Consider the following 115,343-nt stretch of genomic DNA (forward strand, 5'->3'; position numbering starts at 1 on the left):
CCTGTACTCCGCGAGCCGGCGGCTGATGCCGACGCCGGCGCCCGCCGCGGCGAGCACCGCGAGGACGGCCGCGCCCAGCGGGAGACCGGTCAGGGCGCCGCGTCCGTCGGAGGCGGCCGTGGTGAACTCGTGCTGCTCGTGGGCGATCGCCGAGTCCAGCGCCTGGTCCACCTGGTCGAAGCACTCCCCGGTGGAGCCCTTCGCGCCGATGACCTGCGTCAGCGCGCCGTCGTAGTCGCCGCTGTCGTCGGTCCTGCGGGCCGCCGTGTGGCGTCCCTGCCAGGCGGTCATGTCGTCCTTGGCCTTCTGCACCGGGACCTTGCCCGCACTGTCGTCCGCGAGCTTCACCGCCGCGCCGAGCTGGTCGGAGAGCGACGTCATCTCCTTCGTGAACGACGTCTCGTACACGTCCTTGCCGTCCTTGAGTACCGCGCCCCGGGCCACCAGCGTCAGGTTCTCGTTGGCGCGGGCCTGGAGCGAGCTGATCCGGGCGTCGTTGAGGACCTTCAGGGACTCCTGGCCGTGCGCGCGCGAGGTCGACAGGTCGGAGGAGGCCACCGCGTGCCCCACCACCAGCCAGAGCAGCACCACCGTGGAGGCGGCGGTCGCGGCGAGCAGGCCGTGGTTGAACACCCGGTTCGTCCGCAGGAAGTTGCGGCGCTGCACCCATACGAGCCCGCCGAGCGCCACCAGGCCGAGCGCGGTCGCCGCGTACGGCCAGGTGTCGGCCTGGTCGTAGTCGTCGTAGAGCCGGCCCGTCTCGGCCTCGTACAGCTTCTGCGCGGCGGGCAGCAGGCTGGTGCTCATCTTCTGGTTGGCGAAGCGCAGATAGGCGCCGCCGACCGGGAAGCCCTGCCGGTTGTTGGCCCGCGCCTGCTCGACGAGGCCGTTGTAGAGCGGGAGCTGCTCGTTCAGGGTGGCTATCTGCTGGGTCGACTCGGCCGAACCCGTCGTGTTCGCTGCCGCCTTGACCAGCAGGCGGGAGGCGGTCGCGATGTCCGTGTCGTACCGCTTGCGTACGTCCAGGGGCTCCTGGCCGCCCGCGAGGAACCCGCTCGCGGCGGCCGTGTCGGCGTCGGCGAGGGAGCGGTAGATGGACGCGGCATCCGCGCTCAGCGGCTGGCTGCGGTTGACCACGTCGCTCGCCGCGGCCGAGCGGTCCGAGATCTCCCAGGCGGTCACGCCGCCGAAGGCGACGACGAGGAGCGCCACGACCGTACCGATGATCCACAGGCGGCCGGGCTCGGTCGTCGCGGCGGCGCGCAGCCTCTCCCGGGTCTCGGCCCAGCTCCGGTGTGTGCCGGGTCGCTGCGCCGCGACCCGGGCCGCGGACTCCCGCGTCCCCGGTTCGCGCACGTTCGGCGGATTCGCCACCTGACCTCCCCCTCGGTCGCTGCCTAGGCAGTATGGCCGCAGGGACCGACAACCATCCAGGGTTGTCTGGATCTTGTTACCTGTCGTACCGCGCCCCTGGGGGGTGTCCGGCACCCCTTGGCCCCCTGCCCCACGTCCCCACCATGTATACGCGTCGGCGATCCGTTCGGTTCCACAGGGACCCGCCCGGATCGCTACCGCACGTACTGGGCGCGCAGCCGCGCGTAGACCCCGTCGGGCGCGGAGATGTGGTCCAGGCCCAGAAGTCCCGCGCCGAGCACGGGCGACGTGGTCACCACCCGGGGCACCGCCTTGGGGGCCAGGACAGCCAGCAACTCCCTTACCCCGTCGTCCAGTTGGGGATGCCGGGCCGCGAGCACGCTCCCGCCGAGCAGCACCGGCGTCTCCACCTCCAGGAGGCCGAGCCGGTCCAGGGCGACCGTGGCGAGGGCCACGATCTCCTCGGCCTGCCGCTCGACGAGGGAGCGCGCCACCGGGTCCCCGGCCGCCGCGACCTCGAACAGGACCGGGCTCAGCTCGTGCCTGCGCACGGCCGGGATCTTCTCCAGGTGCAGCGCCTCGATCAGCTCGTGCATGGAGGAGAGCCCGAAGTGGTCGGGCAGGGCCGCCGCGAGCGCGGTCGGGCCGCCGCGGCCGTCCTCGGCGCGCGCCGCGAAGAACAGCGCCTCCTCGGCGAGCCCGCCGCCCCCGCCCCAGTCGCCGGAGATCTTCCCGATCGCGGGGAAGCGGGCGGTGCGCCCGTCCGGGGTCATGCCGACGCAGTTGATGCCCGCGCCGCACACCACCGCGACCCCGCGCGGCTCGGCGCCGGGGGGCAGCCCGGCGCGCAGGATCGCGAAGGTGTCGTTGTGCACCCGCACGGAGTCCCCCCAGCCGCGGGCTTCGATGGCAGCCGCCAACTCCCTTTCCTCGACGGGCAGATCGGCGTTGGCCAGGCACGCCGAGACGTGCTCGACCCGCAGCGGTTCGGCCCGGTGCGAGGAGAGGTAGGCCTCCTCCACCGTGGTGGCCAGCATGTGCAGGGCCACCTCGACGCCCACCGACGGCGGCCGGAACCCGCCGCCCCTGGCGCTGCCGAGCACCGTTCCGTCCGCACCGATCAGTGCCACATCGGTCTTGCTGTTGCCGGCGTCGATCGCCAGCACACTCATGCCCACGCGAGGTGCTCCCGGTTGTGCTCGATCAGCCGGTCGGTGAGCCCGTCGGCGTATGCGTACTGCCCGACCAGAGGGTGCGCGAGCAGCGCCCGGAACACCCGGTCGCGCCCGCCGCGCAGGGCGGCCTCCAGGGCGAGGTCCTCGTACGCGGTGACGTGTGCGATCAACCCGGCGTACAGCGGGTCGAGTTCGGGCACCGGCAGCGGGACCGCGCCCGTGCCGTCCACCCGGGCCGGCACCTCGATGACGGCGTCGTCGGCGAGGAAGGGCAGCGTTCCGTTGTTGTACGTGTTGACGACCTGGACGGGGCTTCCGCCGTTGCCGAGCAGGGATGCCGCGAGGTCGACGGCTGCCTCCGAGTAGAAGGCGCCGCCGCGCTTGGCGAGCAGCTCGGGCTTCTCGTCGAGCGCCGGGTCGCCGTACATCGCGAGCAACTCCCGTTCCATGGCGGCCACTTCGGCGGCCCGCGACGGCTTGGTGCCGAGCTCGCGCACCACCTCGTCGTGCGCGTAGAAGTACCGCAGGTAGTACGAGGGGACGACGCCGAGCCGGTCGAGTACCTGGCGCGGCAGGCGCAGGTCGTCGGCGATGGTGTCGCCGTGCTCGGCGAGCAGCTTCGGCAGGACGTTGCCGCCCTGGGGCCCGCCGAGCCGCACCCCGAGCTCCCACGTCAGATGGTTGAGGCCGACGTGGTCCAGGTGGACCTCGGCGGGCGTCACCTGGAGCAGGGCCGCGAACTTGCGCTGGAGGCCGATGGCCACGTTGCACAGCCCGACCGCCTTGTGCCCGGCCTGGAGCAGGGCGCGGGTCACGATGCCCACCGGGTTGGTGAAGTCGATGATCCAGGCGTCCGGGTTCGTACGGCGGACGCGCTCGGCGATGTCGAGGACGACCGGCACGGTCCGCAGCGCCTTGGCGAGGCCGCCCGCGCCCGTGGTCTCCTGGCCGACACAGCCGCATTCGAGCGGCCAGGTCTCGTCCTGCTGGCGGGCGGCCTGGCCGCCGACGCGCAGTTGGAGCAGCACCGCGTCCGCGCCCTCGACGCCCGCGTCCAGGTCCGAGGTGGTGACGATCTCCCCCGGGTGACCCTGCTTGGCGAAGATGCGCCGGGCGAGCCCGCCCACCAGGTCCAGGCGGTCGGCCGCCGGGTCGATCAGGACGAGCTCACTGATCGGCAGGGTGTCCCGCAACCGGGCGAAGCCGTCGATCAGTTCGGGGGTGTAGGTGGACCCCCCGCCCACTACAGCCAGCTTCATGTCAGCTCTCACTCAGCCTTTCACTCCGGTCAGCGTGACGCCCTCGACGAAGGCCTTCTGTGCGAAGAAGAAGACGAGGATCACGGGGGCCATGACCAGTACGGTCGCGGCCATGGTCAGGTTCCAGTCGGTATGGTGCGCGCCCTTGAAGGACTCCAGGCCGTAGCTCAGCGTCCAGGAGCCCGGCGTGTCGGACGCGTAGATCTGCGGTCCGAAGTAGTCGTTCCAGGCGTAGAAGAACTGGAAGAGCGCGACGGCGGCGATGCCGGGGCGCGCCATCGGAAGCACCACCTTGACGAGGGTGCGCAGCTCCCCGCACCCGTCGACCTTCGCGGCGTCCAGGTACTCGTTCGGGATGGTCATCAGGAACTGGCGCAGCAGGAAGATGGTGAACGCGTCGCCGAACGCCAGCGGGATGATCAGCGGCCACAGCGTGCCGGACAGGTCCAGCTGCTTCGCCCAGAACAGATACATCGGGATGATGATCACCTGGGGCGGCAGCATCATCATCGAGATGACCAGCATCAGCGACAGATTGCGGCCGCGGAAGCGGAACTTGGCCAGCGCGTAGGCCACCGGCACCGACGAGACCACGCTGAGCACGGTGCCGAGTCCGGCGTAGAGCAGGGTGTTCTTCCACCAGGTCAGAAAGCCCGGGGTGTCCCACACCTTGCGGTAGTTGGACCACGCCCAGTGGTGCGGTACCAGGTCCCGGGTGAGGGTCTGCTGGTTGTCCATCAGCGAGGTCAGCAGCAGGAAGACGAAGGGCAGCACGAAGAACAGCGCGGCCGCCACCCCGAGCGAGTGCACGGCGATCCACTGGAGCAGGGCCTTGCGGCGGGCCACCCCGGCCGCCGGGGTGGTGGCTTTGGCCTCGGTTGCGTCGAGGGCGTACGTCATGTCACTCACCAGCCTGGATGAGTCCGCCGCGGCGCTTCATGAGCAGCGCCGTGAAGACCATGGAGAGGGCGAACAGGACGAGGGCGACCACGCACGCGGAGCCGTAGTCGAAGCGTTGGAAACCCAGGTTGTAGACGAGCTGGGGCAGCGTCAGCGTCGACTTGTCGGGGTAGCCGGGCTCGAACTGCTGGCCCGAGTTGCCGATGATGCCGGAGGCGACTTTGCCCGCCACCAGTGGCTGGGTGTAGCTCTGCATCGCCTGGATGATCCCGGTGACCACGGCGAACATCACGATGGGCGAGATGTTCGGCAGGGTGACATAGCGGAACCGCTGCCAGGCCGAGGCCCCGTCCAGCTCGGCGGCCTCGTACTGCTCCTTCGGCACGTCGAGCAGCGCGGCCATGAAGATGACCATCAGGTCGCCGACGCCCCACACCGCGAGCAGGGTGAGCGCGGGCTTGGACCAGGACGGGTCGGTGAACCAGTTCGGGGCCGGGATGCCCAGATCGCCGAGGAGCGAATTGACCGGCCCGGTACCGGGGTTGAGCAGGAAGACGAAGCCCAGGGTGGCCGCGACCGGCGGGGCGAGGTAGGGCAGGTAGAACAGGGTGCGGAAGACGCCCGCACCCGTCTTGATCTTGGTGATGAGCAGGCCCACGCCGAGCCCGAACACCACCCGGCAGGCGACCATCACGATCACCAGCCACAGCGTGTTGCGCAGTGCCGGCCAGAACAGCGGGTAGTCGCTGAAGACGTACGACCAGTTCTTGAGGCCGTTGAAGGTGGCCGCGCCGAAGCCGTCGTAGTGGGTGAAGGAGAAATAGACCGTGGAGATCAGCGGGTAGGCGAAGAAGACGCTGAAGCCGATCAGCCAGGGCGACAGGAACGCCAGGGTCCGCAGCATCGACCGGCGGTGCTTGGCGCGCAGTGTGTACGTCGTGCTCATGGCAGGGCTACTTCGCCTGCGCGATCGCGGCGTCGATCTCCTGGGCGGTCCTGGCGAGCCCCGCCTTGATGTCGCCCTGCTTGCCGCTCTCGATGTCGTAGCCGAGGTTCTGCAGCGACACCAGGTACTGGCCGCCGTTGACGGAGGCCGGGCTGGTGGTGGAGTTCGGGTTCTGCGCGATGTCCAGGAACGTCTTGAAGCGCGGGTCGGCCTGGAGCTTGGGTGACTTGAGGGCGTCGAAGGTGGACGGCACGTTGTGGATGGCGTTGGCGAAGTTGACCACCGCGTCGGTGCTGGTGGTCATGAACTTGACCAGTTCCCAGGCCGCGTTCTGCTTCTTCGAGGTCGCTGCGATGCCCGCGATGGTGCCGGTCAGATAGCCCTTGCCCCACGTGCCCGCCTGGTCGTCGGGGACGGGCAGCGGGGCAACGCCGATCTCGAACTTGGGCTTGCTGTCCATCGCCATGCCGAGCCGCCACTCGCCGTCCATCGACATCGCGAGCTGGCCGGTGTTGAACGGGTTCGTGTCGCCGTACTCCTCGCCGAACGACGAGCGGTACTTCTCCAGCCTGGTGAAGCCGCCCAGGTCGTCGACGAGCTGCTTCTGGAAGGCGAGGCCCTTCTCGAAGGCCGGGTCCTTGGCGATGTTCGACTTGCCGCTCGCGTCGAAGTACGTCGGCGACCACTGCGCGAGGTAGTGCTCGGTCGTCGTCTCGTAGGCGTGGTAGTTCGGCATGAAGCCGAGCTGCTCGTACGAGTCGCCCTTGGGCTTCGTCAGCTTCTTGGCGTCCGCCGCGAACTGTGACCAGGTCTTCGGCGGGTCGGTGATCCCGGCCGCCTTGAAGGCGTCCTTGTTGTAGTAGAGCGCGTAGGAGTCGCCGAGCAGCGGCAGGGCGCAGCGCCTGCCCTGGAACTGGGTGTACTCGTTCATGGTCTTGGGGAACGTCTTCGCCGGGTCGATGCCGTCCTTCTTCAGGAACGGGGCGAGGTCGACGAAGGCGTTGGACGAGCAGAACTTGCCGACGTTGTTCGTGGTGAAGGACGACACCACGTCCGGGGCGCTGGAGCCGCCCGCGCGCAGCGCCTGGTTGATCTTGTCGTCGTTGATGTTGCCGACGACCTTGACGTGGATGTTGGGGTGCGCCGCCTGGAAGGCGTCCACGTCGGCCTGGATGGCCTTGACCTCGTTGGGGGCGCTCCAGCCGTGCCAGAAGGTGATCGTCGTGTCCTTGGACGCGTCGTCGCTCGCGCTGGAGTTGCTCTGGCCCGTACAGGCGGAGGCGAACAGGGCTATGGAGGCGGTCGCGGCCAGGGCGGCGGCCGACTTCCGGCGGATTCTGGGCATGGCGGTGTCTCCCGAAGAGGGCTGAGGGGGTGAGGGGGGAAGGGCGGTTCAGCGTGTGGTGTCGAAGACTTCGTCGCGCGTGGTGGCGAGAGCGGCCTCCAACGCGCCCCGCAGTACGGGGAGTCGGTCCACCTCGCCGATGACGAGCCGGGGCCGGGAGGCGGCCAGCTCGCCGAGTTCGGTCTGGACGAGCTCGCGCAGCGGCTCGCCCCCGGCGGCGATCAGGGCGCCGGACAGCACGACGAGCTCGGGGTCGAGCACGGCGACCATGGAGGCGAGCCCGGTCGCGAGCCCGGTGGCGAAGGCGCGGAGAAGCTCTCGCTCGGGCCCCTGCCCGGCCTGCGCACCCCGGACGATCAAGGCGGCGGCCACCTCGTTGACGGACCCGCCGGGGATGTTGCCGACCCCGAGCTCCCGGGCGAGCCGGGGCAGCGCCTGCCCGCCGGCCAGCTCCTGGAAGCCGCCCGAGTTCGCCTTGGTGACATGGCGTACGAGGGGAGCGCCCGGCACCGGCAGGAAGCCGACCTCGCCCGCGCCGCCGGTGAACCCGCGGTGCAGCCGGCCGCCGATGACGAGTGCGGCACCGAGCCCGCCCTCGTTCCACAGGAGCACGAAGTCGTCGTGGCCGCGGGCCGCGCCCAGGCGCTGCTCGGCGATCGCGGCGAGGTTCACGTCGTTCTCGTACTCGACGGGCATCGGCAGGGCCGCGGCCAGCTCGTCGAGCAGCGTGGGGGAGTGCCAGCCCGGCAGGTGGGAGGCGTAGCGCAGCCGGCCGGTGCCGGGGTCGAAGGCGCCCGGGGTGCCGATGACGACCCGGTGCACATCGGCCCGCGCGAGCCCGGCCGCCTTGACCGCCCCGTCCAGGGCGTCGGTCACCTGCCGCACCACGGACTCGGCGCGCCGCCCGGGGGTGGCGACCTCGAACTCCCCGACGACGCTGCCCGCCACATCGGCGACGGCGGCGCGAATCCGCTCCGGGGTGACGTCAAGTCCCGCTACGTAGGCGGAAGTCGCGTTGACGGAGTACAGCTGGGCGTTGGGCCCCGGGCGGCCCGCGGTCGTCCCGGTGGCGATGACGAGCCCGGCGGCCTGGAGCCGGGCGAGCAGCTGCGAGGCGGTCGGCTTGGAGAGCCCGGTGAGCTTGCCGATCCGGGTCCGCGAGAGCGGCCCGTGCTCCAGAAGCAGGTCGAGAGCGGCCCGGTCGTTCATGGCGCGGAGTACGCGCGGAGTCCCCGGGGTAGTACTACCGGCCACGACAGATCCCCCTGCCCTTCGGGCGCTGCTTCCCTATGTCACTGTTAGGAAAGTTTCCTATTTGATGGGGGAAACGTAGGGCGCGGGCGGGTGGCCCGTCAATGGCCTGGGCCTTGGCGACTGCCGAAGCGTTACCTGCGGACGCCCGAGGGGCGCCCTGCGGAGCGGTGTCCGGCGGGGCGCCCCTCGGGGGGTTCTCGCTTACTTCGCCAGATTCGGGTTCGGAATCGGCGTAGTCGCCAGCGACTGCGGGGACGTCGGGTTGGACAGGGCCGAGGGGGCGGCCACTGCGGCCGAGGGGTCCGATGCCGTCGGCTCCTCCGCGAGCGGCAGGCCGCCCACGATGCGGATGCCCGCCGCGTCCAGGGCCACCTTGATCCGCCAGCGCAGCTCCCGCTCCACGCTCAGCGCCTTGCCCGGCATGGTCTTCGCCGAGACACGGACCACCATCGAGTCCAGGAGCACCTCGTCGAGGCCGAGGATCTCCACCGGGCCCCACAGACGCTCGTTCCACGGCTCTTCCTTCGCCATGGACTCGGCCGCCTCGTCGATCACCGCACGCAGCCGCTCCAGGTCCTCACTCGCGCGGACCCGGACGTCCACCCCGGCCGTCGCCCAGCCCTGGGACAGGTTGCCGATGCGCTTGATCTCGCCGTTGCGGACGTACCAGATCTCGCCGTCCGCACCGCGCAGCTTCGTCACGCGCAGGCCGACCTCGATCACCTCGCCGGAGGCAACGCCCGCGTCGATGGAGTCGCCGACGCCGTACTGGTCCTCCAGGATCATGAACACGCCGGACAGGAAGTCCGTGACCAGGTTGCGGGCGCCGAAACCGATCGCCACGCCCGCCACACCCGCCGAGGCGAGCAGCGGGGCCAGGTCGATGTTCAGGACGCCGAGCACCATCAGGGCGGCCGTGCCCAGGATCAGGAACGACGCCACCGAGCGCAGCACCGAGCCGATGGCCTCCGAGCGCTGGCGGCGCCGCTCGGCGTTCACGAGCAGGCCGCCGAGCGCGGTGCCCTCCACCGCCTGGGCGCTGCGGTTCATCCGTTCTATGAGCTTGGTCAGCGCCCGGCGGACAAGGACTCTCAGGACCGACGCGATGACGATGATCAGGAGGATGCGGAATCCGACGTACAGCCAGGTCGACCAGTTCTGCTCCACCCAGCCCGCGGCCTCCGTGGCCGACTTCTGGGCGTCTTGGAGCGTCGCGGGTGTGGGCGGCGGCGATCCGTCGGCCAGGACGGCGGACCAGTTCACGGCAGGAACCTCCAGCGTTGCGGTGCCACAAAGGCGGTGGCAGACCCACCACACTAACGGGGCAAGAGCTGTGCTCCGTTGACGTGTTCGAGGGAGAAGGGCGCTGCGCCTGGGAAAGTAGGGAGTGTGGTCGAAAACACTTCGAGCCCGTTACCTGGACGTGGTGGCGCTTCGACCAGCCATGAGGAGAGACTGGAGAGCAGATCGTCCCGGCGCGAGCCACGCGCCGCCGGCGTAATAGGAGGCACCCGTGCCGCATGTCCTGGTCCTCAATGCGTCGTACGAGCCCCTCGGCGTCGTACCGCTTCGCCGCGCGCTCGTCCTCGTCCTCGAAAACAAGGCCGTCAGCCTTGAGGAGTCCGGCGCCTTCATGCATAGCGCGACCCGTGCCGTCGCGGCGCCCAGCGTCGTCCGGCTCAAGAGATTCGTACGGGTCCCCTACCGGGGGCCCGTTCCGCTGACCCGCCGTGCCCTGTTCGCCCGGGACGGCGGCCGCTGTATGTACTGCGGTGGCGTCGCAACCAGCGTCGACCACGTCATCCCGCGCAGCCGCGGCGGCCAGCACGCCTGGGAGAACGTGGTCGCCGCGTGCCGGCGCTGCAACCACGTCAAGGCGGACCGCCACCTCATGGAGCTCGGCTGGCGCCTTCGCCACCAGCCCGCCCCGCCCACCGGCCTCGCCTGGCGGATCATCGGCACGGGGCACCGCGACCCGCGCTGGCTGCCCTACCTCCAACCCTTCGGCGCGGACGACGCCCTGGCCCGGATCGACGGCATTTCCGCCTGACGCGATCCGGGCCCTGTCGTATCGAGGGGCTACGGGAGTCTCCTCAACGGGCTACGGAGTCTCCGTCACGGCGTATGCCTCGGCCGACCACAGCGAATAGCCGGACGACGACGCCCGCCGCATCCCCTGGACCCGGATGAAGCGGGCGTCCTTCGCGTCCAGGTGGACGGCCTCACGCCCGCCCTTCCCGGCGCCTACGGCCGCTGCCGTACGCCAGCTACGCCCGTCCGACGACACCTGCACCTCGTAGCGCGCGGCACCGGCGCCCTGCCACTGGAGCACCACCAGGCCGACCCGGGCGGGAGCGGCGAGCTCGGCCTGCCACCAGGCGGCGTCGTCGGGGAGCGAGGTCCAGCGGGTCGCCGGGTCGCCGTCGGCCGCCGCGCGGGCCGGGAAGGACGGGTCCGCGTCCCCGGACGAGGCCGCCTTCGAGCCCGCGATCAGGTCGGGGCCGCCGGTGCGCGGGTAGGCCCGCACGGTCAGGGTGGTCTCCTGGCCCGCGAAGGACAGCGGCACCTCGTACTCGCCCGCGGGTGTGCCCTTCGCGACGCTCACCTCGACCGGGACGCCGGCGCTCGTGCCGCGGGCCACCGTCGTGTCCCCAGGGAGCCGCACCGCGATGCCCCGCGGCGGCTTCGCGGTCAGCGCGCCCCGCACGTCCTCGGGCCCCATCGCCGCCACCGAGGCCGTGACGCGCCGCGCCGCCCCGCCGATCTCGGCGTCCGTCGCGGCGTGGTCCAGGGCCAGATGGGCCCGCGGCCGGTCCGCGTACCAGGGCACCAGGCGATCCACCCCCGACGAGCCGCCGGCCACCCGCACCGCGTCGGCCCGTACGCCGTTCGCCGCGATCTGCGTCCACCCGGAGGCATCGAGGGGGCCCAGGGTGCGCCACTCGTCGCCCGGGATGTGCGCCTGGACCTCGCCCGTGGTGCCCGGCTTCGTCATCACGGTCAGCGCCTGGACCGGGCGGCCGCCGCCGAGCCCGACCGTGTAGGTGTCCGGCGCCTCGGTGACGTTCGCCGCCGGATGGTCCGCGCCCGTCCACGCGTCGGCCTCCCGCACCGCCCGGTCCAGGAACGCGCCGAGCACGCCGTTGCCGACGGTGACCGGAGCCCGAGCGGCCGTCTCGCGCACCGGCGCCAGGGCCAGCGAGGCCCGCCAGGCCGCCGCGCCGTCCCCCGCCGACTGGGCCTGGAGCAGATCGACGGCCAGCTCACCGGCCTGCCCGTAGCGTGCCAACTGGTCGATCCAGGGCCCCAGTTCACCGCCCACCGCGGCATTCGCGAGGCGCTGCGGGGCCTGCCGCATCACCGTGAACGCGGCCCGCAGCGCCTTGGCCGCACGATCGCGCGCCGCCGCGTCCGGGCCCGTACGCGCACTCCAGAAGGCGTCCATGAGCGGGCGCAGATACGCCGACTCGGGGCCCCCGAGCACCGACGAGGAGTCGTTGCCCGCGAGGGCCGTGAGCGCCTCGCGGGCCTCCAGATCGCCGCCCGCCAGGTCCGCGACGGCGGCCCGCCAGGACTCCTGCGGCTGGTAGCCCTGCGGGTTCCACGCGAAGTCGGCGGCCGTGAACAGCGGGATGCGGGACGCGGCGGGCTGCGCCATCGCGTTGGCGAGCAGCGCCGCCGAGCCCGCCGCGACGCCCGGCTCGCGGCCGGTGTACGGACCGAGGAAGATCCGGCCCGGCGCGTAGTCGTTGACCGGGTAGTTGTCCATCGTGACGAGCTGATGGCCCAACACGGCCCGGGTGTCCGCGAGTTGGGAGCCGCTGATGGTGCGCGGCACGACCCCGACCCCGGTCCAGGCGACCTGCACGCCCGGAGCGAGCGAGGCCGCCAGCGCCCCGCGGTATCGCGTCGCACCGTCCTGGTAGTACTCGGTCGGCATCAGCGACAGCGGCTCGGACCCGGGGTGGGCCGCGGCCAGATGCGCGGCGACGGCGTTCGCGACCCGGGCATGCGCCCCGGCCGCGGCCTCGGGCCCCGAGCCGAACGTTTCCGCATCCGCGCCGCAGTGCCACTCGCTGTACGAGACGTCCTGGAACTGCAGCTGGAACGCCCGCACCCCGAGCGCCCACATCGCGTCGAACTTGCGGTTCAGCCCGGCGACATCGGCGTCCGAGGACAGGCACAGCTCCTGTCCGGGCGTCACCGCCCACGCCAGCGTCACATGGTTGCGGGCCGCCCGGCCGGCCAGCGCCCGGAAGGCGTCGCGCTGCCCGGCGGGGTACGGGTCGCGCCACTGGGCCTGGCGGTAAGGGTCGTCGCCCGGCGCGTACAGGTAACGGTTCTGCTTGGTGCGGCCCATGAAATCCAGCTGGTCCAGGCGCTGTTCGAGGCTCCAGGACTGGCCGTAGAAGCCCTCGGCGGTGCCGCGCACGGCCGTGCCCGGCCAGTCGCGCAGCGCGAGACCCGGGATGCGCCCGTCCCCGTGCCTGTCCTTGCCGAGCAGCTGGCGCAGCGTCTGCGCGGCGTGGAAGAGGCCGTCGTCGCCCACCCCGTCGAGCGCCACCGTGTCCCGCCCGGCAACCCGGCCGACCCCGATCCGGTAGCCGCCGGCCGGCAGGTCACCCCGCGCGGGCACCCGCAGCGCCCGCAGCGCGTCATCGGCACCGGGCCCGCCGAGCCTGAACACCGGTCCGCCGCCCGGCAGTTGACGGTGCAGGGTGCGCACCCCGGCCGCCTTCAGGAGATCCGCCACGGCCTGCACGGCGTACGGATCGGCGCCCGGGTCCGCGAGGAGCACCGCCTCGCCGCCGAGACCGACCGGCGACCCGGCGGGCTTCAGGGACTGCGGCCGAGGCCACACCTCGGGCAGCGGGCCCGCGTCCAGGGCCGGATCGGAAGCGGTGAGGGCGGGTCCGGCCGGGGTGGCGAGGGCGCCGGGTGCGGCACCGATCAGGCCGCCTATCACGGCGATCGCAAGCGTCGTCGCCCTCTTGCCGCGACCGAGCTGCACGGGCCACTCCTCACCTGGCACTGCGTGAGCCACGAGCCCACCACCCGTCTGCCGAGGGTGTCAATGCGCGTGGCCGATCTGTCTGATATGCCTGGTGCGATGCACGCGGTACGAGCTTGTGAGCGGCGATACGTCTGGCGGGCCGCCCAGGGGGTAGGGCACCTCTGTCCCTGCCCCCCATCGAATCCGGAGGCCCCCGTGGTCGCCACCGCCCCCGAGCAGCCGCTGACCAGCGAGCCGCCCATGGCCGACGCCGAGCCCCTGATCAGTGAACCCCCGATGGCCGAGACCGCCCCGCTGACCAGCGAGCCCACGCCGGTGGCCGCCGCCGAGGGATTCTGAGGCCATGACCCTGGCCCGGCTCGCCGCCCGGCACGGCGTGGCCACGTCGTACTCCCCGTCGGCGGGCGTCACCGTCGACGTGCCGGACGCCACGGTGGTCGCCGTCCTCGCCGCACTCGGCGTGGACGCGTCGACCCCGGCCGCGCTGCGCCGGGCCCTGGCCGCCGCCGAAGCCGCCGAGGCGGACCGCCTGCTGCCCCCGACGCTGGTGCGCTGGGGCGACGGACCGGTGCCGGGCCTGCCGGACGGGCTGACGGTGATCGGCACCCCGGTCGGTCAACTCCCGCTGGGCGTGCACCAGTTGGACGTGCGCCACCGGGACGGCCGTACGGCGTCCGCGACGCTGATCGTCGCGCCGGAGGGCGTGCCGCAGCCCCCGTCCCGGACCCACGGCTTCCTCGTCCAGCTCTACTCGCTGCTCTCCAGCCGCTCCTGGGGCATGGGCGACCTCGGTGACCTCGCGGAGCTCGCGAGCTGGTCGGGCCGCACGGTCGGCTCCGGATTCGTGCAGGTCAACCCGCTGCACGCGGCCGTGCCCGGCGCCCCGACCGACCCGTCCCCCTACCGTCCCTCCTCGCGCCGCTTCCCCGACCCCGTACACCTGCGCATCGAGGACATCCCCGAGTACGCGTACGCCACCGAGCGCGCCGGACTCGACGAGCTGGCCGTCCGCGCCTCCGCCCTGCGCCAACAGGTCCTCGCCAAGGGGGAGTTGATCGACCGGGACGCCGTGTGGGAGCTCAAGCGCGAGGCCCTCACCATCCTGCACCGGGTGCCGCTCGGGCCCGGGCGCCGGGCCGCGTACTGCGACTTCCTCGCCGGGCAGGGCCAGGCCCTGGAGGACCACGCCACCTGGTGCGCGCTCGCCGAGCGGTACGGGCCGCACTGGCGGCGCTGGCCCGAGGGGCTGCGCGACCCGAGATCCGCCGCGACCGCCCGCGCCCGCCGCGAGCTCATCGACCGCGTCGACTTCCACACCTGGCTCGCCTGGCTGACCGACACCCAGCTCGCCGCGGCCCAGCGCGCCGCCCGCGAGGCCGGCATGCCGGTCGGCCTCGTCCACGACCTCGCGGTCGGCGCACACCCCGAGGGCGCCGACGCCTGGGCCCAGCAGGACGCCTTCGCACCCGGCATGTCCATCGGCGCGCCCCCGGACGCCTTCAATGCGCGCGGCCAGGACTGGGGCCTGCCGCCCTGGCGCCCCGACGTCCTCGCCGCCAGCGGTTACGCCCCGTACCGCGGCCTGCTCCAGGGCCTCCTCCGCCACGCGGGCGCCCTGCGCATCGACCACGTGATGGGTCTGTTCCGCCTCTGGTGGGTGCCCGAGGGGCATCCGCCGACGGACGGCACGTACGTCCACTACGACGCGGAGGCGATGCTCGCCGTCCTCGCCCTGGAGGCGCACCGCGCGGGCGCGGTCGTCATAGGGGAGGACCTGGGCACGGTGGAGCCGGGCGTACGCGAGGCGCTGGCCGAGCGGGGCGTCCTCGGCACCTCGGTCCTGTGGTTCGAGCGCGACTGGACGGGTACGGGGCTGCCGCTGGCCCCGGAGGACTGGCGGCCGGCCTGCGTGGCCACCGCCACCACCCACGACCTGCCGTCCACGGCGGCCCGCCTCACCGGCGAACACGTCCAGCTCCGCCACCGCCTCGGCCTCCTCGCGACCCCGCTCGCCCAGGAGCAGCACGCGGCCCGCGCGGAGGTGTCCGAGTGGCTCGGCTACCTCGAACGCCTGGGCCTGCTGCCGGACGCCCCCGGCGACGAGGAGGCGGAGATCCGCGCGATCTACGGCTTCCTGCTGCGCACCCCGGCCCGGATGGTGGGCGTGTGGCTGCCGGACGCGGTGGGTGACCGCAGACCGCAGAACCTGCCGGGCACGTGGGACGAGTACCCGAACTGGCGCCTCCCGGTGGCGGGCCCGGACGGGCAGCCGATGGCCCTGGAGGCGATCGTGGCCTCGCCGCGGCTGCACGCGCTGATGCGGGTCTTTCCCCGTACAGCACCCCCGGGCGCGCGGCCCGCTTAGGCGTTCGCTACGTTTGCACCGTGGACAAGAAGAACGCCCTGCGCGCCGGCGCCGTAGCAGCCGGTACGACGCTGATGATGCTGCTCATGTCGTCCCCCGCGCTTGCGCTCACGCGCGACGACGGCGACGACCCGGGGCCCGGCCTGAGCGTGATCGACACGATCGGTCTGTTCGTGGTCGCGCCGATCGCGCTGTTCGCGATCATCGCCGGACTGGTGATGGTGCTCGACAAGTCCCGGAAGGCGCCGAAGAAGGCGTAGCCCGGTCTGCCGGCCGGATTTTCCCACCTGCCCGCCCGTTCTGCCCCCTGCGAGGGCTGAGCGAGAGGGCGGGTGTTTGCCGTTCACCCGGGGGGGGGTGCGGGCCAGGCCCCATGACGGGCTGGATATGGGCTGAGGTCCGCCGGCTCCTCGGCGCCGGACCTGACCGGCGGGCCGTCCCGGGGCGCGGCTCAAGCCACGAGCAGGCGGAGGCCGAGGTCTGCCGCCGCCAAGTCGGTGAGGGCGCTGTTGCGCTCGGCCCAGCGGCCGGAGGCGAGGTCGTCGCCGAGGCTTCGTACCGCCCGCTGTTCGGCCTCCGGGCCGACCCTCGTCCATACCGACATCGCGCGGCGCACGTGATCCTCCAGATAGGCCGCCGGGCGGCGCCAGTACGCCTCGAACAGGCCGTCGGCGCAGTCCCACGGGACGGGCACCGGCTCGGCGCGGGCGCCGATCGCATCGGCCATCGCGGCCAGCGAGGGGAAGTCCGCGAGGAGGGAGGCGAACTCGGGCAGGTAGTCACGGGTCAGCCAGAACCGGTCCGGCCATCCGGGCTCGTCGGTGTCGAACGTGAGCACCACGACGCGGCGGGCCACGCGCCGCATCTCGCGCAGCCCCGCCATCGGGTCCCGCCAGTGGTGAACGGTGGAGACGGCCATCGCGACGTCGAAGGTCCGGTCCTCGAACGGCAGGCTCTCCGCGGCGGCGGCCACGCACGGCGCCGCCCCGGCAGGCCGCTGCGCCCGCATGACCGCCGACGGCTCCACTGCGGTCACGTGCCGGTCACAGGGCTCGTAGGAGCCGGTGCCGGCCCCGACGTTCAGCACCGTGCGCGCGTCCCCGAGCGCGTCCGAGATCTGCGCGGCGATGCGAGGCTCGGTGCGCCGTGTCGCGGTGTAGGCGCCGCCGATCGCGTCGTACAGCCGTGCTCCGAGCATCTCCAGTTGTTCCTCCGGTGTCACCTTCAGCCCCCTCGCTCGTGCCGCGAGTTCCCTGTCGATGGCCGCCACCATGGCGTCGGCGTGATCGCGTCGTTCAAGGAGCAGGCCGCGCAGCCGGCCGAGGTGCGCGACCGCGTCGGTGGACGGGTCGTCGACCAGGTCCGCGACCTCCCGCAGCCCGAAGCCCAGGCGCCGGTAGGCCAGGACCTCGCGCAGTCGCTCCACGTCGCCCGCCGAGTAGGCGCGGTACCCGGCCGCGGTTCGCGCCGACGGCCGTACGAGCCCGATCTCGTCATAGTGATGCAGCGTGCGGACGCTCACGCCTGCCAACTCGGCCACGCGTCCCACGGTCAGGTGCTTCTCCACGGCGCCGACTATGCAGCCTGACGCCACGTGAGGGTCAAGGACGATCCCTGTCGGGGGCGCGGGCAGCCACCCCGATCCCTCAGTGTGCCGCCAGCAACTTCCGCAGCAGCGACGACAGTTGAGCTGCCTCGTCCTCGTCCAGCGCCGAATTCAGAAGCTCGGTCTGGACGGCCAGTCCGGCCGTCACCGACTCCTCCACCAGGGCCAGGCCCTTCTCCGTGAGGGTCACCCGCAGGCCCCGGCGGTCCGTCGGGTCGGGGCTGCGGCGCAGCAGCCCCGCCTTCTCCAGCTTGTCGAGGCGCCCCGTCATGCCCCCCGTCGTCAGCATCAGCGTCGCCGAGAGCTGTCGCGGCGACAGCGTGTACGGCTCGCCCGAGCGCCGCAGCGTGGCGATGACGTCGAACTCGCCCCGCCCGATGCCGAACTTCGCGTACTCCTTGTCAATCCGCTCGCCCATCGCGCGCGCGATCCGGTAGATCCGGCCGTACACCGCCATCGGCACCGTTTCGAGGTCCGGGCGGACCGCCGCCCACTGAGCGGTGATCGCGTCCACCGCGTCCGAGGGGGCGTCGGACGGCGGCTCGGCGGGCGTCGGGGTCGGCGTCGAGGCCGGGGGAGTCTTCGCGGCTGTCATGCGGCCCAGTATCCGAGGGCGTTCAGTCGGGCGCAAGAAAGTTGCTTGACGCAAAGTAGCTTACGAGTAAGCTACTTTCCGTCGAGCGATCGCATGGAGCAATCGCATCGAGCGACCACCGTGAACACCGAGCGCCCCCGGAGTCCCCATGCGTACGTTCCGCCGCCGTACCCGCACCGCCCGGATGGCCGGGGAGCGCCGGATGCTCGTCGCCATGGCCGTCGACGCGACCGGCTCCGGGATGTACGTTCCGTTCAGCCTGGTGTTCTTCCACCACGTCACCGGGCTCTCGTTCGCCACCGTTGGACTCGTGCTCACCGTCGTCGGGCTGGCCGGGCTCGGCGCGCTGCCGCTCGCCGGGGCCGCCGTCGACCGGTACGGGGCGAGACGGGTGCAGCTCCTGCTGTACGGGGTGCGGGGCGCGGGCTTCCTGCTCTACCCCTTCGCCCACTCCCTCCCCGCCTTCGCCGCCGTCGCACTCGCCACCGCCTTCGGTGACCGGGCCTTCCCCGCCGTACAGCAGTCGCTGCTCGGCGAGGTCGCCCAGGGCGCCGACCGGGACCGGCTCCAGGCCTCCTCGCGCGCCCTGCGCAACGGCGGGCTCGGCGCCGGCTCGCTGCTCGCCTCGCTCGTCGTCGGGTTCGCCGGGGACGCCGGATTCACCGCGGCGGCCTGGCTCAACGCGGCCAGCTTCGCGCTCGCGGCCCTGCTCATGCGGGGCGTACGGGCCGAGCGGCGGGCGCCGGTCGAGGGCGCGGCCCGGCCGGCCGCAGGCTACCGGCAGGTCTTCGCCGACCGGCCCTTCCTCGGGCTCACCGCCGTCAACTTCCTGAACGCGCTGGGCTATTCGGCTCTTTCGGTCCTCTTCCCGCTGTACATCACCACCTGGCTGCGCGGGCCCCAGGCCATCACCGGCACCGCGTTCACGCTCAACACGGTGATGTGCGCGGCGGGCGGGGTCGTGGTCGCGGCGCGGGTCCGGTCCCGCGGCGCCCGGCGCACCCGCTCCTCGGCGCTCGGCTCGCTCCTCTTCGCTGCCGCGTTCGCCGCGCAGATCGTGCTCGGTACGTTCCGGCCCGGCTCGGGGGCCGTGCTCGGTGGGGCGCTGCTGCTCATCGTCGCGCTGTACACGCTGGGGGAACTCGTCCACAGCCCGTCCGCCGGGGCGCTCTCGGTGGCGGCCGCGCCGGAGGCGCTCCGGGGGCGGTACTTGGCGGCGTACCAGCTGTCCTGGTCGCTGTCGGCGGCGGTCGCGCCGTGGCTCTTCACGGCGCTGATGTCGGTCGACGGGCGGTTGCCGTGGGCGCTGCTCGTCGGTACGTCGCTGGTGGCGGCGGGGGTGGTGGTGCGCCTTGAGCGGGTGCTGCCGGGTGGGGCGGTGCGGGTTGCTTTCGCCGGGCGGGGGGTGGGGGGTGCGGTGCCGGCCGCCGCACGCTGATTCGCTCCCCACCCCAACCCCCCACCCGCTGGGTTTGCCAGGGCCGCGGGACACGTCAACCAGAACGGAACGGACAGGAAGTCACATGAACCAGAATCGGCTCGTCACCGTCGGGCTCACCGCCCTCGCCCCCGTCTCCTGGGGCTCCACCTACTTCGTCACCACCCAATTCCTCCCCGCGGACCGCCCGTTGTTCACCGGCATGATGCGGGCCCTGCCCGCAGGACTCGCTCTGGTCGCGCTGACCAGACGGCTGCCCAGAGAGGACTGGTGGTGGAAGGCGGCCGTGCTCGGGGCGCTCAACATCGGGGCGTTCTTCCCGCTGCTCTTCCTCTCCGCGTACCGGCTGCCCGGCGGCATGGCGGCCGTCATCGGGTCGGTCGGGCCGCTCTGGGTCGCGGGGCTCGCCGCCCTGTTCCTCGGCGAGAAGCCCACCCTGCGGACTCTGCTCACCGGCATCGCCGCCGCCCTCGGAGTCAGCCTCGTGGTCCTCAAGGCGGCCGGCGCCTTCGACGCGATCGGGGTGATCGCCGCGCTCGGCTCCTCGGCGAGCATGTCCGCCGGGACCGTGTTCACCAAGCGCTGGGGGCGGCCGGAGGGAGTGGGACCGCTGGTCCTGACCGGCTGGCAGCTCACCGCGGGCGGGCTTCTCATAGCCCCGGTCGCCTTCTTCGTGGAGGGTGCGCCGCCCGCGCTCGACGGGCGCAACATCGCCGGGTACGTCTACCTCGCCCTGGTGAACACCGCCGTCGCGTACTGGCTCTGGTTCCGCGGCATCGGCCGCATGACCGCGACCTCCGTCACCTTCCTCGGCCCGCTCTCCCCGCTCACCGCCGCCGTCATCGGCTGGGCCGCACTCGGCCAGGCCCTCGCCCCCGTGCAACTCCTCGGGATGGCCATCGCCTTCGGCGCCACCCTGGCCGGCCAGGTCACCCCCGAGGGGCCCGCCAAGTCCCCGCGATCATTCAGTTCTACTGAAGATAAAGAGCTGGAACTTTCGATGGACGTGACGAGTCGCCCGGTGCGACGGTAGGGACACATCAAGGGGCATGTGAAGCGCCACACGCGGCGTCGGATCAAGCGCCCCACCGAACCCGCCGCCCCGAAACGGAGTCATCGTGACCGTCCTGGACCGAGTCCGCAGCGCACCGCGCGCCACCGCGGCCAAGAAGGCGGGCGGAGCCTCCGGGCTCGGCCTGGTCTTCGCGGCCGTCGCGACGGTCGTCTGGTCCGGGAGCTTCGTCGCCTCCCGGGCCCTGCACGACTCGGTTCCGCCGGTCCAGGCCGCGTTCTGGCGCTGGCTGATCGCCATCGCCGCGGTCGCCCCGTTCGCCGTGCGTGAGACCTGGCGTCAACGCGCCCTGATCCGGCGCCACTTGGGCTTCCTCGCGCTTGCTTCGCTGCTCGGCATCACCGTGTACAACACCCTCGTCAACCAGGCCGGAACCTCCACCTCGGCCGGCAACATGGGCATGATCATGGCCGCGTCGCCGGTCCTGATGGCCGTCCACGAGCGCCTCACCGGAGGCCGGCTCGGTGCGCGCCGCACCGTCGGACTGCTCGTCGCCGTGGCCGGTGTGCTGCTCCTGGTCAGCAAGGGCTCGCTCGATCTCGACCTCGCGCCCGGCGACCTGTGGATGGTCGCGGCCGCCCTCAGCTTCACTTCGTACAGCGTGCTCCTGAAGCGCCGCCCGGCCGAACTCGGCGCGCTCGCCTTCCTGTTCACCACCTTCGTGCTCGGCGCGCTCATGCTGGCTCCGGTGTACGGAGCGAGCCTGGCGGTCCAGGGCGGCTTCGCCGCGACGCCGGGCACCGTCGGCCCGCTCCTCTATGTCGGTGTGCTCTCCTCCGCCGTCGCCTTCTTCGCCTGGAACAAGGCGATCTCCCTGATCGGCGCCGCCCGCGCCGGAGTCGTCTACTACCTCCAGCCGGTCTGCGTGGCCCTGCTCTCCTACCCTCTGCTCGGCGAGGCGACGGGCCCGGCGCAGCTGGTGTGCATGGCGCTCATCCTCGGCGGGGTCGTCCTCGGATCCCGCAGGTGAGGCGCCCCGGGGAGGCGCCGGTATGTTGCGTCCCATGAGCGAGTGGGACATCAAGAAGCTGCACATCCTGCGGACCCTGCGCGAGCAGGGCACCGTGACCGCGACCGCCGAGGTGCTCATGATGACGCCCTCGGCGGTCTCGCAGCAGCTGTCCAACCTCGCCAAACAGCTCGGCGTGACGCTGCTCGAAGCGCACGGCCGCCGGGTCCGCCTCACCGACGCGGCCCATCTCGTACTGCGCCACGCCGAGGCCGTCTTCGCCCAACTGGAGCGCGCGGACGCCGAGTTGGCGGGCTATCTGCAAGGAGAGGCGGGTGAGGTGCGGGTCGGGGCGTTCTCCACCGCCGTGCCCGCACTCGTCGTACCGGCCGTGCAGCAGCTGCGCCGCAGCCATCCGGCCCTGGAGGTACGGGTGCGGGAGGCCGAGGCGGCCGAGGCGTACGAGCTGCTCTCGGCCGGGGCCGTGGACCTCGCCCTCTCCCTCGCCGCCCACGCGCCGAGCGCCCGCGACCCGAAGTTCGCGCTGCTTCCGCTGCTCACCGACCCGCTCGACGTGGCGCTGCCCACCGGGCACCCGCTCGCCGCCGAACCGGGCCTCAGGCTCGCCGACCTGGCGCACGAGCCGTGGATCTTCGGCGGCAGCGGGCCCTGGTCGGAGATCACCACGGCGGCCTGCGAGGCGGCCGGATTCGTCCCCGAACAGGCGCACAGTGCGGCCGGCTGGACCGCGATCCTGGCCATGGTGGAGGCCGGGATGGGCGTCGCCCTGGTGCCCCGGATGGCCGCGGCGGACCGCCGTGGAGGCGTGGTCACGCGGATACTCAGTGCGGATCAGCCTCGGCGGCACGTCGTGGCCGCCGTGCGGCGCGGCGCGGAGGAAGGGCCTGCGGTGGCCCGGGTGCTGGCCGCTCTGCGGGAGGTCGCGAACGTACGGCCGGTTGGTTAGGCGGCCTGTTGGTCAGGCGACCTGTTGGTCAGGGGGTGTCCAGGCGGGCCAGTTCGTCCTCGCCGAGCCGCAGCGCGCCCGCCGCCACGTTGTCCACGAGGTGGGACGGGTCGCCCGTGCCGGGGATCGCCAGGACGTGCGGGCCGCGGTGCAGCGTCCACGCGAGCCGGACCTGCGCCGCGCTGACGCCCCGCTCGCGCGCGACGGCAAGGACCTCCTCGCTCTCCGCGCCGCCCGCGCCCGTCTCGCGCCCGGCCCCCGCGATCGCGTAGAACGGCACGAACGCGATCCCCTTCTCGCCGCACAGCCGCAGCATCTCCTCCTGCGCCGCGGGCGCGCCGATGCCGTACGGGTTCTGCACACAGACGACGGGCGCGATGGACAGCGCCTCGTCGAGGTGCGCGGGGCCGACGTTGGACAGGCCGAGGTGCCGGATGAGGCCCGCCTCGCGCAGCTCGGCCAGCGCGCCGAAGCGCTCGGCGATCGAATCGGTGCCGACGATGCGCAGGTTCACCACGTCCAGGTGGTCGCGGCCGAGCTGGCGCAGGTTCTCCTCGACCTGCGCGCGCAGCGCCTCGGGCGTCCTGGCGTGCTCGCCCCACTCGCCCGAGGGGTCCCGGGCAGGCCCGACCTTGGTGGCGATGACGAGATCGTCCGCGTACGGGGCAAGGGCCCGGCCGATCAGCTCGTTGGCGGATCGCAGCGGGGAGAAGTAGAACGCGGCGGTGTCGATGTGGTTGACGCCGAGTTCAACTGCCTTGCGCAGTACGGCAATTGACCGTTCGCGATCGCTCGGTACGGCATCGGCGCGCAACGCCGCGCCCTGCTGCGGCAGGCGCATCGCGCCGAAGCCGATCCGGTTGACGGTCAGGTCGCCGAGCTGCCAGGTGCCCGCGGCCGCCGCGGTGGTGGTCTCTGAGGTCGTGGTCATGGCGGGAGTCTGGCAGGGGGAGGGCGGCCCGCCCCGAGATGGCAACAAGCTGCCAGGAGTGTTCAGTATCGCTGAACAGACTGTGCGGAAACTTTCGATGGACGTGGGGTGTGGGGTGGGCCAGAGTCGGGGTCATGACTTCCGCCATCGACGCCACCGAGAACATCAACGACCACGCATCCGCGGCGGACCCGCACGCCAACGACGCCGCCCCCTACGGAGGCGGCGACCCGTACGCCGACTACCGCTCCGGTGACTTCGCGTTCACCGAGCTCGTCGACCTCGCGGACCGCCGGCTCGGCGCCGGAGTCATCGCCGCCAACGACGAGTTCTTCGCCGAGCGCGAGAACCTGCTCGTCCGCGAGCGGGCCGTGTTCGACCCGGAGCGCTTCGGACACAAGGGCAAGATCATGGACGGCTGGGAGACCCGCCGCCGTCGCGGCGCGGACGCCGATCACGTCTTCCCCGCGCCGGAGGACCACGACTGGGCGCTCGTACGGCTCGGCGCCCCCGGCGTGATCAAGGGGATCGTCGTCGACACGGCGCACTTCCGCGGCAACTACCCGCAGCGAATCTCCGTACAGGCGACGGCGGTCGAGGGCTCGCCCAGCCCCGAGCAGCTGCTCGCCGACGACGTGAAGTGGGACGAGCTCGTCCCGCCGACGCCGGTGCGCGGCCACGCCGAAAACGGTTTTGACATCACTACGGGCCGCCGTTACACCCACGTCCGGCTCTGCCAGCACCCCGACGGCGGCGTGGCCCGCCTGCGCGTGCACGGCGAGGTCGTGCCGGACCCGGAGTGGCTGGACACGCTGGGCACGATCGACCTCGTGGCGGTCGTCAACGGCGGTTCGTACGAGGACGCGTCCGACAAGTTCTACTCCTCGCCGACGCAGATCATCCTTCCGGGGACGTCGCGGAAGATGGACGACGGCTGGGAGAACCGTCGTCGCCGTGTCCGCGACACCAACGACTGGGTACGTTTCCGGCTGGTCGCACAGGGGGCGATCAGGGCGGTCGAGATCGACACGGCGTACCTGAAGGGGAACTCGGCGGGGTGGGTCGCGCTGAGCGGGCGCAACGGGGAGACGGGGGAGTGGTTCGAGATCCTCCCGCGTACGCGCCTGCAGCCCGACACGCTGCACCGGTTCCGCCTGCCGGCGCAGGCGGTGGCGACGCATGTCCGCCTCGACGCGTTCCCGGACGGCGGGGTGGCCCGGATGCGGCTGCACGGCGCGCTGACGGCGGCGGGGGCGGCCGAACTCCGCCACCGCTACGCAGAGCTGACCGGCTGACCCCGGTCCCTCCCTCTCTCGTCCGCCCGGCGGAACGGTTGCGCACAGACGCCCGTCCGCCGGGCGGGTTTCATTCCCCACCCCGCCCCTTCCCTAAAGCCTCCGGCGGTCGGGGGTGGGGAAGGGGAGTTTCCCGGGGGCTGCGCCCCCTGCACTCCTGGTGGGGGCTTCGCCCCGTGCGTCTCTCGTGGGGTTCCGCCCCCTGCGCCGCCGGGATTCCCCTGGCGGAATGGTGGGCAAAATCAGCCCCTCCGGCGTTTGAGGAGCGGGGTTCGGGGCGGAGCCCCGGGGGTGCAGGGGCGGAACCCCGCCGGGGGGTTGGGGCGCAGCCCCAGGAAAGGCCGCCTCTGCCGTTACAGCCACCGCCGGAGCCACGCGGCGGAGCCGCAGAGTGTCACAGTCGGGAAGGGGCGGGGTTGGGGGGGCAGCCCCGCAGGGAACCGCCCCCCCGCCCCGCTACGCGGCCGCCGCGTCCGCCTTCCGGGCCCGCAGCGCCCGCTCCACGCCCGAGCGGGACTCCGAGATCAGGCGGCGCAGGGACGCGTTCGGCTGGGCCGAGGCGAGCCAGGCGTCCGTCGCGTCCAGGGTTTCCCGGGAGACCAGGAGGGACGGGTACAGGCCCACCGCGATCTGCTGGGCGATCTCGTGCGAGCGGGACTCCCACACGCCCTTGACCGCGTCGAAGAACTTCGCCGAGTACGGGGCCAGCAGTTCGCGCTGGTCGGTCTGGACGAAGCCGCCGATTACCGCTTCCTGGACGGCATTCGGGAGCGTGTCGCCTTCCACCACCGACGCCCACGCCTCCGCCTTCGCCTCCGGCGTCGGACGCGCGGCCCGGGCGGTCGCCGCGTGGCGCTCGCCCGCGGCCGTCCTGTCGCGCTCCAGCTCCGCCGCGATGTCCGGCTCGTCGAAGACGCCCGTCGCCGCGAGCCGCTCCACGAACGCCCAGCGCAGCTCGGTGTCCACGGCGAGGCCCTCGATGGTCTCCGTACCCGTCAACAGGCCCTGGAGCAGGTCGAGTTGCTGCGGCGTGCGCGCCGTCGCCGCGAAGGCGCGGGCCCAGGCCAGCTGGTGGTCGCCGGCCGGCTCGGCGGTGCGCAGGTGCGCCAGCGTCGCCTCCGTCCACTGGCTGAGGCCCGCGTCGCGCCACTCGGGCGCCGCGTACAGGTCGATGGCCAGCTTCACCTGGCGGTGCAGGGACTGCACCACACCGATGTCGGACTCCTTGGCGATGCCCGACAGGACGAGCGCCAGGTAGTCGCGCGTCGCGAGTTCGCCGTCGCGGGTCATGTCCCAGGCCGAGGCCCAGCACAGCGCGCGCGGCAGCGACTCGGCGAAGTCGCCCAGGTGCTCGGTGACGAACCGCAGGGACTCCTCGTCGAGGCGGACCTTCGCGTACGACAGGTCGTCGTCGTTGAGGAGGATGACCGCCGGGCGGGGCGTGCCCGCGGGCAGCTCGACCTCGGTGCGGGCGGCCGCCGCGATGTCCAGCTCGAACCGGTTCGTACGGACCAGCTTGCCCGAACCGTCCAGGTCGTAGAAGCCGATCGCGATGCGGTGCGGGCGCAGGGTGGGCTCGCCCTTCGCGCCGGCCGGCAGCGCCGGGGCCTCCTGAAGGACGGCGAGGGACGTGATGTTCCCGGAGGCGTCCACGGCGATCTCGGGGCGCAGCACGTTGATGCCCGCCGTCTCCAGCCACGCCTTCGACCAGGTCTTCAGGTCGCGGCCGCTCGTCTTCTCCAGCGCGCCGAGCAGGTCCGGCAACCGCGTGTTGCCGAACGCGTGCGCCTTGAAGTACGCCTGCACTCCCTGGAAGAACTCGTCCATGCCGACATAGGCGACGAGCTGCTTCAGGACCGAGGCGCCCTTCGCGTACGTGATGCCGTCGAAGTTGACCAGGACGTCTTCCAGGTCGTTGATCTCGGCCATGATCGGGTGCGTGGACGGCAGCTGGTCCTGGCGGTAGGCCCAGGTCTTCTCGGAGTTCGCGAACGTGGTCCACGCGTTCGGCCACTTCGAGCCCGGCGCGTAGGCCTGGCAGGCGACCGAGGTGTAGGTGGCGAACGACTCGTTCAGCCACAGGTCGTTCCACCACTCCATCGTCACGAGGTCGCCGAACCACATGTGGGCCAGCTCGTGCAGGATGGTCTCGGCCCGGCGCTCGTACGCCGCGTCCGTCACCTTCGAACGGAACACGTACTGGTCGCGGAAGGTCACCGCGCCCGCGTTCTCCATCGCGCCCGCGTTGAACTCCGGCACGAAGAGCTGGTCGTACTTGGCGAACGGGTAGGCGTAGTCGAACTTCTCCTGGAACCAGTCGAAGCCCTGCCGGGTCACCGCGAAGATCTCGTCCGCGTCGAGGAACTCGGCGAGCGAGGGACGGCAGTAGATGCCCAGCGGCACGGTCTGCCCGGCCGGACCTTCGTAAGAGGAGTGCACCGAGTGGTACGGGCCCACGATCAGCGCGGTGATGTACGTGGAGATGCGCGGCGTCGGCTCGAAGACCCAGAGGTCGTCCTTGGGCTCCGGCGTCGGCGAGTTGGAGATCACCGTCCAGCCGGTCGGCGCCTTCACGGTGAACTGGAAGGTCGCCTTCAGGTCCGGCTGCTCGAACGAGGCGAACACGCGGCGCGCGTCCGGAACCTCGAACTGCGTGTACAGATAGGCCTGTTGGTCCACCGGGTCCACGAAGCGGTGCAGGCCCTCGCCGGAGTTGGTGTACGCGCAGTCCGCGACCACCCTCAGCACGTTCGGGCCCGCTTCGAGCCCGGCCAGGGCGATCCGGCTGTCATGGAACACGGCGGCCGCGTCCAGCGCGGTCCCGTTCAGGACGACCTCGTGCACGGTCGGCGCGACCAGGTCGATGAAGGTCTCCGCCCCGGCCTCGGCCGAATCGAAGCGCACGGTGGCGACGGACCGGTAGGTCCCGCCCTCCTGCGCGCCGCTCAGGTCGAGCTCGATCTCGTACGAGTCAACGGTGAGCAGGGCCGCCCGCCGCTGCGCCTCTTCACGGGTCAGATTCGTGCCAGGCACCCGGTCATCTCCTTCAGATGCTTCAGTTCCATCAGATCGTGACGTTCCGGCCATCCTTGCACGCAGGGTGCACACAGCGCGATGGCCGTTTTCCGCCGGTGAACAGGGCCTCGCGCGACCACGCTGGGGACATGACGATCTACACAGCACGCCCCATCGAGCCCGCCGTCCTCAAGCGGCTCCGCGACACCGACGACGCGGGGCGACCCTGCGTCCCGTACACCGATCACGTGGGCGGCGACCCCCTGCGCTGCTGCCTGCGGCCGATCCGGCCGGGAGAGCGGGTGGCCCTGGTCTCGTACGCCCCGCTGCGGCGCTGGGCCGCGGAGAACTGGGCCAGGCCCGGCGCCTACGACGAGCAGGGGCCGGTCTTCATCCACGCGGAGGAGTGCGACGGTCCCTCCGGGGCGGAGGGCTACCCCTTCACGCGGCCGGGAGCGGTCCGGGTCCTGCGGCGCTACAGCGGGGACGGGCACATTCTCGGAGGGCAGCTCCTTGAGTTCCCGCAGGCCGCGGCGGAGGCCTTCAACGCGGCCCTCGACGAGGCCTTCGCCGACCCGGAGGTCGCCCTGGTGCACGTCCGTGCCGTGGAGTACGGCTGCTTCCAGTTCGAGGTGCGGCGACCTTAGGCGTGCGGTGCCCCGGCCCGCTGTTTCCAGGGGCGCGGGGAACTGCGCGACCAGCCACGGACCACCCGCAGCCGAAATACCGGCAGGGTCAGGTGCTAGCTGTATTGATCACGAGCGTTGTTAACGCTGGTTGGTCTTGATCATGGCGAAGACCTCCGGTGTGGTGGAGGTGTCTAGGCTCCACACCACGCACGGAGGTCTTCGTGTCCCACCGTAATGCCCGCCTGACCATGCACGGCAGGCGGCTGCTGGTCGAACGTGTCCGTTCCGGCCGTCCTGTCGCGCATGTGGCGGCCGAGATGGGCATATCCCGGCCCACAGCCCACAAATGGGTCCGACGTTGGAAGACCGAAGGCGACGCGGGCCTGGCCGACCGGCCCAGCAGACCGGCCACAACCCCGCACCGGACACCGGCCGCACTGGAAGAGCGGGTCTGTGGCCTGCGGCGGACCCGCAAGCTCGGGCCCGCCCGGATCGGCCCGATCGTGGGACTGCCCGCATCCACTGTGCACCGGATCCTCACCCGCCACCGGCTGAACCGGCTTTCCTGGCTCGACCGCCCGACCGGCACCGTGATCCGCCGCTACGAACGCGACCGCCCAGGCGAGCTGATCCACGTCGACGTCAAGAAACTCGGCCGGATCCCCGACGGCGGCCACAAGACCCTGGGCCGTCAGGCCGGCCGGGCAACCCGCTCCGCCATGGGCTTCGACTACATCCACTCCGCCGTCGACGACCACTCCCGCCTGGCCTACAGCGAGGTCCACCCTGACGAGAAGGTCGCGACCTGCGCGGGCTTCCTCACCCGCGCGGCCGCGTTCTTCCACAGCCAGGGCATCCCCCGCATCGAGCGGGTCCTGACGGACAATGCGTGGGCCTACCGCAAGGGCCTGGCCTGGAAAGCCGTCCTTACCGACCTCGGCGCGACCGGCAAACTCACGCGCGCTTACCGGCCGCAGACCAACGGCAAGGTCGAACGCTTCAACCGCACCCTGCTGGACGAGTGGGCCTACCTGCGGCCCTACACCTCAAACGACGAGCGGACAGCGGCCCTGACAGACTTCCTCCACACCTACAACCACCACCGCTGCCACACCGCACTCGACGGACACCCGCCCATCACCCGCGTCAACAACCCTGCGAGTCAATACAGCTAGCCCTTGAGCTCAGCCGCCACCAGCTCCGCGATCTGGACGGCGTTCAGCGCGGCGCCCTTACGGAGGTTGTCGTTGGAGAGGAACAGCGCGAGACCGTTCTCCACGGTCTCGTCGACCCGGATGCGGCCCACGTACGACGCGTCCTTGCCCGCGGCCTGCAGCGGCGTCGGGATCTCGGAGAGCTCCACGCCGGGGGCGGACGCCAGCAGCTCGTACGCGCGCTCCACGCTGATCGGGCGCTCGAAGCGGGCGTTCACCTGGAGCGAGTGGCCGGAGAAGACCGGCACGCGGACGCAGGTGCCGGAGACCTTCAGCTCCGGGATCTCCAGGATCTTGCGGGACTCGTTGCGGAGCTTCTGCTCCTCGTCGGTCTCGAAGGACCCGTCGTCGACGATGCTGCCCGCGAGGGGGAGCACGTTGAAGGCGATGGGGCGCTTGTAGACGCCGGGCTCGGGGAACTCGACCGCGCCGCCGTCGAAGGTCAGCTGGTCGGCCGCCTCGGCGACCTTGCAGGCCTGGGTGTGCAGCTCGGCCACGCCCGCCAGGCCCGAGCCGGAGACGGCCTGGTAGGTGGTGGCGACCATCGCGGTGAGCCCGGCCTCGTCGTGCAGCGGACGCAGGACCGGCATCGCGGCCATCGTCGTGCAGTTCGGGTTGGCGATGATGCCCTTGGGGCGGTCCTTGACCGCGTGCGGGTTGACCTCGGAGACCACGAGCGGGACCTCGGGGTGGCCGCGCCAGGCGGAGGAGTTGTCGATCACGACGGGACCCTGGGACGCGACCTTCTCGGCCAGGGCGCGCGAGGTGGCGCCGCCCGCCGAGAACAGCACGATGTCCAGGCCCGAGTAGTCGGCGGTGGCCGCGTCCTCGACCGTCACGCCGTCCAGGACCGTGCCCGCGGAGCGCGCGGAGGCGAACAGGCGCAGCTCGTCGACCGGGAACGCCCGCTCGACGAGGATCCTGCGCATGACCGACCCGACCTGTCCGGTGGCTCCGACGATTCCGACCCTCACGGTGACTCCCTTGGTGCTCACGTGCTGCTCACGTGCTCCTGTACGGCTCCGGCGCACCCATGATGCGTCGGATCCGGGCGGACTTGTCCAATCCATTGTCCGTTGTGTGGGACGCCTGCCCACTTGTGACAAGTCCATGGCATCCGTGTTGCATCCGCCCGGAATCGCCCCACGGAGCCGTTTTTGCTGGCTACGGTCCTTAACAGCCGGTCGATCATCGGCGACACCGCACCGTATTCCGGAGGATTTCCCGTGCCCGTATCCCGCCGCATCCGGGCCATAGCCGCCCTCGCCGCCGCCCCGGTGATCCTGTCCCTGGCCACCCCCGCCGTCGCCCGCGGGGGACCCGGCCAGCACCTCGCGAACAAGCTGGTCAAGGAGGCGTCCGGGGAGAGCGCCTACCGCCACCTGGAGGCCTTCCAGAAGATCGCCGACGCCAACGGCGGCAACCGGGCGGCCGGCACCCCCGGCTACGACGCCTCGGCCGCCTATGTGTACGGGCAGCTCAAGCAGGCCGGGTACGACGTCTCGTACCAGGACTTCACCTTCTACGAGTCAAAGACCCTGCGCCAGAAGCTGACCGTACAAGGCGCGGGCGGGCGTGAACTGGCCACCGCCGCCTACAAGTTCAGCAAGTCGACCCCGGCCGGCGGGCTCACCGCCGAGGTGAAGGCGGCCCGGGTCGACGACACCCCGGGCTGCTCGCTCGACGACTACGCCTCCGGCACCTTCACGGGAAAGATCGCGCTGGTGAAGCGCGGCAGCTGCACCTTCCAGGAGAAGGAGGCCGTCGCCGCGAAGGCGGGCGCGGCGGGCGTCATCGTCTACAACCACTCCGGGACCGACGTGGTGCACGCCACGGTCGGGGAGCCGGGGAACGCGCACATCCCGGCCGCCGGGATCTCCCTCGCGGACGGCGAGGCGCTCGCCGGGCAGCTCGCCAAGGGCCCGGTGAAGGTCACCCTGGACGTGGCCACCGAGGCCGTTGCCCAGAAGACCCGCAACGTGATCGCCGAGACCCGCACCGGCAACCCGGACAGCGTGGTCGCGCTCGGCAGCCACCTCGACTCGGTCCCCGCGGGGCCCGGTATCAACGACAACGGCTCGGGCTCGGCCGGTCTGCTCGAAGTGGCGGTCAAGCTCGCCAAGGAGACCAAGCAGACCCGCAAGCACCCCAAGCAGCTCCCCAACAAGGTGCGGTTCGCCTGGTGGTCGGGCGAGGAGCTCGGCCTGCTCGGCTCGGAGCACTACGTCAAGAACCTCACCGAGCAGCAGAAGAAGCAGATCAAGCTCTACCTGAACTTCGACATGATCGCCTCGCCCAACGCCGCCCAGCTCGTCTACGACGGCGACGACTCCGACAAGAAGGGCGCGGGCCCCGGTCCCGCCGGATCGGCGCAGATCGAGGCCCTGATCAACAGCTACCTCGACAAGCGGCACGTCCAGCACGAGGGCTACGACTTCGACGGCCGCTCCGACTACGGCCCCTTCATCGAGGTCGGCATCCCGGCCGGCGGCACCTACACCGGCGCCGAGGAGATCAAGACGCCCGAGCAGGCCAAGAAGTGGGGCGGCACGGCAGGCCAGGCCTTCGACCCCAACTACCACGCCAAGGGCGACACGTTGAAGAACATCGACAAGAAGTACTTCGACCTCAACATCGACGTCATCGCGCAGGCCGTCGGCACGTACGCCTATGACCTGAGCTCGCTCAAGGGCTGAGAGGCGGACAACGCCAAGCGGGGCGGGTGCTCTTTCCGAGCGCCCGCCCCGCCGTGTTCCTACCGGCCGTTACTGCGTGACCTTCCCGATGATCACGCTGCCGGTGCCCGCCGCGGTGCCGCGCTCGTTCACCAGCTGGACCGTCCCGAAGAACTGGCGCCCCTCGGGAGCCGCGCCCGCCGCGACGACATCCGCCGTCACCTGGGCAGAAGCCCCGCCCGCGAGCTTGACGGTCTTGCTCTCGTCGACCTTGACGGTGCCGAGCGAGGGAGCGAAGTACACGTCCTTGTAGGCGTACGTGGTCGAGCCGGCCGGGACCGCGTAGCCCACGACCTGGATCGTGTACGTGCCCGCGGCCGGCTTGACCAGGCTGACCGACTCGTCCGCGCTGCTTGTCGCGGACTGGGCCACCGTCTTGCCGTTCTGGTCCAGGACGTACAGGTCGAGGTCCGCGCCCTTGTCCGAGGTGCCGCCGATCGACACGTCCAAGTGCTCGACGCCCGCGCCGATGGTGACCGTGCTGATCTGCGTCTCACCGGTCTTGATGGTGGGGGTCGCGACCTTCGCCGAACCCAGCGAGCCGCCCTTCAGCTTGCCGTCGAGGGCGGCGAAGCTGTTGGTGACCTTCCACTGCACGGGGGCCGGGGTGCCGGCCTTCGCCTCGGGCACCGTCTGGGTGGCCGGGTCGAAGGTCACGCCGAGCACCGAGGCGTCCAGCTTGAAGGAGTTGTCCAGGTACGGCGACGTGCGGCGCGCCTCGACCTCGATCTCCCACACGCCGGCCTGCGGGTTCGCGTACGAACGCAGGTCGGGGCGGCAGGTGTTGGCCGGGTTGTCGTAGTTCGGGTAGCAGTTCGGCGTGCCGGTGGGGTCGACGGCGACACCGTAGGGGTGGATCGAGATGAAGCGGGTCTGGCTGCCCGAGCGCAGCGCGCCCATGCGGACTTCCAGGTTCTTCGCGCCCGCCGGGACGTTCACGAAGTACGACTTGGTGGAGTTGCGCTGCACCGTCGAGGACGCGGTGAAGGTGTAGCCGGGGCCCGCGATCGGCGTCGCGACGATCACCGTGGCCATGACCTGCTGGTCCACGCCGACCGTCTTGGGGTCGTCGACCTGGAGGATCGCGCTGTGCACGCCGCCGGACCTAGGCTGCGCCTGCACCTTGACGGTGACGGGCTTGCCGAGCGGCAGGCTCACCTCGTCGTCACCGAGGATCTTGAAGGTGCCGTCGTCGTTCTTGAGTGACAGCTCGTGCCGGACGTTCTTGTCCGGTCCGGTGGTGCGGGTGACCGTGACGTCGTACGTCTTCTTCTGCCCGGCCTTCAGGCCGCTCTCGCGGTCGTAGATGCCGGTGCCGGCGTTCGGCGTCTTCAGTGCGAAGGAGAGCGCGCTGGAGACCGGGGCGGTCACCGTGTACTCGTGGGCCGGGGCCTTCTTCTTCGCGGTCTGCTTGATCGCGTCCCAGGCGCCCACGATGTTGATGAGCCCGGCGCCCTCCTGGTAGGCCTGAACTCCCTTGATGTGCTTGGCCGTCGAGGTCAGCGCGGTGCGCAGGTCGGCCGGCGGCAGGTCGATGCCCTGCTGCTTGGCGGCCGAGATCAGCAGCGCCGAGGCGCCGGCGGCCTGCGGGGAGGCCATCGAGGTGCCCTGGAGCATCGAGTAGCCGGCGGGGAGGCTGTAGCCCGCCTCCTTGACCGGGCTGCCGGGCAGCCAGGTCTGGGTGGAGTTGATGGCCGCGCCCGGGGCGCTCAGCGTCGGCGTGAAGCCGCCGTCCTCACGCGGGCCGCGCGAGGAGAACGGCATCATCTGGTAGTCCGTGGAGACGCCGGAGCCGTAGTTGGCGGCCCAGGTCTCCTTGGAGATGCTCGCGCCGACGGATATGACGTGGTCGGCGAGGCCGGGGTCGCCGATGGTGTTGACGCCCGGGCCGTCGTTGCCGGCCGAGATGACCAGCTGGACGCCGTAGCTGTCGATGAGGCGCTTGTAGAGCTCGGCGCGCGCGTTGTTGCCGTCGTTGAGCGCCGGGAGGCCGCCGATCGACATGTTCACGATGTCGACGTGGCGGTTGGTGACGAGGTCGATCATGCCCTCGGTCAGCGCGATGTTGGTGCAGCCGCCGTCCCAGTTGCAGGCGCGCGAGGAGACGATCTTCGCGCCGGGCGCGGCACCGCTCATCTTGCCGCCGAACAGGCCGTTGGCGGAGGTGATGCCCGCGACGTGGGTGCCGTGCTCGGACTCGATGACGCCGATGTTGACGTAGTCCGAGGTGTGCCCGGCCGCGTCGTAGACGACGTTCTTGCGGATCTCGACGGTGAACGGGACGCGCTCGACGACATCGGTCGCCGGGTTGTCCGTGCCGAAGTAGCCGACCTGGTAACCGTCCTTGTATGGCTTCATCGGCGCGTCGTCCGTGAAGTCGTTGTTGTTGTTCAGGTCCACGCGGACCGTGCCGGCGACGGGGTCGTAGAGCACGCCCCAAGTGTCGGTGGTGTCGCCGTCCCGGTTCAGGTCGCCCTTCGCGTCGCCGCCCGCGGTGGCCTTCTCGGCGAACGTCGAGAAGTCGTACGAGCCCGCCGGGGCCTTCCACGTCTTGCCGCCCGCGGTGAACACCGGCCCGGAGACTGCGGTGTTGGCGCGCAGCCAGGTGCCGTCGTTGTCCTGCACCGGGTCGGTGGCCGTGACCCAGTCGACGATCTTGCGCTCGCCGGTGGTGGTCTTCTGGAGCGCGGGGTGGCCGAGGTCGACGCCCGAGTCCAGGATGCCGATGGTGACCCCGCGGCCGTCCGCCTCGGGGTGCTGCTTCACGAAGTCGACCGCACCCGTCTCGAAGTTCGGGTTGTACGGGTTCTTCGCGGGCGTGTCCTTGCCCGGCGCCGGGTAACTGCCCGAAGTGCGCAGTTGCTTCGCGGACGTGGTGGTGTCCGCGGAGGGCGTCGGGTCGTCCAGCTGGATGTCCTGCTTGAGGTCGATGCCGTGCACCGAGGGCAGCTTCGCGGCCGCCTTCAGGGCCGCTTCGGCCTTCGCCGTCGGCAGCGTCGCGCGGACGTAGCCCAGCTTGTCGTCCTGCTTGCCCACGGTCGCCCCCGCGACCGAGTGCAGCTGCTGGGTGACGGCGGAAGTGGCGCCCGGAGCGGTCGCCATCATGACGGTGACGCTCTTCTCGCCCTTGGCCTGCGCCTCGGAGAGCCGCTGCTCGTCCGCCTTGCCGAGCTTGCCCTCGGCGGTCTTGGCCGGAGCCGTCTTCACCGGGGGCGCGGTCCACGGGTCGTCGTGGCCCGTCGCGGCGAAGCTGGGTGCGGCGCCCGCCGCGACGAGCGCGGCCACCAGGCCGGCCGCCGCCGCTGTGCGGGCCGTGCGTCTCGCCCCGGGTATGGAGCGCGGGGATTCAGTGGTCATTCAGCATCCCTATGAAGTGAGTAAGGGTCCGGCGCGGGAAACGGTTCGACTTTCGGTGCCGGATGACCGCTGAGCATTGCGTATATGGCTGTTGTTTGTGGAGAGTTGACCGTTACGTGATGTGAACATGGCGCTTTTCCGCCATCGCCCGGGGCCCGCCAGGCCGACCCGGTCCGTTCGGGGCGCCGGAGAGCGGCGCCCCCGCGCACGCCGACCCGTAACCTCACTGAATGAACACGGAGTTGCGGGTGGCGGCCTACGCCGTATGCGTACGGGAAACCGGTGGTGTCCAGGAGATCCTGCTCGCCCGCTGGGTGGCCGGGGACGGCACCAGGCGGTGGACGCTGCCGGGCGGCGGCATGGACCACGGCGAGGACCCCCTCGACACCGTGGTGCGCGAGCTCGACGAGGAGACCGGGTACGCCGTCGAACCCGTCCGGCTGCTCGGCATCGACTCGATCAACCGGCGCTACCCCCGAAAACTCGGCCGGTTCGCCGACTTCCAGGGCCTGCGCATCGTGTACGAGGCCCGCGTCACCGGAGGCGAGCTGCGCCACGAGACCAACGGCTCCACCGACCTGGCCGCCTGGCACCCGCTGACCGGGGTGGCCGACCTGGACCGGGTCGAACTCGTCGACGCGGGCGTGGAGTTGTGGCGCACACGGCCGCCCACGGGCAAGGCGTCCCCGCCTGTGGGCTAGGGGGTGCCCGATGGGTCATGGCCGGGGCCGCGGCGTGACCCATCGGGCCCCCCTGAGCCGTACGTTTCCGATCGCGGGCGGTGGGCCGTTCCCCTCCGAAGGCCCGCCGCCCGCGTCGCTTCAGCGGGGGAGCACCACCACATAGGCGGCGGGCTCCCGGTCGGTGGACGCCATCAGCGCGGTCCGCACCACGGCCGCCTGCTGTTCGAGGGACTCGCGGAGCTTCTTCGGCGTGATGTGCACGACGGTGATGCCGAGCCGTTCGAGTGCCTCGCGCTTGCGCGTGTATTCCGACCACATCGCGTCGTCGTCCTGGCGAGGTGCCCGGGTGTCCAGCTCCACCGCCACCGCCTGCTCGGGCCAGTACGCGTCCAGGCCGCCCAGGTGCGGGCCGCCCGGCAGGCGCAGGTCCACGTTCCACAGCGGGTCCGGCAGACCGAACCCGCGCACCATCGTGTACAGCCGCTCCTCGGCGATCGCGCGCCCCTCGGCGAGCAGCGCGTCCACCGCGTCCACGACATGGGCCCGGGTCAGCAGCCGTGCCTGCGTCAACTCCCTGACGATCGCGGCCGGTTCGGTGTGGCCGCGACGCACCGCCTCGGTGAGCAGGCGGCGTACGGCCTGGGCGTCGCCGAGGACCGCGACGGCGTCCGCGAGCGCCCGCGGCACCGGCGCCACCGGCACCCCCGTGATCATCTCCGCGTACGGCATCGCGTGGGCCCGCACCAGCTGGACGCAGCCCGTCGAGCGCAGCCGCCGGGTGCGCGGCACCAGGATGTCGATCCGGTCGAGCGAGAGCAGCGGGGGAGCCGAGGAGAACCCGTGCAGCGCGAGCGCCGCGAGCCCGGTGACGATCGCCTGCGGCGCCTCGGCGTGGGCCTGGCCCTGCGCCGGGATGGCCTTGGCGCGCCCGGCGGCCGGCCACCCCGCGTACATCAGCGCGGCATGCAGCCGCTCCTCGCTGGTGGCGGGGCCCGGGTGCAGCACGTACACGCCCGGAAGGAGCTGCTGCCACGGGCCGCCGGGCAGGCACTGCGCGGCGGCCCGCGCGGCCGAAATCCCGTGCGCGCGCAGCTGGTTGGCGGAGAGCACGCGCCGCTGCACGTCGGTGAGGTGGCTCAGGGGGCGGGGGGAGAGCGGGGTGTTGTGGTTCATGCTGCGGGGTTTTCCGCAGCCGAACCGCCTCCTAACCGCTGTTACATGCCCGTCGACAAATCCGGACAACCCCGTCCTAAAGTACGGGCGTTCGAGTGCCGATCAGGGGGCCCGCTCACGGGCCCCCGAACCGGTGTCAGTGTGCGGCGGCCGCCGCGTCGCAGGCCTGGCCGCGCAGGGTACGGGCCAGGTCGTCGCGGGCTTCGAGGACCAGGCGGCGCAGGGCCGGAGCCGCGTCCTCGTGCGCGGTGAGCCACTCGTCCGCGGCCGACAGCGTCGCCTCGTCGTCCTGGAGGCCCGGGAACAGGCCCTTGACGATGTCCATGCCGATCTGGATCGAACGCTCGGCCCACACCCGCTCGATCACCTCGAAGTACTTCGGGGCGTACGGGGCGGTCAGCGCGCGCTGCGAGGGCTGGTTGAAGCCCGAAATGGTGGCCTCCGCCAGCGCGTTGGACAGCGCGTCCGACTCGACGACCTGCGCCCAGGCCTGCGCCTTGACGGCCTCGGAGGGGCGCGCGGCCAGGCAGCGCACATGGTGGCGCTTGCCGGACGCGGTGTCGTCGCGGGCCAGTTCCGCGTCGATCGCCGACTCGTCCGCGACGCCGTGCGCGGCCAGCGGTTCGAGCAGCGCCCAGCGCAGCTCCTGGTCCACGTCGAGGCCGTCGATCTTCGCCGAGCCCGCGAGCAGGCCCTGGAGGAGCTGGAAGTCGGCGCCGGTGGTGGCCGTCGCCGCGAAGAAGCGGGCCCAGGTCAGCTGGTGCTGGCTGCCCGGCTCGGCGAGCCGCAGCTGATGCAGGGCGCCCTCGGCGAGCAGCCGACCGCCCTCCTCGCGCCAGCCCGGCGCCGCGTAGTGCACGACCGCCGACTGGGCCTGGGAGTGCAGCATCTGGAGCACGCCGATGTCCGACTCGCGGCCCGCGTGCGCGAGGACGAGCGCCACGAAGTCGCGGGCGGGCATGAGCGCGTCCCGCGTCAGGTTCCACAGCGCGGACCAGCACAGGGCGCGCGCGAGGGGGTCGCTGATGTCGCCGAGGTGGGCGCGCAGGGTGGCGAGCGAGCCCTCGTCGAAGCGGATCTTGCAGTAGGTCAGATCGTCGTCGTTGACCAGGATCAGGTCGGGCCGCTCGGCCCCGGCGAGCCCGGTCACGACCGTGCGCGGGCCCACGACGTCGACCTCGGCGCGGGCGTAGCGCACCAGGGCGCCCGCCTCGTTGCGGTACAGGCCCAGCGCGACCCGGTGCGGACGCAGCTCGGGGTGGGTTTCCGCGGCCTCCTGGACGACGGCGAGCTCGGTCAGGCGATCGCCCGCGTCGTAAGTGGCCACCGGCGTAAGGGAGTTGACCCCGGCGGTCTGGAGCCAGGAGCGCGACCAGGTCGCCATGTCGCGCCCGGAGACCTCTTCGAGGACCGAGAGCAGGTCGCCCAGGCGGGTGTTGCCGTAGGCGTGCCGCTTGAAGTAGCGCCGGGCGCCTTCGAGGAAGTCGTCCCGGCCGACGTACGCGACGAGCTGTTTGAGCACCGAGGCGCCCTTGGCGTACGTGATCCCGTCGAAGTTGAGCTTGGCGTCCTCCAGGTCACGGATGTCGGCCGTGATCGGGTGCGTGGACGGCAGCTGGTCGGCCCGGTAGGCCCACGCCTTGCGGTTGTTGGCGAAGGTCACCCAGCTGTTGGTGAAGCGCGTCGCCTCGGCCAGCGAGAACGAGCCCATGAAGTCGGCGAAGGACTCCTTGAGCCACAGGTCGTCCCACCACACCATGGTGACCAGGTCGCCGAACCACATGTGCGCCATCTCGTGCAGGATGACGTTGGCCCGGCGCTCGTAGGCGGCCTGCGTCACCTTGCCGCGGTAGATGTACTCCTCGCGGAACGTCACCAGGCCCGGGTTCTCCATCGCGCCCAGGTTGTACTCGGGCACGAACGCCTGGTCGTACTTCCCGAACGGGTAGGGGAAGTCGAAGTTCTCGTGGAAGAAGTCCAGGCCCTGCTTGGTGATCAGGAAGATGTCGTCGGCGTCGAAGTGCCTGGCGAGCCCCTTGCGGCACATCGCGCCGAGCGGGATCTCCAGCTTCCGGCCGTCGTCGAAGGTGCGTGTGTAGGAGTCCGTGACGTAGTGGTACGGGCCCGCGACGACGCACGTGATGTACGTCGAGATCGGCTCGGTGGCGGCGAACCGCCAAACACCGTCCGTCTCCTGGCCACCGGCTCCGTTGGACCACACCGTCCAGCCCTCGGGGGCCTGCGCCTCGAAGACGAAGCGGGCCTTGAGGTCGGGCTGCTCGAAGTTGGCGAAGACGCGGCGCGAGTCGGCCGGCTCGTACTGCGTGTAGAGGTAGACCTCGCCGTCCTCCGGGTCGACGAAGCGGTGCATGCCCTCGCCGGTCCTGCTGTACGCGCACTGGGCGTCGACCACCAGGACGTTGTCCTCGGCGAGGTCGTCCAGGGCGATCCGGCTGCCGTCGAAGACCTCGGCGGGGTCGAGCGCACGGCCGTTCAGCGTCACCGACGTCACCGACGGGGCGATCAGATCGGCGAACGTCGAGGCGCCGGGGCGCGCCGAACGGAACCGGATCGTGGTCAGCGACCGGAACGTGCGGGGCCCGTCCGGGGCGTCCCCGACGGCGGACCGCAGATCGAGGGAGACGTCGTAGCCCTCGACGGACAGCAGCTCGGCCCGCTCGCGGGCCTCGTCGCGGGACAGATTCTCACCGGGCACGGGCACTCCTTCGTGTCTCGTTCGAACGGCCTCGATCCTCCCATGCCGCCGACGCGGAGGCCGAGCGGGAATGGGTCGGCCGAAACGGCCCCCCGGGCGGAATGCTTTCGGCCGATGCCGGTGTTCGACCGTAGAGATGCTTGCTTGACCGATGTTGCCCGATGTTGCCCGAGGAGAGACATGTCCGAGTCCGCCAAGACCCCCGTCGACTTCTGGTTCGACCCCCTCTGCCCCTGGGCCTGGATGACCTCGCGCTGGATGCTGGAGGTCGAGAAGGTCCGCGACGTCGAGGTCCGCTGGCACGTGATGAGCCTCGCGGTGCTGAACGAGGACCGCCTGGACGAGCTGCCCGAGGAGTACGCCGAGAACATGCGGCCCGGCGGCAAGTCCTGGGGTCCGGTACGCGTCGTGACCGCGGCGCAGCAGCTGCACGGCGACGAGGTCGTCGGCAAGCTGTACACCGCGCTCGGCACCCGCTTCCACAACGAGGGCCTCGGCGTGAACCGGGACTCCATCGCCGCGGCGCTGAAGGACGTGGGCCTGCCCGCCGACCTCATCGACTACGTCGACCGGGACACCTACGACGTGGAGATGCGCGCCTCGCACAAGGAGGGCATCGAGAAGGTCGGCCAGGACGTCGGCACCCCCGTCATCGCGGTGCCGGGCGCCGACGGCGAGCAGATCGCCTTCTTCGGCCCGGTCGTCACCCCCGCCCCGCAGGGCGAGGCCGCAGCCAGGCTGTGGGACGGCACCCTGCTCGTCGCCGCCACCCCCGGCTTCTACGAGATCAAGCGCAGCCGCACCGAGGGCCCCGACTTCAGCAACCTCTGACGGGCACCGGGCGCCCGTGCCCGCACGGGGCGGGAGCCCGGAACCTCACGGCAGCCGGATGTGCCCCGCGAACGGGCGCTTGTCGAAGCCGGTCCGCAGATTGCGGCAGCCCGGTCGCATGCAGACCCAGACGTCCTCGACGTTCTTGCGGCCGGTGCGGTGCCGCAGCCAGGCCTTCTCCTCCGCATCCAGCGGGCGGTGCTCCTCGTCGGACTTGCATGTGTCGCAGTACATCGCCATGCGTACTCCTCCTTGGCAAGTGCCGGGAGTGTAGGCCCGTCGGCAGGGGAGGGGCAGGGCGAAAAGCAGCCGCATGCGAAGGGCCCCCGCGAGTCACGTCCTCGCGGGGGCCCTTCGTTCTTCCGCCTGCCGTCATGAAGGTTGAGAAGACGATCACGAGGCAGGACGTCGGGTGTCGTAAGGGCGTCCCTTACGGGGCCAGGATCAGGTTGTTGCCGGCCTGCTTGGCGGCGGCGTAACGCTTCGCCACGTCCTGCCAGTTGACGACCCGCCACATGGCCTCGATGAAGTCGACCTTCTGGTTCTTGTACTGCAGGTAGAAGGCGTGCTCCCAGGCGTCGAAGACCAGGATCGGGGTCGAGCCCTGGCCGACGTTGCCCTGGTGGTCGTAGATCTGCTCGACCACGAGGCGGCCGCTGATCGGCTCGTAGGCGAGGACGCCCCAGCCCGAACCCTGCGTCGTCGCCGAGGCCTTGGTCAGCTGGGCCTTGAACTTGGCGAAGGAGCCGAAGGACTCGGCGATGGCGTCGGCCAGCTCGCCGGTGCCGTCCTTCTCCAGGGGCTCGCCGCCGCCGTCGCCCGTCATGTTGTGCCAGTAGATCGAGTGCAGGATGTGGCCGGAGAGGTGGAACGCGAGGTTCTTCTCCAGGCCGTTGATCGAGCCCCAGGCATCCTTGTCGCGCGCCTCCGCGAGCTGCTCCAGGGTGTCGTTCGCGCCCTTCACGTACGCCGCGTGGTGCTTGTCGTGGTGCAGCTCGATGATCTCCGGGCTGATGACGGGTTCGAGCGCCGCGTAGTCGTACGGAAGTTCAGGAAGCGTGTAAATGGCCATGTCCGAGCCCTCCGACTGCTCACTGCAAATGCTTATTGCAATTGATGTGCAAGTGCACGCTACCAGCAGCAATGCGGGTTCGCAGGTAAGGGTGACCTCAGCAAAAAGTCCTGCGTCCCGAGGCCTAGGGCCAGGGGACGCAGGACAGTTGAGAGCGGGGAGTGGCCGTTCGGTCAGGCGTCGATCGGGGTCTGCGCCGACGTGCGCTGACGGATGTAGCCGATGATGGCGAGCACCAGGGTGAGCCCGCCCGTGTAGTAGAGCTGCACCCGCGTGCCGTCCTCACGGGCCATCAGGACGAAGACCACCGCCATGCCGAACAGCGCGGCCCAGGTGAGCCACGGGTACAGCCACATCTTCACGACGAGTTTCTCCGGCGACTCGCGCTCAAGGCGGCGGCGCAGCAGCAACTGCGAGGCGGCGATGAAGAACCAGACGACCAGGATGATCGCGCCGATGGTGTTCAGGAGCCACTGGAAGATGTCGTCCGGACGCCAGTAGCTGAGCAGCACGCACACGAAGCCGAAGGCCGAGGAGACGAGCACCGCGACCCGCGGCACCCCGCCGGAGATCTTCCCGAGCACCTTGGGGCCCTGGCCGCGCGAGACGAGCGAACCGGCCATGCGGGAGGCGCCGTAGATGTTCGCGTTCATCGCCGAGAGCAGGGCGACCAGGATCACGACGTTCATGATGTGGCTCGCGGCCGGGATGCCGAGGTAGTCCAGGGTCGCGACGTAGGGGCCCTTGGCGGCGATGTCCTTGGCGGTCCACGGAAGCAGCGTCACGACGACCGCCATCGAACCGATGTAGAAGATCGCGATCCGCCACATCGCGGTGCGCACGGCCTTCGCGACGCCCTGGACGGGGTGTTCGGACTCGGCCGCGGCGATGGTGACCGTCTCCAGACCGCCGTACGCGAAGACGGAGGCGAGCAGTCCGACGATGAGGCCCTCGCTGCCGTTGGGCATGAAGCCGCCCTGGCCGGTGAGGTTGGTCAGACCCGGGGCGCTCGTGTCCGGCAGCACGCCGAGGATCGCCAGGACGCCGATGACCAGGAACAGTACGATCGCGCCGATCTTCAGCGCGGCGAACCAGAACTCGAACTCGCCGAAGTTCTTCACGGCCGCCAGGTTGGTGCCGCAGAACAGCAGCATGAACACGGCGACGAGCGCCCACTCCGGGACGCCCGGCAGCCAGCCGTGCACGATGCCGGCGGCGCCGATGCCCTCCAGTCCGACGGCCACGCAGAGCAGGAACCAGAAGGCCCAGCCCGCGGTGAACCCGGCCCACGGCCCAATCGCCCGCTCGGCGTGCACCGAGAACGAGCCGGACGCGGGGTTGGCGGCCGACATCTCGCCCAGCATGCGCATGACGAGCATGACCAGGGCGCCGGATATCGCATAAGCGAGGATGATCGAGGGTCCGGCCGCCGCGATCGCGGTGCCGGAGCCGACGAACAGCCCGGCGCCGATGACGCCGCCGAGGGCGATCATGGAGAGATGGCGCTGCTTGAGACCATGGGTGAGCGGTGAGTCGGTCTGCGGCCGGCTGTCGTTCGGCGCGGGCGCGGTTGTCCGAGACATGGGCATGCCCTGTTCAGTAGCTGATCCACCGGGTCGGCGGCACGGAGCCCACAGTCTTAGGGCGGCCCCGCTCAGAGGGAACACCCGACCGCTATGCGGACACCCGACTCACACAGCGTGAAGGGATGGGCGCGATTTGTTTACCTGAACTTCACACACGGCGCGTACGCAACTCCCGTACCCCTGCCACCAGAAGCACCACCGCGGTCGCCCCGGCCGACCACAGCACCTGCGGACGGGCCGAATCGTCGAAGAGCATCAGGACGAGCACCGCGGCCATCGCGGCGAGCGCGGCCCACGTGAGGTAGGGGAACGCCCACATCCTCAGCGACAGCGTCTCGGGTGCCTCGCGCTCGATCCGGCGGCGCAGCCGCAGCTGCGAGACGGCGATCAGCGCCCAGACGAACAGGAGCACCGCGCCGACCGCGTTGAGCATGTAGAGGAACACCGAGTCCGGCCACTTCAGGTTCAGCAGGACGGAGATGAACCCGAACGCCACCGACGCGAGCACCGCCCGGCGCGGCACCCCGCCCCCGGACACCTTCAGCAGGCCCCCCGGCGCCTCGCCCCGCTCGGCGAGCGAGAAGACCATGCGCGAGGAGCCGTACAGATTGGCGTTCAGGGCGGAGAGCAGGGCCACGAACACCACGATGTTCATGATCTGGCCGGCATACGGGATGCCGATCGCGTCGAGGACCGCGACGTACGGGCTCTGGCCCGGCTTCATCGACGTCCACGGCAGCAGCGTCACGATGACCAGCATCGAGCCCACGTAGAAGAAGAGGATCCGCCACACCGCGCTGCGCACCGCGCGCCCGACCGCGCGGGCCGGGTCGTCGGACTCGGCGGCGGCGATCGTGACGACCTCCAGACCGCCGAACGCGAAGATCACCGCGAGCACCCCGGAGACCACCCCGCTCCACCCGGCGGGCAGGAAGCCGCCCTGGCCGGTCAGGTTGGACAGGCCCACCGCCGAGGTGTCCGGAAGCACGCCGAAGATCGCGAGCAGCCCGAGCGCCAGGAACGTGACGATCGCGAAGATCTTCAGGGCGGCGAACCAGAACTCGAACTCGCCGAAGTTCTTGACCGCGGCCAGGTTGGCGCCGGTGAACACCATCATGAAGATCAGCACCCAGGCCCACTGCGGCACCCCCGGCGCCCAGCCGTTCGCGATCTTCGCGGCGCCGGTCGCCTCCACGGCGAGGACCACCACGAGCAGGAACCAGTAGAGCCAGCCGACGCTGAACCCGGCCCAGCGGCCGAGCGCCCGCTCCGCGTGCACCGAGAACGAGCCCGACGCGGGCATCGCCGACGACATCTCGCCGAGCATCCGCATCACCAGCATCGCGATCGCGCCCGCGATCAGATACGAGACGACGATGCCGGGGCCGGCCACCGCGATCCCGGCGCCCGACCCCACGAAGAGCCCCGCGCCGATCACCCCGCCGAGGCCGAGCATGGTCAGATGGCGCTGCTTCAGCCCGTGCGAGAGGGGCTCCGCGGGCAAGGAGTCGTGCATGGCCCTCGTACTTTCGGTTTATGGAGAACCTACAGTCTCGCGGAGTCACGGCCTCCGGCGCAAAAGGGATACTCGACACCATCACCGCAGTGACGAGGGTCACGCGCGGGCGGGCATGAAAGCAGGCCTTTGTTCAGACTCCACCAAGGCTTCAACGCCCGCTTTGTGGGCGGCTGCTGGTGATCCAGCGAGATTCAGTGGGCTAACGTCACCGTGTCCCCAGCACGTCCCGCTGCCCCCATACCTGCCGGAGTTCCGATGAGCACTGCGTCCGCCGCCGCCCCCCGCACCGGATCGGTACTCGCCGACCTGCTGCCCGCCTCGCGTACCAAGGACATCGCGCTCGTCGTCGGCGGTGCGGCGCTGACCGGGCTCGCCGCCCAGATCGCCGTGCCGATTCCCGGCTCGCCCGTCCCGGTCACCGGCCAGACCTTCGCGGCGCTGCTCGTCGGCGCGGGCCTCGGCGCGGGCCGCGGCTTCCTCTCGCTCGCGCTGTACGCCCTGGTCGGCATGGCCGGGATGCCCTGGTTCGCGGACGGCACCTCCGGCGCGGGCGGCGCCTCCTTCGGCTACGTCCTCGGCATGCTGCTCGCCTCCACCGTCGTCGGCGCCCTGGCCCGCCGCGGCGCCGACCGCTCGGTGCTGCGCACCGCGGGCACGATGGCGCTCGGCTCGGCGATCATCTACGCGGTGGGCGTCCCCTACCTCGCCGCCTCGACCGGCATGTCCCTGACCGCGGCGGTCGCCGCCGGCCTCACCCCGTTCCTCCTGGGCGACGCCCTGAAGGCGGCCCTGGCGATGGGCCTGCTCCCGGCGGCCTGGAAGCTGATCGGCCGCAGGGGCTGACGTCCGTACTACGCGAAAAGGGCCCGGCTGCTGCCGGGCCCTTTTGCGTTGCGTGTGTGGCCGTCAGTGCCTGGCCGTCCACCGGCGGCCCCGGGTGGTCCACCACAGGCCCGTGCCTCCGGCGATCAGGAACAGGGCGCCCGCCGCGGCCAGCGGCAGTACTCCGTCGTTGACGCCCGTCTTGGGGAGCTGGGGCGGTGCGGAGGGTGAGGACGGGGCCGGAGTGGTCGGGGTTCCGCTCGGGGAGGGCGAGGCCGTTCCCGAGGGCGGGGCGGCGGGGACGTTGTCCGTGCCGAGCAGCAGCGGGGTGTCCGGGGCGTTCGGTGTCGGCTTGGTCGTGCCGAACGGCACCGGGCCCTGCTGCCACAGCACCTTGTCGCTGTTCCCCTCGGTCACCGGCAGACAGACCTTGCCGGTCTTCGACAGGTCGTACGTCGCCGAGACGGTGTACGACTTCGACTGGCCGGGCGCCAGGTCCGAAATCGCGCAGCCGTAGCCGCTGTTGGTGCCTGCCGGCAGTTTGTTCTTCGCGACCGGCGTGCAGCCCTTGACGCCGGTGACCTTCATGCCGTCCAGGCCAAGGACGGTCAGGGTGACCGGCCCGGTGGCCTTGCTGCCGTGGTTGGCGACCTTCGCCGTGAACGTGGTGCGGTGCGTCGCGTTGTTGACCTTGATCGTCGACGGCAGCTCGGTGGAGATCTTCAGGTCCGCCGGGGCGCTCGGCCCGGGTGTGCCGCCCTGGCTGCTGCCCGGCGTCGGATCGGCCGCGAACGCCGCCCCCGCCCCGAACGGCAAAATCAGCAGGGCCGCGAATACAGAGGCAAAAAGAGATCCTTTGATTTTTCGAACGTGCATTTCCCATCCCCCTCACCCGCGTTGGGTGCATCTGTGCACAGAAGGGTCCCACAAGATTTCCAGGAATTATGCTGTGATGGTGTCACCGTCGTGAATCAGTCCTGGTCACAGTAGGTGCTGAAGGGGTGGGTGGTCATGCCGGGAGCACGGGGGCTATTGGTCGCCGGGCGCTACCGCCTGGGTGAAACAATTGGCCAGGGGGGAATGGGGCGGGTGTGGCGTGCGGCGGACGAGATACTCGACCGGCAGGTCGCCGTAAAGGAAATGCGCATCAATGAACTCGATGCAGAAGACAGCCGAATTCGCCGCGAACGCACCCTGCGCGAGGCCCGGGCCACCGCCCGGATCGACCACCCCAATGTGGTGCGGGTCTACGACGTGGTGGCCGAGGAGAGCGACCGGCTCTGGATCGTGATGGAGCTCGTCGAGTCCCGCTCCCTGGAGAAACTCCTGCTGGAGGACGGGCCGGTGGCCCCGCGCGAGGCCGCCCGCATAGGCATCGGCCTCGCCGCCGCCCTCGTCGAGGTGCACGCGGTGGGCGTCCTGCACCGCGACATCAAACCCGGCAACGTCCTGCTCGGCCCCGGCGGCCGCGTCGTCCTCACCGACTTCGGCATCGCCGCCATCCAGGACGCGGCCGCCCTCACCGTGGTCGGCATGCTGGTCGGCTCCCCGGACTACATGGCGCCCGAGCGGGTCTCGGGCAAGCCGCAGGGCCCCGCGTCCGACGTGTGGTCGCTCGGCGCCACCCTGTGCGCGGCGGTCGCCGGATGCTCCCCGTTCGCCCGCCCCTCCACCCTCGCCACCCTGCACGCCGTGCTCTACGAGGAGCCAGAACTCCCGGACACGGCAGGCCCGTTGGCCCCGCTCCTCGCGCAGCTGCTGGTCAAGGACCCCGAGCTGCGGCCCGGCCTGGACGAGATCGCCGCCCGTCTGATGCCGATCGCCGCTCCCCCCACCGTCCTCGCCACGGGACCGGCGCCCGCGCCGCATCCCCCCACCCTCCAGGTGTTCGGCGACCCGCCGCCCTGGCCCGGCGACCGGTCCGTACGGGAGGAACCGCCGCCCCCGCCGAGGGAGTCGCCCCCGGCGCCCGAACCCGTGGCGCCGGAGCCCGTACGGGAGGAGCCGAAGCCGCCGCCCCGGCGCCGGTGGGCACACAAGCGGATCCTGCTCACGGCCGTCGTCGTGGTGGCCGCCGCGGCCGCCGTCCTGATCGCCACCACCGCGAACCAGCACGGCGGGAGCGGCGGCGCAGGCGGCTCCAGCAGTTCGGCGCCGCCGACCGTGGCAGGCACCTCGCGCCCGCCCTCGCCGACCCCGCCGCCCGGCTCGATCGACGAGACCGGCTTCGCCTGGATCCCGCCCAAGGGCTGGACCCGTACCGCCAAGAGCCCGTCCAACGTCCACTACCACGCGCCGGGCGGAAAACAGGAGATCGCCGCCTCGTACGCACTCGTACGCGGCGGCGATCTCATGACCCAGTGGCAGGAGGCCGAGGCGGGTTCCCACGACGTGCCCGGCTACCACAAGATCCGGCTCGACCGGACGACCTTCCACGACCAGCCCGCCATCATCTGGGACTACGACTTCACCCAGAACGGCATCCCGTGGAAGGCGCGCCAGATCGGCTTCAACGAGGGCGGCAAGTCGTACCAGATCAACACCTGGTACGAAGCCGACACGGAGTCCGCCGCCCTCAGCACCTATGACGCGGTGACGTCCTCGTTCACCCCGCTGTAGGCGGGGGCGGCGCGGCCCGCGAGGACCTTCTCCTTGACCACCGCGATCACGATGACGATCGCCGCGACGAGCAGCGACAGGAGCACCTGCTCGCGCCCGGACTTGTCGAACAGCATGTAGACGAGGACGAAGGAGATCATCCCGATCGTCAGCCAGGTGAGATAGGGGAAGCCCCACATCTTCACGGTCAGCTTCTCCGGCTGCTCGCGCAGGATGATCCCGCGCATCCGCAGCTGCGTGAAGCAGATGACCAGCCACACGAACAGGGCGACCGCGCCCGAGGAGTTCAGGAGGAACGCGAAGACGGTGTCCGGCCACTTGTAGTTGAAGAACACCGCGATGAAGCCGAAGACGACCGAGGACAGGATCGCGACCTGCGGCACGCCCCGCTTGTTCGTCCGGGCGAAGGACTTCGGCGCATCCCCGCGCTCACCGAGCGAGAACGCCATCCGGGAGGCCGTGTACAGGCCGGAGTTGAGGCAGGAGAGCACCGCCGTCAGGACGATCACGTTCATGATCTGGTCGGCGTGCGGGATGCCGATCGTCTTCAGGGCGGCGACGTACGAGCCGTCCGCGACGATCGAGGGGTCGCTCCACTTCAGCAGGGTGAGCACGACGAAGATCGAGCCGAGGTAGAAGACCGCGATCCGCCAGATCACGCTGTTGGTGGCCTTGGTCACGGCGCGCCGCGGGTCCTCGGACTCACCGGCGGCCAGGGTGACGATCTCGGAGCCCATGAAGGAGAACACGACCATCAGCACACCGGTCAGGATCGCGCCGTAGCCCTTGGGGAAGAACCCGCCCGCGTCCGTGAGGTGCGCGAAGCCCGCGCCGGGGTTGTTCGAGCCGGGGAGCACGCCGAACACCGCGAGCAGCCCGATGACCACGAAGGCGCCGATCGCGACGACCTTGATCCCGGCGAACCAGAACTCGAACTCGCCGTACGAGGACACCGAGGCCAGGTTGGTGGCGGTCAGCACCACCATCACTATGAGCGCCCAGCCCCACTGCGGGACCCCCGGCACCCACTCGTGCAGGATCTTCGCGCCGGCCGTTCCCTCGACCGCGAGCACCACGACCCAGAAGAACCAGTAGAGCCAGCCGATCGAGAAACCGGCCCAGCGGCCGAGCGCACGGTCCGCGTACGCCGAGAACGAGCCCGACGACGGGCGGGCGGCGGCCATCTCGCCCAGCATCCGCATGACGAAGACGACCATCACGCCGACGAGTGCGTACGAGAGCAGAATGGCGGGTCCGGCCGCGGCGATGCCGGAGCCGGAGCCCACGAACAGGCCGGCGCCGATCACGCCACCGATGGCGATCATGGACAGATGGCGGTTCTTGAGACCGGCCTTGAGGCCGCTGTCGGGCACCTGCGAATCACCGGTTTCACCGGGCAGGCGGTCTTCCTTCGCAAGGGACGGCTGCGAGGTCATGGACGCTTCCTTACGTCTTCGGAGCACTCGGGTTACGAGCCCGGGTATTCAAACCTGGTCCGCTTCGGGACGGAAGGCCTGAATCCGGATCGTTAGACGGGACCAAGTGCGGGGACCAAAGTCCTCACCCCGCTCAGCCCTGCCCAGCCCCGCGCATGCCACACTCGGGGGCATGCGCGTGTACCTCGGCTCCGACCATGCCGGCTTCGAACTCAAGAACCACCTCGTCGAGTGGCTCACGGCCCACGGCCACGAGCCCGTGGACTGCGGTCCGCACATCTATGACGCCCAGGACGACTACCCGCCGTTCTGCCTGCGTGCCGCCGAGAAGACGGCCGCGGACCCGGACTCGCTGGGCATCGTGATCGGCGGCTCCGGCAACGGCGAGCAGATCGCCGCCAACAAGGTCAAGGGCGTCCGCGCCGCACTGGCCTGGAGCGAGCAGACCGCGGCGCTCGGCCGTGAGCACAACGACGCCAACGTGATCTCCATCGGCGGCCGGATGCACACCGAGGAGGAGGCGACCAAGTTCGTCGAGATCTTCCTCGCCACCCCGTACTCCGGTGAGGAGCGTCACACCCGCCGCATCGAGATGCTCACCGAGTACGAGACCACCGGCAAGCTCCCCGAGATCCCGGCCCACCACCCGCAGCAGGGCTGATCATCACCCATGCCTGAAGGGCACACGATCCACCGGCTGGCCGCCGACCACGAGCTCATGTTCGGCGGCCGGCCGCTGCGCGTCTCCAGCCCCCAGGGCAAGTTCTCCGACGGCGCGGCCCTGGTCGACGGCCAGGTCCTGGAGAGCGCCGAGGCCCACGGCAAGCACCTGTTCCTCGGCTTCGGACCGTCCGGCTGGGTCCACATCCACCTGGGCCTGTTCGGCAAGTACGGCTTCGGCGACGCCCCGGCCCCGCCGGCCACCGACACCGTACGGCTGCGTCTCGTCAACGACGACGCGTACGCGGACCTGCGTGGACCGACGACCTGTGCGCTGATCACCGACGGCGAGAAGTGCGCGATACACGACCGGCTCGGCCCGGACCCGCTGCGGGCCGCCGACACCGGCGAGAAGGCCTGGCAGCGGATCTCGAAGAGCCGCACCACCATCGCCGCCCTGCTCATGGACCAGAAGGTCATCGCGGGCGTGGGCAACGTCTACCGCGCCGAGGTCCTCTTCCGGCACGGCATCGACCCGTACCGGCTCGGCAGGGACCTCACCCGCGCCGAGTGGGACGCGGTCTGGGCCGACCTGGTGGAGCTGATGCGCGAGGGCGTCCGGCTCAACCGGATCGACACCGTCCGCCCCGAGCACACCCCCGAGGCGATGGGCCGTCCGCCGCGCGTGGACGACCACGGCGGCGAGGTGTACGTCTACCGCCGCGCCCATCAGCCCTGCCACATCTGTGGCGGCGAGATCCGCACCGCCGATCTCGCCGCCCGCAATCTGTTCTGGTGCCCCGGCTGTCAGAAGCCGTGAGGCAGCCACGGCGCGAGCTCGCTGCCGAACGCCGTCGAGGCCTCGGTCAGCGCGCCGGGGCGCAGCTCGCGCACCCGGCCCGCGCCCGCGAGTGAGGCGAGCGTGACCCCGCCGAGGTAGGCGGCGCCCAACTCCCTTACGGACAGGGCCAGTTCGGCCGGGTCCTCGGTGCGGACGCAGGACGCGCCCTTCGCGTCACCGGTCAGCCGCCAGCGGCCCGCGTTCCACGGACAGAACGCGTCCTCGACCTCCAGGACCACATCGACGGGCGTCGCGTACGTACGCGCCTCAAGGGCCGCGCCCACCTCGACGAGACGTACGTGCAGCGAGTCCTTCAGCCGCAGCCCGCAGCGGCGCACATCGGAGACGAGGTGCTGGAACGGGTCGTCGACCGGGCGGTTCTTCACCTTCAGCGTGCTCGTCAGGTCGATGCCGAACAGGTAGCGCCACAGCGCCGCGGACACCGCCGGGTCCACGGCCTCCAGATCGTTCACCGTCACCGTGCCGTCCACGCCCGTCGGCCCCGAGTTCGAGGCGACCCGGTAGCGGGCGTATCCGACGAGCTCCCCGTCGCGCTCGGCCAGCACGCACTGCAACGGCGAGGCGCCGTCCCGGTAGGCCTCCGGGTCGCACGTGGTGAACCGGTCCCAGCCGGGCTGCCTGGCCAGCATGCCGGGGCGCCCCGGCACGAGGCGTGCGTACAGCGCCTCGCACTCGGCCAGCGAATCCGCCACCTTCACGTACCGCAGCCGCACCTCGTCGGTGCCGGGCGGCACGTCGAGGCGGACCCGGGCCGTGTCGATCTCCGCGGACAGCGACATCGTGCCGATGCCGTACCCGAACCGCCCGTAGATGGCCGGCTCCGACGCGGTCAGGACGGCCAGCGCCTCGCCGCGCTCACGCAGGTCGTCGAGCTGGCGGCGCATCATCGAGGTGAGGATGCCGCGGCGGCGGTGGGTGCCCATGACGCCGACCCCGGTCACGCCCGCGGCCGGCACCACGGCCCCGCCCGGCACGCTCAGCCGGAACGGGAAGGTGCTGGTGCCGGCCACGCACTGCGAGCCGTCCCACACGGCGATCGACCGCGCGGGATCGATCAGCTCGCGCCACAGCTCGACTTCCTCGGGGGCATCCTGACTCCCCCCGAAGGCCACCACCAGGGCTCCATACCACTCGTCCCACTCGGCCGCGTCCAGAACCCGCAACTCCATCGTCATACGCCATGACTAGCAGGGACGACACGGGCGGAGCGAACGGATTTCCGGCGGGTCCGGCCGCTGGGGCAGCCGGACAGCGGGCTGTGCCCCGGTGAGCCGTACGCGGCCGGGGGAACGGATTTTCCCTCACACCCCCCGCCGGGGGTACCCGCGCGGGGCGCGAGGGGCCGGGGTGCCGTGCCCGGTGGGCCGTACGCCTCCCTGGCGACCGGTTTTCCACCGGGCCGCCCCCTCCGGGCGCCGGGGGCCACCTGCACGGGGAGCCACCGGCTGGATAGGGTCCTCGGCAATGGCACGTGCGATGAGAGCGGACTCCTTCACCGCCCGGTGGCGCAAGGCGCTGCACCGGGTCCGCAACGCCGTGCGCAGATCCGGCGTCGACTACTTCCGCGGCGACGGCTCCGACTGGATCGCCCTGGCCGGCCTGCTCCTCACCGTCCCCGCCATCGCCTGCGCCACCCTCTTCGCCCCGGTCTGGTGCGCCCCCTCCGCCCTGGTCCTGCCGATCGTGGCGGGCGGGCTCCTGCTGCGGCCCGCCAACCTCCTCGCCCTGTACGCGGCCGCCGCTGCCGCGCTGATCGTGGAGTCGGTACGGCTCGGCCCGTACACGGCGGGGCCGTCGCGGGTCACCCCGGGCACGGTCCTCGTGGTGGCCGCCTGCGGGCTCTTCGGGCTGCTCATCGCCCAGTTCCGGGCCCGCGTCGGCGTGCCGTGGCGGCGCGGCGGCACCATGCTCTTCGACCTGCGCGAACGCATCCGGGTCCAGAGCGCGCTGCCCCGCCTGCCCAAGGGCTGGCACCGCGAGATGGCGCTGCGTCCCGCGGGCGGCCAGTCGTTCTCCGGAGACTTCGTCGTCGCGGCCCGCACCGGCGGCGGCCGGACCCTGGAGGTCGTCCTCACCGACGTCTCCGGCAAGGGCATGGACGCGGGCTCCCGCGCCCTGCTGCTCTCCGGCGCGTTCGGCGGCCTCCTCGGCTCGCTGCCCCCGCACGCCTTCCTGCCCGCGGCCAATGGTTACCTGTTGCGCCAGGACTGGGACGAGGGCTTCGCCACCGCCATCCACCTGGTCCTCGACCTCGACTCCGGCGACTACGAACTCCTCTCGGCGGGCCATCCTCCGGCCATCCAGCTCCACGCGGGCTCGGGCCGCTGGCACGAGCAGGCCGCCGAAGGCCCCCTGCTCGGCGTGTACGACGGTGCCGAGTTCCACCCCTCGAAGGGCTCGCTGGCCCCCGGCGACGTCCTGATGCTCTTCACGGACGGCCTGGTCGAGACCTCCGAACGCGACATCGGCGAAGGCATCGACCGCCTGACGGGCGAGGCCGACCGGTACGTGTCGACGGGCTTCGACGGGGCGGCGTGGCACCTGATCGAGGCGGTGGCGAAGGACGTCAACGACGACAGGGCGCTGCTGCTGATCAGGCGTGAGGCGTAAGGGGGCTTTCTTTCCCACCCGCCCCCAAGCTCTTACGGAGCAGGGGGGACCCCCATCCCGTTCGGCTCCCTTGAGAAGGGGGAGGGACTGGTGGGCGGCTCGGGTGTGTTGGCGGCTGCGGGCCGTTGGCGGGGCCCGGCCTGCGGCCGGATGCGGGCTTTCCGTGGCTGCTGACCGGGGGGATTGCCGCATCCGGCCGGGATGGCGGGCGGAGTGTCGGCGCCCCGTCGGCCGGTACTGCTGGGGGCGCGGGGAACTGCGCGACCAGCCACGGATGACCCGCAGTCGAATGGAAGGGGCACAGGGAACTGCGCACCCCCCGACGGGTCGGCAGCCGGACCCGCATCCCTCAGCCCCCCGCCAGGGGTGGGGTCAACCCCACCCCTGATCCACCGGCGGCCGCCATGGTTCGCACCCCTCCCCGATCCGTAGGTTCGAAGGGTCGGCGTGAGTGCGTCGGCCAGGACGAGCGGAAGGCAAGGGCCATGGCACTGCGACGGGCCAAGAACACACGGCGGACGACCGCGGACGCGGCGCCCGCCCACGACTGGGCCGTCGAGCTGCGTGGGGTCCGCCGGCAGTACGGCCGCAGCGCCTCCGCCGTGCACGCCCTGCGCGGCATCGACCTCACCCTGCCCCGGGGCAGCTTCACCGCGGTGATGGGACCGTCCGGCTCCGGCAAGTCGACGTTCCTGCAGTGCGCGGCGGGCCTGGACCGGCCGACCGACGGCTCGGTCCGGCTCGGTGGCACCGAGATCACCGGCATGAGCGAGAACAAGCTCACCGAGCTGCGCCGCTCCCGCCTCGGCTTCGTCTTCCAGGCCTTCAACCTGCTGCCCTCGCTCACGGTCGAGCAGAACGTCGTGCTGCCCATGCGGCTCGCCGGAGACCGCCCCGACCGGCGCCGCGCGGCGGAACTCCTCGCCCAGGTGGGCCTGGCCGGCAAGGGCGACCGCCGCCCCGGCGAGCTCTCCGGCGGGCAGCAGCAGCGCGTGGCGATAGCCCGGGCCCTGGTCACAAGCCCCGACGTGATCTTCGCCGACGAGCCGACCGGCGCCCTGGACACCACCACCGCGGCCGAGGTCCTGGCCCTCCTCCGCAACGCGGTGGACTCCCTGCGGGCGACGGTGGTGATGGTCACCCACGACCCGGCAGCCGCCGCCTACGCCGACCAGGTCCTGTTCCTGGCCGACGGCGCGATAGCCGACGCCCTCCCGAGCGCGTCGACGGCCCAGATCGCAGCGAGGATGACAGCCCTGACAACAGCGAGGCACCCGTTGGCAGGGGTGGCGGCGTAAGCGCTCCGCGGGCGGTGGTGGTGGGTTGGGTGGGAGCTGGTCGCGCAGTTCCCCGCGCCCCTTGCGGTGTTGCGTGCAGCGCAGCACACAGAGCCAAGCCCGCTCGGCCGGACCCGCCCCGCCCTGGAGCGCACCGCCCATGCGCGAGAGAGGCGCCCCGCCCCCGACGAACCGGCACAACCCACCGGTCCCTCCCCTTCCCAACTGAGCCGAACGCGATGGGGCTCCCCTGCTCCTTAAGAGCTTGGAGGGTGGGAAACGCCACCGGCCGCAGGCCGGGCCCGACCGACGGCCCGCAGCCGCCGATGCACGTGAACCACCCCCTGGTCCCGAGCCCTCTCAAGCGGGCGGAACGGGCGGGCGGGTGGGAAATGTCCTCCGGCCGAAGGCCGGGCCCACCCACCGGCCGGCAGCCGCCGACGCACTCGACCCACCCTCTGGTCCCGAGCCCTCTCAAGCGGGCGGAACGGGCGGGCGGGTGGGAAAACCCAGCACCCCCGACCCAGCCCTCCGCAGGAGCCCCGCATGCATCCCCCCAACCGCCTGGCCCGCGCAGCGATCCGGTTCAAACCCTCCGCCTTCGCCGGCACCTTCGTCGCCCTCCTCATGGCCGCGATGATCGTCTCCGCCTGCGGCCTCCTGCTCGCGACCGGAATCACCGCCTCCGTCCCGCCCCAGCGCTACGCCGCCGCCCCCGTCGTGGCCGCCGCCGACCAGAGCTTCCACTACACGACCGGCTCGGGCGAGGACCGCGACACCGAGTCCGTCGCCTACCCGGACCGGGCTCGCCTCGACGACTCCCTGGTCGCGAAGGCCGCTTCGGCCCCCGGCGCGGCCGAAGCCGTCGCCGACCTCGCCCTCCCCGTACGTACGGACAACAACACCCCCGCCACCGCCCACAACTGGGCCTCCACCGTCTTCACCGGCACGAAGCCGGCCACCGGCACGGCCCCCCGCCCAGGCGAGGCGGTCACCACGGCCGGCACCGTGGGGGAGCGGATCACCCTCGACACCCCCGGCGGCCAGCGGGAGTTCAGGATCTCCGGCACCGCGGGCGCCCCGGGCAGCAACGAAATCTGGCTCAACGACGCCGACGCCCGCGCCCTGTCCGGCCACCCCGGCAAGGTCGACGCGATCGCCGTGCTCCCCAAGCCCGGCACCCGCACGGCCACCCTCGCCGCCCAGGTGAAGCAGGCCCTCGGCGGCCAGGCCCAGGTGCGTACCGGTGACGACCGGGCCGCCGTCGAGGACAGCGGCCTCGCCAAGGCGAAGGAGATGCTCACCGGCCTCGGCGGCTCGTTCGGCGGCGTCGCCGCGATGGTCGCCGTGTTCACCGCCGCCGGCACCGTCGCCCTGTCCGTCGGCCAGCGCCGTCGCGAGTACGCCCTGCTGCGCGCGATCGGCGCCACCCCGCGCCAGATCCGCCGCACCATCGCCACCGAAGCCCTCCTGGTCGCCCCGCTCGCCGGAGTGCTCGGCTGCCTGCCCGGCGTCGCGCTCGCCACCTGGTGGTTCGGCCAGCTCCGCGACAGGGGCGCGATCCCGGACGCCGTCGACCTCGCCATCACCCTGCTCCCGCTGCTCATCGCCGTCGCCACCACCGTGCTGACCGCCCTGTGTGCCGGCGCGGCCGCCGCCCGCCGCCCCTCGAAGATCAAGCCCGGCCAGGCGCTCGCCGAATCCGCCGCCGAACGCCTGCGCCCCGGCTGGATCCGTACGCCGCTCGGTATCGCCTCCCTCGTCGGCGGCTGCGTGTTCGCCGGGGTCGCGGCCTCCGAGACCGGCGAGAACGCCGCCAACGCGGCCCTCGGCGTCGTCATGCTCTTCATGCTCGCCGTCGCCCTGCTCGGCCCGCTGCTCGCCCGCGCCTGCGCCGCCGTCTTCGGCCTCCCGCTGCGCGCGGCGGGCGCCCCCGGCTCGCTGGCCGCCGCCAACTCCCGTACGAACGCGAGGCGGTTGGCCTCCGCGATCACCCCCATCGTCCTCGCGATGGCCTTCTCGTCCGTGCTGGTCTTCATGCACACCAGCGAGGAGAGGGCGACCGAGGACCAGCAGCGGGCGGGCGTCATCGCGAACCAGGTGGTCACCGCCCCCGCGGGCCTCCCCTCCGACGCGGTCGCCCGCGCCGCCGCCACCCCCGGAGTCGAGACCGCGGTCGGCCTCACCCGCACCGCCGTCCTCGTCCCGAACGCCGGCGTCGGCGCCACCCCGCGCGACGCCTCCGCCCAGGGCGTCACCGGCACCGGTGCCGACCTCGCCAAGGTCCAGGACCTGGGCGTACGCACCGGATCCCTGGCCGCCCTCGCCCCCGGCACCGCCGCGATCGACGCCTCCCTGGCCGACGCCGCGGGCGTACGCAGCGGCGACCGCCTCCCGCTGCTGCTCCCCGACGGCACCAAGGCCGCCCCGAAGATCGTCGCCACCTACGACCGGGGTCTGGGCCTCGCCCAAGTCACCTTCCCCCAGGCCGACTTGAGGACCCACCTGACCTCACCGACCCCCACCACCCTGCTCACCCGGGGCACCCCGGCCGCGGCCACCCCCCTCGCCGCCCTCGGCCACGTCACCGACGCCGCCGGCTACGCCACCGCGCAGAGCACGGACCGCGAGGTCAACGCCTGGGCCAACGCCGTCATGGCCGCGGTCCTCGGCGGATTCGCGGCCGTCGCCGCCGTCAACACCCTGGTGATGACGGTCTTCGACCGCCGGCGCGAACTCGGCACCCTGCGCCTCATCGGCACCACCCGCCGCCAGGTCCTCAAGATGATCCGCTGGGAGGCCCTCCTGGTGGTCGCGGCGGGCGTCGTCATCGGCAGCGCGATCGCCCTGGCCACCCTCGTCCCGATGATGAACGGCCTGACCGGCCGCGCCCCCTACATACCGCCGCTCCTGTACGGCTCGTTCGCGGGCGGCATCCTCGTCCTCGGCCTCGCGGCGACCGCCCTCCCGGCCCGGGCGGCACTGAAGTGAGCCGCACCCGGGCCCGTACAGTCGAAGCCATGTCCCCAGCGAAGCCGATGATGACTCTCGGCGAGGTCGAGACCCTCGCCCGGGCCGCCCACGAGGGCCAGACCGACAAGGCGGGCCGCCCCTACGCCGAACACCTGGCGGCGGTCGCCGAGGGCGTACGGGCCCGGGGCGGCACCGAGGACCAGATCAAGGCGGCCTGGCTGCACGACGCGATCGAAGACGACGCGCTGTCGCTCCAGTGGCTGGAAACCGCCCAACTCCCGCAATCCGTCAAGGAGTTGGTACTCGCCATGACCAAACGCCCGGGCGAGGCACTGGAGTCCTACGCGCGGCGCATCCTGGCCACCGAGGGCGCGCTCCTGATCAAGGAGTCCGACCTCGCGCACAACGCCGATCCGGCCCGCCTCGCGGTCCTCGACGAGCCGACCCGCACGCGCCTGAAGGCCAAGTACACCGAGGTACGCCGCCTGCTCGGCCTCTCGTGACCCCTGGAGCCCGGCTCGCGGTTGGCCTGATCCTTACCTCGGCGATCCGTCACCCGGCAGCAACCACAGGGGTGTTGGTGGCACGATAGTCATCGCGGGGGTGTGCGCGGCATGCTCCCGGGCCGGCAAGGCGGACCGACCAAGGGTGTGTGATCAGTTGTGGCCATTTCACTGTCAGTGGTGCTGCTGTTGGCGGTCGTCCTCGTGGTGCTCATCCGCGGCGGCTCCATCAAGGCCGGGCCGGCCATCGTCGCGATACTTTTCGGCTTCTTCCTGGCCTCGACGGGCATGGCCCCCTCGATCCAGCGATTCCTGAACTCGATAGCGGACACGATCAACCAGATCAAATTCTGACCACGCCGAAGGGCCCGGCAGCCGAGCTGCCGGGCCCCTCAGGACTCAAGAGCGGGCGACGGGAATCGAACCCGCGTAGCTAGTTTGGAAGACTAGGGCTCTACCATTGAGCTACGCCCGCAAGCACCGCGCCGCAGGTCATCGCGACCGCGGCACGTAGAGCATCGTAGCGGGTCGCACCCCGGACGCGCACACCGCCTTCTCCGGGCGTGCTCCCGCGAAACGATTCCGGCCACACCCGTGCCACACCCGCGAAACGATCCGGACCGCGCCCGCGCATTCCCGGTCACCCGCGCCCGCGCGATCCCGCCAGGCCGCGCCCCCCGAACGCTCCGCACCGCACCCGCCGAACAAAGCGGCCGACGCGGTCCCCGCGGCCATGTACCCTACGTGTCGCACCGACGGGGTGTGGCGCAGCTTGGTAGCGCGTCCGCTTTGGGAGCGGAAGGCCGTGGGTTCAAATCCCGCCACCCCGACCAGCGTCACCGATGTCCGATCTCCACGGGCAAGATCACATTGTGGGTGGCATCCCGCTTGCGGTTACTATGCAAGCTGCGTGCCCGTGTGTCTGATGAATGATGTACCGGGCCCCATCCGCCAGGGACCGTCGGTCTTAGGCAGAACCCCCAAAGAAGTCAGCCACAAGGAGACCGAACCGTGAAGAGCGCCGTGGAGACCCTGAACCCGACTCGGGTTCGGCTCACTGTCGAGGTGCCCTTCGAGGAGCTCAAGGACAGCCTCGACGCGGCGTACAAGAAGATCAACCAGCAGGTCACGGTCAAGGGCTTCCGTAAGGGCAAGATCCCGGCCCGAGTGATCGACCAGCGGTTCGGTCGTGGCGCCGTGCTCGAAGAGGCCGTCAATGACGCCCTTCCGAAGTTCTACACCGAGGCGATCAACGAGGCGGAGCTGAACCCGCTGGGTCAGCCCGAGGTCGACATCACCGAGCTGAAGGACGGCGAGACGCTGAACTTCACCGCCGAGGTCGACATCCGCCCGACCATCGAGATCCCGGACTACTCCGGCATCGAGGTCACCGTGGACGCCGTCGAGGTCAGCGACGAGGACGTCGAGAAGTCCGTGGAGCAGCTCCGTGAGCGCTTCGCCTCGACCTCCCCCGTCGAGCGTGCCGCCGAGGACGGCGACGTCGTGACGATCGACCTGCAGGCCAAGGTCGACGGCGAGGTCCTGGAGGACGGCGTGGCCGAGGGTGTCTCGTACACCATCGGTTCCGGCGAGCTCCTCGAGGGCATCGACGACGCCGTGAAGGGCCTGGAGGCCGGTGGCGAGGCCACCTTCACCTCCGAGCTCAAGGGCGGCTCGGCCGAGGGCAAGGAGGCCGAGGTCACCGTCAAGGTCACCCAGGTCGCCGCCCGTGAACTGCCCGCCCTGGACGACGACTTCGCGCAGCTCGCGTCGGAGTTCGACACCCTGGACGAGCTCAAGGCCGACAGCCGCAAGCGCCTTGAGAACATGAAGCAGTACGACCAGGCCACCCAGGCCCAGGAGCGCGTCCTCGACGAGCTCCTGAAGCTGGCCGAGGTCCCGATCCCCGAGAAGCTCCTCGCGGACGAGATCCAGACCCGCAAGCACAACCTTGAGCACCACCAGCTCGGCCAGATGGGCATCGACCTCGCCAAGTACCTGGAGATCCAGGGCAAGACCGAGGAAGAGTTCACCGCCGAGACCGAGGAGCAGGCGGTCAAGGGCATCAAGACGCAGTTCATCCTGGACGAGCTCGTCAACAAGGAGAAGCTGAACGTCAACCAGGAGGAGCTCACCGAGCACCTTATGCGGCGTGCGGCCTCCTCCGGCATGAGCCCGGACCAGTTCGCCCAGGCCGTCGTCGAGGGCGGCCAGGTGCCGATGCTCGTCGGCGAGGTCGCCCGCGGCAAGGCGCTGGCCGTGGTCGTCGAGGCCGCCAAGGTCACCGACACCAATGGTGAGGTCGTCGACCTGGAGGACGACGAGGACGAGGTCGCCGAGGCCGTCGTCGCCGCCGCGGAGGGCGAGCCGGTCGAGGTCGCCGCCGGGGAGAAGACCGAGGCCTGAGCCTCTGCCTGACCCGTCGAGAAGGGCCCGTACGCAGCCGCGTACGGGCCCTTCTTCGTACGTAATTCCGCTTCAACCACCTTGCGCTCCGAGCGAACAGTTCGGGAACCGGGATGGCGTTGTCCCACCTGCGCGTTAGGGTCCATGAATACGAGGGTGGTGGAGTCTGGCGAGCCGGAGTCCGCGCCCCCGGAACGAAGACGCTGAGACGGCCGAAGCCGTCAGAGACGAGCAGGTGGATACGTGACGAATCTGATGCCTTACGCCGCCGGTGAGCCGTCCCTCGGTGGTGGCCTCGGCGACCAGGTCTACAGCCGACTGCTCAACGACCGCATCATCTTCCTCGGCCAGCAGGTCGACGACGAGATCGCCAACAAGATCACCGCCCAGATGCTCCTCCTGGCCGCTGCCGACCAGGACAAGGACATCTACCTCTACATCAACAGCCCCGGCGGCTCGGTGACGGCCGGCATGGCGGTCTACGACACCATGCAGTACATCCAGAACGACGTCGTCACCATCGGTATGGGCATGGCCGCCTCGATGGGCCAGTTCCTGCTGACCGGCGGCACCGCGGGCAAGCGCTTCGCGCTCCCCAACACCGACATCCTGATGCACCAGGGCTCCGCCGGCATCGGTGGCACCGCCTCCGACATCAAGATCCAGGCCGAGTACCTGATCCGTACGAAGAAGCGCATGGCGGAGATCACTGCCGCGCACTCCGGCCAGACCGTCGAGACGATCATCCGCGACGGCGACCGCGACCGCTGGTACACGGCGGAGGAGGCCAAGGAGTACGGCCTCATCGACGAGATCATCTCCGCTGCCTCGGGCGTTCCGGGCGGCGGCGGCACCGGGGTCTGAGCCCCGCCCGCACCGCTTCGACCCCGCCCACTTGAACGCCACCAGGATGGTGAACACCCCAATGAGCAACTTCTCCGGCCCCTCGGCCAACGCGAGCGGCCTCTACACCGGCCCGCAGGTCGACAACCGCTACATCGTGCCGCGCTTCGTCGAGCGCACCTCGCAGGGCGTGCGCGAATACGACCCGTATGCGAAGCTCTTCGAGGAGCGCGTGATCTTCCTCGGCGTGCAGATCGACGACGCGTCCGCCAACGACGTGATGGCGCAGCTCCTGTGCCTGGAGTCGATGGACCCGGACCGCGACATCTCCATCTACATCAACAGCCCGGGCGGCTCCTTCACCGCGCTCACGGCGATCTACGACACCATGCAGTTCGTGAAGCCCGACATCCAGACGGTCTGCATGGGCCAGGCGGCCTCCGCCGCCGCCGTCCTGCTCGCCGCCGGCACGCCGGGCAAGCGCATGGCGCTGCCGAACGCCCGCGTCCTGATCCACCAGCCCTCGGGCGGCACCGGCCGCGAGCAGCTCTCCGACCTGGAGATCGCGGCCAACGAGATCCTCCGGATGCGTTCGCAGCTGGAGGAGATGCTGGCCAAGCACTCGACGACGCCGATCGAGAAGATCCGCGACGACATCGAGCGCGACAAGATCCTCACGGCCGAGGACGCGCTGGCCTACGGTCTGGTCGACCAGATCGTTTCGACCCGCAAGACGACGACCTCCGCGGCGGCCTGAGCCGCTTCGGCATCCTTGGCGCGGTCCACGTCAAAGTGAACCGCGCCAAGGGGGGCCCGAACGAGGGGCTCGGCAAGGTACCGTCGGTAGGGGGTCTGGGGGTGTCCCCCCGGAACACGCAGTAGGCACCAGGAGGCGGCGCACATGGCGTCTCCCAGGCGAAGGGGAAGCACCTCGTGGCACGCATCGGTGACGGCGGCGACCTGCTCAAGTGCTCGTTCTGCGGAAAGAGCCAGAAGCAGGTGAAGAAGCTCATCGCAGGCCCCGGGGTGTACATCTGCGACGAGTGCATCGACCTCTGCAACGAGATCATCGAGGAGGAGCTCGCCGAGTCCTCCGAGGTGCGGTGGGAGGAACTCCCCAAGCCGCGCGAGATCTACGAGTTCCTTGAGGGCTACGTCGTCGGGCAGGAGCCCGCCAAGAAGGCCCTCTCGGTGGCGGTCTACAACCACTACAAGCGCGTCCAGGCCGGCGAGAACGGCGGCGCGCAGGGCCGTGACGACGCGATCGAGCTCGCCAAGTCCAACATCCTGCTCCTGGGCCCGACGGGCTCCGGCAAGACGCTCCTCGCCCAGACCCTCGCCCGGATGCTCAACGTCCCCTTCGCCATCGCCGACGCCACGGCGCTCACGGAGGCCGGCTACGTCGGTGAGGACGTCGAGAACATCCTCCTCAAGCTGATCCAGGCCGCCGACTACGACGTCAAGAAGGCCGAGACCGGGATCATCTACATCGACGAGATCGACAAGGTCGCCCGCAAGAGCGAGAACCCGTCGATCACGCGTGACGTCAGCGGCGAAGGCGTGCAGCAGGCCCTCCTGAAGATCCTGGAGGGCACCACCGCCTCCGTCCCCCCGCAGGGCGGCCGCAAGCACCCCCACCAGGAATTCATCCAGATCGACACGACGAACGTCCTGTTCATCGTGGGCGGCGCCTTCGCGGGCCTGGAGAAGATCATCGAGTCCCGGGCCGGCGCCAAGGGCATCGGCTTCGGCGCGACGATCCGCTCCAAGCGGGAGATCGAGGCCAGCGACCAGTTCCAGGAGGTCATGCCGGAGGACCTGGTGAAGTTCGGGATGATCCCCGAGTTCATCGGCCGCCTGCCCGTCCTGACCTCGGTCCACAACCTCGACCGCGAAGCCCTCCTCCAGATCCTGGTCGAGCCGCGCAACGCGCTGGTCAAGCAGTACCAGCGCCTCTTCGAACTCGACGGCGTGGAGCTGGACTTCGACCGCCCGGCCCTGGAGGCCATCGCCGACCAGGCCATCCTGCGCGGCACCGGCGCGCGCGGCCTGCGCGCCATCATGGAGGAGGTCCTCCAGTCGGTGATGTACGAGGTCCCGTCCCGCAAGGACGTCGCCCGAGTCGTCATCACCGCGGACGTGGTCCGCAACAACGTGAACCCGACGCTGGTCCCGCGCGAGCCGCGGATCGTGAAGAGCGACGGTCGGCACGAGAAGAGCGCGTAGCGCTGCGCTGGCTTATGCACGTCAAAGGGGCGCCCGGTCAACTTCCCTTGACCGGGCGCCCCTTTGACGTGTTCCGCGGGTGGCTAGGCCTTCTGGCGGGCCGTGTTGTAGAGCGAGGCCGTCAGCTTGGCGGCGTCGTCCTGGCTCGCACCGCCACCGGTGGCGGCCTTGGCCACGTCCATGAGGATCACAACGCCGTACGTGCTGTAGTCGGCCCACGCGCAGACCGGGGCCGTGAACTCCTTGGGCCCCTTCTCCGCCGACCCGTCGCCGCCGGAGTTGGTGAACTTCATGTCCTGGCACTTCATCAGCGCGCCCGAGAATCCGGTCGGCTTGACGAGCTTGGCCGTGCCGACGAGCTGCACCTTGATGTCCCCGTTCTTCTGGCTGTTCTCCGTGGCGTTCTGGAACGACGCGTCGATCACCTTCGCGGGGTCGCTGATCTGACCCCAGACGGCATTGACCTGAATCGCCTTGCTGGTCAGCGGGTTCTTGGCGTCGCCCGAGTCGTACTCGGCGGCGACCTGCTGCGGGTTCTTGACGCCGAGGCCCTCGGCCTTCGTCTTCTGCGTGTCGGTCATGGGCGTCGTCTTGTCGCCCGCGGCGGACTTCTTGTAGTCCTCGACCGCGGCGGGCAGGACGACCTTGTACCCCTTCGTGCTCGCCGACACGTCGCTGTTGCTCGCGCCGCCCTTCGTCAGGAACCACACGCCGCCGCCGATCACCGCGACGGCCACCACGACGGCCGTGACGATCAGGCCCGTCTTCTTCTTCGGCGGGGCCGGGGGCATGGGCTGCATCGGGGCGCCGTACGGGGGCTGCTGGCCGTACGGGGGCTGCTGGGGCGGCTGGCCGTAGGGCGGCTGCTGCTGCGGGTACCCGTAGGGCTGCTGCGGCGGCACGCCCTGCGGGGCCTGCTGCGGGTAGCCGTAGCCGGGCTGCTGCGGACCGGGCTGCCCGTACGGCTGCTGCGGAGGCTGCTGGCCGTACGGACCGGGCTGCTGGGGCTGGCCGCCGTACGGGCCCGGCTGGTTGTAGCTCATTGCTGGGTTCCCCCTAGGGATGCTTATCCGATCCAGACATCCTGGCCGACAGGCCGGTGACGTGGTCCATCGGGGGGCCCACCGTTACGGAAACTTCCCATTTCAGTACGGGCCCGTGACACCTCTAAACTGACCCCGTGACCGAGAACACTCAGCAGCAGAATCCAGCGCCCACCACCGAACTGCCGACCCAGTACGCGCCGGCCGAGGTAGAGGGGAAGCTGTACGAGCGCTGGGTAGAGCGCGGTTACTTCACCGCCGACGCCGGGTCCGACAAGGACCCGTACACCATCGTCATTCCGCCGCCGAACGTCACGGGCGCGCTGCACCTCGGGCACGCCTTCCAGGTCACGCTCATGGACGCCCTCACCCGCCGCAAGCGGATGCAGGGGTACGAGACGCTGTGGCTGCCCGGCATGGACCACGCGGGCATCGCCACGCAGAACAAGGTCGAGCAGCAGCTCGCCGAGGAGGGCAAGTCCCGGCACGACCTCGGCCGTGACGCGTTCACCGAGCGGGTCTGGCAGTGGAAGGGCGAGTACGGCGGCCGGATCCTCGGGCAGCTCAAGCGGCTCGGTGCGGGCCTGGACTGGACCCGTGAGCGGTTCACCATGGACGAGGGTCTTTCCAAGGCCGTCCAGACCATCTTCAAGAACCTGTACGACGACGAGCTGATCTACCGCGCCGAGCGCATCATCAACTGGTGCCCGCGCTGCCTGACCGCCATCTCGGACATCGAGGTCGAGTACCAGGACGACCCGGGCGAGCTCGTCTCGCTCAAGTACGGGGAGGGTGACGACACCCTCGTCGTCGCCACCACCCGTGCCGAGACGATGCTGGGTGACACGGCCATCGCCGTCCACCCGGACGACGAGCGCTACCAGCACCTCATCGGCCGGCTCATCAAGCTGCCGCTCACCGACCGCTCCATCCCGGTCGTCGCGGACACCCACGTCGACCCCGAGTTCGGCACCGGCTGCGTCAAGGTGACCCCGGCGCACGACCCGAACGACTTCGCCATCGGGCAGCGGCACAACCTCGACTCCATCACTGTCATGGACGAGCGCGGCATCATCACGGTCCCGGGCCCGTTCCAGGGGCTCGACCGCTACGAGGCCCGTTCGGCGATCGTCGGCGCGCTCAAGGAGCAGGGCCGCATCGTCGCCGAGAAGCGCCCGTACATGCACTCCGTCGGCCACTGCTCGCGCTGCAAGACGACCGTCGAGCCGCGCCTGTCGATGCAGTGGTGGGTCAAGGTCGGCCCGCTCGCGCAGGCCGCCGGTGACGCGGTCCGCGACGGCCGGGTCAAGATCCACCCCGAGGACATGTCGAAGCGGTACTTCGACTGGGTCGACAACATGCACGACTGGTGCATCTCGCGCCAGCTGTGGTGGGGCCACCGCATCCCGATCTGGTACGGCCCGGAGGGCCAGGTCGTGTGCGTCGGGCCCGACGAGGAGCCGCCCAGCGGTGAGGGCTGGCGTCAGGACCCCGATGTCCTGGACACCTGGTTCTCGTCCGGTCTGTGGCCGTTCTCCACGCTCGGCTGGCCGGAGAAGACCGCCGACCTGGAGAAGTTCTACTCGACCGACGTCCTGCTCACCGGCCACGACATCATCTTCTTCTGGGTCGCCCGGATGATGATGTTCGGCCTGTACGCGATGGACGGCGAAGTCCCGTTCAAGACGGTCGCGTTGACCGGTCTCGTGCGCGACGAGTTCGGCAAGAAGATGTCGAAGTCCAACCCGAACGCGGTCGACCCGATCGACTGGATGGACGCGTACGGTTCGGACGCCGTCCGCTTCACCCTGGCCAAGGGCGCCAACCCCGGCGCGGACGTGCCGATCGGCGAGGACTGGGTCCAGGCGTCCCGCAACTTCGCCAACAAGATCTGGAACGCGACCCGCTTCGCGCTCATGAACGGCGCCACGGTCGAGGGCGAACTCCCGCCCGTGGAGCAGCTGTCGGCGGTCGACCGCTGGATCCTGTCGCGGCTGAACAAGACCGTGGCCGAGGTCGACGCGTACTACGAGGACTACCAGTTCGCGAAGCTCAGCGAGTCGCTCTACCACTTCGCGTGGGACGAGGCCTTCGACTGGTACGTCGAGCTGTCGAAGACGACGTTCTTCGCGGGCGGCGAGCAGGCCAAGGTCTCCGGCCGGGTCCTGGGCGAGGTCCTCGACGTGATGCTGCGGGTCCTGCACCCGATCGTCCCGTTCGTCACCGACACCCTGTGGACGACGCTGACCGGTGGCGAGTCCCTCGTCGTCGCCGACTGGCCGAAGGACAGTGGTTTCCGTGACGAGGCCGCCGAGCGCGAGATCGAGCTCGTCCAGCAGGTCGTCACCGAGGTCCGCCGGTTCCGTTCCGACCAGGGTCTCCAGCCCGGCCAGAAGGTTCCGGCCGAGCTCACCCTGACCGGCACAGCGCTGGCCCCGCACGAGGCGGCCATCCGTCAACTGCTCCGTCTCCAGCCGGCCGGCGAGGGCTTCCACGCCACCGCGTCGCTGCCGGTCGCGGGCGCCACGGTCGCGCTCGACCTGTCGGGCACGATCGACGTCGAGGCCGAGCGCAAGCGCCTGACCAAGGACCTCGGGGCGGCCGAGAAGGAGAAGGCCGACGCGAACAAGAAGCTCGGCAACGAGGCCTTCCTCGCGAAGGCCCCGGACAACGTGGTCGACAAGATCCGTACGCGCCTGACCAAGGCCGAGGCCGACATCGAGCGCATCACCAACCAGATCGCCGCCCTGCCCAAGGGCTGATCCGGACGCCCCTACGGGTATCGCCCGTCCGAGTACGAGGAAGGCCCCCAGGATTCGTTCCTGGGGGCCTTCGTCATGCGTACAGAAGAACAGGCGGTCAGAACAGGCGGTCGCCGAGCTCCGCCCACACCAGCGCCGCCACCACCGCGTACATCGCCAGCGGCACCAGCCAGTGCGGCACCATTCGGCGGACGAAGGACCGGGGCCCGGCCACGTGCCGGGTGACGTACCAGAACAGCGGGATCATCACCGCCCACACCAGCAGGCACCAGGGGCACAGCGCCCCGATGACGTACAGGCACTGGCTGATCAGCCACACAGTGAAGGCGAAGCCCGCCGCAACGCCGGACCAGATGCAGAGCCACAGCCACCGGGGGAACTCCGCGCCCGTGAGCAGGGCCAGGCCAAGGGCCGCCAGGGCCGCGAACGCGCCGACGCCGAGCAGCATGTTGGGGAAGCCGAGCAGGTTGCCCTGCCAGGTGTCCATCACGTCGCCGCAGCTCAGGACCGCGTTGATGTTGCAGCCGGGGGAGAAGGCCGGGTTCTCCAGGGTGTGGACGCGGTCGGCGGTCAGGACGGCCGAGGCGAAGGTGCCGAGCAGTCCGCCGATCAGCAGGAGCAGGGCGGTGCCGCGCGCCGGACGGCGGGAGGAGAGGGCAGGCATGGGAACAACGCTAGGGATCCATGTGGCCATCGGGGCAGGGCCGAACGGCCAGGAGCCGCGTGCGACATATCACTAAATTTGGGCCGTTCGGCTTAGGCGTTCGGGTCCAAAGACCTTGGATGATGGAGGCATGCACACGCCGCCCCCCTCCTCCGCGCCGCAGCGCGCGCTGGCGGCGGCGCGTGCCGCGGGCGCGCGCTGGGTGGGCGAGGAGCGCGCACTGGACGTGCTGATCGCGCTGAGCTGCTTCGGCCTGATGGTCCTGGACGTGCCGGGCCTGGCCAAGGCCGACAACTCCCTCAGCAGCTACACCGCGCCGCCCGTCCTCGCCCTCGGCGCGGCGACCCTGCTCTTCCGGCGCCGCTGGCCGTGGCTGCCGTACCTGGTCTCGCTGGTGTTCCTGGGCTGGCTGCACCAGCTGAACCTGGTGCAGTTCGCGCTGTATTCGCTCGGTCGCTTCCGGGGCCGGCGCGCGAGCATCATCGCCACGTGCGGGTACATCGCGGTGGCTTATGCCCTGTTCAACCTGCCGGGCTGGCCCGACACCCGGGGCGAGACGCTCAGTTCGTTCCTGGCGATCGTGGTGCCGGTGGGGGTGCTCGCCTCGGGCGTCGGCATCTCGGCCTACCGCCACGACCTCGTACGCGAGCTGGAGGCCCAGCGCGCCGAGCACGCGGCCCTGCAGGCCGTGCAGGCCGAGCGGGTCTCGGTGGCCCGGGACGTGCACGACATGGTGGGCCGGGAGCTGACGATGCTCGCGGTGCGCTCCGAGGTGCTCGCGATGCGGGCCAGGAACGAGCCGCACCACAAGGACTTCGAGGAGCTCGCCGACACCGCGCGCCGGGCCCACCTCATGCTGAACGAGATCATCGTGCGGCGCGCCGACGAGCGCACGGCGACGCCCGGCCTCGACGGCCTGCACGCGCTCGCCGAGGAGAGCCGGAGTGCGGGCACCCCGGTGGGCCTGGACATCGAGCCGGCCGCGCACCGGCTGTCCCCGCTGCGCCAGGCGGCGGTCTACCGGGTGGTCCAGGAGTGTCTGACGAACTCGGTCAAGCACGCCCAGGGCGAGCCGGTCGCGGTGACGATCCGGCTCGCGGCGGGGGACCTGGTCGTCACGGTCCAGAACCCGCTGCCCCGCGCGGTACCGGTGAAGGCCCCGGTCTCCACGGGGACCGGGACCTTCTCGATGCGGGAGCGGGTGGAGAGCATGGGCGGCTCGCTCGCCACGACCCGTACGGACACGACCTATGAGGTGCGGGCGACGCTTCCGGCCGGGGCGGTCGGCTGACGCGTCCGGACGGAGTGCGGACACAGGCTCTCAGGCGGCCGTCGGGGCCGGCGCGGGCCCGCCTGGGCGGACGGGCTCGGGAACGCCGACGGGCCGGGACCCCCTGGGGGATTCCGGCCCGAACGCGTCCTATGGGCGGCGGCGCTCATAGGCGGGCCTACGCGCTGGCCAGCAGCTTCTGGAGCTGGTCGAAGTCCTCCACGCACTTGCCCGAGCCGAGCGCCACGCAGTCCAGCGGGTTGTCCGCCACGAAGACCGGGATGCCGGTCGCCGACGCGAGGCGCAGATCCAGGCCCGGAAGCAGCGCGCCGCCGCCGGTCAGCACGATGCCGTGCTCCATCACGTCGCCGGACAGCTCCGGCGGGCACTCCTCCAGGGTCACCCGCACCGCCGCGATGATCGACTCGACCGGCTCGTCGAGCGCGGCCCGCACCTCGCGCGCGGTGAGCCGGAGCGTCTTGGGCAGGCCGCCCACCTTCTCGCGGCCCCGGACCGTGAAGGTCAGCTCCTCCAGTTCCTCGTTGCCCGGCACCGGCCAGGCCGACCCGATCGCGCACTTGACGTCCTCGGCGGTGCGCTCGCCTATGAGCAGCGAGTGCTCCTTGCGTACGTAGTCGCTGATCGCGGTGTCCAGGCGGTCGCCGCCCACCCGCAGGGACTGCGCGGTCACGATGCCGCCGAGCGAGATCACGGCGACCTCGGTGGTGCCGCCGCCGATGTCCACCACCATCGAGCCGCGCGGCTCGGCCACCGGGAGCCCGGCCCCGATCGCCGCCGCCATCGGCTCCTCGATGAGGTGCACGGCCTTCGCGCCGGACCGCTGCGCCGCGTGCACGATCGCGCGCCGCTCCACCGGGGTCACCCCGCTCGGCACGCACACCACCATGCGGGTGCGCGGGCGGCGCCCCGGCACCGCCTTCTTCACGAAGTGGCGGATCATTTCCTCCGCCGCCTCGTAGTCGCTGATCACGCCGTCCCGCAGCGGCCGGATCGCGGTGATCGAACCGGGCGTGCGGCCGATGGTCTCCTTGGCCTCCGTGCCGACGGCCAGAGCCGTGCGGCCGCCCTCCTTCATCGCCACCACGGACGGCTCGTTGAGCACGATGCCCTGCCCCCTGGCGTACAGGAGGGTGTTGGCGGTCCCGAGGTCGATCCCTATGTCCATGATCGCCAAGTTTGCCCGGAGAGTCTGTGGGACCGGGGGGCCGAACGTCCCGAAAGGGGCGGGTCCAAGGTCCTGTCGGTGCCCCTCCGTAGACTGGTCCTGTGACCGAGCAGCCCGACCGCAGTGAAGCCGATGACTTCGACGGAATCGTCGAAGCCGAAACCAACCGAGACCCCGACCTGGCGGTGATCGAGGCCGGCAGCCGCACCCTGCGCACCCACGGCGGCGTGCCCCAGGGCGAGGCCGTGCCCGCCCGCCCCGCCGACCCGGAGGTGGACGCGGCGCTGCGCGCGGTCGAGACCGAGCTCGCGGGCCGCTGGGGCGAGACCAAGCTGGAGCCGTCCGTCCGCCGCATCGCCGCCCTGATGGACGTCCTCGGCGAGCCGCAGCGCGCCTATCCGACGATCCACATCACCGGCACCAACGGCAAGACCTCCACCGCCCGCATGATCGAGGCCCTGCTCGGTGCCTTCGAGCTGCGCACCGGCCGCTACACCTCGCCGCACGTCCAGTCGATCACCGAGCGGATCAGCCTGGACGGCCTGCCGATCCCCGCCGAGCGCTTCATCGAGACGTATGAGGACATCAAGCCGTACGTCGAGATGGTGGACGCCAAGGAGGAGTTCCGGCTCTCCTTCTTCGAGGTCCTCACCGGCATGGCGTACGCGGCCTTCGCGGACGCACCGGTGGACGTGGCGGTCGTCGAGGTCGGCATGGGCGGCACCTGGGACGCGACGAACGTCATCGACGCGGGCGTCGCCGTCGTCACCCCCATAGACCTCGACCACACCGACCGGCTCGGCAACACGCCCGCCGAGATCGCCGTCGAGAAGTCCGGGATCATCAAGCAGGGCGCGACCGTGATCCTGGCCCAGCAGCCGGTCGACGCGGCGCAGGTCATGCTGAAGAAGGCCGTCGAGACGGATGCCACCGTGGCCCGCGAGGGCATGGAGTTCGGCATCGTCGGCCGCGAAGTCGCCGTCGGCGGCCAGCTCCTGACGCTGCGGGGCCTCGGCGGCGAGTACGAGGAGGTCTTCCTCCCGCTGTACGGAGCCCACCAGGCGCACAACGCGGCGGTGGCGCTCGCCGCCGTCGAGGCGTTCTTCGGCGTCGGCTCGCAGCAGGCCGGCCCGCTCGACATCGACACCGTCCGCAAGGCGTTCGCCTCCGTCGTCTCGCCGGGCCGCCTGGAGGTCGTGCGCCGCTCGCCGACCGTCGTCCTGGACGCCGCGCACAACCCGGCCGGCGCCCGCGCCACCGCGGACGGCCTGACCGAGGCGTTCGGCTTCTCGCGCCTGATCGGCGTGGTCGCCGCCAGCGCCGACAAGGACGTGAAGGGCCTGCTCGAAGCGTTCGAGCCGGTCTTCGCCGAGATCGTCGTCACCGCCAACACCTCCAGCCGCTCCATGGACGTGGACGAGCTGGCGGCGCTCGCCGTCGAGGTGTTCGGCGACGAGCGGGTCGTGGTCGAGCCCCGCCTGGACGACGCCATCGAGGCCGCCATCACCCTGGCCGAGGAGGAGGACGAGTATGCCGGCGCGGGCGTCCTCGTCACCGGCTCCGTGTTCACGGTCGGCGACGCCCGGCTGCTGCTGAAGAGGGGCTGAGCCGATGCGTACGCTCTGCGCGTCCACCCTGATCGGTGAATTCTTCGTCATCGCCTTCGCGGGCCTGGTCGCGATGAAGGACCCGGACCTCGCCACCACCACCGTGTGGACGGTGTGCGGCATCGGCATGCTGCTCTCGGTCCTGCTCTGCGGGATGCTGGGCCGGCGCGGCGGGGTCGAGCTCGGCTGGGCGCTCCAGATCGCGCTGATCGCGAGCGGTTTCGCCGTCCCGCTGATGTTCTTCATGGGCGCTCTCTTCGCGGCCCTGTGGTGGGCCTCGGTCCACTACGGCCGCAGGATCGACGAGGCGAAGGCCAGATTCGCGGCCCAGGCCGAGGCCCAGCCGCAGGCGTGAGCGGCGGTGGCGGGACCGGGTGACGGCAGTTCAGCTACACCCGGTAATCTCGGCGGACCGCACACGTTTGCCAAGGAGCCGTACACCATGACGCAGCGCACCCTCGTCCTCCTCAAGCCGGACGCCGTCCGCCGCTCGCTGGTCGGCGAGATCATCGGCCGCATCGAGCGCAAGGCCGGCTGGCAGATCACCGCCCTTGAGCTGCGCACCCTGGATCAGGACACGTTGGAGCAGCACTACGGCGAGCACAAGGGCAAGCCTTTCTACGAGCCGCTCGTGGCGTTCATGTCCTCGGGCCCGGTCGTCGCCCTGGTGGTCGAGGGTGAGCGTGTCATCGAGGGCGTACGCCAGTTGGCGGGTCCCACCGACCCGATCGCGGCGGCCCCCGGCTCGATCCGTGGCGACTTCGGGACCATCGTCAGGGAGAACCTCATCCACGCCTCGGACTCCGAGGAGTCCGCGGAGCGAGAACTGAAGATCTTCTTCCCGGGCCGCGGCTGACCATTTCCTGACGGGATGTCAGCCATATAGCGCTCATGACCTGGGGCGACCGAAGGAATTTCGGTCGCCCCCCGGCATATGCGGGGCGACTTCGGGAACGCATCGCCCCGACAAGACGTCACCAATACTGAGGTGGACCAACGCGCCGTGTCCGTGCAGGCCGGACTACGATGGAGCCTCGCGCTCAACGCACCCACCTCGCCGACCTGAGAAGCCGTCAACGCTCGATTAGGGAAGGCCGGACGCATCCTCATGGGGAGCAACAAAATGTCGTTCATCGGCCGTGACATGGCTGTCGACCTCGGGACCGCCAACACGCTGGTGTACGTCAGGGGCCGCGGAATCGTCCTGAACGAGCCGTCCGTCGTCGCCATCAACACCAACACCGGCGGCATCCTCGCGGTCGGCGCCGAGGCCAAGAAGATGATCGGCCGTACGCCCGGCAACATCGTTGCCGTACGACCGCTGAAGGACGGCGTGATCGCCGACTTCGAGATCACCGAGCGGATGCTCCGCTACTTCATCCTGAAGATCCACAAGCGTCGGTACCTGGCCCGCCCGCGCGTCGTGGTCTGCGTGCCCTCGGGCATCACGGGAGTCGAGCGCCGCGCCGTCATCGAAGCCTCCACCCAGGCCGGCGCCCGCCAGGTGCACATCATCGAGGAGCCCATGGCCGCGGCCATCGGATCGGGCCTGCCCGTCCACGAGGCCACCGGCAACATGGTCGTCGACATCGGCGGCGGTACCACCGAGGTCGCCGTGATCTCGCTCGGCGGCATCGTCACCGCGCAGTCGATCCGGGTCGCGGGCGACGAGCTCGACAACGCGATCATCCAGCACATCAAGAAGGAGTACTCCCTCCTCCTCGGCGAGCGGACCGCGGAGCAGATCAAGATCACGATCGGTTCGGCGTACGACCTCGACAAGGACGAGCACACCGAGATCCGCGGCCGCGACCTCGTCTCCGGCCTGCCGAAGACCGTCGTGATCTCCGCCGCCGAGGTGCGCAAGGCGATCGAGGAGCCCGTCAACGCCATCGTCGACGCCGTGAAGACGACCCTCGACAAGTGCCCGCCGGAGCTCTCCGGCGACATCATGGACCGCGGCATCGTCCTCACCGGCGGCGGCGCCCTGCTGCGCGGCCTGGACGAGCGGCTGCGCCGCGAGACGGGCATGCCGATCCACATCGCCGAGGACCCGCTCGACTCGGTGGCCCTGGGCTCCGGCAAGTGCGTCGAGGAGTTCGAGGCGCTCCAGCAGGTGCTCGACGCGCAGCCCCGCAGATAGCCCCCGAGGCCTGCTGTCCGCCGTACGGGTCACTGCCAACTCGTACGGCGGATCGTTGATATACAGATCGAAGAGATCTTGTAGATCACCCACATTCCTACGAGGAAGGCACGGCCGCCGCACGTGAGGGACACACGAGAGAGCCGGCTGCTCCTGGTGCTGCTGATCGCCGTAGCGTTCGCGCTGATCACGGTCGATATCAGAGGCGGGGCGAATTCACCGGTGGACGGCGCCCGGCAGGCCGCCGCCGCGGTCTTCGGGCCGGTGGAGAACGGGGTCGCGGCCGCCGTGGACCCGGTCGGCAACGCGATCGGCGCGGTACGCGACTCGGGCAAGCGCCACGACAAGATTTCCACCCTGCAGGCCGAGAACGAGGCGCTCAAGCAGAAGCTCGGCAGCGACGCCCGCAACCGCAGCCGCCTGAACCAGCTCGACTCGATGCTGAAGACCGCGGGGGAGGGCCAGTACGGCATCAAGGCCGCCCAGGTCGTCGCCATAGGAGCGGCCCAGGGCTTCTCCTGGACGGTCACCATCGACGCCGGGTCCAACGACGGCATCAAGCGCGACATGACGGTGCTCAACGGCGACGGCCTGGTCGGCCGGGTCACCACCGTCGGCCCCTCCACCGCGACCGTGCTGCTCGCCAACGACCCCGACTTCACCGTCGGCACCCGGATGGAGAACAGCGACGAGCTGGGCTTCGCCACCGGCCACGGCGACCGGCCCCTTTCGGTGCAGCTGCTCAACGGCAAGGCCAAGGTCAACCCGGGCGACCGCCTGGTGACCTTCGGCTCGCAGGCCGACAAGCCGTTCGTGCCGGGCGTCCCGGTCGGCGAGGTCGTCCGGGTCGACCCCTCGGGCGGCGCCCTCACGCGCACCATCTACGTACGCCCCTTCGTCGGCTTCACCAAGCTCGACATCGTCGGCGTCGTCGTCCAGGCCCCGCGCACCGACCCGCGCGACGAGGTGCTGCCCGCCAAGCCCAAGCCGACGCCTACCCCGACGGTCACCGTCACGGCCACCCCGTCCCCGACCCCCAACGGCCAGGGCAACACCAACATCGCCGACCAGAACGCGAACCCCGACGGCAACCCGAACCCTCCGGCGGGCAACGCGAACCCCCCGGCCGCGAACGCCAATCCGAATCCGCCCAATCCCAATCCGAACGGTGATCCCAACGGCAATGCCAATGCCGACGGCGACCAGTAGGAGCTGATCCAGATGCGTGTCAACAGGGTCATCCTCTCCGCCGCCCTGATCGTCGTCGCCCTCGTCATCCAGGTGAGCGTCCTCGCCCGCCTCCAACTCCCGGGCGCCGTACCGGACTTGATGCTCCTCACCGTCCTCGGTCTGGCGCTGGTCTACGGCCACCTCGGCGGCGCCTTCGTCGGATTCGGCGCCGGGCTGCTCGCCGACCTCGCGCCGCCCGCCGACCACGCGGCCGGGCGCTACGCCCTCGTGCTGTGTGTGATCGGGTACGTCGCGGGCCTCGCCAGGACCGACCACGGCCGGCCGCGCTCGGCGGCCGGGCCGATGCTGGTGGTGGTCGGCGCGGCCATCGGCTCGACGCTGCTCTACGCGCTGGTCGGCGCGCTCGTCGGGGACACCGCGGCCCGCCATGTCGGCCTGCCCAGCCTGCTGTTCACGGCCGCCGTCTACGACCTGCTGCTCGCGCCCTTCATCGTGCCGCTGATCATGGCGATCGCCCGGCGCGCGGAGAACGACCCGCTCGCCGAGGCCACCGCCAACGGCAGCCCCAGGAGCGACATCACCTCCGGCTGGCTCTCCGGTGGCACCGGCCTGCGCATCGGCGGCCAGCGCGGCGGTCTGCGGGCCAAGGCGGCGAAGAACAGAGCGGCCCGCGCGGGCCGCATCAAGGGCGTCAAGCGACTGTGAACCAGGGGGTCGTCACGGCATGAGCAACATCCCTGAGACCGGACGCACCCCCCGGGTGCAGATCCGGCTCATCATCATCCAGGTCCTGGTCTTCTCGCTCCTGCTCACGCTGGGCGGACGCCTGTGGTACCTGCAGATCCGCAACGGCCAGGAGTACGAGGACGAGGCCAAGAACAACCACGTCCAGCAGGTCGTCCAGCCCGCCGTGCGAGGCTCGATCCTCGACGCCCGCGGCGTGCCGCTCGCCGACAACGAGACCCGCCTCGTGGTCTCCGCCTCGCGCACCGACCTCTCGAAGATGCCCGACAGGGGCAAGGCCGTCCTGACCCGGCTCGCCGCCGTGCTCGGCATGAAGCCGCAGGACGTCATGGACAAGGTCAGGCTCTGCGACGCCAAGACCCCCAAGCCCTGCTGGAACGGCTCGCCCTACCAGCCGATCCCGGTCACCGACAAGGCCACCACCCAGCAGGCCCTCCAGATCCGCGAACGCTCCGAGGACTTCCCCGGCATCACCGCCGACCCCACCGCCGTACGCCGCTACCCCGCGCCCGGCAAGTCCAACACCGCCCAGGTGCTCGGCTACCTCTCGCCCGTCACCGACGACGAGATCACCAAGGCGAAGGACACCGACTCGCCCTACCTGCGCTCCGACCAGGTCGGCCGCTCCGGCCTGGAGCGCACCTACGACAAGCAGCTGCGCGGCAAGGCGGGCATCACCCGGTACGAGGTCGACAACCTCGGGCGGGTCATCGGGCAGGCCCAGAGCGACAAGGCACAGCCCGGCTCCAACATCGTCACGTCGATAGACGCACGCGTGCAGGCCGTCGCCGAGTACGAGCTGAACAATGCGATGGTCGAGGCCCGCAAGCAGTTCGACAAGATCACCAACGAGAACTACAAGGCCGACTCCGGCGCCGTCGTCGTGATGGAGGCCAAGACCGGCCGGATCGTCGCCATGGCCTCGGCGCCGACGTACGACCCGAACGTCTGGGTCGGCGGCATCTCCGGCAAGGACTACCAGCAGCTCACCGGCAAGGACAGTGACTACCCGCTGCTGAACCGGGCCATACAGGGTCAGGCCGCACCCGGCTCGACGTTCAAGGTGGTCTCCACGGCCGCTGCCGTCGAGGCCGGCTACAAGTGGGACGGCGGCTACCCGTGCACCAGCTCCTACTCGGTGGGCGGGCAGGTCTTCAAGAACTTCGAGGGTGAGAGCTTCGGCCCCATCTCGCTCGGCCGCGCCCTGGAGGTCTCCTGCGACACCGTCTTCTACGGACTCGCCGACAACGAGTGGAAGAAGGACGGCGGCATCAACCCGAAGCCGGGCCAGCCCAAGGACTTCTTCTACAAGGCGGCCCACCAGTTCGGCCTCGGCAAGGCCACCGGCGTGGACCTGCCCAACGAGGTCACCGGCCGCGTCCCGGACCGCCAGTGGAAGCAGAACCTCTTCACGGCGATGAAGGACAACTGGTGCAAGTCCGGCAAGAAGGACGGCACTTACGTCGAGAAGATCGCGTACGAGAACTGCCTCGAAGGCAACAAGATGCGCGAGGGCGACGCGATCAACTACTCCATCGGCCAGGGCGACACCCTCGTCACGCCGATCCAGGAGGCCATGATCTACGGGGCGATCGCCAACGGGGGGACCATACACGCACCGACCATCGGCAAGGCGATCATCAGTGCCGACGGCAAGACCGTCCAGGAGATCAAGCCGAAGGTCAACGGAAGGCTGCCGGTCAGCCAGGCCACCATCGACGGCTACAACAAGGCCCTCGCCGGCGTCGTCACCAGCGGTACCGCCGCCTGGAAGTTCCACGGCTGGCCGCAGGACAAGATCGAGCTGCACGCCAAGACCGGCACCGCCGAGGTCTATGGCAAGCAGACCACGTCCTGGCTCGCCACGTACTCCAAGGACTACACGGTCGTCATGACGATCTCCCAGGCCGGTACGGGTTCCGGCGCCTCCGGTGAAGCCGTGCGCAGGATCTACGAGGCGATGTACGGCGTCGACGATGCCGGAAACCAGGACCTCAAGCGCGCCATGCTGCCGCAGCCCGAGCAGGGCCTGCCCAAGGTCCAGGCCGACGGCTCGATCGACGCGCCGACCGTCACCGCGTACGACCCGAACGCCGGGAGGGTCAAGGACAAGAAGGGCCCCGACGGCCAGCCGCTGCAGCCCAGCGGACAGCCGCAGCCCAACAATCCTCCGGCCACCGACGTCGACAACCGCAACCCACGGAGGGACTAGCGCCATGGCAGGTTTCTCCGTCCAGCGCTACACCCCCGAGCGCAGCGCGTTCGCCAAGCTGACCGCACGCGACTCGGTGCTGCGCAGGCTCGACTGGCCGCTGCTCCTGTCGGCCCTCGCGCTCTGCCTCATCGGCTCGCTCCTGGTGTGGTCCGCCACCCGCAACCGCACCAACATCAACCAGGGCGACCCGTACTTCTTCCTGATCCGGCACATCGCGAACGCCGGTATCGGGCTGTGCCTGATGGTCGGCACCATCTGGCTCGGCCACCGCACCCTGCGCGGCGCGGTGCCCATCCTGTACGGGCTCTCGATCCTGATGCTGCTCGCGGTGCTCTCGCCGCTCGGCGCCACCGTCAACGGCGCGCACTCCTGGATCGTGCTCGGCGGCGGATTCTCCCTCCAGCCCTCCGAGTTCGCGAAGATCGCGATCATCCTGTGCATGGCGATGCTGCTCGCGGCCCGGGTGGACGCGGGCGACCAACTGCATCCGGACCACCGCACGGTGGTGAAATCGCTCGGGATCGCGCTGATCCCGATCTGCTGCATCATGCTGATGCCCGACCTCGGCTCGACCATGGTCATCCTGGTGATCATCCTCGGCGTGCTGCTCGCCTCGGGGGCGTCCAACCGCTGGATCTTCGGCCTGCTCGGCGCCGGTGTGGTCGGAGCGGTCCTGGTCGCCACGCTCGGGATACTGGACAAGTACCAGATCAACCGCTTCGCCGCCTTCGCCAACCCCAAGCTCGACCCGGCCGGCGTCGGCTACAACACCGGCCAGGCCAGGATCGCGATCGGCTCCGGCGGCCTGACCGGCACCGGGCTCTTCAAGGGCTCCCAGACCACCGGCCAGTTCGTCCCCGAACAGCAGACGGACTTCGTCTTCACCGTCGCCGGAGAGGAACTCGGCTTCGTCGGCGCGGGCCTGATCATCGTGCTGCTCGGCGTCATCCTGTGGCGCGCCTGCCGCATCGCCCGCGAGACGACCGAGCTCTACGGCACCATCGTCGCGGCCGGCATCATCGCCTGGTTCGCCTTCCAGTCCTTCGAGAACATCGGCATGACGCTCGGCATCATGCCGGTCGCGGGCATCCCACTGCCGTTCGTCTCCTACGGAGGCTCGTCCATGTTCGCGGTGTGGGTCGCCATAGGGCTGCTCCAGTCGATCCGGGTGCAGCGGCCGATAACGGCATAGCGGCCGGATCTCCGGACCGGCCGGACAGATGGCCGGTCCGGGGCCCTGCCGCCGGGGCCCGATCGCGTCTAGATTCTGGTCATGGCGGACACGAAGCGCGAGATCGAGCGGAAATTCGAGTTCACACCGTCCGACGGGGACCAGGCCGGGCTCCCCGACCTGACCCGGGTCCCCGGTGTCGGCAGCGTCGTCGACAAGGGCGTCGTCGCGCTCGACGCCGTCTACTACGACACCCAGGACCTGCGCCTGGACGCCGACTCCCTCACCCTGCGCCGCAGAACGGGCGGCGCCGACGCCGGCTGGCACCTCAAATTCCCGGTCGGCGTGGGCACCCGCGACGAGATCCGGGCCCCTCTTTCCGACCGCCTCCCGCACGCGCTGGCCGCCCTGCTGCGCTCCCGCGTCCGCGACGCCGAGCTCGTCCCCGTCGTACGCCTGCTGTCCTCCCGCGACGTACGCCACCTGCTCGCCGACGACCACACCCTGCTCGCCGAGCTCAGCATCGACACCGTCCGCGCCGAGGGGCTGCGCGAAGGCTCCACCTCCACCACCTGGACCGAGATCGAGGTCGAGCTCGCCGACGGGGTCGAGGACGAGAGCATCCTGGACGGTGTGGAGAAACGGCTGCGCAAGGCGGGCATCCGGCCCTCGACGAGCTCGTCCAAACTCGCCCGGGCCCTGCGCGAGACGGCCCCGAAGCCGCGCAAGGCGGCCAAGGGCGCGAAGAGCGCCGGGCCCGCCGACGGCACCGCGGGCGCCCACGTCCTCGGCTTCCTGCGCGCCCAGCGCGACGCGCTCGTCGCCCTCGACCCCGCCGTGCGGCGCGAACTGCCGGACTCCGTCCACCAGATGAGGGTCGCCACCCGCCGCCTGCGCAGCGCGTTCAAGTCGTACGCCAAGGTCGTCGACCGGGCCGTCACCGACCCCGTCGGCGAGGAGCTCAAATGGCTCGCCGCCGAACTCGGGGTCGACCGCGACCGGGAAGTCCTCACCGAACGCCTGCGGACCCGCATCGCCGCCCTGCCCCGCACCCTGCTGCTCGGCCCGGTCCGCGGCCGGCTGCGCATCTGGACCGTGGCCCGCCGCACCGGCTCCCGGCGCAGGACCGTCGCCGTACTCGACGGCAAGCGCTACCTCGCCCTCCTCGACACCCTCGACACGCTGCTCACGGCCCCGCCGCTGCTCCCCGCGGCCGAGCGGCCCGTCGCCGACGTGCTGCCCAAGGCTGTGCTCAAGGACTACGACCGGCTCGCGGGCCGCGTCCACACCGCGCTCGGCCTCGTGCCCGGCCACGAGCGGGACCTCGCCATGCACGAGGCCCGCAAGGCCGCCAAGCGCGCCCGGTACGCCGCCGAGGCCGCCGCCCCCGCGCTCGGCAAGCCGGCCGAGAAGTTCGCCAAGCGCATGAAGGCCGTGCAGAACGTGCTCGGCGACCATCAGGACAGCGTGGTCGCCCGCGACGCCCTGCGCACGCTCGCCGCCCAGGCCCACGCGGCCGGCGAGTCCGCGTTCACCTGGGGACTCCTGTACGGCCAGGAGGAGGCGACGGCGGCCGCCCGGGAGCGAGAGCTGCCCGAGGTGTGGGCCCGCGCCAGCGCCCCGAAGCTGCGGGAGCGCCTGGCGGCCCCATGATCGTCGTGCGAGGGTGCGACCCGGCTCGCGTTACGCTAGAGAGTCGCCCCCCTGCCAGCCCACGAAGGTCGAGATGTCTGCCGAGTCCGTCTTCCCACAGCTCGAAGCGCTGCTCCCGCATGTGCAGAAGCCGATCCAGTACGTCGGCGGTGAGCTCAACTCCACCGTCAAGGCCTGGGACGAGTGTGACGTCCGCTGGGCGCTCATGTACCCGGACGCGTACGAGGTCGGGCTGCCCAACCAGGGCGTCATGATCCTCTACGAGGTACTGAACGAGCGCGAGGGCGTCCTCGCCGAGCGCACGTACAGCGTGTGGCCGGACATGGAAGCGCTCATGCGCGAGCACAAGGTCCCGCAGTTCACGGTGGACTCGCACCGCCCGCTGCGCGCCTTCGACGTGTTCGGGCTCAGCTTCTCCACCGAGCTCGGCTACACCAACATGCTCACGGCGCTCGACCTGGCGGGCATCCCGCTGGAGTCCAGGGACCGCACCATCGACGACCCGATCGTGCTCGCGGGCGGCCACGCGGCCTTCAACCCCGAGCCGATCGCGGACTTCATCGACTGCGCGGTCATCGGCGACGGCGAGCAGGCCGTCCTCGACATGACCGAGATCATCCGCGCCTGGAAGGCCGAGGGCTGCCCCGGCGGCCGCGAAGAGGTCCTCTTCCGCCTCGCGAAGACGGGCAGTGTCTACGTTCCCGGCTTCTACGACGTCGAGTACCTGCCGGACGGCCGCATCGCCCGCGTCGTACCGAACAAGTCGGGCGTGCCGTGGCGGGTGTCCAAGCACACCGTCATGGACCTCGACGAGTGGCCCTACCCCAAGCAGCCCCTGGTCCCGCTCGCCGAGACCGTCCACGAGCGCATGTCCGTGGAGATCTTCCGCGGCTGCACCCGCGGCTGCCGCTTCTGCCAGGCCGGCATGATCACGCGCCCCGTGCGGGAGCGAAGCATCACCGGCATCGGCGAAATGGTGGAGAAGGGCCTCAAGGCGACCGGCTTCGAGGAGGTGGGCCTCCTCTCCCTGTCGAGCGCCGACCACACCGAGATCGGTGACATCGCCAAGGGCCTCGCGGACCGCTACACGGACGACAAGATCGGCCTGTCCCTGCCCTCCACCCGCGTGGACGCGTTCAACGTCGACCTCGCCAACGAGCTGACCAGGAACGGCCGTCGCTCGGGTCTGACGTTCGCCCCCGAGGGCGGCTCCGAGCGCATGCGCAAGGTCATCAACAAGATGGTCTCGGAAGAGGACCTCATCCGTACCGTCGCGACCGCGTACGGCAACGGCTGGCGCCAGGTGAAGCTGTACTTCATGTGCGGCCTGCCCACCGAGACCGACGAGGACGTCCTCCAGATCGGCGACATGGCGGTCAACGTGATCGCCAAGGGCCGCGAGGTGTCGGGCCAGAACGACATCCGCTGCACGGTGTCGATCGGCGGGTTCGTGCCCAAGCCGCACACCCCGTTCCAGTGGGCGCCGCAGCTGAGCGCCGAGGAGACGGACGCGCGCCTCACCAAGCTGCGCGACAAGATCCGCGGCGACAAGAAGTACGGCCGCTCCATCGGCTTCCGCTACCACGACGGCAAGCCCGGCATCGTCGAGGGCCTGCTCTCGCGCGGCGACCGCCGCGTGGGCGCCGTCATCCGCGCCGTCTACGAGGACGGCGGCCGCTTCGACGGCTGGCGTGAGCACTTCAGTTACGACCGCTGGATGGCCTGCGCCGAGAAGACGCTGCCCTCCTTCGGCGTGGACGTCGACTGGTACACCACCCGCGAGCGCACCTACGAGGAGGTCCTGCCCTGGGACCATCTCGACTCCGGCCTCGACAAGGACTGGCTCTGGGAGGACTGGCAGGACGCGCTCGACGAGACCGAGGTCGAGGACTGCCGGTGGACGCCGTGCTTCGACTGCGGGGTGTGCCCTCAGATGGACACGTCCATCCAGATCGGGCCCACGGGGAAGAAGCTGCTGCCGCTCACGGTCAAGAGCTAGGCGCTTCTGTAGGAAGCCGGGGAGTAACTCCCTGATCACGAAGGGCTCCCTGTCGCAACGGCAGGGGGTCCTTTGCGCGTCCTTGACCGTATGGAGAACCGGCCCGCCCCGCAGGGGCCCGAAGGGTGTCTGACCGTTGCGATCCGCATTCCGGTGCGGATCGTGGTGCTTGTCCTGGTCGTCCCCGTACGGCTGATCTGGGACCTCCTCGCGACCGGCGCGAAGGCGTTGCGCCGGGCGGTTCTCACACCCCTGTGGCGGGCCCTGATCGTGATCCCGTCCGGGTGGTTGTACGCCTGTGTGCTGACCCCGCTCGGGCATGCAACTGCCTGGCTGGGCAGGGCAGTTGGGGCCGGGGTCGGGTGGCTCGGGCGCGGGGTGGCGTGGGGTGCGGTGACGTTCGTCGCCGTTCCCGCGGCGTGGGTGTACCGCACGGTCCTCGCCCCGCTCGGGCGCGGCGTCGCGTGGCTGGCCACGGGGATCGGCCTCGGGCTGCGGTGGCTGCTCCGGGCGGTGTTCGTGTGGCCACCGGTCACGCTGTGGCGCTGGGTCCTCGCGCCGCTGCTGCGGTACGGCCTCGTCGTGCCGGGGGCGTGGCTGTACCGGTACGTGCTCACCCCGGCCGGGCACGCCATCGCTCTGCTGGTCGCGCTGGCCGGGGCGGGACTCGCCGCGGTGGGCCGGGGCCTTGCCGCGCTGACCGTCCTGCTGTTCGTGGTTCCGGCGGTGTGGGTGTACCGGGCACTGCTCACGCCGCTCGGGCGGGCGGTGGTCGTTGTCCTGCGGGAGACCGGTGACGCGATCGGGCATGCCTGGCGGGTTGCCGGATTCGTGTCCCGGGCGGTCGGGCGGGCCCTGAAACGGCTCGCCCGGAATCTTCTGGGGCGGCCGGCGCGGTGGGTGTACGTCGTGCTCCTGACGCCGGTCGGGCACTGGGTGCGGGACGCGGTTCTGCGGCCGGCCAAGAAAGCGGCACTCGCGGCGGGGCGCAGTGCGCGGGAGGCGCTGGCGGCGGCGCGCGAGACCGTGCGGGCCGCCCGGCGCGATGCCTGGCGGGCGCTCGTCGGCGGGCCGCCCCGGGAACAGGGCGGGCACCGGGCGCGTACTCTGGGTAGTACAACTACTGCCTCCGGCGCGGTGCCCGCCCCCGAGATCTCCCTCAGCAAGACGGAGGGATGAGCCGGGTGGCGCACGGGCCGTGACCGGAGGGGCCCCACAGGACGGTGGGCGGCGCCCACCGCGCCCGCCCCGCACCGAGGAGAAGAACCACTGGGCAAGCGACAGCCCGAAGGCCCGCCGCCCGCACCTGCGGTGCAGCGCATCCGACTGCGCTACACCAAGCGCGGCCGCCTCCGGTTCACCAGCCACCGCGACTTCCAGCGCGCCTTCGAGCGGGCCCTGCGCCGCGCCGAGGTGCCCATGGCGTACTCGGCCGGGTTCACCCCGCACCCCAAGGTGTCGTACGCGAACGCCGCACCCACCGGTGTCGGCTCCGAGGCCGAGTACCTGGAGATCGCCCTCACCGCACAGCGCGACCCCGAGAAGCTGCGCGCCCTGCTCGACGAGTCGCTGCCCACCGGGCTCGACATCGTCGACGCGGTCGAGGTCCGCACCTCGGGCCTCGCCGACCGGCTCACCGCCTCCGTCTGGGAGCTGCGCCTGGACGGCGTCACCGTGGACGCGGCCGAGAAGGCGGTCGCGACGTTCCTGGCCGCCGAGACCGTCGAGGTCCAGCGCAAGACCAAGAACGGCATGCGCACCTTCGACACCCGGGGCGCCGTCGCCGAGCTCCAGGCGCTTCCTCCGCAGGCTGATAGGCCTCTCGACGACGCCTGTGCGATACTGCGGCTGGTAGTACGGCACCTGACACCTGCCGTACGACCCGACGACGTCCTGTCCGGTCTCCAAGCTGTGGCCGACCTGGCGCCGCCGGTCCCCGCAGCGGTGACCAGGCTGGCGCAGGGGCTCTTCGACGAGGAGTCCGGCACGGTGACCGACCCGCTCGCGCCCGACCGCGAGGCAGCCCCGGCCGCACCACCAATGGCCGCCGGGACCGTCTCTGCGACGGCGCCGGAAGGTCCCGCCGCGTAAGGGCAGTCGTTGTAGCGCAGCCCTGGCACTCGGGAGCCACCTGGGTCGGGCCGCGCACTGACCTGAAGACTTTCGCCAGGCCGTGCGTACAACGCGTACGGAACCGGCGAGCCAGATATCAGCTCCCGTGCGGCGCCCGCGCCCCGGACGGCGGCACCCGCGCACATCACGCGGGCCGTGCCGCCGGACCGGAACAGGCGCGGCGCCCGGGAGCGTGACGGGAGCTACGCCCGCATGCTTGAGCAGAACGAACCCGGCACCACCGGGGACAACACCAACGACAACAACAGCCCCAGCGACACGCTGCCGCCGCGCCGCAGGCGCCGCGCGGCGTCGCGGCCCGCCGGGCCGCCGGTGGGCGCACAGAACGCGGAGCCCGCAGAGCCTGCGGCACAGGCCGCCGAGCCGGCCGCCGTGGCCGCCGACGACGCCGCTCCGGCGCCGCGCACCCGCCGCCGCGCCACCCGTGCGGCGACCGCTCCGGCCGCCGAAACCCCGGCCGCCACCGAGTCCGAGACCGCGGAGGTCGCCGCCGAGGCGCCCGCGCCGCGGACCCGTCGCCGTGCGACGCGCAAGGCCACGGCCCCCGCCGGTCCGCCGCAGGCCACCGCGGCCGAAGAGGCCGTCGAGGCCCCGGTCGTCGCCGAGTCCGAGACCGCGGAGGTCGCCGCCGAGGCGCCCGCGCCGCGTACCCGCCGCCGTGCGACCCGTAAGGCCACGGCTCCGGCCGGTGCGCCCGCGGCCGCCGAAGAGACCGTCGAGGTCGTCGAGGCTCCGGCCGCCGTCGAGCCCGAGGCCGTCGAGGAGGCCGCCGAGGCTCCGGCGCCGCGTACCCGCCGTCGTGCGACCCGCAAGGCGACCGCGCCGCAGACCACCGTCTCGGCCCCGGTCGAGGTCGTCGAAGACGTCGAGGAAGAAGAGCTCGACGAGGCCGAAGAGGTCGCCGCCGTCGAGGACGAGGCGCCCCGCGCCCCCGTCCGCCGCCGTGCCACCCGGCAGGCCACCGCGCCCGCCGCAGCTGCCCCGGCCGCCGTCGAGCCCGAGGCCGCCGAGGCCCCGGCGCCGCGTACCCGCCGCCGTGCGGCCCGGCCCGCGTCCGCCCCGCAGTTCACGCCGGTCGAGCCGGAGCCCGCGCCGCAGGCGGAGGAGCCCGGCACCGGGCGTCGCCGCCGCGCCACGCGTCCCGCCGTGGCCGTGTTCCAGGCCCCGGTCTTCACCGAGCCGATGTTCCAGACGCCGGAGACGGCCGCTGCCGCCGCTGCCGCCGCCCGCGTCGAGGAGCCCGAGACCGAGGTCGAGGAGACCGTGGTCGAGGCCCCCGAGCCCGCCGCCGAGCCGCAGGGCCGCTCGCGCCGTCGCCGTCGCCGTGGCGAGCCCGCCGAGCCGGTCCAGGAGAAGCCCGCCGAGGAGCCTGCCGACGAGCAGGTCGAGGAGGCCGTCGAGGCCGTCGAGGCCGTCGAGGCCGAGGCCGAAGCGGAGTCCGAGGAGTCCGACGACGACCGCCCCTCGCGCCGTCGTCGCCGTGGCGGCCGCCGCCGTCGCCGTGGCGAGCCCGCCGAGGCCGAGGACGCCGCGGAGGAGCAGGCGTACGAGCCGGCTGAGCGGGCCACCGAGGGCGCCGAGTCCGACGAAGAGGACGACGAGGACGAGGAAGCGGACGGCACCCCCTCCGCGGCCGGGACCAGCAGCAGCCGTCGCCGGCGCCGCCGCCGTCGCCGCTCCGGCGACGCGGGCCCCGAGGGCGAGCCGGGCTCCGACGACCCGGAGCGCACCGTCGTCAAGGTCCGTGAGCCGCGCCCGGCCCGCAAGGAGTCCGAGCCGTCCGACGAGGTCCAGTCCATCAAGGGCTCGACGCGTCTGGAGGCCAAGAAGCAGCGCCGCCGCGAGGGCCGCGAGCAGGGCCGCCGCCGCGTCCCGATCATCACCGAGGCCGAGTTCCTGGCCCGCCGCGAGGCCGTCGAGCGCGTCATGGTCGTCCGCCAGAGCGGCGAGCGCACCCAGATCGGCGTCCTGGAAGACAACGTGCTCGTCGAGCACTACGTCAACAAGGAACAGGCCACCTCGTACGTCGGCAACGTCTACCTGGGCAAGGTCCAGAACGTACTGCCCTCCATGGAGGCCGCGTTCGTCGACATCGGCAAGGGCCGCAACGCCGTCCTGTACGCCGGTGAGGTCAACTTCGAGGCGCTCGGCATGGGCAACGGCCCGCGCCGCATCGAGGCCGCCCTCAAGTCCGGCCAGTCGGTGCTCGTCCAGGTCACCAAGGACCCGATCGGCCACAAGGGCGCCCGCCTGACCAGCCAGGTCTCGCTGCCCGGTCGCTACCTGGTGTACGTGCCCGAGGGCTCGATGACCGGCATCAGCCGCAAGCTGCCCGACACCGAGCGCGCCCGTCTGAAGACCATCCTCAAGAAGATCGTCCCCGAGGACGCGGGCGTCATCGTGCGCACCGCCGCCGAGGGCGCGAGCGAGGACGAGCTGCGCCGCGACGTCGAGCGCCTGCAGGCGCAGTGGGCCGACATCCAGAAGAAGGCCAACCAGATCTCGACGTCCTCGCCGTCGCTGCTCTACGGCGAGCCGGACATGACCGTCCGGGTCGTCCGCGACATCTTCAACGAGGACTTCTCGAAGGTCATCGTCAGCGGTGACGAGGCCTGGGAGACCATCCACGGGTACGTCGCGCACGTCGCGCCGGACCTGACCGAGCGGCTCTCGCGCTGGACCAGCGAGGTCGACGTCTTCGCGACGTACCGGATCGACGAGCAGCTGGCCAAGGCCCTGGACCGCAAGGTCTGGCTGCCGTCCGGCGGCTCGCTGGTGATCGACAAGACCGAGGCGATGATCGTCGTCGACGTCAACACCGGCAAGTTCACCGGCCAGGGCGGCAACCTCGAAGAGACCGTGACGAGGAACAACCTCGAAGCGGCCGAGGAGATCGTGCGCCAGCTGCGGCTGCGCGACCTGGGCGGCATCGTCGTCATCGACTTCATCGACATGGTCCTGGAGTCGAACCGCGACCTGGTCCTGCGCAGGCTGCTCGAATGCCTGGGCCGCGACCGGACCAAGCACCAGGTGGCCGAGGTCACCTCGCTCGGCCTGGTCCAGATGACCCGCAAGCGGGTCGGCCAGGGCCTGTTGGAGTCGTTCTCCGAGACCTGCGTCCACTGCAACGGGCGCGGTGTGATCGTGCACATGGAGCAGCCGACCACGGTCGGCGGCGGCGCGGGCAAGCGCGCGAAGAAGCGCGGCCGCGGTGGCGCCGAGCACGACCAGCACATCCACGAGCACGAGGTCATCGACAGCGAGGCCGTCGAGGGCGTCGAGTCCGAGGCCGAGGTCGCCGCCGAGATCGCCGCTCCGGTGGCGCTCGCCGAGCCCGCGTTCGTGCCCGACGAGGAGCTGTACAGCAGCGCCGCCGAGGCGGAGGCCGCGGCCCGTGGCGGCCGGTCCCGCCGCCGCGCCACCCGCAAGGCCTCGGCCCCGGCCGGTGCGCCCCGTACGGCCGCCGTCGAGGCCCCGGCCCCCGTGGCCGAGGAGCCGGAGGCCGCGCAGGCCCCGGCCGCGGTGACCGTCGCCTCGTTCATCGAGGACGACGCGCCGCGCGGCCGCACCCGTCGCCGCGCCACCCGCAAGGCGACCGCCCCGGCGGGCGCGCCGACGGCGGCCGTCGCCGAGCCGGTGGTGGTCGTCACGGAGCCCGAGCCGAAGGCCGAGGAGGCCAAGGCGCAGGAGCCGGCGGCCGAGCCGGCCGTGTCGGTCGCAGAGCCCGTTGCCGAGCCCGTCGTCGAGGAGGCGCCTTCCGGTGCGGGCACCGGCTCCACTGGAGCGGCTGACGCCGCGCGGACTTCCGCGCCGCGGGCCCGTCGCCGGGTGACCCGCAAGGCCACGGCCCCGGCCGGTCCGCCCTCGGGTGCCGAGGACGCCGCGGTCGTCGTGGTCGCCGCCACCCCGGCAGCAGAGCCGGTCGCTGCCGCGGAGCCCGCCGAGGAAGCCGCGCCGGCCAAGAAGGCGGCCCGCAAGACGCCGAAGAAGGCCACCGCGAAGAAGGCCGCCACCAAGAAGACGGCGGCCAAGAAGACCGCGGCGAAGAAGACGACCGCCAAGAAGGCCACCGCCAAGAAGACGGCGGCGGCCGAGCAGCAGCAGACGTCGGTCTCGGCGTCGGCCGACAGCTGACGGACAGCCTGCGCTCAGACGACGTACCCCAAGCGGTAGTTGGCTGTTGTACGGCCCCAGGAGCCCGCCCCCGGATCACCGGAGGCGGGCTCCGTCGTACGTAAGGAGAGTCCGCCCCCGTATGAGTCCCCGCACGAGTGCGATCAGCAAGGCCGTCGTCCCCGCCGCCGGGCTCGGCACGCGTTTCCTGCCGGCCACCAAGGCCACACCCCCAAGGAGATGCTGCCGGTGGTCGACAAACCGGCGATCCAGTACGTGGTGGAGGAGGCGGTCGCGGCGGGGCTCTCGGACGTCCTGATGGTCACCGGGCGCAACAAACGCGCCCTGGAGGACCACTTCGACCGCAACCACGAGCTGGAGTCCGCGCCGACCCGCAAGGGCGACGCCGACCGGCTCGCTGGCGAGCGGGCCGATCTGGGCCCGGACTTCCGGGCCCGGCTGCGTGGTTTCGTCGCCGAGGAGTGCGGGTAACGACCCTGGTTTGACCCGGCACGTCCGGCCCCGTAGCCTTGACCCTCGGCGTGTTTATATACGCGCCTGCCCCTGAGCACCTCACCTCCCGGTCCGCCGGGGGAGGCCCCCTGCACTTCTGCGGGATGGCTGGCTTCAAGGGTTCCGTATCGAGCGAGAGAGAGATCCGCGTGTACGCCATCGTGCGCAGCGGTGGTCGCCAGCACAAGGTTGCTGTCGGCGACATCGTTGAGGTTGACAAGATTTCCACTGCCAAGGTTGGCGACACGGTCGAGCTCTCGACCCTGCTCGTTGTCGACGGCGACGCTGTGACCAGCGACCCGTGGGTGCTGGCCGGTATCAAGGTCACCGCCGAGGTCGTGGACCACCACAAGGGTGCCAAGATCGACATCCTTCGGTACAAGAACAAGACCGGTTACCGCCGTCGCCAGGGCCACCGCCAGCAGTACACGGCGATCAAGGTCACCGGCATCCCCGCGGCTGCGAAGTAAGGGACTGAGGAGACATGGCACACAAGAAGGGCGCATCGTCCACTCGGAACGGTCGCGACTCCAACGCTCAGCGGCTCGGTGTGAAGCGCTTCGGCGGTCAGACCGTGCTCGCCGGTGAGATCCTGGTCCGCCAGCGCGGCACCCACTTCCACCCGGGTGCGGGCGTCGGTCGCGGTGGCGACGACACCCTGTTCGCGCTGCAGGCCGGTGCGGTGCAGTTCGGCACCCACCGTGGCCGCAAGGTCGTGAACATCGTTCCGGTTGCCTGATCACTTAGGCACCCGTAGAGCGGTTTCAGCGGAGGCGGACCTCACTTCCCCCACGGGAAGCGGGTCCGCCTTTCGCGTGTTACTAGATAGACATTCCCGTACTTTCTCTCGGCCTCCGGCCGGGGGCCCTCAGGAGGCACATCCCATGACCACCTTCGTGGACCGCGTCGAGCTGCACGTCGCCGCGGGTAACGGAGGCCACGGCTGCGCCTCCGTCCACCGTGAGAAGTTCAAGCCGCTCGGCGGGCCGGACGGCGGCAACGGGGGCCGCGGCGGCGACGTCACCCTGGTCGTCGACCAGTCCGTGACGACGCTTCTCGACTACCACCACTCGCCGCACCGCAAGGCCACCAACGGCCAGCCCGGCGCCGGCGACCACCGCTCCGGCAAGGACGGCCAGGACCTGGTCCTGCCCGTGCCCGACGGCACCGTCGTCCTCGACAAGAAGGGCAACGTGCTCGCCGACCTGGTCGGCGAGGGCACCACCTACATCGCGGGCCAGGGCGGCCGCGGCGGCCTCGGCAACGCGGCGCTCGCCTCCGCCCGCCGCAAGGCCCCCGGCTTCGCGCTGCTCGGTGTGCCGGGCGAGTCCGCCGACATCGTCCTGGAGCTCAAGACCGTCGCCGACGTGGCCCTGGTGGGCTACCCGAGCGCCGGAAAGTCCTCGCTGATCTCGGTCCTCTCGGCGGCCAAGCCGAAGATCGCGGACTACCCGTTCACGACACTGGTCCCGAACCTCGGCGTGGTCACGGCCGGCGCGACCGTCTACACCATCGCGGACGTCCCCGGTCTGATCCCCGGCGCCAGCCAGGGCAAGGGCCTGGGCCTGGAGTTCCTGCGGCACGTCGAGCGCTGCTCGGTCCTCGTGCACGTCCTGGACACCGCGACCCTGGAGTCCGACCGCGACCCGGTCTCCGACCTCGACATCATCGAGGAGGAGCTGAGGCAGTACGGCGGGCTCGACGACCGGCCCCGCATCGTCGTCCTCAACAAGATCGACATCCCGGACGGCCAGGACCTCGCGGACATGATCCGCCCGGACCTGGAGGCCCGCGGCTACCAGGTCTTCGAGGTCTCCGCCGTCGCCCGTACGGGCCTGAAGGAGCTGTCCTTCGCGCTCGCCGGGATCGTCGCCGAGGCGCGCGCCGCGAAGCCCAAGGAGGAGGCGACCCGCATCGTCATCCGTCCGAAGGCCGTCGACGACGCGGGCTTCACCGTCGCCTTCGACGAGGCCAACGAGGTCTACCGGGTGCGGGGCGAGAAGCCGGAGCGCTGGATCCGCCAGACCGACTTCAACAACGACGAGGCCGTCGGCTACCTCGCGGACCGCCTCAACCGCCTCGGCGTCGAGGACGCGCTGATGAAGGCCGGGGCCCGCTCCGGCGACGGCGTGGCCATCGGGCCCGAGGAGAACGCGGTCGTCTTCGACTGGGAGCCGACGATGATGGCGGGCGCGGAGATGCTGGGCCGCCGTGGCGAGGACCACCGCCTGGAGGCGCCCCGTCCTGCTGCGCAGCGCCGCCGGGACCGGGAGGCCGAGCGGGACGAGGCCGAGCAGGAGTTCAAGGAGTTCGGGCCCTTCTAGGCGGCGCCGCTGTGGCGGGGGTGCGGGTTTCGACTGCGGGCCGTCGGTGGCTTTTGCGCAGTTCCCCGCGCCCCTATAGCACCCCTTACGTCGACCGGTGCCGGTTCCGCGGGCGGGGTTGCGGGCTCCCGCAGGGCTGATGTTCGCTGCGGACCGTGCGTGGCTGGTCGCGCAGTTCCCTGCGCCCCTGTAGGACCCAGCATCGCTGGTCGCGTCCGCACGGCGGAGCCGCACATGTCACAGCCCCGCGCCCCTAAAAGGGCACCTGGCCCCTGGCCAGAACTGGAACCCGCAGCCCCTCCCGTAGGATTCGCCGGGTGAGTCAGAGTTCTGCCACCCCCCGCGGCCCTGCCGGCGTCAGTGTGATCGTCATTGCCTTCAATGACGCCCAGCTCGTCGGGGAGGCCGTTCGGTCGGCGCTCGCGCAGGGCTCGGCCGTTGCCGAGGTCGTGGCCGTCGACGACTGTTCCAGCGATGGAACGGCCGCCGTCCTGGACCAGCTGGCCACCACCGAGCCCCGGCTGCGCGTGGTGCGGCGTACGGAGAACAGTGGCGGGTGCGGGACGCCCCGCAATGACGGCGTGGCCGCCGCCACCTCCCCGTACGTCATGTTCCTCGACAGCGACGACGTGCTGCCCCCCGGGGCCGTCGCCGCCCTCCTGGCCGCGGCCGAGGAGCACGGGACCGAGGTCACCGTGGGCCGGGCCGTGCGCCGCGAGCTGCCCGGCGGCCGCGATGTGCGCTGGCAGCCGGGCCTCTACAACGAGGCGGCCGTGCACGAGTCGCCCGAGGCCGCGCCGGAGCTCCTTCACGACACGCTCTGTGTCAACAAGCTCTACCGCCGCGACTTCTTGACGGGCCGTCAACTGCGGTTCCCCGACGGCAAGTTCGTGTACGAGGACTTCGTCTTCACGGCCCGCGTGTACGCCGCTGCCCCCCGCATCGCCGTCGTGCCCGAACTCGTCTACATCTGGCACGTGCGCCGCGCCGCCGCCCAGGTCTCCATCTCGCTCGCCCGCAAGGACGTCGGCAACTGGCAGGCGCGCATCGCCGCCCACACCAAGGCCGTCGAGGCCTTCCGCGCCGCCGACCGCAAGGGGCTCGCGGCCGCCTGCCGCACCAAGTTCGTCGACTACGACCTGTGCCTGTACCTGCGCGAGCTGCGCGTGCGCGACGCCGGGTACCAGGCCGACTGGTGGCGGCTGACCCGCGACTACCTCGCCTCCTTCGAGGCCGCCGAAGTGGCCGAGGCCGCCGCCCCGGCCCGCTGGGCCGCCCAGGTGGTGCTCGCCTCCGCCGCCCCGCGCGACCTGGACCGGCTCTCCCAGCTCGCCGCCGACCCCGCCCGGCTGATCCCGCCGTACGCCACCGCGGAATCCGGCCCGGTGTGGGCGGACGACCTGGACGTGCCGCTGGACGGACTCGACGCGCTGCCCGCGGAGAGCCTGCCCGTCACCGTCGACGCGGTCCTCCTCGCCGGCCGGCGAGGCATCCTCAAGCTGCGCGTGCACGAGCTGTACGGGCGGCTCGCCGCGAGCGGCGCCCCGGTCCGCGCGGACATCGAGTTCGTGCCCAGGGACGGCGGTGAGAGCGCCCTGACCGTGACCGCGCCGCTGCGCGCCGCCGAGGGCGGCTGGAGCGGCCAGGTCCCCGTATCGCTGGCCGGGCTGGCCGCGGCGGGCGGCCGGGGTACCCAGATCTGGGACCTGCGGGTCCGCCTGGACACCGGCCCCGGCCCGGGCCCGCGCACCACGCTGCGGGCCAAGGCGTCCGGGCTGCGGCGCACGGCCGTCCCCGGCAGCCGGTACGGTGTTCTGCTGGTGCAGCCGTACCGGACGTCGAGCGGATCGCTCGCGGTGCGGCTCGCGCCCGGAGTGCAGGGAGCTTTCGGGGTGGTCGGCGGGAAGCTGCGCAGACTGACCCGGACGGTTCGATCAAGGCGACGATGAGGACGTGGACGCGCATATGACTTTTCTGATCACTGGCGGCGCCGGATACATCGGTTCCCATGTCGTGCGGGCCATGACGTCGGCGGGGGAGCGCGTGGTCGTCCTCGACGACCTCTCCAGCGGTGACGCGGCCCGTCTGCCACAGGGTGTGCCTCTGGTGGTCGGCTCCGTCCTGGACCGCGAGCTCGTGGACCGCACCCTCGCCGAGCACGGCGTCACCGGGGTCGTGCACCTCGCGGGCAAGAAGCAGGTCGGCGAGTCCGTCGAGATCCCGCTGCACTACTACCGCGAGAACGTGTTCGGCCTGACCGTGCTCCTGGAGGCGGTCGCCGCGGCCGGCGTGCGCACCTTCCTGTTCTCCTCCTCCGCCTCCGTGTACGGCATGCCGGACGTCGACCTCGTCACCGAGGACACCCCGTGCCTGCCGATGAGCCCCTACGGCGAGACCAAGCTGGCCGGCGAGTGGCTGGTCCGCGCGGCCGGCAAGGCGCACGGCATCTCCACCGGCTGCCTGCGCTACTTCAACGTGGCCGGCACCGCCACCCCCGAGCTCGCCGACACCGGCATCTTCAACCTCGTACCGATGGTGTTCGAGAAGCTGGAGGACGGGGAGCCGCCGCGCATCTTCGGCGACGACTACGAGACCCCCGACGGCACCTGCGTGCGCGACTACATCCACGTCGAGGACCTCGCCGACGCCCACCTGGCCGCCGCCCGCAAGCTCGCCGAGTCCGCGAAGGCCGGCGAGTACGGCGACCTGACCGTCAACATCGGCCGCGGCGAAGGCGTTTCGGTGCGCGAGATGGTCGACCTGATCAACGAGATCAGCGGCCGCGGCATCGCCCCCGAGGTGTACCCGCGCCGTGCGGGCGACCCGGCGCGCGTCGTCGCCTCCGCCGACCGCATCGCCGAGGAGCTCGGCTGGAAGGCCCACCACGACGTGCGCTCGATGATCTCCTCGGCGTGGCAGGGCTGGCGCCACCACCGCGACGCCGTCTGAGACCCGGACACGTAGAAGGAGGGGCGCCCCGGAGAAATCCGGGGCGCCCCTCCTTCGTCTCACCGCGTCACGGCTTGTGGATGCGGTCCACGCCGTAGAACTTCGCGGTGCACTGGGCGACCCAGTCGCGCTTGTAGTTCTTGGTGAAGAAGGGCTCGGCGAGCGAACCGATGTACATCGGCTTGTACGCCACGTCCGTCTCGCCCTTGGCGATCTCCGAGCGGATCTTCGCGTTCTGCTTGTCCCAGGCGATGCTGCGGTACACCGTCGAGACGGCGAGCTGCTGCACCGAGGGCACCAGCGCCGCCGTCGCCGACAGGGCGAACGCGCCGACCAGGACCGTCGCCACGACCGGCACCAGGCGCGGCAGGCGGCGCTCGGCGATGCGGCGCCCGGCCCAGTGGCCGAGCAGTACGCCGTACCCGCACAGCGCGATCACCAGCGGGATCATGAAGTTCATCCAGGTACGCGCGTACGTCCAGCCCGTCGGGCCGTAGCCGCTGCGCAGCGCGTACGCCACGAGCAGCGTGCACAGCGCCATCAGCGGGACCGGAAGCACGAAGATCACGCGCAGCATCGCGACCGGGGGACGCGCGTCGGCGGGCATCTCGCGGCGCGGCGCGAGCAGGGCCACGGCCAGGCCGAGGAGCAGACCGGCGGCGACAGCACCCAGGTAGATCCACTGGTGCAGGATCGTGTCCCAGATGTGGAAGTAGTCCTTGAACACGTCGCCGACGCTCATCTTCGTCGGCGGCGTCTGCGCCCGGCGCCATCGGGCGCCCGGCGAGGTGTACAGGAAGGTGAGGCCGATCACGGCCGCCGCGCAGTACACCGCGGACCAGGTGAACGGGTACCAGCTCTTGGCGACCTTCAGGCGCGGCAGGCAGACCAGCGCGGCCGTGCCGACCAGCACACAGCTGACCACGGTGAACGGCTCGCTCAGCGTGCCGATCGCGAAGCCCACCACGGCCGTGAGGACCAGCGCGGTGTTGCGCAGCGCCTTGCGGCCGGTGCGGAACGCCCAGATGCCGAACAGGAGCGCCCACAGGGCGATGATGAACGGCATCGTGTGCGAGATCGTCGCCGGGGTCCACAGCAGCACCTGGTAGGAGCGGGTGCCCGCGAAGAACAGCAGCGTCTCCAGGACCATCGCGACGGCCACGAGCAGCAGCAGCGGGGCCCGGGTGCCGAACACGCGCAGGATCTCGCGGCCGAGCAGCACCAGGCCGACGCCCATGGTGACCACCAGGATCACCGGAAGGACCTTGATGCCGGCGAGGCCGTCCGAGTAGATGATCCCGCTCAGGAAGGCGTTGGTGACCCGCCCGTTCTGGGTGTTGTAGAAGTCCGAGGTGATGCCGAAGACGCCCATGTCCCGGGACTTCCAGGCGGCGCACCAGTCGTCGGAGGTGGGCCGCACGTACAGGCCCAGGAACGAGCCGACGGCCAGGAGTATGCCGGTGGCGGCGGTGAGGGTCCCCGCGGTCCACAGCAGGGCTCTGCGCGCCCCCGACCGCTCGGGGCGGTCCGCGGCGGCGCTGTGTGCCTCAGCGGCGCTGTCGTCGGCGGCCACAGTGGTCGATGAGTTCATGATTCCAGTGGGGTCTCGGGCGCCGTCAGCGCTGCAGCAGGTCGAAGAGCGACTCCCAGCGGCGGACGATCTCCTCGGTCCGGTAGCGCTGGATGTTCTCGCGGGCCGCCTCGCCGAGACGGTCGCGCAGCTCCTGGTCGGCCAGGAGGCTGCTCAGGCGGCGCGCGAAGACGTGCGTGTTGCCGGGGGGCGCGAGCAGGCCGTCCTCGCCGTCCCGGATGATCTCGTGGATGCCGGGGGCGACGTCGAAGGCGACGCACGGCACGGCGGTCGCCATCGACTCCATCAGCGACAGCGGGAAGCCCTCGCCGCGGGAGGCGAGCGTGAAGACCGAGCCGTCGCGCAGCGCGCCCGCCGGGTCGTCGGTGCGGCCCATCCACTCCACCGAGCCGTCCAGGCCGAGCTCGGTGCACTGGCGGCGCAGCGCCTCCTCGTCGGAGCCGGAGCCGTAGATCCGCAGCGTCCAATCGGGGTGCACCGGAGCCACCTCGGACCAGGCGTCCAGGAGCAGGTCGGTGCCCTTCTCCTCGTGCAGCCGGCCGATGCTGACCACGTGCTTCTCGGTGCGCGGCGAGGGCACCTCGGGGAAGAACGGCAGCGGGTTGGGCATGAAGCCCACGTTGTCCAGGCGCTGCAGCGCCCACAGGTCGGCGTCCTCGCGGGTCAGCGCGAGCATCCGGTCGACGTCCTTGTAGAACCGCTTGACCCGGCCGAAGCGCGAGGACTTGCGGCAGGTCTCGTACGACTCGTGGGTCATGCCGATGACGGTCACGTTCGAGGTGTCGGCGAGCGCCACCCACTCCATCGCCCACACCTGGGTGACGATGACGACCGCGCCGGGCCGGGCCTGGCGGAACAGCTGGCTCATCTTCGCGGCCTGCGCGTGCATGCCGGCCGCGCGGGCGGCCCGGCGGCGGTGCTCGACGACGTTCAGCTTGCCCTTGATGCCGCGCGCGCTGCCCACCGACGGCGGGTGCACGTCGTACAGCGTCGTCGTCGCGTACGGCAGGTCGTCGCCCAGCTCGTGCGGGACCGACGGCGGGGTGATGCCGATGACATGGACCTTGTTGCCGCGCTCCACGAAAAGGCGGGCCATCTGGTGCGACCAGGTGGTCACGCCGCCCAGCTCGTTGACGGCGTTCGAGACGAGGAAGATGTCACGGCCGCCGTCCGTGGCGGTCACTTCAGTCACTTACCGCTCCCGGGAGTGAAGAACTTGGCAACGATCTGCTGGGCCGCGGTGCCCTTGTCGTACTCGCCGAACTCGGTGGCGAACCGCTCGCGGGCCCCCGCGTAGTCGGTGTCCGCCGCCTTGAGGCCGTCCACCGTCGCGAACAGCTCGCTCTCGGTGGCGACGACCGGCCCGGGCGCCTTGTCGCGCAGATCGAAGTAGGTGCCGCGGGTCTCGTCCGCGTACTCCTCGTAGTCGTACGCGAAGAAGATCATGGGACGGTCGAGCAGAGCATAGTCGAACATCAGGGACGAATAGTCGGTGATCAGACCATCGGCCAGGGCGAGGAGCGGCGTGATGTCGTGGCCCTGCGAGACGTCGATGACCTTGCCGCGCACCGAGGGCGGCAGGACCACCTGGTTCAGGTAGTGCGAGCGGATCAGCAGGGTGTAGCGGTCGCCGAAGCGGTCCGCGAACTCCTCGACGTCAAAGGGCAGTTCGAACTTCTTGACCGCTCCCGACTCGGAGGCGCGGAACGTCGGCGCGTACAGCAGCACCTTCTTGTCCGCGTCGATGCCGAGCTGCTCGGCGATCGGGCCGCGGACCCGCTCGCCGGTCTCGGCCTCCTGCTCGCGCGCCGCGACGAGCGCGTCGTTGCGCGGGTAGCCGGTGCGCAGCAGCACCTCGTCGCGCAGCCGGAAGCCGCTGGCCAGGGTGCGCACATCGTGCTCGGAGCGGATCAGGAAGTGGTCGAAGCGGTCCAGGACCTTCTGGTGGGTGGCCTGTCCTGCCCGGTTGAGCAGCTTCATCTGCGGCACGTCGAAGCCCATCCGCTTGAGCGCGCTGCCGTGCCAGGTCTGGATGTAGGTGGTGCCGGGCCGCTTGGCCAGCTTCATCGGGAAGCCCTGGTTGTCGATCCAGAACTCGGCCTGCGCCAGCGCCCGCAGATACGGGTAGCTCCACCGCTTGACCAGCGTGGCGTCCTTGGGGAAGCCCGTCGGCTTGGCGCCGTCGTAGGACCACACCGCGTCGAACTGCACGCCCTGGCGGCGCATCTCGTCGTAGATCGCCTTCGGGCTGTCGCTGAACTGCTTGCCCATGTGGCTCTCGAAGACCACCAGACCCTTGCGGATCGGCAGCTTGGAGAACACCTCGTGGTAGACGCGGATCTTGGTTTCGCCCGAGTTGAGGTCCTTCTTGGCCTTACGGGCCTTGCGCAGGCCCTTCTTGGCCAGCGAGGCGGCCTTGCTCTGCAGCGCCTCCCCGATCAGCTCCTGGGTGCGGACGGTGGCCTGGCCCTCGGCGGTCAGCAGGTAGGACAGATTGCCCTTCGCGGAGATCTCCGGCACCAGGCGGTCGGCGACCAGGCGGCTCAGGCGCGGCCGGATGCGCAGCGGGCGCGCCGACTCCAGCGCGATGCGGCCCGCGCCCAGGCGGGTCGGCACCTTCTCGCCGTCGACGTCCAGGTTGACCCACACGTCCCAGACCACGTCGATGATGCCGAGCGGCCGCAGCTTGCGGGCCAGATCGGCCTCGGCCGTCCAGTCCAGCGTCCGGCCCGCATGCTTCAGCGAGGTCAGCGGGAACTTGAAGGACTGCAGGCTGGTGCGGCGGGCCCGGAACTCCAGGGTGCCGCTCAGCTTGGCCCCGGAACGGATCCGGCCCAGCGGATTGACGACCGAGCCGCCGAGCCGCACCTTGCCGCGCCCGTCGTCGGCGTACGAGGTCAGGCGGTTGCCGAGCGCGAGCTGGGTCAGCGGGCGGGTGTGGTAGCCGAGCCCGGTCACGTCCAGGAACTTGGCGCCGTCGGTGGTGTCGAGGTGCTCGCCGCACCAGTAGATCCGGCCGTCCCGCTCGATCAGCGGCGACGTCACCGTGTTGCGGCGGATCAGCGCGTCCACGGCCGGCAGCAGGTTGTCCCAGTCGCCCTGCTGGAGCAGGTAGGAGCAGATCGCCTGGATCGGCAGGACGCTGTCGTACGCCTCGGGGGAGAGGTCCGCCAGGTACTCGCGCGACAGCTCGGCGAACTCGGCCCGGTACTCCTCGTCACGGTGCGGAAGGTCACGCAGGTGCAGGACCAGGTCGTGCTTGAGGAACTTGACGTCCTTGGCGAGCCGAAGGCCGTGCAGGTCGTTGTGCTCCAGGAGCGCCTCGATCCGGCGGTGGATCTCCAGACGGTGCTCGTAGTTGGTCATTTCGTGGCGCCGGTTGGTGACCGACTTCACGGCCGCCTTCTCGTGCACGTTCCAGAAATAGACCTGGTTGGGGATGAGGGTGATGCGGTTCGCGGCGAGGTAGGCCTCGGCGATGAACATCAGGTCCTCGTAGAACATGCCCTTGGGGAAGCGCAGGTCGTTGTCGACGAGGAACTCGCGGCGGTAGCACTTGTTCGTGGACAGGGTGTCCCACACGAACAGGTCGGGGAGCTCGGTGATCGACTCCAGGGTGCGCGTGGTCCGGTACAGCCACGGGTACCACTCGGTGCGCTTCGTGGTACGGGTGCCCTGCGTGAGGCGTACACAGAGGCCGGAAACGATGTCTGCCTGCGTCTGTTCCGCGGCCTCCAGAAGGTTCCGGCAGGCGTTGTGCTCCAGCACGTCGTCACTGTCCAGGAACATGATGTAGCGGCCCGTGGCATGGCCGATGCCCACGTTGCGCGGCTCGCCGCCGGCGCCGCTGTTCTCCGGCAGCTGGAAGGCGCGGATCCGGCCCGGGTGAGAAGCTTCCAGTGCCCTGGCGACCTCGAAGGAACCGTCGGTGCTGCAGTCGTCGACGATCAGGACCTCGACGCTGTTCAACGTCTGGTCCAAGACCGATTGGACAGCCGTCGGCAGGCGATCTGCGTCGTTGTAAACGATGACGATCACGGAGACGTCAGGCACTGGCACCTCAATCCACTTGTTCTACTCGCAGGCGCTTCAACGCTACCTGGTATTCCTGTCGTGCTCTGCAGCCGCCCGGTCGCACCCGGCCGCCGGGCGAAAGGGACATCGTCAGGCCCGAGCGGGTTTTCCACCCGAATGTGTGGCGGGAACGCAACCCCCGCGACCCCCTGCCCCTCTATAAGGAGAAGCGGTGCCGAACCGGGGGCCGCTTCGCCCGTGGGACACTCGACAGGGTGGCCGACGCTCCGCAGGTCACCGGCCCGGGGCGCGGCGGCGGCCACTCGACCCAGGCCGCCCTCCGCCCGGGAGTGGCTCCCCCGTCACCTGCTCGTACCATACTCCCGGGCTGAAGTCCGGACCGGGTGAGCGGTCCGGCACCCGTCACCCTGCTCGCTGTCGCCATCGGTGGGGCGCTCCGCACCCGCACCTGCCGCTCCTCTACTGGAAAGCACTGATGATGAAGCTGTCGGTCGTCGTCCCCTGTTACAACGAAGAAGCGGTCATCGACCAATTCGACGCCAAGACCCGCAGCGTGCTCGACACCCTCGCGATCGAGTACGAGATCTGTTACGTGGACGACGGCAGCCGGGACAAGACGCTCACGCATTTGCGGGCGCTCTCCGACAAGTACCCGGACGCCACCCGCTACGTCTCCTTCAGCCGCAACTTCGGCAAGGAGGCCGGCATGCTCGCCGGTCTGCGCGAGGCCACCGGCGACGCCGTGGTCATCATGGACGCCGACCTCCAGCACCCGCCGGAGCTCATCGAGCGGATGCTCGGCCTGTACGAGCTGGGGCACGACCAGATCATCGCCCGCCGCACCCGCGAGGGCGACAAGAAGGTCCGCTCCGCCCTGAGCCGCCTCTACTACCGCGCGGTCAACAAGTGGGTCGACGTCGAGCTCACCGACGGTGTCGGCGACTTCCGCATGCTGTCGCGGCCCGCCGTGGACGCGCTGCTCTCGCTCGGCGAGTACAACCGCTTCTCCAAGGGCCTGTTCTCCTGGATCGGCTTCGACACGGTCACCTTCGACTACCAGAACGCCGCCCGCGAGGCCGGCGAGACCAAGTGGAAGTTCGGGTCCCTGCTGAACTACGGCATGGACGGCCTGATCTCCTTCAACAACCGGCCGCTGCGCATCGCGATCTGGCTCGGCCTGATCCTGACCGGGCTCACCGCGGTGTACGCGGTGTGGATCGCGGTGGCCGCGATGACCCACGGCATCGACTCGCCGGGCTATGTCACCCTCGTCGCGATCATCGTCGGCGTGGGCGGTGTGCAGATGGTGATGCTGGGCCTGATCGGCGAGTACATCGGCCGCATCTACTACGAGACCAAGCGCCGCCCGCACTTCCTGGTCAAGGAGTCGCACGGCTTCCCGGGCAAGCCCGAGGGCGTCGAGCGGCGCGAGCTGTACCGCAACGGCCAGCCGCACAAGGCGGTCTGATGCCCAGTCAGCTCGGTCAGGTGATCCGCTTCGGCTTCGTCGGCGGCGTCAACACCTGCACCTTCTACGCCTTCTACTGGCCGCTGCTGCACCTCGCGCACCTGCCGTACTTCGTGGCGTACACGATCGCCTTCCTGCTCAGCATGGTCGGCTCGTTCTTCCTGAACACGTACTTCACCTACCGCACCAAGCCGACCTGGAAGAAGTTCCTGCTCTTCCCGCTCACCAACGTCACCAACTTCGTGGTGCAGAGCGCGGGCCTGTTCGCCCTGGTGCACTGGGTCGGGATGAACAAGACGATCGCCCCGCTGGTCGCCGCCGTGGTGGCGATCCCGTTCACCTATGTGCTGTCCCGCAAGATCCTGGTGTCGGGGCACCAGGAGGCGGGCGAGCCCGAGGCGGCCGCGCCGAAGATCCCGGTGAAGTAGCGGCACTGCGAGAACGACGGAGGGGGCGGACACCCTGTGGTGTCCGCCCCCTCCGTCATCTCCTAGACGCCACCGCCCGCGCTCTCCTGCGCCGCCGGGGCCCACTCGCCGAACCGGGCGCCCGGCCTGGTCTGGCGGGACGCGTACAGCTGGCCGTCCGTGCCGATCACCGCGAGCACGGCCCGGCCCGAGGAATCCTGCGCCGCGCCCGGTATGCCCACGAACTGCACACCCGGGCTCTCCCAGGCCGACTGCGCCGACTCGTCCGAAGACGGGACGACCCGGCCCCCGTCGTCCCGGACCGCCAGGACCAGCGAGCCGCCCTTACCACCGAGCCGGTACGCGGCGACCCGCCCGTAGCCGCCCGCCGGGGTGCGCCGCACCACGTTCCACGGGGCACCAGGACCGCCCGGCGAGGCGACGGCCACCTGGGCGGTGCCCGCCTGGCGGTAGACGGCCGACGCGCCGCCCTTGCCGTCCGCGACCAGGCTCACCGCGCTGCCCGCCGGCGTCACACCCGTCGGCGGCGACAGCTTCGGCAGCTCGCCGGGCGCCGGGGACACCCAGTGCAGCACCGTCTTGGCGACCGGGGCCGCCACATGGATCCGGCCCGACGGGTCGACCAGCGCGTCGATCCCCTCCACCACCAGCGGGTGCGGAGGCTGCTTGCCCGGCGGGGGGTCCAGGACCTGCCAGGGCCCCCAGTCCTTGCCGCCCCGGCCGCTGCGCATCGCGACATCGCCCGCCCAGTTCCGCGCGAGGACGTGCACGGTGCCGTCCGGGGCGAGCGCGGTCGCCGGATAGCCCGTCTCCAGCGACCTGTCGGGATTGGCGTCCGGCGTGCCGAGCGAGCTCCACGCGCCGAACTTGGGCACCCCGTCGGCGCCGAGGCCGCTCTGCAGGACGCACACCAGCTCCTTGTGGTGCTTGTTGCCCTTGAACGGCAGGACCGTACGCGTCGCGAACAGCTGAAGCGTGCCGTCCGGGTGCCGCACGACCTCCACCTGCGGATCCAGCGGCGAGCCCGCGCTGCCCACCACGTCGAACGGCCCCGTCCACGGGCCCTGGCCGGCCACCCGCTCCACCCAGCAGCGCACCGCGCCGTTCAGCACCGCGAACGCCGCAAGCCGGCCGTCCCCCAGCGGCGCCAGCCAGCGCGAGGTGCCCGGCGTGCGGGTGCGGGTGCCGCGTGCCCAGCCGGCGCCGCCCGCCTTCAGGCCGTTCGGCCCCACCTTGAGGTCGCCGCAGCCCGACGGGTCACCGCAGTCGCGGTGGTCGACCCAGCCGTACGCGTTCAGGAGCTGGGCGGTGCGCCGGGTGGTCGCCGCGTCCAGCGACGGCGGCGTGTAGTTCGTCGGGTAGCCGAAGTAGTTGGTCACCGACGCGGCACGGCCCTTGCCCGCACCCCAGTAGCGCTCCATCGCCGCCTGCATGAAACGGGCCGAGGCGGTGTGGTCCTGGTGGTCCAGATAGCTGAGCCCGCGCAGTATCGTCGGCGCGCTCATCATCGCCACCGTCTCGCGCGGGGCGTGCAGGGGAGTGGGGTCCAGGGTCCGTATCACCGTCGGATTGACCCGCCCGATCGTCGCCACGAGCGCGTCGGTCAGCTGGTCACGGGTGTAGGCGCGGGGCATCCGCACCGAGCTGCCCGTACCCGGCAGCGTCGGCAGCTGCTCGATGGCGCCCAGCCACAGCCCCCGCATGCTCACCGGACGCGGCACACTCACATAGCGCGCCTCGCACAGCCCCATGTAGATCAACTGGACGTGCGGAGCGGCCTGCAGATAGTGCAGCTCGGAACGGAACCCGGGCAGCAGCTCCACCGGCTCCACCGACCACGGGCTGTTGTCGTCGCCCGTCGCCATCAGCGCATGGGCAGCGCGCAGACCGTTTATCCGAGCCCGTGCGAAGCCCGGCCGGTCGGTGGGCAGCGACTTGAACTGCGGGGTCTTGGGCGCCGCGTTGCGGCCGTCCGACTCACCACTGGTCATGCACACCGTGACCGAGAGCGCGCCGCTGCGGATCGACTGCTCCAGGTCCGGGTTCATGAAGTAGATGCCGTCGTCCGCATGCGCGATCACGTGCAGATACGACTGCTCCGACGCGGCCGAGGCGGGCTTCCCGGTCGTCGTCCCGGTGGACGGGCCCTGCGTGCCAGAACCGCCCTGCGGTGCCAGCCACTGCCATCCTCCGTAGGCAAGAGGCGCCGCCACAAGTCCGCCACCGGCGACTTGCAACAGACGTCTACGAGACGGCGACGACGGCATCCGGCACGCTCCTAGTTGCATCCATGTGAGCCGAGTCCCGCCCTGCACCCACCATGGAGTTGTTCGACTGGTCATCAGAAGGGAGGGCGTAGCGGCTGCGGAGGTTTCACTTCAGACGCTAAATTTGCCCGGCTGGTATGAAACAGCAACGTATGGACGTGTGCGCTTCAGCACCCCATCGAGCCATGACTTCCCCAGTTTTCGTACTTTGCCGAACTTAAAGGTTCTCTGTGCGGTCACGTTGAGACTGTCCGCCGATTGGAACTTCCAAGCGCCGGACCCCCGTCCTGACATAGATTTCACCGTGTGACAGTGGCAAGGCAGCAGGTGGCACAGGCCCGCAGAATCGTAGTCAAGATCGGATCCTCCTCACTCACCACCGCCTCCGGCGGCCTCGACGCGGACCGGGTCGACGCGCTCGTCGACGTGCTCGCCAAGGCGCGCAGCGGCGGCGAGAAGGAGATCGTCCTCGTCTCCTCCGGCGCCATCGCCGCCGGCCTCGCCCCACTCGGCCTGCGCCGCCGGCCCAAGGACCTCGCCCGGCAGCAGGCCGCCGCCAGCGTCGGCCAGGGCCTCCTCGTCGCCCGCTACACCGCCTCCTTCGCCCGCTACGGCGTACGCGTCGGACAGGTCCTGCTCACCACCGACGACACCAGCCGCCGCGCCCACTACCGCAACGCCTACCGCACCCTCGACCAGCTCCTGGCCATGGGCGCGCTCCCCGTCGTCAACGAGAACGACACCGTCGCCACCGACGAGATCCGCTTCGGCGACAACGACCGCCTCGCCGCCCTCGTCGCCCACCTGGTCCGCGCCGACCTCCTCGTCCTGCTCTCCGACGTCGACGGCCTCTACGACGGCGACCCGTCGAAACCCGGCGCCTCCCGCATGGACGAAGTCCGCAGCCAGGCCGACATCGCGCACGTCCAGATCGGCAGCGCGGGCAAGGCCGGCGTCGGCACCGGCGGCATGGTCACCAAGGTCGAGGCCGCCCGCATCGCCGCCGCCGCCGGCATCCCCGTCGTCCTCACCTCCGCGAGCCAGGCCGCCGACGCGCTCGCCGGACGCGCCACCGGCACCCACTTCCACCGCACCGGACGCCGCTCCGCCGACCGCCTCCTGTGGCTCGCCCACGCCTCCACCCCCCAAGGCGCCCTCGTCCTCGACGACGGAGCCGTACGCGCCGTCGTCGAAGGCCACAAATCCCTGCTGCCCGCCGGAATCGCCGCCGTCGAGGGCGAGTTCGCCGCCGGTGACCCCGTCGAACTGCGCGACCCACAGGGCCGGGCGATCGCCCGCGGCCTCGTCAACTTCGACGCCAAGGAAATCCCCCAGCTCCTCGGCCGCTCCACCCGCGACCTCGCCAAGGAACTCGGCCCCGGCTACGAGCGCGAAGTCGTACACAGGGACGATCTGGTCGTCCTGCACCCCTGAAACGGCTGAAAGTCCAGCCTTAAGACAGACACCTTCAGGAAAACCACCCCGCGCCCGGCCTCGGGCTGGTCAACTTTGAAGCGGGGGTACGCGCGGACCGCAACCCGCGCAGTACCGCACCGCATCGCACACAGCAGCACAGGAGGCCGCCGGTGAGACGAGCGCGCCCGGGGGCGGCGCCCCGAGGGACGACGGCTGAGCGGACCCTGACCAGTGTGGGGACGGGGGCCGACGTCGAACGGAGAGAGGTACCCGAACAGCCCGGGGACACCCCCAGGCTGTGGCACATCACGCTCAGCGTCTCGGGAGCCGAGGCCCCGCTGAAAGAGGTCCGCCGTGGCCTCGAACAGCTCGCCCACGACCACCCGTTCCTGCTGACCAGCCGCTACGCCAACGACCACGCCGAGATCCGCTACTGGGAAGAGGCCCGCGACCTGCACGACGCGGCCGCCGTCGCCCTGCGCCTGTGGGGCGAACACCGCTCCACGGCCAAACTGCCGCCCTGGGAGATCGTCGGCCTCGAAGTCATCGACCGCGGCACCTACCACCAGCGACTCGCCGAGGGATACGGGCCGCCGCCGGCCGCACCCGTGGGCGTCCACCCTTTCTGACCCCGCTCCCCGGCGCCGTCTCGGGGAGTGGAATACGGTCAGAACGACCTCCCGGCGCCCATTAGTCTGCGGACATGGCTTCGCACACCCCGCCCTCCCCGGCCGCCGACTCCGACGACATCTCCCCGGTCACCCGGACCGCCCAGTGGGCGCGCGCCGCGGCCGCCGAGATCGCGCCACTTCCACGCGCCGTCAAGGACGAGGTCCTGCTCGCCATCGCGGACGCCCTGGAAGCGCGCAGCGCCGAGATCGTCGAGGCCAACGCCGTCGACGTCGCCAAGGCCCGCGAGGCCGGCACCAGCGAGACCGTCATCGACCGGCTCACCCTCGACCCCGAGCGGATCCGCGCCATCGCCTCCGACGTACGCGACGTGGCGGCCCTGCCCGACCCCGTCGGCGAAGTCGTCCGCGGCTCCACCCTGCCCAACGGCATCGACCTCAGGCAGGTCCGCGTCCCGCTCGGCGTCGTCGGCATCATCTACGAGGCCCGGCCCAACGTGACCGTGGACGCCGCCGCCCTCTGCCTCAAGTCAGGCAACGCCGTCCTGCTGCGCGGCTCGTCCTCCGCGTACGCCTCCAACACCGCGCTGGTGGGCGTCCTGCGCGACGCCGTCGAAGGCGCGGGCCTGCCCGCCGACGCGGTCCAGCTCGTACCCGGCCAGTCCCGCGACTCCGTACGGGAGCTGATGCGCGCCCGGGGCCTGGTGGACGTGCTCATCCCGCGCGGCGGCGCCTCCCTGATCCGCACCGTCGTCGAGGAATCCACCGTCCCCGTCATCGAGACCGGCACCGGCAACTGCCACGTGTACGTCGACGCCCAGGCCGACCTCGACATGGCCGTCGACATCCTGATCAACTCCAAGGCGCAGCGCCCCTCGGTGTGCAACTCCGCCGAGACCCTCCTCGTCCACCAGGACATCGCGGCCGCCTTCCTGCCGCGCGCCCTGGACGCGCTCGCGGAAGCCGGGGTCACCGTGCATGCCGACGAGCGGGTGCGGGCCCACGCCGGCGCCTCCAAGGCCACCGTCGTCGCGGCCACCGAGGAGGACTGGGAGACCGAGTACCTCTCGTACGACATCGCCGCCGCGGTCGTCGACTCCCTGGACGCCGCCGTCGCCCACATCCGGCGGTGGACCTCCGGGCACACCGAGGCCATCGTCACCACCTCCCAGGCCGCCGCCCGCCGCTTCACCCAGCTCGTCGACTCCACGACCGTCGCCGTCAACGCCTCCACCCGGTTCACCGACGGCGGCCAGTTCGGCTTCGGCGCGGAGATCGGCATCTCCACCCAGAAGCTGCACGCCCGCGGCCCCATGGGACTGCCCGAGCTGACCTCGACGAAGTACATCGTGACCGGCGACGGTCACATCCGGTAAGCAACGGTAACTCCCCCTTCGGGAGGCCGAGTTCGGCCACTCCCTGCCCAAAACGACCGGCCGGGGATACCCTGAACGCGTGCCGGACGACGTAGGGGGCGGGCCGTTTCCGGACGGCCGGGAGCCCGACGACGACCGCGGGGGCGCGGACGATGACTTCGCCTCCGTGGTGTTCGACGAGGACTTCGTACGCGCCGCCGAGATCCACGAACCCAGTGCCGTCGAGAGACTGCTCGCCGCCGCCCAGGCCCGCGCCGAGGCGGAGGCGGCCCGCGCCCGCGCGGGTGCCGGAGCCCCCGACGACGAGCTCTACGACGACGGCTACGACCCCTACCGCTCCGGCCGCGACCCGGACGACCTCGGCGGCCCCGGCCTGTCCGGCGGCGCCGAAGCGGGCCCCTACGGCCGCCACGGCGGCGCCCTGCGCCCCTACCGGGGCCGGGCCCGCTGGCACCGGCCCATCGCCTGGCTGCTCGCCGTGGTGATGGGCATCGGCATGGTCGCCCTGGCCTTCTCCGCCGTCTACCGAGGCGCCACCTCCGACCACGAGGACAAGGCCCCGCCCCCCGCCACGAGCAACGTCGACAACCCGACGAACGCGGCGGGGCCGGTCATGGGAGGGCCATCGTCGAACGCCGGAGGCCTGGGCAAGGGCGTGGGCCCGGCCCCGGGCACGAACGGCCTCCCCCTGGTACCAGCGGTCTCGGCGTCGGCGTCGGCGTCGGCGTCGGCCGACTTCGACGGACCGGCGGTATCTGCTGCGCCTCGGGTGCCTTAGGGGGGCTTCTGTGTGTGGGGGGAAAATCGGGGTGGGGGCCCTCCCCCTCCCCCCCCCCGCCCCACCCTCCCCTTCCCCCGCCCACCCCCCTGAGCAGCGCCTGAACGCCACCGTAGGAACTCGTCCGAAGTTGTCGTGTACCAGCGCGTTTACCTTTCCCTCACCAGACCTACCCTGAAGGTATGGCAGGGCGCGGAGAGCCACCCGAGGGGACACCGGAGGGCCTCCCCGGCGGTGGCGACGACGAGTACCGGTCCGTCGTCTTCGACGAATCGTTCGTCCGTGCTGCCCGCCTTCAGGAGTTCTCCGCGCAGGAGCGCATGCGCGAGCACGCGCGGGCCGTACGGTCCCGTCCGAGCTGGTCCCTCAGGGCTTCCTCCAAACCCGCCATCGCGTTGGTGCTGCTGCTTCTCATCGCGTTCAGTACCGCCATCTACATGGGCATCCGGCACCCGTACCAGCCGCCGTCCACCAGCCGCCCCGAGCCGCTGCGGATGACCGTGATCCCGCTGGCCCCGCCGGGCCCGGTGCCGGGCGGCGACGCGGAGCTGCTCTTCGCGCACAGCCCGGCCGCCCAGTTCCGGATCGGCGGCTCCGGGATCAACCTGCCCTCGGCCACCAAGACCGCGCACTTCTCCGAGGCGCAGGTGATGAACGCCCTGTCCATCGCCAAGGACTACCTGGTCAAGTCGTCCTTGGACCCCGACGTCCTGGCCGGCGGCCCGGTCCATCAGATCCGGGTGCTGCTCGACCCCGATCTGATGTCCCAGTTCGACCAGAGCGTGGCCACCCCGGTCGACGACGGCCGGCACTCCGCCACCGGCTGGCTGGTGCGCTTCGATCCGGCCAAGGTGGTCCTGGCCGACCCGCAGATCCGCGTCCGGGGCTCGATGAGCTACGCGGAGTCCGGGCCGGACGCCCTCGACGTCGCCACCGACTACGTCTTCGTGTACGCCCTGCACCCGGCCGGGAACGGCCCGCACACCACCGACGCCTCGCTGTTCACCGTCCGCCGTGAGCTGCACTTCCGGCTCGACCGCGAGGACCTTCGGCTGAACCGTACGGAGCTGCAGGCCAGCACCGTCGAGGCCGGTCCGCAGGCCTGCTCGGCCGATGTCGCCGCCCAGCTGCGCCCGCTCCTCGCCGGGGAGCGGGCGAGCGCGCAGGGCCCGGCCGGCACCGACCCGTACGCGACCGGTCCCGCCCCCGAGGCCGTCTGCGGCACGCTGACCACCGGCGCCCAGCCGTCCCCCGTGGCCGGCTGATCCGGCCCGGTCTTCCTCGGTCCTCCTCAGCCCTCCCCGTTGCCGTTCTGCTCCGGCTTGCCGTCGGTCGGCTCCGTGTCCGGTCCGGCCGCCTTGTCCGAGGGGCGCGCACCCGTGCCCGTGAACTTGTCGCGCAGCTTGCCGCCCAGGTCCGCCGTGCCGCCCGCGATGTCGCCGACCAGCTTCATCAGCGGGTCCTTGCTGCTCTTGACCGCGTCGGCGTACGAGGCTGCGGACTCCCGGAAGGAGTCGGTCACCGAGGTGTCCTTGTCCTCGTCGCGGCGCGGGTAGTGACCGTCCATGATCCGCTGGTAGTCGCGGGTCTCCGCCCACTTCTTCAGCTCGGCAGCGCGCACCGTGGTGAACGGGTGCGAGCGGGGCAGCACGTTGAGGATCTTCAGCACGGAGTCGCGCAGGTCGCCCCCGGCCTCGTACTCCTCGGCCTGCTCCAGGAACGCGTCCACGTTCATCTCGTGCAGGTGGTTGCCGCCCGCTATCTTCATCAGCCCGCGCATCGAGGCCTGCAGATCCTGGCCCACCAGCAGCCCGGCCCGGTCCGCGGACAACTCCGACTTGCGGAACCACTCGCGCAGCGCCGTGACGATCGCCATGATCGCGACGTTGCCCAGCGGGATCCAGGCGACCTTCAGCGCGAGGTTGGTGAGGAAGAGCAGGATCGTGCGGTAGACGGAGTGGCCGGACAGGGCGTGGCCCACCTCGTGGCCGACGACCGCGCGCATCTCCTCCTCGTCGAGCAGTTCCACGAGGCCCGTCGTCACCACGATGATCGGCTCGTCGAGACCGATGCACATCGCGTTCGGCTGCGGGTTCTGCGTGACGTACATCGGGGGGACCTTCTCCAGGTCCAGGATGTAACAGGCGTCCCGCAGCATGGCGTTGAGGTGGGCGAACTGGGCGTCGCTCACCCGCACCGAGTCCGACAGGAACAGCAGCCTGAGGCTGCGCTCGGGCAGCAGCCCGCTCAGCGCCTTGAAGACGGTGTCGAAGCCGGTCAGCTTGCGCAGCGCGACCAGCGCCGAGCGGTCCGCGGGGTGTTCGTAGGCCCGGGAGGAGATCCCGGGGAACCTGCGCCGCTGCCTGCTCGGCACGTTGTCGTTGATGTCCTCGGTCATGGGTGCCCCCTGTCGTTCGAGTCGTCGGCCCGTCCCCCCTGACGACATCCACATTAGGCGGTGGGGTTACCGTGGCCCGGGGGCCTGTGGATAACTTCGAGGAGACCTGCCATGCCGGACGTCGTCACCGCTCTCGCTGCCGCATCCGGCCAGGGGCCGGGCGCACTGCTGCGGATCCTGCTGCTGGGCTCCATGGTCGGAGCGGGCCTGCTGGCCTGGTTCCTGCTGCGCGGATACCGCTCGAACGGTGGCGACGACAACAAGAACGACTGAGTCGGCGTGAGCGTGCCCGGACCGCCCGCATACGATGTGGGCGAAGTCTCCGCCCCGACTCCCGGATAGGTCCTGCCGAAGATGAGCCTCCACAGCACCGCCGCCAACCTGGTCACGCTCGCCGAAGGCGCCGAGCACGGTGGCAACCACGAAAGCCTGCAGCCCTGGATGACGGGCGGCGGCGCGCTGGTCATCCTGCTTCTCCTGCTCTGGGTCACCACCCGCTTCAACCGCGACCGCTGAGTCGGGGCCGAAAAGCCGGGCCAGTAGGCTCTGCACGCATGGGAGAGCAGGAAGTGCCTACCGGTCCGGTGAAGCGACGCATCGGTGTGATGGGCGGAACGTTTGACCCGATCCATCACGGACACCTCGTGGCCGCCAGTGAGGTGGCCTCGCAGTTCCATCTGGACGAGGTCGTCTTCGTACCGACCGGGCAGCCGTGGCAGAAGAGCCACAAGTTGGTCTCCCCGGCCGAGGACCGCTATCTGATGACGGTCATCGCCACCGCGTCCAACCCCCAGTTCTCGGTCAGCCGCATCGACATCGACCGCGGCGGCGCGACGTACACCATCGACACCCTGCGGGAACTGCGCGACCGCAACAGCGACGCGGACCTCTTCTTCATCACCGGCGCCGACGCGCTCGGCCAGATCCTCACCTGGCGGGACGCGGAGGAACTGTTCTCGCTGGCCCACTTCATCGGCGTGACCCGGCCCGGCCACGTACTGACGGACGACGGGCTGCCCGAGGGCGGGGTCTCCCTGGTGGAGGTGCCCGCGCTGGCGATCTCCTCGACCGATTGCCGAGCGAGAGTCGCGCAGGGCGACCCGGTCTGGTATCTGGTTCCGGACGGTGTGGTGCGCTACATCGACAAGCGCCAGCTGTATCGCGGCGAGTGAGTCCAGCCGTACCGCCTGTACGTCGGCGAGTGAGAGAAGGCCACCGGTGAACGACCGCCAGTACGACCCGTACGCACCCCAGGTGCAGCTGGTCGGGTACGACGAGTACGGCCGGCCGGTGTACCAGCAGGTCCAGCCGCAGCAGCAGGCGTACGACCCCTACGCGCAGCCCCAGGAACCCCAGCAGCAGGGGTACGGCTACGACCAGGCGTACGTCCCGCAGCAGTCGACGTACGACCCGTACGCGCAGCAACAGCCGCAGCAGACCCAGCAGTTCCCCCAGCAGCAGCCGGAGCAGTTTCCGCAGCAGGACTACGGGCACGGCTACGGCACCGCGCAGCAGCCGGCCGTCCAGGCGCCGCCCACGCCCGAGCCGGCGCCGAAGCCGCAGGGCTCGCCCGTGCTGCCCCAGCAGCGTCGGGACGAGCACGCCGAGAGCGGCGAACGGGACTACCGCACCGAGCAGTTCTCGTTCATCGAAGAGCCCGACGAGGACTCCGAAGACGTCATCGACTGGCTGAAGTTCACCGAGAGCCGCAGCGAACGCCGCGAGGAGGCCAAGCGGCGCGGCCGCAACCGGGTCGTCGCGCTCGTCGTGGCGCTCGCCCTGGTGGCGGTGGGCGGTATCGGCTACCTCTGGTTCGCGGGCAAGCTGCCCGGGCTCTCGTCGTCCTCGGGCAGCAAGAAGGGCGGCGCCACCACGGCCGGCCCGCAGAAGCGCGACGTGATCGTGGTGCATCTGCACAACACCAAGGCGGGCGGCACCTCCACGGCGCTCCTCGTCAACAACGTGACCACCAAACAGGGCACTACAGTGCTGCTGCCCAACTCGCTCGCCGTCTCCAATGACGACGGCAGCCGCACCACCCTGGGCAAGTCGGTGGACGCGGACGGCTCGCAGGGCACCCGGGATTCGCTCTCCACCCTCCTCGGCACCAAGATCACCGGCACCTGGCGCCTGGACACCCCGTACCTGGAAAACCTCGTCGACCTCGTCGGGAACATCGACATCACTACGGATGCGGACGTTCCCGGGGCCAAGGAGGGCGGCGACCCGCTGGTGAAGAAGGGCGACGACCAGACGCTGACCGGTCAGATGGCCGTCGCCTACGCCACCTACCGCGGCCCCGGCGAGGCCGAGGCCAAGCAGCTCCAGCGGTTCGGCGCGGTGATGTACGGGGTGATGCGCAAGATCTCCGACGACCCCAAGGCCGCCACCGTCACCGTCCAGACGCTCGCGCAGATCCTCGACCCCTCGCTGCCCGAGAGCGACCTCGGGGCCTCCCTCGCCAAGCTCGCCGAGCACGCCAAGATCGGTGCGTACAAGACCGCGGTGCTGCCCGTGCAGCCCGACGGCACGCTCAGCCAGCAGGCCAGTGACAGCGTGGTCAAGGACGTCCTCGGCGGCCGGCTCGGCGGCGGGGGGTCCGACCAGGGCTCGGCGGTGCGGGTCGGCGTCAAGAACGCCAGCGGCAACCCCAAGAGTGCGGAGGCCGCACGGATCGCCCTGGTCAACGGCGGCTATGCGTTCGTCGACGCTGGAAACTCCGGCACGGAGGCCACCTCGCAGGTCCTGTACGCGGATGAGAAGAACAAGGCGAAGGCCGTCGAGGTCGCCAAGACCCTCGGCCTGCCGGACGGCGCGGTCAAGCAGGGCAAGGCGGCCGCCAACGCGGACGTGTCGGTCGTCATCGGAAAGGACTACAAGGCGCCGCAGTGAGGTGCCCGGAGTAATCCTTTCGGGGCTGTCGGCGGTCCGTGAGATCCTGGAAATCGATCCGATTGGATCTGACCGCCGACGAAAGCCTGCTTGTGACCGCCACGGACCGTTCCATCGAGCTCATCACCGCCGC

91 protein-coding genes, 2 tRNA genes and 1 pseudogene (2 of these 94 running past the window's edge) are annotated in these 115,343 nt (G+C 70.9%); 61 read left to right on the top strand and 33 right to left on the bottom strand.

Annotated elements, in window-relative coordinates:
* The 8 genes from ACSHXC_RS25305 to ACSHXC_RS25340 form a co-directional block, all read right to left on the bottom strand.
* Positions 1-1,374: the 5' portion of a hypothetical protein gene (locus ACSHXC_RS25305; RefSeq protein ID WP_438293783.1), read on the bottom strand. It extends 3 nt beyond the left edge of the window; only the first 1,374 of its 1,377 coding nucleotides appear in the window; the start codon lies at positions 1,372-1,374; its stop codon lies off the left edge, out of view.
* 194 nt (positions 1,375-1,568) lie between these two features.
* On the bottom strand, positions 1,569-2,546 hold the full coding sequence (locus ACSHXC_RS25310; RefSeq protein ID WP_438293784.1) for an N-acetylglucosamine kinase: 978 nt from the start codon (positions 2,544-2,546) through the stop codon (positions 1,569-1,571).
* On the bottom strand, positions 2,543-3,808 hold the full coding sequence (locus tag ACSHXC_RS25315; RefSeq protein WP_438293785.1) for a 6-phospho-beta-glucosidase: 1,266 nt from the start codon (positions 3,806-3,808) through the stop codon (positions 2,543-2,545). Before ACSHXC_RS25315 ends, ACSHXC_RS25310 begins: the two co-directional genes overlap by 4 nt.
* Before the next feature lie 12 nt (positions 3,809-3,820).
* Entirely contained in the window at positions 3,821-4,708 is an 888-nt protein-coding gene (locus ACSHXC_RS25320) for a carbohydrate ABC transporter permease (protein ID WP_438293786.1), read from the bottom strand.
* 1 nt (position 4,709) lies between these two features.
* Positions 4,710-5,654 (bottom strand): carbohydrate ABC transporter permease, encoded by a 945-nt coding sequence (locus tag ACSHXC_RS25325; protein ID WP_438293787.1) that lies wholly within the window; start codon positions 5,652-5,654, stop codon positions 4,710-4,712.
* A gap of 7 nt (positions 5,655-5,661) precedes the next feature.
* Positions 5,662-6,999 (bottom strand): ABC transporter substrate-binding protein, encoded by a 1,338-nt coding sequence (locus tag ACSHXC_RS25330; protein WP_438293788.1) that lies wholly within the window; start codon positions 6,997-6,999, stop codon positions 5,662-5,664.
* A gap of 48 nt (positions 7,000-7,047) precedes the next feature.
* On the bottom strand, positions 7,048-8,253 hold the full coding sequence (locus tag ACSHXC_RS25335; protein ID WP_438293789.1) for an ROK family transcriptional regulator: 1,206 nt from the start codon (positions 8,251-8,253) through the stop codon (positions 7,048-7,050).
* Positions 8,254-8,454: 201 nt separating this feature from the next.
* The gene (locus tag ACSHXC_RS25340; protein ID WP_438293790.1) at positions 8,455-9,516 is read right to left on the bottom strand and encodes a mechanosensitive ion channel family protein; all 1,062 of its coding nucleotides are present in this window, start codon (positions 9,514-9,516) and stop codon (positions 8,455-8,457) included.
* 250 nt (positions 9,517-9,766) lie between these two features.
* On the opposite strand from ACSHXC_RS25340, the gene ACSHXC_RS25345 reads away from it, so the two are divergent.
* Positions 9,767-10,303: an HNH endonuclease gene (locus ACSHXC_RS25345; protein ID WP_053727372.1), complete on the top strand. Its 537-nt coding sequence runs from the start codon at positions 9,767-9,769 to the stop codon at positions 10,301-10,303.
* A 51-nt stretch (positions 10,304-10,354) separates the two neighbouring features.
* Here the strand turns inward: ACSHXC_RS25345 and ACSHXC_RS25350 are convergent, their stop codons facing one another.
* Positions 10,355-13,264 (bottom strand): beta-N-acetylglucosaminidase domain-containing protein, encoded by a 2,910-nt coding sequence (locus ACSHXC_RS25350; RefSeq protein ID WP_438293791.1) that lies wholly within the window; start codon positions 13,262-13,264, stop codon positions 10,355-10,357.
* A gap of 198 nt (positions 13,265-13,462) precedes the next feature.
* On the opposite strand from ACSHXC_RS25350, the gene ACSHXC_RS25355 reads away from it, so the two are divergent.
* Genes ACSHXC_RS25355 through ACSHXC_RS25365 form a run of 3 tightly spaced genes read left to right on the top strand, consistent with a single transcriptional unit; the run spans position 13,463 to position 15,892 of the window.
* A complete protein-coding gene (locus ACSHXC_RS25355; protein ID WP_438293792.1) occupies positions 13,463-13,606 on the top strand; it encodes a hypothetical protein in 144 nt (47 codons plus the stop codon).
* 4 nt (positions 13,607-13,610) lie between these two features.
* Entirely contained in the window at positions 13,611-15,632 is a 2,022-nt protein-coding gene (malQ, locus tag ACSHXC_RS25360) for a 4-alpha-glucanotransferase (RefSeq protein WP_438293793.1), read from the top strand.
* A gap of 20 nt (positions 15,633-15,652) precedes the next feature.
* Positions 15,653-15,892 (top strand): hypothetical protein, encoded by a 240-nt coding sequence (locus ACSHXC_RS25365; protein WP_078966529.1) that lies wholly within the window; start codon positions 15,653-15,655, stop codon positions 15,890-15,892.
* A gap of 191 nt (positions 15,893-16,083) precedes the next feature.
* Here ACSHXC_RS25365 and ACSHXC_RS25370 read toward each other — a convergent pair whose 3' ends face one another.
* Positions 16,084-17,181 (bottom strand): MerR family transcriptional regulator, encoded by a 1,098-nt coding sequence (locus tag ACSHXC_RS25370; protein WP_438296818.1) that lies wholly within the window; start codon positions 17,179-17,181, stop codon positions 16,084-16,086.
* A gap of 97 nt (positions 17,182-17,278) precedes the next feature.
* On the bottom strand, positions 17,279-17,833 hold the full coding sequence (locus tag ACSHXC_RS25375; protein ID WP_438293794.1) for a MarR family winged helix-turn-helix transcriptional regulator: 555 nt from the start codon (positions 17,831-17,833) through the stop codon (positions 17,279-17,281).
* 148 nt (positions 17,834-17,981) lie between these two features.
* Here ACSHXC_RS25375 and ACSHXC_RS25380 point away from each other — a divergent pair, with 148 nt between their 5' ends.
* From ACSHXC_RS25380 to ACSHXC_RS25395, 4 genes are all read left to right on the top strand, one after another.
* Positions 17,982-19,271: an MFS transporter gene (locus ACSHXC_RS25380; protein ID WP_438293795.1), complete on the top strand. Its 1,290-nt coding sequence runs from the start codon at positions 17,982-17,984 to the stop codon at positions 19,269-19,271.
* An 85-nt stretch (positions 19,272-19,356) separates the two neighbouring features.
* Positions 19,357-20,304, top strand: a complete 948-nt coding sequence (locus ACSHXC_RS25385; protein WP_438293796.1) for an EamA family transporter — start codon at positions 19,357-19,359, stop codon at positions 20,302-20,304.
* 85 nt (positions 20,305-20,389) lie between these two features.
* Positions 20,390-21,313, top strand: a complete 924-nt coding sequence (locus ACSHXC_RS25390; protein ID WP_438293797.1) for a DMT family transporter — start codon at positions 20,390-20,392, stop codon at positions 21,311-21,313.
* Positions 21,314-21,347: 34 nt separating this feature from the next.
* Positions 21,348-22,259, top strand: a complete 912-nt coding sequence (locus tag ACSHXC_RS25395; RefSeq protein ID WP_438293798.1) for a LysR substrate-binding domain-containing protein — start codon at positions 21,348-21,350, stop codon at positions 22,257-22,259.
* A 28-nt stretch (positions 22,260-22,287) separates the two neighbouring features.
* Here the strand turns inward: ACSHXC_RS25395 and ACSHXC_RS25400 are convergent, their stop codons facing one another.
* Positions 22,288-23,190 carry an aldo/keto reductase gene (locus ACSHXC_RS25400; protein WP_438293799.1) on the bottom strand — a complete coding sequence of 301 codons (903 nt, stop codon included), beginning with the start codon at positions 23,188-23,190 and terminating at the stop codon, positions 22,288-22,290.
* A gap of 134 nt (positions 23,191-23,324) precedes the next feature.
* Between ACSHXC_RS25400 and alc the strand changes: the two genes are divergently transcribed.
* Positions 23,325-24,485, top strand: a complete 1,161-nt coding sequence (alc, locus tag ACSHXC_RS25405; RefSeq protein ID WP_438293800.1) for an allantoicase — start codon at positions 23,325-23,327, stop codon at positions 24,483-24,485.
* Positions 24,486-24,941: 456 nt separating this feature from the next.
* Here the strand turns inward: alc and pepN (ACSHXC_RS25410) are convergent, their stop codons facing one another.
* Positions 24,942-27,518: an aminopeptidase N gene (gene pepN / locus ACSHXC_RS25410; protein ID WP_438293801.1), complete on the bottom strand. Its 2,577-nt coding sequence runs from the start codon at positions 27,516-27,518 to the stop codon at positions 24,942-24,944.
* 131 nt (positions 27,519-27,649) lie between these two features.
* Here pepN (ACSHXC_RS25410) and ACSHXC_RS25415 point away from each other — a divergent pair, with 131 nt between their 5' ends.
* A complete protein-coding gene (locus tag ACSHXC_RS25415) occupies positions 27,650-28,147 on the top strand; it encodes a DUF1203 domain-containing protein (RefSeq protein WP_438293802.1) in 498 nt (165 codons plus the stop codon).
* A gap of 203 nt (positions 28,148-28,350) precedes the next feature.
* The gene (locus ACSHXC_RS25420) at positions 28,351-29,304 is read left to right on the top strand and encodes an IS481 family transposase (RefSeq protein WP_438290108.1); all 954 of its coding nucleotides are present in this window, start codon (positions 28,351-28,353) and stop codon (positions 29,302-29,304) included.
* Here ACSHXC_RS25420 and ACSHXC_RS25425 read toward each other — a convergent pair.
* Positions 29,301-30,317, bottom strand: a complete 1,017-nt coding sequence (locus ACSHXC_RS25425; protein WP_438296820.1) for an aspartate-semialdehyde dehydrogenase — start codon at positions 30,315-30,317, stop codon at positions 29,301-29,303. The genes ACSHXC_RS25420 and ACSHXC_RS25425 overlap by 4 nt on opposite strands.
* A 252-nt stretch (positions 30,318-30,569) precedes the next feature.
* Between ACSHXC_RS25425 and ACSHXC_RS25430 the strand changes: the two genes are divergently transcribed.
* On the top strand, positions 30,570-32,039 hold the full coding sequence (locus tag ACSHXC_RS25430; RefSeq protein WP_438293803.1) for a M28 family metallopeptidase: 1,470 nt from the start codon (positions 30,570-30,572) through the stop codon (positions 32,037-32,039).
* Between the two features lie 69 nt (positions 32,040-32,108).
* Here the strand turns inward: ACSHXC_RS25430 and ACSHXC_RS25435 are convergent, their stop codons facing one another.
* Positions 32,109-35,435, bottom strand: coding sequence for a S8 family serine peptidase (locus ACSHXC_RS25435; RefSeq protein WP_438293804.1), 3,327 nt, complete (start codon positions 35,433-35,435; stop codon positions 32,109-32,111).
* Between the two features lie 230 nt (positions 35,436-35,665).
* Between ACSHXC_RS25435 and ACSHXC_RS25440 the strand changes: the two genes are divergently transcribed.
* Positions 35,666-36,136 (top strand): NUDIX hydrolase, encoded by a 471-nt coding sequence (locus tag ACSHXC_RS25440; protein ID WP_438293805.1) that lies wholly within the window; start codon positions 35,666-35,668, stop codon positions 36,134-36,136.
* A 120-nt stretch (positions 36,137-36,256) separates the two neighbouring features.
* Here ACSHXC_RS25440 and ACSHXC_RS25445 read toward each other — a convergent pair whose 3' ends face one another.
* Both ACSHXC_RS25445 and pepN (ACSHXC_RS25450) read right to left on the bottom strand, forming a co-directional pair.
* Positions 36,257-37,291 carry a hypothetical protein gene (locus ACSHXC_RS25445; protein WP_438293806.1) on the bottom strand — a complete coding sequence of 345 codons (1,035 nt, stop codon included), beginning with the start codon at positions 37,289-37,291 and terminating at the stop codon, positions 36,257-36,259.
* 136 nt (positions 37,292-37,427) lie between these two features.
* Positions 37,428-40,007 (bottom strand): aminopeptidase N, encoded by a 2,580-nt coding sequence (gene pepN / locus ACSHXC_RS25450; RefSeq protein ID WP_438293807.1) that lies wholly within the window; start codon positions 40,005-40,007, stop codon positions 37,428-37,430.
* A gap of 180 nt (positions 40,008-40,187) precedes the next feature.
* Between pepN (ACSHXC_RS25450) and ACSHXC_RS25455 the strand changes: the two genes are divergently transcribed.
* Positions 40,188-40,838, top strand: coding sequence for a mycothiol-dependent nitroreductase Rv2466c family protein (locus ACSHXC_RS25455; RefSeq protein ID WP_438293808.1), 651 nt, complete (start codon positions 40,188-40,190; stop codon positions 40,836-40,838).
* Between the two features lie 45 nt (positions 40,839-40,883).
* Here ACSHXC_RS25455 and ACSHXC_RS25460 read toward each other — a convergent pair whose 3' ends face one another.
* The 4 genes from ACSHXC_RS25460 to ACSHXC_RS25475 all read right to left on the bottom strand — a co-directional run bounded on the left by ACSHXC_RS25460 (position 40,884) and on the right by ACSHXC_RS25475 (position 45,012).
* Positions 40,884-41,078: a hypothetical protein gene (locus ACSHXC_RS25460; RefSeq protein WP_438293809.1), complete on the bottom strand. Its 195-nt coding sequence runs from the start codon at positions 41,076-41,078 to the stop codon at positions 40,884-40,886.
* Positions 41,079-41,268: 190 nt separating this feature from the next.
* Positions 41,269-41,910, bottom strand: coding sequence for a superoxide dismutase (locus ACSHXC_RS25465; RefSeq protein ID WP_399486054.1), 642 nt, complete (start codon positions 41,908-41,910; stop codon positions 41,269-41,271).
* Between the two features lie 173 nt (positions 41,911-42,083).
* A complete protein-coding gene (locus ACSHXC_RS25470; RefSeq protein ID WP_438293810.1) occupies positions 42,084-43,493 on the bottom strand; it encodes an amino acid permease in 1,410 nt (469 codons plus the stop codon).
* A gap of 151 nt (positions 43,494-43,644) precedes the next feature.
* Positions 43,645-45,012 carry an amino acid permease gene (locus ACSHXC_RS25475; protein WP_438293811.1) on the bottom strand — a complete coding sequence of 456 codons (1,368 nt, stop codon included), beginning with the start codon at positions 45,010-45,012 and terminating at the stop codon, positions 43,645-43,647.
* A 258-nt stretch (positions 45,013-45,270) separates the two neighbouring features.
* Here ACSHXC_RS25475 and ACSHXC_RS25480 point away from each other — a divergent pair, with 258 nt between their 5' ends.
* Positions 45,271-45,858 carry a biotin transporter BioY gene (locus tag ACSHXC_RS25480; RefSeq protein ID WP_438293812.1) on the top strand — a complete coding sequence of 196 codons (588 nt, stop codon included), beginning with the start codon at positions 45,271-45,273 and terminating at the stop codon, positions 45,856-45,858.
* 63 nt (positions 45,859-45,921) lie between these two features.
* Here ACSHXC_RS25480 and ACSHXC_RS25485 read toward each other — a convergent pair whose 3' ends face one another.
* Positions 45,922-46,653 carry an LPXTG cell wall anchor domain-containing protein gene (locus ACSHXC_RS25485; RefSeq protein ID WP_438293813.1) on the bottom strand — a complete coding sequence of 244 codons (732 nt, stop codon included), beginning with the start codon at positions 46,651-46,653 and terminating at the stop codon, positions 45,922-45,924.
* A gap of 195 nt (positions 46,654-46,848) precedes the next feature.
* Between ACSHXC_RS25485 and ACSHXC_RS25490 the strand changes: the two genes are divergently transcribed.
* Positions 46,849-48,456 (top strand): serine/threonine-protein kinase, encoded by a 1,608-nt coding sequence (locus tag ACSHXC_RS25490; RefSeq protein WP_438293814.1) that lies wholly within the window; start codon positions 46,849-46,851, stop codon positions 48,454-48,456.
* Here the strand turns inward: ACSHXC_RS25490 and ACSHXC_RS25495 are convergent.
* Positions 48,420-49,892, bottom strand: a complete 1,473-nt coding sequence (locus ACSHXC_RS25495; RefSeq protein WP_438293815.1) for an amino acid permease — start codon at positions 49,890-49,892, stop codon at positions 48,420-48,422. The genes ACSHXC_RS25490 and ACSHXC_RS25495 overlap by 37 nt on opposite strands.
* Positions 49,893-50,064: 172 nt before the next feature.
* Between ACSHXC_RS25495 and ACSHXC_RS25500 the strand changes: the two genes are divergently transcribed.
* Both ACSHXC_RS25500 and ACSHXC_RS25505 read left to right on the top strand, forming a co-directional pair.
* Positions 50,065-50,553, top strand: coding sequence for a ribose-5-phosphate isomerase (locus ACSHXC_RS25500; RefSeq protein ID WP_438293816.1), 489 nt, complete (start codon positions 50,065-50,067; stop codon positions 50,551-50,553).
* A 9-nt stretch (positions 50,554-50,562) separates the two neighbouring features.
* Positions 50,563-51,372 (top strand): Fpg/Nei family DNA glycosylase, encoded by an 810-nt coding sequence (locus ACSHXC_RS25505; protein ID WP_438293817.1) that lies wholly within the window; start codon positions 50,563-50,565, stop codon positions 51,370-51,372.
* On the opposite strand, the gene ACSHXC_RS25510 is transcribed toward ACSHXC_RS25505, so the two are convergent.
* A complete protein-coding gene (locus tag ACSHXC_RS25510; RefSeq protein WP_438293818.1) occupies positions 51,360-52,589 on the bottom strand; it encodes a GNAT family N-acetyltransferase in 1,230 nt (409 codons plus the stop codon). The genes ACSHXC_RS25505 and ACSHXC_RS25510 overlap by 13 nt on opposite strands.
* 289 nt (positions 52,590-52,878) lie before the next feature.
* Here ACSHXC_RS25510 and ACSHXC_RS25515 point away from each other — a divergent pair, with 289 nt between their 5' ends.
* The 5 genes from ACSHXC_RS25515 to ACSHXC_RS25535 all read left to right on the top strand — a co-directional run bounded on the left by ACSHXC_RS25515 (position 52,879) and on the right by ACSHXC_RS25535 (position 59,131).
* On the top strand, positions 52,879-54,024 hold the full coding sequence (locus ACSHXC_RS25515; RefSeq protein ID WP_438293819.1) for a PP2C family protein-serine/threonine phosphatase: 1,146 nt from the start codon (positions 52,879-52,881) through the stop codon (positions 54,022-54,024).
* 485 nt (positions 54,025-54,509) lie between these two features.
* On the top strand, positions 54,510-55,322 hold the full coding sequence (locus tag ACSHXC_RS25520; protein ID WP_438293820.1) for an ABC transporter ATP-binding protein: 813 nt from the start codon (positions 54,510-54,512) through the stop codon (positions 55,320-55,322).
* A 525-nt stretch (positions 55,323-55,847) separates the two neighbouring features.
* A complete protein-coding gene (locus ACSHXC_RS25525) occupies positions 55,848-58,292 on the top strand; it encodes an FtsX-like permease family protein (protein WP_438293821.1) in 2,445 nt (814 codons plus the stop codon).
* Positions 58,293-58,321: 29 nt separating this feature from the next.
* On the top strand, positions 58,322-58,777 hold the full coding sequence (locus ACSHXC_RS25530; protein ID WP_438293822.1) for an HD domain-containing protein: 456 nt from the start codon (positions 58,322-58,324) through the stop codon (positions 58,775-58,777).
* Positions 58,778-58,936: 159 nt separating this feature from the next.
* On the top strand, positions 58,937-59,131 hold the full coding sequence (locus ACSHXC_RS25535; RefSeq protein ID WP_053727400.1) for a hypothetical protein: 195 nt from the start codon (positions 58,937-58,939) through the stop codon (positions 59,129-59,131).
* A gap of 50 nt (positions 59,132-59,181) precedes the next feature.
* On the opposite strand, the gene ACSHXC_RS25540 is transcribed toward ACSHXC_RS25535, so the two are convergent.
* A tRNA-Gly gene (locus ACSHXC_RS25540) sits at positions 59,182-59,252 on the bottom strand.
* A 281-nt stretch (positions 59,253-59,533) separates the two neighbouring features.
* Here ACSHXC_RS25540 and ACSHXC_RS25545 point away from each other — a divergent pair.
* The 5 genes from ACSHXC_RS25545 (at position 59,534) to clpX (ending at position 64,252) form a co-directional block, all read left to right on the top strand.
* A tRNA-Pro gene (locus ACSHXC_RS25545) sits at positions 59,534-59,610 on the top strand.
* A gap of 178 nt (positions 59,611-59,788) precedes the next feature.
* Positions 59,789-61,183: a trigger factor gene (tig, locus tag ACSHXC_RS25550; protein WP_438293823.1), complete on the top strand. Its 1,395-nt coding sequence runs from the start codon at positions 59,789-59,791 to the stop codon at positions 61,181-61,183.
* Between the two features lie 255 nt (positions 61,184-61,438).
* A complete protein-coding gene (locus ACSHXC_RS25555) occupies positions 61,439-62,047 on the top strand; it encodes an ATP-dependent Clp protease proteolytic subunit (RefSeq protein ID WP_438296822.1) in 609 nt (202 codons plus the stop codon).
* A gap of 46 nt (positions 62,048-62,093) precedes the next feature.
* Positions 62,094-62,783 carry an ATP-dependent Clp protease proteolytic subunit gene (locus ACSHXC_RS25560; RefSeq protein ID WP_053727403.1) on the top strand — a complete coding sequence of 230 codons (690 nt, stop codon included), beginning with the start codon at positions 62,094-62,096 and terminating at the stop codon, positions 62,781-62,783.
* Positions 62,784-62,959: 176 nt separating this feature from the next.
* Positions 62,960-64,252: an ATP-dependent Clp protease ATP-binding subunit ClpX gene (gene clpX / locus ACSHXC_RS25565; protein WP_344378672.1), complete on the top strand. Its 1,293-nt coding sequence runs from the start codon at positions 62,960-62,962 to the stop codon at positions 64,250-64,252.
* Between the two features lie 83 nt (positions 64,253-64,335).
* On the opposite strand, the gene ACSHXC_RS25570 is transcribed toward clpX, so the two are convergent.
* Positions 64,336-65,295, bottom strand: coding sequence for a hypothetical protein (locus ACSHXC_RS25570; RefSeq protein WP_438293824.1), 960 nt, complete (start codon positions 65,293-65,295; stop codon positions 64,336-64,338).
* A 137-nt stretch (positions 65,296-65,432) separates the two neighbouring features.
* On the opposite strand from ACSHXC_RS25570, the gene ACSHXC_RS25575 reads away from it, so the two are divergent.
* Positions 65,433-68,057, top strand: a complete 2,625-nt coding sequence (locus ACSHXC_RS25575; RefSeq protein WP_438293825.1) for a valine--tRNA ligase — start codon at positions 65,433-65,435, stop codon at positions 68,055-68,057.
* Between the two features lie 97 nt (positions 68,058-68,154).
* On the opposite strand, the gene ACSHXC_RS25580 is transcribed toward ACSHXC_RS25575, so the two are convergent.
* Entirely contained in the window at positions 68,155-68,721 is a 567-nt protein-coding gene (locus ACSHXC_RS25580) for a vitamin K epoxide reductase family protein (RefSeq protein WP_438293826.1), read from the bottom strand.
* 130 nt (positions 68,722-68,851) lie between these two features.
* Between ACSHXC_RS25580 and ACSHXC_RS25585 the strand changes: the two genes are divergently transcribed.
* On the top strand, positions 68,852-70,012 hold the full coding sequence (locus ACSHXC_RS25585) for a sensor histidine kinase (protein WP_438293827.1): 1,161 nt from the start codon (positions 68,852-68,854) through the stop codon (positions 70,010-70,012).
* Between the two features lie 157 nt (positions 70,013-70,169).
* Here ACSHXC_RS25585 and ACSHXC_RS25590 read toward each other — a convergent pair whose 3' ends face one another.
* Positions 70,170-71,177 (bottom strand): rod shape-determining protein, encoded by a 1,008-nt coding sequence (locus ACSHXC_RS25590; protein ID WP_438293828.1) that lies wholly within the window; start codon positions 71,175-71,177, stop codon positions 70,170-70,172.
* A gap of 101 nt (positions 71,178-71,278) precedes the next feature.
* Between ACSHXC_RS25590 and folC the strand changes: the two genes are divergently transcribed.
* From folC to galE, 19 genes and pseudogenes are all read left to right on the top strand, one after another.
* Positions 71,279-72,784, top strand: coding sequence for a bifunctional tetrahydrofolate synthase/dihydrofolate synthase (gene folC / locus ACSHXC_RS25595; protein WP_438293829.1), 1,506 nt, complete (start codon positions 71,279-71,281; stop codon positions 72,782-72,784).
* Positions 72,785-72,788: 4 nt separating this feature from the next.
* Positions 72,789-73,139: a DUF4233 domain-containing protein gene (locus tag ACSHXC_RS25600; RefSeq protein ID WP_438293830.1), complete on the top strand. Its 351-nt coding sequence runs from the start codon at positions 72,789-72,791 to the stop codon at positions 73,137-73,139.
* A gap of 87 nt (positions 73,140-73,226) precedes the next feature.
* The gene (ndk, locus tag ACSHXC_RS25605) at positions 73,227-73,640 is read left to right on the top strand and encodes a nucleoside-diphosphate kinase (RefSeq protein WP_344378660.1); all 414 of its coding nucleotides are present in this window, start codon (positions 73,227-73,229) and stop codon (positions 73,638-73,640) included.
* Positions 73,641-73,907: 267 nt separating this feature from the next.
* Positions 73,908-74,927 (top strand): rod shape-determining protein, encoded by a 1,020-nt coding sequence (locus tag ACSHXC_RS25610; RefSeq protein WP_053727412.1) that lies wholly within the window; start codon positions 73,908-73,910, stop codon positions 74,925-74,927.
* Positions 74,928-75,050: 123 nt separating this feature from the next.
* Complete coding sequence (gene mreC, locus ACSHXC_RS25615) at positions 75,051-76,136, top strand: rod shape-determining protein MreC (protein ID WP_438293831.1); 1,086 nt, start codon at positions 75,051-75,053, stop codon at positions 76,134-76,136.
* 12 nt (positions 76,137-76,148) lie between these two features.
* Positions 76,149-76,823, top strand: a complete 675-nt coding sequence (gene mreD / locus ACSHXC_RS25620; RefSeq protein WP_438293832.1) for a rod shape-determining protein MreD — start codon at positions 76,149-76,151, stop codon at positions 76,821-76,823.
* Positions 76,824-76,842: 19 nt separating this feature from the next.
* Positions 76,843-79,074, top strand: coding sequence for a penicillin-binding protein 2 (gene mrdA, locus ACSHXC_RS25625; protein ID WP_438293833.1), 2,232 nt, complete (start codon positions 76,843-76,845; stop codon positions 79,072-79,074).
* 4 nt (positions 79,075-79,078) lie between these two features.
* Complete coding sequence (gene rodA / locus ACSHXC_RS25630) at positions 79,079-80,269, top strand: rod shape-determining protein RodA (RefSeq protein WP_438293834.1); 1,191 nt, start codon at positions 79,079-79,081, stop codon at positions 80,267-80,269.
* Positions 80,270-80,350: 81 nt separating this feature from the next.
* Complete coding sequence (locus tag ACSHXC_RS25635) at positions 80,351-81,901, top strand: CYTH and CHAD domain-containing protein (RefSeq protein WP_438293835.1); 1,551 nt, start codon at positions 80,351-80,353, stop codon at positions 81,899-81,901.
* A gap of 73 nt (positions 81,902-81,974) precedes the next feature.
* On the top strand, positions 81,975-83,900 hold the full coding sequence (locus ACSHXC_RS25640) for a TIGR03960 family B12-binding radical SAM protein (protein ID WP_438293836.1): 1,926 nt from the start codon (positions 81,975-81,977) through the stop codon (positions 83,898-83,900).
* 72 nt (positions 83,901-83,972) lie between these two features.
* Positions 83,973-85,079, top strand: coding sequence for a hypothetical protein (locus tag ACSHXC_RS25645; protein ID WP_438293837.1), 1,107 nt, complete (start codon positions 83,973-83,975; stop codon positions 85,077-85,079).
* A 132-nt stretch (positions 85,080-85,211) separates the two neighbouring features.
* Positions 85,212-85,991 (top strand): TIGR03936 family radical SAM-associated protein, encoded by a 780-nt coding sequence (locus ACSHXC_RS25650; RefSeq protein WP_438293838.1) that lies wholly within the window; start codon positions 85,212-85,214, stop codon positions 85,989-85,991.
* Between the two features lie 234 nt (positions 85,992-86,225).
* Entirely contained in the window at positions 86,226-90,167 is a 3,942-nt protein-coding gene (locus ACSHXC_RS25655) for an Rne/Rng family ribonuclease (RefSeq protein ID WP_438293839.1), read from the top strand.
* A gap of 121 nt (positions 90,168-90,288) precedes the next feature.
* Positions 90,289-90,566, top strand: a pseudogene (locus ACSHXC_RS25660) (sugar phosphate nucleotidyltransferase); the annotation flags it as partial.
* Between the two features lie 242 nt (positions 90,567-90,808).
* On the top strand, positions 90,809-91,129 hold the full coding sequence (gene rplU / locus ACSHXC_RS25665) for a 50S ribosomal protein L21 (protein ID WP_015033583.1): 321 nt from the start codon (positions 90,809-90,811) through the stop codon (positions 91,127-91,129).
* Between the two features lie 14 nt (positions 91,130-91,143).
* Complete coding sequence (gene rpmA / locus ACSHXC_RS25670) at positions 91,144-91,398, top strand: 50S ribosomal protein L27 (RefSeq protein ID WP_114036862.1); 255 nt, start codon at positions 91,144-91,146, stop codon at positions 91,396-91,398.
* A gap of 145 nt (positions 91,399-91,543) precedes the next feature.
* Positions 91,544-92,983 carry a GTPase ObgE gene (gene obgE / locus ACSHXC_RS25675; RefSeq protein ID WP_438293840.1) on the top strand — a complete coding sequence of 480 codons (1,440 nt, stop codon included), beginning with the start codon at positions 91,544-91,546 and terminating at the stop codon, positions 92,981-92,983.
* 317 nt (positions 92,984-93,300) lie between these two features.
* Positions 93,301-94,932, top strand: a complete 1,632-nt coding sequence (locus ACSHXC_RS25680) for a glycosyltransferase family 2 protein (protein WP_438293841.1) — start codon at positions 93,301-93,303, stop codon at positions 94,930-94,932.
* A 16-nt stretch (positions 94,933-94,948) separates the two neighbouring features.
* Complete coding sequence (gene galE / locus ACSHXC_RS25685) at positions 94,949-95,932, top strand: UDP-glucose 4-epimerase GalE (RefSeq protein ID WP_438293842.1); 984 nt, start codon at positions 94,949-94,951, stop codon at positions 95,930-95,932.
* Positions 95,933-95,999: 67 nt separating this feature from the next.
* Here galE and ACSHXC_RS25690 read toward each other — a convergent pair whose 3' ends face one another.
* Genes ACSHXC_RS25690 through ACSHXC_RS25700 form a run of 3 tightly spaced genes read right to left on the bottom strand, consistent with a single transcriptional unit; the run spans position 96,000 to position 101,582 of the window.
* Entirely contained in the window at positions 96,000-97,523 is a 1,524-nt protein-coding gene (locus tag ACSHXC_RS25690) for a DUF6056 family protein (RefSeq protein ID WP_438293843.1), read from the bottom strand.
* A 25-nt stretch (positions 97,524-97,548) separates the two neighbouring features.
* Positions 97,549-98,715: a glycosyltransferase gene (locus ACSHXC_RS25695; protein WP_438293844.1), complete on the bottom strand. Its 1,167-nt coding sequence runs from the start codon at positions 98,713-98,715 to the stop codon at positions 97,549-97,551.
* Positions 98,712-101,582 carry a bifunctional glycosyltransferase/CDP-glycerol:glycerophosphate glycerophosphotransferase gene (locus ACSHXC_RS25700; protein WP_438293845.1) on the bottom strand — a complete coding sequence of 957 codons (2,871 nt, stop codon included), beginning with the start codon at positions 101,580-101,582 and terminating at the stop codon, positions 98,712-98,714. The genes ACSHXC_RS25695 and ACSHXC_RS25700 overlap by 4 nt, the downstream gene beginning before the upstream one ends.
* A 454-nt stretch (positions 101,583-102,036) precedes the next feature.
* On the opposite strand from ACSHXC_RS25700, the gene ACSHXC_RS25705 reads away from it, so the two are divergent.
* Positions 102,037-103,026: a glycosyltransferase family 2 protein gene (locus tag ACSHXC_RS25705; protein WP_438296823.1), complete on the top strand. Its 990-nt coding sequence runs from the start codon at positions 102,037-102,039 to the stop codon at positions 103,024-103,026.
* Complete coding sequence (locus ACSHXC_RS25710) at positions 103,026-103,454, top strand: GtrA family protein (protein ID WP_053727448.1); 429 nt, start codon at positions 103,026-103,028, stop codon at positions 103,452-103,454. The genes ACSHXC_RS25705 and ACSHXC_RS25710 overlap by 1 nt, the downstream gene beginning before the upstream one ends.
* A 62-nt stretch (positions 103,455-103,516) precedes the next feature.
* Here ACSHXC_RS25710 and ACSHXC_RS25715 read toward each other — a convergent pair whose 3' ends face one another.
* A complete protein-coding gene (locus tag ACSHXC_RS25715; RefSeq protein ID WP_438293846.1) occupies positions 103,517-105,667 on the bottom strand; it encodes a PIG-L family deacetylase in 2,151 nt (716 codons plus the stop codon).
* A 360-nt stretch (positions 105,668-106,027) separates the two neighbouring features.
* Here ACSHXC_RS25715 and proB point away from each other — a divergent pair, with 360 nt between their 5' ends.
* From proB to ACSHXC_RS25740, 5 genes are all read left to right on the top strand, one after another.
* On the top strand, positions 106,028-107,155 hold the full coding sequence (gene proB / locus ACSHXC_RS25720; RefSeq protein ID WP_438293847.1) for a glutamate 5-kinase: 1,128 nt from the start codon (positions 106,028-106,030) through the stop codon (positions 107,153-107,155).
* Positions 107,156-107,307: 152 nt separating this feature from the next.
* Positions 107,308-107,766: a hypothetical protein gene (locus ACSHXC_RS25725; protein WP_399485968.1), complete on the top strand. Its 459-nt coding sequence runs from the start codon at positions 107,308-107,310 to the stop codon at positions 107,764-107,766.
* 74 nt (positions 107,767-107,840) lie between these two features.
* Positions 107,841-109,142, top strand: coding sequence for a glutamate-5-semialdehyde dehydrogenase (locus tag ACSHXC_RS25730; protein WP_438293848.1), 1,302 nt, complete (start codon positions 107,841-107,843; stop codon positions 109,140-109,142).
* Between the two features lie 79 nt (positions 109,143-109,221).
* Positions 109,222-109,920 (top strand): hypothetical protein, encoded by a 699-nt coding sequence (locus ACSHXC_RS25735; protein WP_438293849.1) that lies wholly within the window; start codon positions 109,222-109,224, stop codon positions 109,918-109,920.
* A 182-nt stretch (positions 109,921-110,102) separates the two neighbouring features.
* On the top strand, positions 110,103-111,185 hold the full coding sequence (locus ACSHXC_RS25740) for a hypothetical protein (protein ID WP_438293850.1): 1,083 nt from the start codon (positions 110,103-110,105) through the stop codon (positions 111,183-111,185).
* A gap of 26 nt (positions 111,186-111,211) precedes the next feature.
* On the opposite strand, the gene ACSHXC_RS25745 is transcribed toward ACSHXC_RS25740, so the two are convergent.
* Complete coding sequence (locus tag ACSHXC_RS25745; RefSeq protein ID WP_438293851.1) at positions 111,212-112,318, bottom strand: M48 family metallopeptidase; 1,107 nt, start codon at positions 112,316-112,318, stop codon at positions 111,212-111,214.
* A 111-nt stretch (positions 112,319-112,429) separates the two neighbouring features.
* Here ACSHXC_RS25745 and ACSHXC_RS25750 point away from each other — a divergent pair, with 111 nt between their 5' ends.
* From ACSHXC_RS25750 to rsfS, 5 genes are all read left to right on the top strand, one after another.
* Positions 112,430-112,591 (top strand): hypothetical protein, encoded by a 162-nt coding sequence (locus tag ACSHXC_RS25750; protein WP_189964314.1) that lies wholly within the window; start codon positions 112,430-112,432, stop codon positions 112,589-112,591.
* A gap of 81 nt (positions 112,592-112,672) precedes the next feature.
* Positions 112,673-112,834, top strand: coding sequence for a hypothetical protein (locus tag ACSHXC_RS25755; RefSeq protein WP_189964312.1), 162 nt, complete (start codon positions 112,673-112,675; stop codon positions 112,832-112,834).
* A gap of 38 nt (positions 112,835-112,872) precedes the next feature.
* The gene (gene nadD, locus ACSHXC_RS25760) at positions 112,873-113,490 is read left to right on the top strand and encodes a nicotinate-nucleotide adenylyltransferase (RefSeq protein ID WP_403264461.1); all 618 of its coding nucleotides are present in this window, start codon (positions 112,873-112,875) and stop codon (positions 113,488-113,490) included.
* A 46-nt stretch (positions 113,491-113,536) separates the two neighbouring features.
* Positions 113,537-115,210 carry an LCP family protein gene (locus ACSHXC_RS25765; protein ID WP_438293852.1) on the top strand — a complete coding sequence of 558 codons (1,674 nt, stop codon included), beginning with the start codon at positions 113,537-113,539 and terminating at the stop codon, positions 115,208-115,210.
* Between the two features lie 92 nt (positions 115,211-115,302).
* Positions 115,303-115,343, top strand: partial view of a ribosome silencing factor gene (gene rsfS, locus ACSHXC_RS25770; RefSeq protein ID WP_189964309.1) — the 5' portion only. It continues 400 nt past the right edge of the window; only the first 41 of its 441 coding nucleotides appear in the window; its start codon is at positions 115,303-115,305; the stop codon falls past the right edge of the window.

Source organism: Streptomyces sp. HUAS TT7 (assembly GCF_051550175.1).
Lineage (GTDB): Bacteria > Actinomycetota > Actinomycetes > Streptomycetales > Streptomycetaceae > Streptomyces.

Bases quoted from the DNA above. Each gene is read 5' to 3' on its own strand.
- ACSHXC_RS25310 (WP_438293784.1), bottom strand. From the start codon at position 2,546: ATGAGTGTGCTGGCGATCGACGCCGGCAACAGCAAGACCGATGTGGCA.
- ACSHXC_RS25315 (WP_438293785.1), bottom strand. From the start codon at position 3,808: ATGAAGCTGGCTGTAGTGGGCGGGGGGTCCACCTACACCCCCGAACTG.
- ACSHXC_RS25320 (WP_438293786.1), bottom strand. From the start codon at position 4,708: ATGACGTACGCCCTCGACGCAACCGAGGCCAAAGCCACCACCCCGGCG.
- ACSHXC_RS25325 (WP_438293787.1), bottom strand. From the start codon at position 5,654: ATGAGCACGACGTACACACTGCGCGCCAAGCACCGCCGGTCGATGCTG.
- ACSHXC_RS25330 (WP_438293788.1), bottom strand. From the start codon at position 6,999: ATGCCCAGAATCCGCCGGAAGTCGGCCGCCGCCCTGGCCGCGACCGCC.
- malQ (WP_438293793.1), top strand. From the start codon at position 13,611: ATGACCCTGGCCCGGCTCGCCGCCCGGCACGGCGTGGCCACGTCGTAC.
- ACSHXC_RS25375 (WP_438293794.1), bottom strand. From the start codon at position 17,833: ATGACAGCCGCGAAGACTCCCCCGGCCTCGACGCCGACCCCGACGCCC.
- ACSHXC_RS25380 (WP_438293795.1), top strand. From the start codon at position 17,982: ATGCGTACGTTCCGCCGCCGTACCCGCACCGCCCGGATGGCCGGGGAG.
- ACSHXC_RS25385 (WP_438293796.1), top strand. From the start codon at position 19,357: ATGAACCAGAATCGGCTCGTCACCGTCGGGCTCACCGCCCTCGCCCCC.
- ACSHXC_RS25395 (WP_438293798.1), top strand. From the start codon at position 21,348: ATGAGCGAGTGGGACATCAAGAAGCTGCACATCCTGCGGACCCTGCGC.
- ACSHXC_RS25400 (WP_438293799.1), bottom strand. From the start codon at position 23,190: ATGACCACGACCTCAGAGACCACCACCGCGGCGGCCGCGGGCACCTGG.
- alc (WP_438293800.1), top strand. From the start codon at position 23,325: ATGACTTCCGCCATCGACGCCACCGAGAACATCAACGACCACGCATCC.
- ACSHXC_RS25415 (WP_438293802.1), top strand. From the start codon at position 27,650: ATGACGATCTACACAGCACGCCCCATCGAGCCCGCCGTCCTCAAGCGG.
- ACSHXC_RS25435 (WP_438293804.1), bottom strand. From the start codon at position 35,435: ATGACCACTGAATCCCCGCGCTCCATACCCGGGGCGAGACGCACGGCC.
- ACSHXC_RS25440 (WP_438293805.1), top strand. From the start codon at position 35,666: ATGAACACGGAGTTGCGGGTGGCGGCCTACGCCGTATGCGTACGGGAA.
- ACSHXC_RS25445 (WP_438293806.1), bottom strand. From the start codon at position 37,291: ATGAACCACAACACCCCGCTCTCCCCCCGCCCCCTGAGCCACCTCACC.
- ACSHXC_RS25455 (WP_438293808.1), top strand. From the start codon at position 40,188: ATGTCCGAGTCCGCCAAGACCCCCGTCGACTTCTGGTTCGACCCCCTC.
- ACSHXC_RS25460 (WP_438293809.1), bottom strand. From the start codon at position 41,078: ATGGCGATGTACTGCGACACATGCAAGTCCGACGAGGAGCACCGCCCG.
- ACSHXC_RS25465 (WP_399486054.1), bottom strand. From the start codon at position 41,910: ATGGCCATTTACACGCTTCCTGAACTTCCGTACGACTACGCGGCGCTC.
- ACSHXC_RS25470 (WP_438293810.1), bottom strand. From the start codon at position 43,493: ATGTCTCGGACAACCGCGCCCGCGCCGAACGACAGCCGGCCGCAGACC.
- ACSHXC_RS25475 (WP_438293811.1), bottom strand. From the start codon at position 45,012: ATGCACGACTCCTTGCCCGCGGAGCCCCTCTCGCACGGGCTGAAGCAG.
- ACSHXC_RS25480 (WP_438293812.1), top strand. From the start codon at position 45,271: ATGAGCACTGCGTCCGCCGCCGCCCCCCGCACCGGATCGGTACTCGCC.
- ACSHXC_RS25490 (WP_438293814.1), top strand. From the start codon at position 46,849: ATGCCGGGAGCACGGGGGCTATTGGTCGCCGGGCGCTACCGCCTGGGT.
- ACSHXC_RS25495 (WP_438293815.1), bottom strand. From the start codon at position 49,892: ATGACCTCGCAGCCGTCCCTTGCGAAGGAAGACCGCCTGCCCGGTGAA.
- ACSHXC_RS25500 (WP_438293816.1), top strand. From the start codon at position 50,065: ATGCGCGTGTACCTCGGCTCCGACCATGCCGGCTTCGAACTCAAGAAC.
- ACSHXC_RS25505 (WP_438293817.1), top strand. From the start codon at position 50,563: ATGCCTGAAGGGCACACGATCCACCGGCTGGCCGCCGACCACGAGCTC.
- ACSHXC_RS25510 (WP_438293818.1), bottom strand. From the start codon at position 52,589: ATGACGATGGAGTTGCGGGTTCTGGACGCGGCCGAGTGGGACGAGTGG.
- ACSHXC_RS25515 (WP_438293819.1), top strand. From the start codon at position 52,879: ATGGCACGTGCGATGAGAGCGGACTCCTTCACCGCCCGGTGGCGCAAG.
- ACSHXC_RS25520 (WP_438293820.1), top strand. From the start codon at position 54,510: ATGGCACTGCGACGGGCCAAGAACACACGGCGGACGACCGCGGACGCG.
- ACSHXC_RS25525 (WP_438293821.1), top strand. From the start codon at position 55,848: ATGCATCCCCCCAACCGCCTGGCCCGCGCAGCGATCCGGTTCAAACCC.
- ACSHXC_RS25530 (WP_438293822.1), top strand. From the start codon at position 58,322: ATGTCCCCAGCGAAGCCGATGATGACTCTCGGCGAGGTCGAGACCCTC.
- ACSHXC_RS25555 (WP_438296822.1), top strand. From the start codon at position 61,439: ATGCCTTACGCCGCCGGTGAGCCGTCCCTCGGTGGTGGCCTCGGCGAC.
- ACSHXC_RS25560 (WP_053727403.1), top strand. From the start codon at position 62,094: ATGGTGAACACCCCAATGAGCAACTTCTCCGGCCCCTCGGCCAACGCG.
- ACSHXC_RS25570 (WP_438293824.1), bottom strand. From the start codon at position 65,295: ATGAGCTACAACCAGCCGGGCCCGTACGGCGGCCAGCCCCAGCAGCCC.
- ACSHXC_RS25580 (WP_438293826.1), bottom strand. From the start codon at position 68,721: ATGCCTGCCCTCTCCTCCCGCCGTCCGGCGCGCGGCACCGCCCTGCTC.
- ACSHXC_RS25585 (WP_438293827.1), top strand. From the start codon at position 68,852: ATGCACACGCCGCCCCCCTCCTCCGCGCCGCAGCGCGCGCTGGCGGCG.
- ACSHXC_RS25590 (WP_438293828.1), bottom strand. From the start codon at position 71,177: ATGGACATAGGGATCGACCTCGGGACCGCCAACACCCTCCTGTACGCC.
- ACSHXC_RS25600 (WP_438293830.1), top strand. From the start codon at position 72,789: ATGCGTACGCTCTGCGCGTCCACCCTGATCGGTGAATTCTTCGTCATC.
- ndk (WP_344378660.1), top strand. From the start codon at position 73,227: ATGACGCAGCGCACCCTCGTCCTCCTCAAGCCGGACGCCGTCCGCCGC.
- ACSHXC_RS25610 (WP_053727412.1), top strand. From the start codon at position 73,908: ATGTCGTTCATCGGCCGTGACATGGCTGTCGACCTCGGGACCGCCAAC.
- mreD (WP_438293832.1), top strand. From the start codon at position 76,149: ATGCGTGTCAACAGGGTCATCCTCTCCGCCGCCCTGATCGTCGTCGCC.
- mrdA (WP_438293833.1), top strand. From the start codon at position 76,843: ATGAGCAACATCCCTGAGACCGGACGCACCCCCCGGGTGCAGATCCGG.
- rodA (WP_438293834.1), top strand. From the start codon at position 79,079: ATGGCAGGTTTCTCCGTCCAGCGCTACACCCCCGAGCGCAGCGCGTTC.
- ACSHXC_RS25635 (WP_438293835.1), top strand. From the start codon at position 80,351: ATGGCGGACACGAAGCGCGAGATCGAGCGGAAATTCGAGTTCACACCG.
- ACSHXC_RS25640 (WP_438293836.1), top strand. From the start codon at position 81,975: ATGTCTGCCGAGTCCGTCTTCCCACAGCTCGAAGCGCTGCTCCCGCAT.
- ACSHXC_RS25655 (WP_438293839.1), top strand. From the start codon at position 86,226: ATGCTTGAGCAGAACGAACCCGGCACCACCGGGGACAACACCAACGAC.
- rpmA (WP_114036862.1), top strand. From the start codon at position 91,144: ATGGCACACAAGAAGGGCGCATCGTCCACTCGGAACGGTCGCGACTCC.
- obgE (WP_438293840.1), top strand. From the start codon at position 91,544: ATGACCACCTTCGTGGACCGCGTCGAGCTGCACGTCGCCGCGGGTAAC.
- galE (WP_438293842.1), top strand. From the start codon at position 94,949: ATGACTTTTCTGATCACTGGCGGCGCCGGATACATCGGTTCCCATGTC.
- ACSHXC_RS25690 (WP_438293843.1), bottom strand. From the start codon at position 97,523: ATGAACTCATCGACCACTGTGGCCGCCGACGACAGCGCCGCTGAGGCA.
- ACSHXC_RS25705 (WP_438296823.1), top strand. From the start codon at position 102,037: ATGAAGCTGTCGGTCGTCGTCCCCTGTTACAACGAAGAAGCGGTCATC.
- ACSHXC_RS25710 (WP_053727448.1), top strand. From the start codon at position 103,026: ATGCCCAGTCAGCTCGGTCAGGTGATCCGCTTCGGCTTCGTCGGCGGC.
- ACSHXC_RS25730 (WP_438293848.1), top strand. From the start codon at position 107,841: ATGGCTTCGCACACCCCGCCCTCCCCGGCCGCCGACTCCGACGACATC.
- ACSHXC_RS25740 (WP_438293850.1), top strand. From the start codon at position 110,103: ATGGCAGGGCGCGGAGAGCCACCCGAGGGGACACCGGAGGGCCTCCCC.
- ACSHXC_RS25745 (WP_438293851.1), bottom strand. From the start codon at position 112,318: ATGACCGAGGACATCAACGACAACGTGCCGAGCAGGCAGCGGCGCAGG.
- ACSHXC_RS25750 (WP_189964314.1), top strand. From the start codon at position 112,430: ATGCCGGACGTCGTCACCGCTCTCGCTGCCGCATCCGGCCAGGGGCCG.
- ACSHXC_RS25755 (WP_189964312.1), top strand. From the start codon at position 112,673: ATGAGCCTCCACAGCACCGCCGCCAACCTGGTCACGCTCGCCGAAGGC.
- nadD (WP_403264461.1), top strand. From the start codon at position 112,873: ATGGGAGAGCAGGAAGTGCCTACCGGTCCGGTGAAGCGACGCATCGGT.